Source organism: Rhizobium sp. 05L429 (assembly GCF_056397645.1).
Genome location: NZ_JBFTNV010000004.1, coordinates 51,742 through 163,394, shown reverse-complemented (window position 1 = coordinate 163,394; position 111,653 = coordinate 51,742). Strand labels below are relative to the sequence as shown.

The 111,653-nt window shown below is 61.6% G+C and carries 106 protein-coding genes and 2 pseudogenes (1 of these 108 running past the window's edge); 56 read left to right on the top strand and 52 right to left on the bottom strand.

Annotated elements, in window-relative coordinates; all coding sequences use genetic code 11:
• Positions 1–273: the 5' portion of an efflux RND transporter periplasmic adaptor subunit gene (locus tag AC1DNW_RS05600; protein WP_113307807.1), read on the bottom strand. The gene continues 804 nt to the left of window position 1, outside the view; only the first 273 of its 1,077 coding nucleotides appear in the window; its start codon is at positions 271–273; its stop codon lies off the left edge, out of view.
• A 103-nt stretch (positions 274–376) separates the two neighbouring features.
• Here AC1DNW_RS05600 and AC1DNW_RS05595 point away from each other — a divergent pair, with 103 nt between their 5' ends.
• The 3 genes from AC1DNW_RS05595 (at position 377) to AC1DNW_RS05585 (ending at position 3,162) form a co-directional block, all read left to right on the top strand.
• Positions 377–994: a TetR/AcrR family transcriptional regulator gene (locus tag AC1DNW_RS05595; RefSeq protein WP_113307806.1), complete on the top strand. Its 618-nt coding sequence runs from the start codon at positions 377–379 to the stop codon at positions 992–994.
• A 519-nt stretch (positions 995–1,513) separates the two neighbouring features.
• On the top strand, positions 1,514–2,257 hold the full coding sequence (locus tag AC1DNW_RS05590) for an SDR family NAD(P)-dependent oxidoreductase (protein ID WP_113307805.1): 744 nt from the start codon (positions 1,514–1,516) through the stop codon (positions 2,255–2,257).
• Positions 2,254–3,162, top strand: coding sequence for an RNA polymerase sigma factor (locus AC1DNW_RS05585; protein WP_113307804.1), 909 nt, complete (start codon positions 2,254–2,256; stop codon positions 3,160–3,162). The genes AC1DNW_RS05590 and AC1DNW_RS05585 overlap by 4 nt, the downstream gene beginning before the upstream one ends.
• A 123-nt stretch (positions 3,163–3,285) precedes the next feature.
• Here AC1DNW_RS05585 and AC1DNW_RS05580 read toward each other — a convergent pair whose 3' ends face one another.
• Complete coding sequence (locus tag AC1DNW_RS05580) at positions 3,286–3,693, bottom strand: hypothetical protein (protein WP_113307803.1); 408 nt, start codon at positions 3,691–3,693, stop codon at positions 3,286–3,288.
• A 159-nt stretch (positions 3,694–3,852) separates the two neighbouring features.
• On the opposite strand from AC1DNW_RS05580, the pseudogene AC1DNW_RS05575 reads away from it, so the two are divergent.
• Positions 3,853–4,250 (top strand): annotated as a pseudogene (locus tag AC1DNW_RS05575) (transposase); the annotation flags it as partial.
• 89 nt (positions 4,251–4,339) lie between these two features.
• On the opposite strand, the gene AC1DNW_RS05570 reads toward AC1DNW_RS05575, so the two are convergent.
• On the bottom strand, positions 4,340–5,281 hold the full coding sequence (locus AC1DNW_RS05570; RefSeq protein ID WP_113307802.1) for an NmrA family NAD(P)-binding protein: 942 nt from the start codon (positions 5,279–5,281) through the stop codon (positions 4,340–4,342).
• Positions 5,282–5,355: 74 nt separating this feature from the next.
• On the opposite strand from AC1DNW_RS05570, the gene AC1DNW_RS05565 reads away from it, so the two are divergent.
• Together AC1DNW_RS05565 and AC1DNW_RS05560 are read left to right on the top strand one after the other, a co-directional pair.
• Entirely contained in the window at positions 5,356–6,156 is an 801-nt protein-coding gene (locus AC1DNW_RS05565; RefSeq protein WP_113307801.1) for an AraC family transcriptional regulator, read from the top strand.
• 259 nt (positions 6,157–6,415) lie between these two features.
• A complete protein-coding gene (locus AC1DNW_RS05560) occupies positions 6,416–8,410 on the top strand; it encodes an ABC transporter ATP-binding protein/permease (RefSeq protein ID WP_113307800.1) in 1,995 nt (664 codons plus the stop codon).
• Positions 8,411–8,464: 54 nt separating this feature from the next.
• Here the strand turns inward: AC1DNW_RS05560 and AC1DNW_RS05555 are convergent, their stop codons facing one another.
• The gene (locus tag AC1DNW_RS05555; protein ID WP_477852169.1) at positions 8,465–8,722 is read right to left on the bottom strand and encodes a GNAT family N-acetyltransferase; all 258 of its coding nucleotides are present in this window, start codon (positions 8,720–8,722) and stop codon (positions 8,465–8,467) included.
• Between the two features lie 188 nt (positions 8,723–8,910).
• Between AC1DNW_RS05555 and AC1DNW_RS05550 the strand changes: the two genes are divergently transcribed.
• From AC1DNW_RS05550 to AC1DNW_RS05535, 4 genes are all read left to right on the top strand, one after another.
• Positions 8,911–9,309: a hypothetical protein gene (locus AC1DNW_RS05550; RefSeq protein ID WP_477852168.1), complete on the top strand. Its 399-nt coding sequence runs from the start codon at positions 8,911–8,913 to the stop codon at positions 9,307–9,309.
• 198 nt (positions 9,310–9,507) lie between these two features.
• Positions 9,508–9,912 carry a hypothetical protein gene (locus tag AC1DNW_RS05545; RefSeq protein ID WP_113307799.1) on the top strand — a complete coding sequence of 135 codons (405 nt, stop codon included), beginning with the start codon at positions 9,508–9,510 and terminating at the stop codon, positions 9,910–9,912.
• 107 nt (positions 9,913–10,019) lie between these two features.
• Entirely contained in the window at positions 10,020–10,853 is an 834-nt protein-coding gene (locus AC1DNW_RS05540; protein WP_113307798.1) for a universal stress protein, read from the top strand.
• Between the two features lie 192 nt (positions 10,854–11,045).
• Positions 11,046–11,516: a nucleoside deaminase gene (locus AC1DNW_RS05535; RefSeq protein WP_113307797.1), complete on the top strand. Its 471-nt coding sequence runs from the start codon at positions 11,046–11,048 to the stop codon at positions 11,514–11,516.
• Between the two features lie 28 nt (positions 11,517–11,544).
• Here the strand turns inward: AC1DNW_RS05535 and AC1DNW_RS05530 are convergent, their stop codons facing one another.
• From AC1DNW_RS05530 to AC1DNW_RS05510, 5 genes and pseudogenes are all read right to left on the bottom strand, one after another.
• On the bottom strand, positions 11,545–13,335 hold the full coding sequence (locus tag AC1DNW_RS05530; protein ID WP_477852211.1) for a heavy metal translocating P-type ATPase: 1,791 nt from the start codon (positions 13,333–13,335) through the stop codon (positions 11,545–11,547).
• A 324-nt stretch (positions 13,336–13,659) separates the two neighbouring features.
• Complete coding sequence (locus tag AC1DNW_RS05525; RefSeq protein WP_113307795.1) at positions 13,660–14,886, bottom strand: arabinose transporter; 1,227 nt, start codon at positions 14,884–14,886, stop codon at positions 13,660–13,662.
• A 33-nt stretch (positions 14,887–14,919) separates the two neighbouring features.
• Positions 14,920–15,027: pseudogene (locus AC1DNW_RS05520) on the bottom strand (oxidoreductase); the annotation flags it as partial.
• 41 nt (positions 15,028–15,068) lie between these two features.
• Complete coding sequence (locus AC1DNW_RS05515) at positions 15,069–15,389, bottom strand: carboxymuconolactone decarboxylase family protein (protein ID WP_113301859.1); 321 nt, start codon at positions 15,387–15,389, stop codon at positions 15,069–15,071.
• Between the two features lie 88 nt (positions 15,390–15,477).
• Positions 15,478–15,873, bottom strand: a complete 396-nt coding sequence (locus tag AC1DNW_RS05510) for a (R)-mandelonitrile lyase (RefSeq protein ID WP_113307819.1) — start codon at positions 15,871–15,873, stop codon at positions 15,478–15,480.
• Between the two features lie 116 nt (positions 15,874–15,989).
• Between AC1DNW_RS05510 and AC1DNW_RS05505 the strand changes: the two genes are divergently transcribed.
• Positions 15,990–16,877, top strand: a complete 888-nt coding sequence (locus AC1DNW_RS05505) for a LysR family transcriptional regulator (protein WP_113307794.1) — start codon at positions 15,990–15,992, stop codon at positions 16,875–16,877.
• A gap of 17 nt (positions 16,878–16,894) precedes the next feature.
• On the opposite strand, the gene AC1DNW_RS05500 is transcribed toward AC1DNW_RS05505, so the two are convergent.
• On the bottom strand, positions 16,895–17,467 hold the full coding sequence (locus AC1DNW_RS05500) for a TetR/AcrR family transcriptional regulator (protein WP_113307793.1): 573 nt from the start codon (positions 17,465–17,467) through the stop codon (positions 16,895–16,897).
• Between the two features lie 156 nt (positions 17,468–17,623).
• On the opposite strand from AC1DNW_RS05500, the gene AC1DNW_RS05495 reads away from it, so the two are divergent.
• Complete coding sequence (locus AC1DNW_RS05495) at positions 17,624–18,193, top strand: DUF308 domain-containing protein (protein WP_113307792.1); 570 nt, start codon at positions 17,624–17,626, stop codon at positions 18,191–18,193.
• A gap of 198 nt (positions 18,194–18,391) precedes the next feature.
• On the opposite strand, the gene AC1DNW_RS05490 is transcribed toward AC1DNW_RS05495, so the two are convergent.
• Positions 18,392–19,312 carry an ornithine cyclodeaminase family protein gene (locus tag AC1DNW_RS05490; RefSeq protein ID WP_113307791.1) on the bottom strand — a complete coding sequence of 307 codons (921 nt, stop codon included), beginning with the start codon at positions 19,310–19,312 and terminating at the stop codon, positions 18,392–18,394.
• A gap of 627 nt (positions 19,313–19,939) precedes the next feature.
• On the opposite strand from AC1DNW_RS05490, the gene soxR reads away from it, so the two are divergent.
• Positions 19,940–20,398, top strand: a complete 459-nt coding sequence (gene soxR / locus AC1DNW_RS05485; RefSeq protein ID WP_113307790.1) for a redox-sensitive transcriptional activator SoxR — start codon at positions 19,940–19,942, stop codon at positions 20,396–20,398.
• Positions 20,399–20,565: 167 nt separating this feature from the next.
• The gene (locus tag AC1DNW_RS05480; RefSeq protein ID WP_477852165.1) at positions 20,566–21,729 is read left to right on the top strand and encodes a M20 aminoacylase family protein; all 1,164 of its coding nucleotides are present in this window, start codon (positions 20,566–20,568) and stop codon (positions 21,727–21,729) included.
• Between the two features lie 186 nt (positions 21,730–21,915).
• Here AC1DNW_RS05480 and AC1DNW_RS05475 read toward each other — a convergent pair whose 3' ends face one another.
• The gene (locus tag AC1DNW_RS05475) at positions 21,916–22,494 is read right to left on the bottom strand and encodes a TIGR00730 family Rossman fold protein (RefSeq protein ID WP_113307789.1); all 579 of its coding nucleotides are present in this window, start codon (positions 22,492–22,494) and stop codon (positions 21,916–21,918) included.
• A gap of 168 nt (positions 22,495–22,662) precedes the next feature.
• On the bottom strand, positions 22,663–23,958 hold the full coding sequence (locus AC1DNW_RS05470; protein ID WP_477852163.1) for a sensor histidine kinase: 1,296 nt from the start codon (positions 23,956–23,958) through the stop codon (positions 22,663–22,665).
• A gap of 260 nt (positions 23,959–24,218) precedes the next feature.
• Between AC1DNW_RS05470 and AC1DNW_RS05465 the strand changes: the two genes are divergently transcribed.
• Both AC1DNW_RS05465 and AC1DNW_RS05460 read left to right on the top strand, forming a co-directional pair.
• Positions 24,219–25,145 carry a LysR family transcriptional regulator gene (locus AC1DNW_RS05465; RefSeq protein WP_113307787.1) on the top strand — a complete coding sequence of 309 codons (927 nt, stop codon included), beginning with the start codon at positions 24,219–24,221 and terminating at the stop codon, positions 25,143–25,145.
• A 134-nt stretch (positions 25,146–25,279) separates the two neighbouring features.
• A complete protein-coding gene (locus tag AC1DNW_RS05460) occupies positions 25,280–25,852 on the top strand; it encodes an EF-hand domain-containing protein (protein ID WP_113301868.1) in 573 nt (190 codons plus the stop codon).
• Between the two features lie 42 nt (positions 25,853–25,894).
• Here the strand turns inward: AC1DNW_RS05460 and AC1DNW_RS05455 are convergent, their stop codons facing one another.
• From AC1DNW_RS05455 to AC1DNW_RS05445, 3 genes are read right to left on the bottom strand one after another with little or no spacing between them, the layout of a single operon-like run.
• On the bottom strand, positions 25,895–26,209 hold the full coding sequence (locus AC1DNW_RS05455) for a hypothetical protein (RefSeq protein WP_115034810.1): 315 nt from the start codon (positions 26,207–26,209) through the stop codon (positions 25,895–25,897).
• Positions 26,210–26,238: 29 nt separating this feature from the next.
• The gene (locus tag AC1DNW_RS05450; protein WP_115034811.1) at positions 26,239–26,898 is read right to left on the bottom strand and encodes a L,D-transpeptidase; all 660 of its coding nucleotides are present in this window, start codon (positions 26,896–26,898) and stop codon (positions 26,239–26,241) included.
• Positions 26,895–27,836 carry an ABC transporter substrate-binding protein gene (locus AC1DNW_RS05445; protein ID WP_113301876.1) on the bottom strand — a complete coding sequence of 314 codons (942 nt, stop codon included), beginning with the start codon at positions 27,834–27,836 and terminating at the stop codon, positions 26,895–26,897. Before AC1DNW_RS05445 ends, AC1DNW_RS05450 begins: the two co-directional genes overlap by 4 nt.
• A gap of 467 nt (positions 27,837–28,303) precedes the next feature.
• Between AC1DNW_RS05445 and AC1DNW_RS05440 the strand changes: the two genes are divergently transcribed.
• Positions 28,304–29,089, top strand: coding sequence for a YdcF family protein (locus tag AC1DNW_RS05440; RefSeq protein WP_113301871.1), 786 nt, complete (start codon positions 28,304–28,306; stop codon positions 29,087–29,089).
• 62 nt (positions 29,090–29,151) lie between these two features.
• Here AC1DNW_RS05440 and AC1DNW_RS05435 read toward each other — a convergent pair whose 3' ends face one another.
• On the bottom strand, positions 29,152–31,080 hold the full coding sequence (locus tag AC1DNW_RS05435) for an adenylate/guanylate cyclase domain-containing protein (protein ID WP_477852210.1): 1,929 nt from the start codon (positions 31,078–31,080) through the stop codon (positions 29,152–29,154).
• A gap of 453 nt (positions 31,081–31,533) precedes the next feature.
• Entirely contained in the window at positions 31,534–31,965 is a 432-nt protein-coding gene (locus tag AC1DNW_RS05430) for a hypothetical protein (RefSeq protein WP_113301872.1), read from the bottom strand.
• A gap of 195 nt (positions 31,966–32,160) precedes the next feature.
• Between AC1DNW_RS05430 and AC1DNW_RS05425 the strand changes: the two genes are divergently transcribed.
• From AC1DNW_RS05425 to AC1DNW_RS05415, 3 genes are all read left to right on the top strand, one after another.
• A complete protein-coding gene (locus AC1DNW_RS05425) occupies positions 32,161–32,958 on the top strand; it encodes a glycosyltransferase family 25 protein (RefSeq protein ID WP_113307785.1) in 798 nt (265 codons plus the stop codon).
• A gap of 389 nt (positions 32,959–33,347) precedes the next feature.
• Positions 33,348–34,535, top strand: coding sequence for an arabinose transporter (locus AC1DNW_RS05420; RefSeq protein ID WP_113309814.1), 1,188 nt, complete (start codon positions 33,348–33,350; stop codon positions 34,533–34,535).
• Positions 34,536–35,323: 788 nt separating this feature from the next.
• On the top strand, positions 35,324–35,878 hold the full coding sequence (locus tag AC1DNW_RS05415) for an alpha/beta fold hydrolase (protein WP_113309816.1): 555 nt from the start codon (positions 35,324–35,326) through the stop codon (positions 35,876–35,878).
• Positions 35,879–36,002: 124 nt separating this feature from the next.
• On the opposite strand, the gene AC1DNW_RS05410 is transcribed toward AC1DNW_RS05415, so the two are convergent.
• Entirely contained in the window at positions 36,003–36,158 is a 156-nt protein-coding gene (locus AC1DNW_RS05410) for a hypothetical protein (protein WP_162748533.1), read from the bottom strand.
• On the opposite strand from AC1DNW_RS05410, the gene AC1DNW_RS05405 reads away from it, so the two are divergent.
• Together AC1DNW_RS05405 and AC1DNW_RS05400 are read left to right on the top strand one after the other, a co-directional pair.
• Entirely contained in the window at positions 36,158–36,475 is a 318-nt protein-coding gene (locus AC1DNW_RS05405) for a hypothetical protein (protein ID WP_113309817.1), read from the top strand. The genes AC1DNW_RS05410 and AC1DNW_RS05405 overlap by 1 nt on opposite strands.
• A 347-nt stretch (positions 36,476–36,822) precedes the next feature.
• Complete coding sequence (locus AC1DNW_RS05400; RefSeq protein WP_162748534.1) at positions 36,823–37,317, top strand: hypothetical protein; 495 nt, start codon at positions 36,823–36,825, stop codon at positions 37,315–37,317.
• A 304-nt stretch (positions 37,318–37,621) separates the two neighbouring features.
• On the opposite strand, the gene AC1DNW_RS05395 is transcribed toward AC1DNW_RS05400, so the two are convergent.
• Complete coding sequence (locus AC1DNW_RS05395; protein WP_113309820.1) at positions 37,622–38,434, bottom strand: SDR family NAD(P)-dependent oxidoreductase; 813 nt, start codon at positions 38,432–38,434, stop codon at positions 37,622–37,624.
• A gap of 48 nt (positions 38,435–38,482) precedes the next feature.
• Here AC1DNW_RS05395 and AC1DNW_RS05390 point away from each other — a divergent pair, with 48 nt between their 5' ends.
• The gene (locus AC1DNW_RS05390) at positions 38,483–38,860 is read left to right on the top strand and encodes a winged helix-turn-helix transcriptional regulator (RefSeq protein ID WP_113309848.1); all 378 of its coding nucleotides are present in this window, start codon (positions 38,483–38,485) and stop codon (positions 38,858–38,860) included.
• Between the two features lie 36 nt (positions 38,861–38,896).
• Here AC1DNW_RS05390 and AC1DNW_RS05385 read toward each other — a convergent pair whose 3' ends face one another.
• Positions 38,897–40,291 (bottom strand): amidase family protein, encoded by a 1,395-nt coding sequence (locus AC1DNW_RS05385; RefSeq protein WP_113309849.1) that lies wholly within the window; start codon positions 40,289–40,291, stop codon positions 38,897–38,899.
• A 394-nt stretch (positions 40,292–40,685) separates the two neighbouring features.
• Entirely contained in the window at positions 40,686–40,898 is a 213-nt protein-coding gene (locus AC1DNW_RS05380) for a cold-shock protein (protein WP_113301405.1), read from the bottom strand.
• Between the two features lie 941 nt (positions 40,899–41,839).
• On the opposite strand from AC1DNW_RS05380, the gene AC1DNW_RS05375 reads away from it, so the two are divergent.
• From AC1DNW_RS05375 to AC1DNW_RS05365, 3 genes are all read left to right on the top strand, one after another.
• Complete coding sequence (locus tag AC1DNW_RS05375) at positions 41,840–43,525, top strand: arylsulfatase (protein ID WP_113309821.1); 1,686 nt, start codon at positions 41,840–41,842, stop codon at positions 43,523–43,525.
• Between the two features lie 283 nt (positions 43,526–43,808).
• Entirely contained in the window at positions 43,809–44,420 is a 612-nt protein-coding gene (locus AC1DNW_RS05370) for a DnaJ domain-containing protein (RefSeq protein WP_113309850.1), read from the top strand.
• 144 nt (positions 44,421–44,564) lie between these two features.
• Positions 44,565–44,780, top strand: coding sequence for a hypothetical protein (locus AC1DNW_RS05365; RefSeq protein WP_113309822.1), 216 nt, complete (start codon positions 44,565–44,567; stop codon positions 44,778–44,780).
• A 9-nt stretch (positions 44,781–44,789) separates the two neighbouring features.
• Here AC1DNW_RS05365 and AC1DNW_RS05360 read toward each other — a convergent pair whose 3' ends face one another.
• Positions 44,790–45,068: a hypothetical protein gene (locus AC1DNW_RS05360; RefSeq protein WP_477823016.1), complete on the bottom strand. Its 279-nt coding sequence runs from the start codon at positions 45,066–45,068 to the stop codon at positions 44,790–44,792.
• A gap of 406 nt (positions 45,069–45,474) precedes the next feature.
• Positions 45,475–45,825: a hypothetical protein gene (locus tag AC1DNW_RS05355; protein ID WP_113309823.1), complete on the bottom strand. Its 351-nt coding sequence runs from the start codon at positions 45,823–45,825 to the stop codon at positions 45,475–45,477.
• A gap of 364 nt (positions 45,826–46,189) precedes the next feature.
• Here AC1DNW_RS05355 and AC1DNW_RS05350 point away from each other — a divergent pair, with 364 nt between their 5' ends.
• The 5 genes from AC1DNW_RS05350 (at position 46,190) to AC1DNW_RS05330 (ending at position 49,352) form a co-directional block, all read left to right on the top strand.
• Positions 46,190–46,483 carry a hypothetical protein gene (locus AC1DNW_RS05350; protein WP_113309824.1) on the top strand — a complete coding sequence of 98 codons (294 nt, stop codon included), beginning with the start codon at positions 46,190–46,192 and terminating at the stop codon, positions 46,481–46,483.
• Positions 46,480–46,794 (top strand): DUF1476 domain-containing protein, encoded by a 315-nt coding sequence (locus tag AC1DNW_RS05345; RefSeq protein ID WP_113309825.1) that lies wholly within the window; start codon positions 46,480–46,482, stop codon positions 46,792–46,794. Before AC1DNW_RS05350 ends, AC1DNW_RS05345 begins: the two co-directional genes overlap by 4 nt.
• A gap of 180 nt (positions 46,795–46,974) precedes the next feature.
• On the top strand, positions 46,975–47,811 hold the full coding sequence (locus AC1DNW_RS05340; protein WP_113309826.1) for a dienelactone hydrolase family protein: 837 nt from the start codon (positions 46,975–46,977) through the stop codon (positions 47,809–47,811).
• 402 nt (positions 47,812–48,213) lie between these two features.
• Positions 48,214–48,543 (top strand): hypothetical protein, encoded by a 330-nt coding sequence (locus tag AC1DNW_RS05335; RefSeq protein ID WP_113301402.1) that lies wholly within the window; start codon positions 48,214–48,216, stop codon positions 48,541–48,543.
• A gap of 200 nt (positions 48,544–48,743) precedes the next feature.
• Positions 48,744–49,352 (top strand): exonuclease domain-containing protein, encoded by a 609-nt coding sequence (locus AC1DNW_RS05330; protein WP_113309827.1) that lies wholly within the window; start codon positions 48,744–48,746, stop codon positions 49,350–49,352.
• Between the two features lie 11 nt (positions 49,353–49,363).
• Here AC1DNW_RS05330 and AC1DNW_RS05325 read toward each other — a convergent pair whose 3' ends face one another.
• The 6 genes from AC1DNW_RS05325 to uvrB form a co-directional block, all read right to left on the bottom strand.
• Positions 49,364–49,750, bottom strand: a complete 387-nt coding sequence (locus AC1DNW_RS05325) for a GNAT family N-acetyltransferase (protein ID WP_113309828.1) — start codon at positions 49,748–49,750, stop codon at positions 49,364–49,366.
• 134 nt (positions 49,751–49,884) lie between these two features.
• On the bottom strand, positions 49,885–50,190 hold the full coding sequence (locus tag AC1DNW_RS05320; protein WP_113309829.1) for a hypothetical protein: 306 nt from the start codon (positions 50,188–50,190) through the stop codon (positions 49,885–49,887).
• 187 nt (positions 50,191–50,377) lie between these two features.
• Positions 50,378–50,638, bottom strand: coding sequence for a BON domain-containing protein (locus AC1DNW_RS05315; RefSeq protein WP_113309830.1), 261 nt, complete (start codon positions 50,636–50,638; stop codon positions 50,378–50,380).
• A 138-nt stretch (positions 50,639–50,776) separates the two neighbouring features.
• Positions 50,777–51,043, bottom strand: coding sequence for a DUF1488 family protein (locus AC1DNW_RS05310; protein ID WP_113309831.1), 267 nt, complete (start codon positions 51,041–51,043; stop codon positions 50,777–50,779).
• A 430-nt stretch (positions 51,044–51,473) separates the two neighbouring features.
• Positions 51,474–51,941 carry a DUF3828 domain-containing protein gene (locus tag AC1DNW_RS05305; protein ID WP_113309833.1) on the bottom strand — a complete coding sequence of 156 codons (468 nt, stop codon included), beginning with the start codon at positions 51,939–51,941 and terminating at the stop codon, positions 51,474–51,476.
• Positions 51,942–52,083: 142 nt separating this feature from the next.
• Positions 52,084–55,029, bottom strand: coding sequence for an excinuclease ABC subunit UvrB (uvrB, locus tag AC1DNW_RS05300; RefSeq protein ID WP_477852157.1), 2,946 nt, complete (start codon positions 55,027–55,029; stop codon positions 52,084–52,086).
• A 526-nt stretch (positions 55,030–55,555) separates the two neighbouring features.
• Between uvrB and AC1DNW_RS05295 the strand changes: the two genes are divergently transcribed.
• A complete protein-coding gene (locus AC1DNW_RS05295; RefSeq protein ID WP_477852155.1) occupies positions 55,556–60,505 on the top strand; it encodes an IPT/TIG domain-containing protein in 4,950 nt (1,649 codons plus the stop codon).
• Positions 60,506–60,645: 140 nt separating this feature from the next.
• Here AC1DNW_RS05295 and AC1DNW_RS05290 read toward each other — a convergent pair whose 3' ends face one another.
• From AC1DNW_RS05290 to AC1DNW_RS05260, 7 genes are all read right to left on the bottom strand, one after another.
• Positions 60,646–62,436, bottom strand: a complete 1,791-nt coding sequence (locus tag AC1DNW_RS05290) for a glycoside hydrolase family 15 protein (RefSeq protein WP_113309851.1) — start codon at positions 62,434–62,436, stop codon at positions 60,646–60,648.
• Between the two features lie 66 nt (positions 62,437–62,502).
• Complete coding sequence (locus AC1DNW_RS05285) at positions 62,503–63,129, bottom strand: cysteine hydrolase family protein (RefSeq protein WP_113309836.1); 627 nt, start codon at positions 63,127–63,129, stop codon at positions 62,503–62,505.
• Positions 63,130–63,219: 90 nt separating this feature from the next.
• On the bottom strand, positions 63,220–64,524 hold the full coding sequence (locus AC1DNW_RS05280) for a hypothetical protein (protein WP_113309837.1): 1,305 nt from the start codon (positions 64,522–64,524) through the stop codon (positions 63,220–63,222).
• On the bottom strand, positions 64,496–65,542 hold the full coding sequence (locus tag AC1DNW_RS05275; RefSeq protein WP_113309838.1) for a type 1 periplasmic-binding domain-containing protein: 1,047 nt from the start codon (positions 65,540–65,542) through the stop codon (positions 64,496–64,498). The genes AC1DNW_RS05280 and AC1DNW_RS05275 overlap by 29 nt, the downstream gene beginning before the upstream one ends.
• 185 nt (positions 65,543–65,727) lie before the next feature.
• The gene (locus AC1DNW_RS05270; protein ID WP_113309839.1) at positions 65,728–66,903 is read right to left on the bottom strand and encodes an MFS transporter; all 1,176 of its coding nucleotides are present in this window, start codon (positions 66,901–66,903) and stop codon (positions 65,728–65,730) included.
• A gap of 278 nt (positions 66,904–67,181) precedes the next feature.
• Positions 67,182–67,382, bottom strand: coding sequence for a hypothetical protein (locus AC1DNW_RS05265; protein WP_113301388.1), 201 nt, complete (start codon positions 67,380–67,382; stop codon positions 67,182–67,184).
• 395 nt (positions 67,383–67,777) lie between these two features.
• A complete protein-coding gene (locus AC1DNW_RS05260; RefSeq protein ID WP_477852153.1) occupies positions 67,778–69,496 on the bottom strand; it encodes a BTAD domain-containing putative transcriptional regulator in 1,719 nt (572 codons plus the stop codon).
• A gap of 276 nt (positions 69,497–69,772) precedes the next feature.
• On the opposite strand from AC1DNW_RS05260, the gene AC1DNW_RS05255 reads away from it, so the two are divergent.
• The 8 genes from AC1DNW_RS05255 (at position 69,773) to AC1DNW_RS05220 (ending at position 79,607) form a co-directional block, all read left to right on the top strand.
• A complete protein-coding gene (locus AC1DNW_RS05255) occupies positions 69,773–70,438 on the top strand; it encodes a peroxiredoxin (protein WP_113301385.1) in 666 nt (221 codons plus the stop codon).
• 191 nt (positions 70,439–70,629) lie between these two features.
• Entirely contained in the window at positions 70,630–71,667 is a 1,038-nt protein-coding gene (locus tag AC1DNW_RS05250) for an MBL fold metallo-hydrolase (protein ID WP_113309842.1), read from the top strand.
• 158 nt (positions 71,668–71,825) lie between these two features.
• Positions 71,826–75,626 carry an AAA family ATPase gene (locus AC1DNW_RS05245; protein ID WP_162748536.1) on the top strand — a complete coding sequence of 1,267 codons (3,801 nt, stop codon included), beginning with the start codon at positions 71,826–71,828 and terminating at the stop codon, positions 75,624–75,626.
• A 131-nt stretch (positions 75,627–75,757) separates the two neighbouring features.
• A complete protein-coding gene (locus AC1DNW_RS05240; protein ID WP_113309844.1) occupies positions 75,758–76,657 on the top strand; it encodes a helix-turn-helix domain-containing protein in 900 nt (299 codons plus the stop codon).
• A 182-nt stretch (positions 76,658–76,839) separates the two neighbouring features.
• Positions 76,840–77,586 (top strand): SDR family oxidoreductase, encoded by a 747-nt coding sequence (locus tag AC1DNW_RS05235; RefSeq protein WP_113309845.1) that lies wholly within the window; start codon positions 76,840–76,842, stop codon positions 77,584–77,586.
• A gap of 241 nt (positions 77,587–77,827) precedes the next feature.
• Positions 77,828–78,442 (top strand): hypothetical protein, encoded by a 615-nt coding sequence (locus AC1DNW_RS05230; RefSeq protein ID WP_113309846.1) that lies wholly within the window; start codon positions 77,828–77,830, stop codon positions 78,440–78,442.
• A gap of 82 nt (positions 78,443–78,524) precedes the next feature.
• Positions 78,525–79,019: a GNAT family N-acetyltransferase gene (locus AC1DNW_RS05225; RefSeq protein ID WP_477852149.1), complete on the top strand. Its 495-nt coding sequence runs from the start codon at positions 78,525–78,527 to the stop codon at positions 79,017–79,019.
• 210 nt (positions 79,020–79,229) lie between these two features.
• Entirely contained in the window at positions 79,230–79,607 is a 378-nt protein-coding gene (locus tag AC1DNW_RS05220; protein ID WP_477852148.1) for a hypothetical protein, read from the top strand.
• Between the two features lie 98 nt (positions 79,608–79,705).
• Here the strand turns inward: AC1DNW_RS05220 and AC1DNW_RS05215 are convergent, their stop codons facing one another.
• The 6 genes from AC1DNW_RS05215 to AC1DNW_RS05190 form a co-directional block, all read right to left on the bottom strand.
• The gene (locus tag AC1DNW_RS05215; protein ID WP_113309847.1) at positions 79,706–80,503 is read right to left on the bottom strand and encodes a class I SAM-dependent methyltransferase; all 798 of its coding nucleotides are present in this window, start codon (positions 80,501–80,503) and stop codon (positions 79,706–79,708) included.
• 371 nt (positions 80,504–80,874) lie between these two features.
• Entirely contained in the window at positions 80,875–84,033 is a 3,159-nt protein-coding gene (locus AC1DNW_RS05210) for a multidrug efflux RND transporter permease subunit (protein ID WP_113312234.1), read from the bottom strand.
• Between the two features lie 6 nt (positions 84,034–84,039).
• Positions 84,040–85,233: an efflux RND transporter periplasmic adaptor subunit gene (locus AC1DNW_RS05205; RefSeq protein WP_113312235.1), complete on the bottom strand. Its 1,194-nt coding sequence runs from the start codon at positions 85,231–85,233 to the stop codon at positions 84,040–84,042.
• A gap of 137 nt (positions 85,234–85,370) precedes the next feature.
• Positions 85,371–85,940 carry a TetR/AcrR family transcriptional regulator gene (locus AC1DNW_RS05200; RefSeq protein WP_113312236.1) on the bottom strand — a complete coding sequence of 190 codons (570 nt, stop codon included), beginning with the start codon at positions 85,938–85,940 and terminating at the stop codon, positions 85,371–85,373.
• Positions 85,941–86,080: 140 nt separating this feature from the next.
• Positions 86,081–86,839 (bottom strand): adenylate/guanylate cyclase domain-containing protein, encoded by a 759-nt coding sequence (locus AC1DNW_RS05195; protein WP_477835105.1) that lies wholly within the window; start codon positions 86,837–86,839, stop codon positions 86,081–86,083.
• Positions 86,840–86,922: 83 nt separating this feature from the next.
• Positions 86,923–87,840, bottom strand: a complete 918-nt coding sequence (locus AC1DNW_RS05190; protein ID WP_477852146.1) for a LysR family transcriptional regulator — start codon at positions 87,838–87,840, stop codon at positions 86,923–86,925.
• A 111-nt stretch (positions 87,841–87,951) separates the two neighbouring features.
• Here AC1DNW_RS05190 and AC1DNW_RS05185 point away from each other — a divergent pair, with 111 nt between their 5' ends.
• Positions 87,952–88,827: an NmrA/HSCARG family protein gene (locus tag AC1DNW_RS05185; protein WP_477852145.1), complete on the top strand. Its 876-nt coding sequence runs from the start codon at positions 87,952–87,954 to the stop codon at positions 88,825–88,827.
• A 183-nt stretch (positions 88,828–89,010) separates the two neighbouring features.
• Here AC1DNW_RS05185 and AC1DNW_RS05180 read toward each other — a convergent pair whose 3' ends face one another.
• Positions 89,011–89,748, bottom strand: a complete 738-nt coding sequence (locus AC1DNW_RS05180) for an SDR family oxidoreductase (RefSeq protein ID WP_477852144.1) — start codon at positions 89,746–89,748, stop codon at positions 89,011–89,013.
• 93 nt (positions 89,749–89,841) lie between these two features.
• Between AC1DNW_RS05180 and AC1DNW_RS05175 the strand changes: the two genes are divergently transcribed.
• A complete protein-coding gene (locus AC1DNW_RS05175; protein WP_477852143.1) occupies positions 89,842–90,744 on the top strand; it encodes an AraC family transcriptional regulator in 903 nt (300 codons plus the stop codon).
• Between the two features lie 87 nt (positions 90,745–90,831).
• On the top strand, positions 90,832–91,284 hold the full coding sequence (locus tag AC1DNW_RS05170) for a TspO/MBR family protein (protein WP_113312241.1): 453 nt from the start codon (positions 90,832–90,834) through the stop codon (positions 91,282–91,284).
• A gap of 122 nt (positions 91,285–91,406) precedes the next feature.
• Here AC1DNW_RS05170 and AC1DNW_RS05165 read toward each other — a convergent pair whose 3' ends face one another.
• A complete protein-coding gene (locus AC1DNW_RS05165; RefSeq protein WP_113312242.1) occupies positions 91,407–92,171 on the bottom strand; it encodes a hypothetical protein in 765 nt (254 codons plus the stop codon).
• Positions 92,172–92,327: 156 nt separating this feature from the next.
• On the opposite strand from AC1DNW_RS05165, the gene AC1DNW_RS05160 reads away from it, so the two are divergent.
• The 3 genes from AC1DNW_RS05160 (at position 92,328) to AC1DNW_RS05150 (ending at position 95,094) form a co-directional block, all read left to right on the top strand.
• A complete protein-coding gene (locus AC1DNW_RS05160; RefSeq protein WP_113312243.1) occupies positions 92,328–93,233 on the top strand; it encodes a hypothetical protein in 906 nt (301 codons plus the stop codon).
• 31 nt (positions 93,234–93,264) lie between these two features.
• Positions 93,265–94,122, top strand: coding sequence for an N-acetylmuramoyl-L-alanine amidase (locus tag AC1DNW_RS05155; protein WP_113312244.1), 858 nt, complete (start codon positions 93,265–93,267; stop codon positions 94,120–94,122).
• A 168-nt stretch (positions 94,123–94,290) separates the two neighbouring features.
• On the top strand, positions 94,291–95,094 hold the full coding sequence (locus AC1DNW_RS05150) for a class I SAM-dependent methyltransferase (protein WP_113312245.1): 804 nt from the start codon (positions 94,291–94,293) through the stop codon (positions 95,092–95,094).
• A 97-nt stretch (positions 95,095–95,191) separates the two neighbouring features.
• On the opposite strand, the gene AC1DNW_RS05145 is transcribed toward AC1DNW_RS05150, so the two are convergent.
• The gene (locus AC1DNW_RS05145) at positions 95,192–96,028 is read right to left on the bottom strand and encodes a hypothetical protein (RefSeq protein ID WP_113312246.1); all 837 of its coding nucleotides are present in this window, start codon (positions 96,026–96,028) and stop codon (positions 95,192–95,194) included.
• A 230-nt stretch (positions 96,029–96,258) separates the two neighbouring features.
• Complete coding sequence (locus AC1DNW_RS05140) at positions 96,259–96,525, bottom strand: hypothetical protein (RefSeq protein ID WP_113301537.1); 267 nt, start codon at positions 96,523–96,525, stop codon at positions 96,259–96,261.
• A gap of 339 nt (positions 96,526–96,864) precedes the next feature.
• Between AC1DNW_RS05140 and AC1DNW_RS05135 the strand changes: the two genes are divergently transcribed.
• A complete protein-coding gene (locus AC1DNW_RS05135) occupies positions 96,865–97,554 on the top strand; it encodes a type 1 glutamine amidotransferase domain-containing protein (RefSeq protein ID WP_113312248.1) in 690 nt (229 codons plus the stop codon).
• Positions 97,555–97,705: 151 nt separating this feature from the next.
• Here the strand turns inward: AC1DNW_RS05135 and AC1DNW_RS05130 are convergent, their stop codons facing one another.
• On the bottom strand, positions 97,706–98,338 hold the full coding sequence (locus tag AC1DNW_RS05130; RefSeq protein WP_113312249.1) for an outer membrane protein assembly factor BamB family protein: 633 nt from the start codon (positions 98,336–98,338) through the stop codon (positions 97,706–97,708).
• A gap of 30 nt (positions 98,339–98,368) precedes the next feature.
• On the bottom strand, positions 98,369–99,589 hold the full coding sequence (locus AC1DNW_RS05125) for a helix-turn-helix domain-containing protein (protein ID WP_477852141.1): 1,221 nt from the start codon (positions 99,587–99,589) through the stop codon (positions 98,369–98,371).
• A 118-nt stretch (positions 99,590–99,707) separates the two neighbouring features.
• Between AC1DNW_RS05125 and AC1DNW_RS05120 the strand changes: the two genes are divergently transcribed.
• The 8 genes from AC1DNW_RS05120 (at position 99,708) to AC1DNW_RS05085 (ending at position 107,726) form a co-directional block, all read left to right on the top strand.
• Positions 99,708–100,490: a DUF899 domain-containing protein gene (locus tag AC1DNW_RS05120; protein ID WP_113312287.1), complete on the top strand. Its 783-nt coding sequence runs from the start codon at positions 99,708–99,710 to the stop codon at positions 100,488–100,490.
• Positions 100,487–100,768, top strand: a complete 282-nt coding sequence (locus tag AC1DNW_RS05115) for a hypothetical protein (RefSeq protein WP_113301532.1) — start codon at positions 100,487–100,489, stop codon at positions 100,766–100,768. The genes AC1DNW_RS05120 and AC1DNW_RS05115 overlap by 4 nt, the downstream gene beginning before the upstream one ends.
• A gap of 175 nt (positions 100,769–100,943) precedes the next feature.
• Positions 100,944–101,534 carry a hypothetical protein gene (locus tag AC1DNW_RS05110; protein ID WP_162748669.1) on the top strand — a complete coding sequence of 197 codons (591 nt, stop codon included), beginning with the start codon at positions 100,944–100,946 and terminating at the stop codon, positions 101,532–101,534.
• Positions 101,535–101,716: 182 nt separating this feature from the next.
• A complete protein-coding gene (locus AC1DNW_RS05105) occupies positions 101,717–102,970 on the top strand; it encodes an MFS transporter (RefSeq protein ID WP_113312285.1) in 1,254 nt (417 codons plus the stop codon).
• A 200-nt stretch (positions 102,971–103,170) separates the two neighbouring features.
• Positions 103,171–104,358, top strand: coding sequence for a GGDEF domain-containing protein (locus tag AC1DNW_RS05100; protein ID WP_113507737.1), 1,188 nt, complete (start codon positions 103,171–103,173; stop codon positions 104,356–104,358).
• An 81-nt stretch (positions 104,359–104,439) separates the two neighbouring features.
• Positions 104,440–104,793 (top strand): DMT family protein, encoded by a 354-nt coding sequence (locus tag AC1DNW_RS05095; RefSeq protein WP_113301528.1) that lies wholly within the window; start codon positions 104,440–104,442, stop codon positions 104,791–104,793.
• A gap of 120 nt (positions 104,794–104,913) precedes the next feature.
• Positions 104,914–106,443 (top strand): DUF1800 domain-containing protein, encoded by a 1,530-nt coding sequence (locus AC1DNW_RS05090; protein WP_477852139.1) that lies wholly within the window; start codon positions 104,914–104,916, stop codon positions 106,441–106,443.
• Positions 106,444–106,553: 110 nt separating this feature from the next.
• Positions 106,554–107,726, top strand: a complete 1,173-nt coding sequence (locus tag AC1DNW_RS05085; protein WP_113507735.1) for a DUF1501 domain-containing protein — start codon at positions 106,554–106,556, stop codon at positions 107,724–107,726.
• Positions 107,727–107,816: 90 nt separating this feature from the next.
• Here AC1DNW_RS05085 and AC1DNW_RS05080 read toward each other — a convergent pair whose 3' ends face one another.
• From AC1DNW_RS05080 to AC1DNW_RS05070, 3 genes are all read right to left on the bottom strand, one after another.
• Positions 107,817–108,311: a hypothetical protein gene (locus AC1DNW_RS05080; protein ID WP_113307639.1), complete on the bottom strand. Its 495-nt coding sequence runs from the start codon at positions 108,309–108,311 to the stop codon at positions 107,817–107,819.
• Positions 108,312–108,449: 138 nt separating this feature from the next.
• Entirely contained in the window at positions 108,450–109,034 is a 585-nt protein-coding gene (locus tag AC1DNW_RS05075; protein WP_113307640.1) for a hypothetical protein, read from the bottom strand.
• A 4-nt stretch (positions 109,035–109,038) separates the two neighbouring features.
• Positions 109,039–109,425: an acyl-CoA thioesterase gene (locus AC1DNW_RS05070; RefSeq protein ID WP_113301523.1), complete on the bottom strand. Its 387-nt coding sequence runs from the start codon at positions 109,423–109,425 to the stop codon at positions 109,039–109,041.
• Positions 109,426–109,723: 298 nt separating this feature from the next.
• Between AC1DNW_RS05070 and AC1DNW_RS05065 the strand changes: the two genes are divergently transcribed.
• Positions 109,724–111,544: a methyl-accepting chemotaxis protein gene (locus AC1DNW_RS05065; RefSeq protein ID WP_113307641.1), complete on the top strand. Its 1,821-nt coding sequence runs from the start codon at positions 109,724–109,726 to the stop codon at positions 111,542–111,544.
• The last annotated feature ends 109 nt before the right edge of the window (positions 111,545–111,653 follow it).

Below are 111,653 nucleotides of genomic sequence, written 5' to 3'. Positions count from 1 at the left end.
GGCGTCCATGCGCGCCAGCACCTGTCCCGCCTTCACCGACGATCCGACATCGACGAAACGCTCGACGATGCGCCCGCTGACCCTGAAGGAAAGGTCGCTTTCGACGCGGGCGCTGACCTCGCCGGTGATGGCGTTGCTTTCGACTGTTGGCGTGACCTTGGCCACGACAGTCTCCACATTTCTGGGCTTTGCCTCACTCGCGCTTTGCTCATCGCATGAGGCGAGCGCGACTGCGCTGACGCCCAGCCAGGCGGCAACAAGGACAGTTTTCATGATTTACCTCTTGCATCGGTTCGGCAGACGAATAATATTGACTAACCCATCAGTCAATGAAAATTTCTTGACGCTTGACCACGAAAAACGCTCAAGGTGAGCCATGCTAGATACGAAGAAACTGACGCGTGCCGAGCAGAAGGCCCGCCGGCCCATAGAGATCCTGGATGCGGCGTTCGAAGAGTTCGTCGAGCGCGGCTATGTCGCGACGCGTGTCGAAGACATTGCCAGCAGGGTCGGGGTCACGAAGGGAACCGTCTATGTTTACTTCGAGACCAAGGAGCAGCTTTTCGAAGCGATGATCCGGCACATTTCAGTGCCCCTGGAAGGTCTTCTGGCGAGGGTAAATCAACAGAAGGGCACCGCCGTGGAGCGGCTCCAGAAGACGATCGAGCAGATCTACGATCTCATGATCAGCGATCGCCGATTGCGCGAGATGATGCGGTTCGTCATCGCCGAAGGCTTGCGCTTCCCCCAGATCGTCGACAGGCACCACGAGACATTCATCGATCCTCTCGACGGGCAATTGCAGTCCATTATCGATGACGGCGTAAGGCTCGGCGAGTTCCGATCGGGACCGGCTGCGTTCTCCGATGCCGTCGTGGCGCCGGCCATCACCTTCCTGTTCTTCAAGCTGCTCTTCGACGAGCGGCGAGTTCTCGACAAGACCGCCTATGTGAAAGCGCATATCGATCTCGTCCTCCACGGGTTGTTGGCCTGATCGGCACCGTGGCTGGTGGGCCAATGCGGCATCTTCAGGGTGAAAAACCCCTCCCCAACCCCTCCCCACAAGGGGGAGGGGCTGACCTGCCGCCCTGGCTTTCCAGAATTCTGATGTTTCGGAAGAAGCGGGGCGGTGCTCCGGTTTAGTCCCTCCCCCTTGTGGGGAGGGGTTGGGGAGGGGTCTTTGGTTCAGTAGAGACCGGGCTGATCTCTGACAGAATGAACCGGCTTCAAAATATCATTTACCGCGCACGACGCTGACGGTGGCTAAAAGCCTTTGCCGAGCGCACAGCCACCCGTCTCTTCCCATCGTGAAACCTTTCGATTTGTAATCCGCCGTCATGACCGGCGCGGAAATCCATTCGCAATCGATCACCCTCGAATTTCGGTCGAGCCAGACTTTTGGACACTGGCCCCCACAAATCGCAAATGGCTATGACTCTTTTCGCCTCGTTGGAACGTCGTTGTTGCGACCGTCGTCGAGCGGTCGGAACCCGACCCGAATGAGGACTGAGAGATGGATCTGGAAGGAAAGCGAATTGTGGTCGTCGGCGGGAGCCGCGGCCTGGGGAGGGGGCTCGCCGAGGCATTCGTGGCTCGCGCGGCCGAAGTCACCGTCGTCGCCCGAAACGCTGATGCCGCGCAGGGGTCAGGCGAGCAATCGACCGTCACCGCCATATCGGCTGATGCAACCGATGTCGACGCGGCGTGGCGGATCATGGAGCAGACGCGACCTGATGTCGTCATCATGAATGCCGGTGCGGAACCGCCCATGGAACGGATCGACAGGATTGGCTGGGAGGCATTCACGGCCAACTGGAATGTGGACGTCAAGGCAGCGCTGCATTGGGTGCAGGCTGCTCTGACCCTGCCGATGGCGCCGGGCGGGCTTGTCGTCCTGGTCTCCAGCGGAGCCGCCGTGCAAGGGTCGCCGCTATCGGGCGGTTATGCGGGTGCCAAGCGCGCGCAGTGGTTCATTGCAAAATATGCCGAGGGCCTGTCGGCGCAACTCAGTCTGGGTCTGCGCTTCCGGGTCATCGTTCCCCGGCAGATGTTTGCCGGAACCGGTGTGGGCGATACCGGCATCGGTGCCTATGCTGCGGCGGCGGGTCGGACATTTGCCGAACAGGCCGCCACCTGGCCGGACATGACGCCGTGGGCTTTTGGCGATATGGTCGCCGACCTGATCGGCAGGACTGCTCTCGCCGAGGCCATGGTCTACGCGGTGCGTGGGGATACGGGTGTGACGGTCATCGAATGACAGAAGACGCTGCTCTCGAAGACGAGGAGAGGAAAGCACTGCTCGCAGCGCTCGCCAGCGAAGCGGATGCGCTTCGCCCCGAACTGCATCGCTATGCTGCCCGTCTGGTGGGTTCTGTCATCGACGGCGAGGATGTGATTCAGGACGCGTTTGCCAGTGTATTTGCGACAGCCGGCTCGATCCCGCCGGACACGCCGCTGCGACCCTGGCTGTTTCGCATCGTCCATAACAGAGCCATAGATGCACTGCGCCGACGCAGCACGCTGCGATCTGAGCCCATTGAGATGGCTTTCGATCTGGCCGATATCAGCGCTGTCGGCGCGGAGGATGCGCTGATCCGGCAGGACGCGGTGCGGGTGGCGCTCAGCCACTTTGCAGAATTGCCGGTGCCGCAACGCAGCGCTGTCATCCTCAAGGATGTGCTGGGAGAGTCGCTTGCGGACATCGCAGCGCTGCTGGAACTGAGTGTCGATGCCGTCAAGGCCCATCTGTCGCGCGGTCGGGCGAGATTGCGCGCCATCTCCGACGTGCGGTCCGAGGTTCCGCCACCGCCGAGCCCCGAGGTCCTGAACTTCGCAGCGCTCTTCAACGCCCGGGACTGGGACGCTTTGCGTCGCCTGCTGGCGCAGGATGTTCGGCTTCGTCAGGCGCGACGGCCGGAAATCTCCGGTGCCGCCGACGTCGGTCGATTTTTCACCTATTATGCCGAATATCCGCCGGTCAGGATCGAACCGGCCTGGCTGGAAGGCCGGGAAATATTGCTGGTATCAGCCGAACCGCCTGATGGTTCTTCCTATTTCATGCTGCTCGAATGGCGGGAGCAAAAGATAAGCCTGATCCGCGACCATCGCTATGCGACCTATGTCATTGAAGGGGCTGATGTCGTGCTGGCTGCATCGCGGTGACCGACGTTGAGTAATGCGTGCCTTCTCGACGTCGGCTATGCGCCGATACCGTTGAAAAAGTCGGCTTCGGCCTTCCGTCCCGAACGTTGCGCCACGGCTTCTGTGCCACAAAAGAATGTGGTTTTAAATCCGATGACGTTCGTAGTGATCAGCGATGAATAGCAACGCTTTCTTCTGTCCTTCGGTAAGTTTTGCGCTACTCGAGCTTCGGTGACCAAGCCTATATTTTCGGTCTAATTCCAACAGGGTGTTGTGAATCTCGGTTGGAAGCGGCTCGACCGACTTGATCGTGGCACCGTGCTGATTTCCACCGGAGAACGTTTCGCCAGTCCTCCGATGGAAGACGTACAGCTGCTGTGTCGTGACGGAGCGAGTGGTAATCGTGTCTGCCTCGACCGAGACGACTAAACATGGCGGCGTTCCATGCCCGTCATGATGAACCGCATGAAGAATGTCACCTGGTACCAGCAAGCTAAGTAGTTCTTCTCGATTGAGGTTATGGAACTGGATATCATCATCGTGTTCGGTCAATGGACTGGCCTCAGTTTTGATTGCATCGAAGTTAGATGTCCGTCGGTGCGTTAGCAAACACAGACTTGAATGATCAGCCAAAGTCGAGCAGAGGCACGGTGTTGCGGGAGCCATAACGACATGATTCAATCGTCGCATTGATTTGCGCAGGATTGAGCGATGATGGGATGTCAGTCAGCTCCGGTGCAGCTCTTTTACGACTTCTGCCTTGATGATCACGTCCCTGTCGATCACATGCTGCGCGGGATCGACCGTCATCTCGAACTCGACAGCGTGCGAGCGCAGTTGAAGCCTTTCTACAGCAACACGGGTCGTCCTTGGATTGATCCCGAGCGATGATGCGGATGCTGATCATCGGTTACTGCATGGGTATTCGTTCGGAACGGCGGCTATGTGAAGAGGTCCACCTTAATCTCGCCTATCGGTGGTTCTGCCGCCTCGGCCTGGACGACAAGGTGCCCGATCACTCTAGCTTATCGAAGAACCGGCACGGCCGGTTCCGGCAGAGCGATATCCTGCGACATATGTTCGAGACGGTGGTGGAGCGTTGCCTCGCATATCGCTGCCGCAATTTAATAATTTGCGGCAGCGTCCAATAAAGACTGGAGATTGCTGGGAGGGTTCAAAAAACCAGCATGACATCTAGCTAGTCTCTGGCGGTCCACATGGGAAACGTCTCTCGTTGGTTTCCCGCTCTGACCGCCTCCAGGTAACGCGGCTTCCAAACGCCAGCAATGAAGACCTCCATCGTCGTGGGCAATTTCGGACGATCCTCGTGCTCCCCATGGAACCTTACGATGCCATTGTTCAAAGCGTCAGCACTCAGCGTGTCGTCCTGCCATTTTTCCGGCGTCCCGAACCGCGCCAGAAATTCAGCCTCCACGTCTTTGCGGGTCGTCTCGATGTATCGGTACTCCACCGGCCTGCCGATCTCCTTGCCAATGATCACGGCCAGTTCGTTCATCGAAACATCTTCCGAGCCGACTTCGAGAGTGACGCGGTGTCTGCCCGTCGGATTGGTCAGTTCCTTCGCTGCCAGCCATGCGATGTCATCGGTCGCCACCCAAGGCATCTTCAAATCAGGTTTGCAGAACCAGGCAATTCGACCGTATTTGGCAACCGGTCCCGTCCACGCAGACACGTCTTCCATGAACCAGGCGGCGCGCAGGTGGACCAGATTGATATTGCCGAGTTCGTTGAGCTTTTCGTCCAGATCGTGGAAACATTCGAAATGACCCGTTTTCCCCTTCACGTCTGAACCCATGGCCGTCAGGCTTACGGCCAGTTTGACGGAGGATTTTTCGAGCGCATCGACAAAGCGCTGGGCAACAGCGGGGTAGTGTCCCTCGATGTTGTTCCAATCGGTCTTCACCATGAGAAACGCGGCATCTGCACCCTGGAAAAATTGGTCAAGGTCTCCCGCTCCTGTGTCAAAGCTTCCCAGGAATGGCTCTGCTCCGAGCTCGACCAGTGCGTCAAGCGCTGGGCCACCTCTCGACAACGCTCTGACCTGATGCCCTGATCTCAGCAGGGTCCGGGTCAGCTTGGCGCCAACTCGTCCCGTGGCGCCGACGACAGAAATTCGCATGACAGTCTCCTTTCGGTTGTTGATCACCCGATTGTAGACTGTTGCAGTCCGTACGAATTTGGAGATAATGCCAAATGATCTCCAAATCGGGTCAATCCGCAAAACTGCCTTCCTGCTACGACGACTTTGATCCCGACTGGTCAGATCGCCCGGCCATCGCTGTCCGCCTCGACTTCAGTGACTATGAGGCTGAAGTGCCCCAGCACCAGCACAAGCAAGGGCAGCTCATTTTGGCTCTGCACGGAGCCGTCACATGCAGGACGGAGAATGGCATCTGGATTGTCCCACCGGACTGCGGAGTCTGGATACCCGGGGGCGTGCCCCACAGCAACCAGGTCACGTCCAACGCACGCCTGTCCTATCTGTTCGTTCAACCCGAAGCGGCCAAGCTGCCGCAGGAGTGCTGCACTCTGTCTGTGTCGCCGATGCTCCGCGAGATGATCCTCCGACTGGCGGATGTACCGGTCAATTCTGCTCCGGACGATCATGTCGGCCGTATGGTGCGGGTCTTGCTGGATGAACTCGCGCAAATGCCGATACAGGGGCTGGACTTGCCCGCGTCCAGCCATCCCAAAATCGCAGCGATCACTGCTGCCCTGATGGCGGAGCCGAGCGACCGTCGCACCCTGGTCGATTGGGCGGCACACGTTGCCATGAGTGAGCGATCCTTGAAGCGGCTGATGGTCCAGGAAACGGGACTGACCTTCGGCCGATGGCGGCGGCAACTGCACCTGGTCATCGCATTGCGCGAACTGGCCAGCGGCGCTACGGTCCAGAGGGTTTCGAGCGACTTGGGATATGAATCCGCTACCGCCTTTATCGTCATGTTCAAGAAGGCATTGGGCACAACACCAACACGCTACTTCGCGAGATGATTTGCCGAGTGGCCGAATTCGGCAACGCTGGTCGGCCTTTGCGGCACGTGCCATGACCGCAATGGGCCGGCTGCGGTCACGGTGGTATCTGCTACCGAATAGCGGATTTTCGCGTCCGTTGTGTTCTGCGGCAGTATGGTTCGGGTTTCTCCCCGACATGTCGGTCCGATCGAAGCCGTCGATGCACCTTCCGGTTTCCGGCAAGCACCAAGCTTGCCCCATCGTGAAACCTTTCGATCGGTAATCCGTTTCCGCTGGCATGACCGACGCAAAACTGAAACCGACATCGGTCGACGGCGCCAAGCCTGATGGTGCCGAGGAGACGCACCAGGGCAAGGCATCGACCGTCGAGGTCGCGCCGCCGCCAGATGTTATCGAACCCGATCCGGGCCTGACGCCCGAGGAGGCCGAGAGGGCGCGCAAGAAATATCTGCTGAAGCGTTTCTGGATCAGTGCGCGCGGCTACTGGGGCCGTGGCGGCGACGGTTTTGCCTGGCCATGCTCCATCGGGCTGTTGATCATGATCGGCATGAATGTCGGTTTCCAGTATGGGATCAACAGGTGGAACCGCGGCATATTCGACGCCATAGAGCGGCACGATGCCGGCACCGTCTATTATCTGAGCGCCGTCTTCCTGCCGCTGGTGGCCGGCAGCGTCGTCCTCGTCACCTGCCAGGTCTATGTCCGCATGATGATCCAGCGGCACTGGCGCCGGTGGCTGGCGACCGGGCTCATCGCGCGCTGGCTGGCGAACGGCCGTTACTATCAGCTGAACCTCATCGGCGGCGATCACAAGAACCCGGAGGCGCGTATTTCCGAGGATCTGCGGATTGCCACGGAGTCGCCCGTCGATTTCACCGCCGGCGTCATCTCGGCCTTTCTGTCGGCCTCGACCTTCATTGTGGTTCTCTGGACGATCGGTGGTGCCCTGACCCTGCCGATCGGTGGGATGTCGATCACCATTCCCGGCTTTCTCGTCGTCACGGCGGTGCTCTACGCGCTCATTACGTCGACGACGATCGCCGTCATCGGCCGACATTTCGTTCAGGTCTCCGAGGTTAAGAACCAGGTGGAAGCCGAGTTTCGCTATACGCTGACGCATGTGCGCGAAAACGGCGAGAGCATCGCGCTTCTCGGTGGTGAAGAGGAGGAGCGCAGCGACCTCGACAAGACGTTTTCCAATGTGCTGAGCCAATGGGCGCAGCTTGCCCATCAATATATGCGCACGACCTTCGTGTCGCATGGGTCGATGCTGATTGCGCCTGTCGTACCGGTGCTGCTTTGCGCGCCGAAGTTTCTGGAAGGCAGCATGACGCTGGGTGAGGTGATGCAGGCAGCGTCAGCCTTCGCGATCGTCCAGACCGCTTTCGGTTGGCTCGTCGACAACTACCCGCGGCTTGCCGACTGGAACGCCTGCGCGCGGCGCGTCGCCTCATTGATGATGTCGCTCGACGGGCTGGAACGCGCAGAACAGAGCGACGCGCTCGGACGCATCCAGCATGGTGAGACGGAAGGCGAGGCGATACTCAGCCTCAACGATCTCGCCGTGTCGCTGGATGACGGTACTGCCGTGGTCACGGAAACCCAGGTGGAGATCGAGCCAGGCGAGCGGGTGCTCGTGGCCGGTGAATCCGGCTCGGGCAAGAGCACGCTGGTGCGCGCCATCTCCGGTCTCTGGCCGTGGGGTCGCGGCAGCGTCGATTTCCACGCCGACAGGCGGTTGTTCATGCTGCCGCAGCGGCCCTATATCCCCTCGGGCACGCTGCGCCGCGCCGTCGCCTATCCCAATGCCGCCGACGGCTGGCCGCTGGATGAGATCAAGAACGCGCTCGACAAGGTCGGGCTCGCCTATCTCAACGAGAAGCTCGAGGATGACGCGCCGTGGGACCAGACGCTGTCGGGCGGCGAAAAGCAGCGGCTCGCCTTCGCGCGCCTGCTGCTGCACAATCCCGATATCATCGTACTCGACGAGGCGACGTCAGCTCTCGATGAGAAGAGCCAGGACAAGATGATGGAGATGGTGATCCGGGAATTGCCCAAGGTCACCATCGTCAGCGTCGCGCACCGCGTCGAGCTCGAAGCCTTCCACAGCCGCAAGATCACCCTGGAGCGGCGCGAGGGCGGTGCAAAGCTCGTGAGCGACATCGATCTCGTCCCCCGCAGGAAAAAAGGGAATGTGCTCTCACGCCTTCTGGACAAGCGGCCGAAGGGCAGCACGAGTTCCAGCAAGGCGGCGGCGCAGAAGAAGAGCTGAAGGGCGCCGAGGCGAGTCACGGCTGCCGCGAGCATATCTCTTGCGAACGGCCGGTTACGCCGTTGCCAAGAGATTTTTCTGAAAACGATGGGTCAGCACAGTAGGACCTGTGGTGCTGCCTTCCGGCATCCACAGATAATCTTCAAAGGTCCGAGAGAGCGTCCATCCCTCTCGCTGATAGAAATTTTCGGCGCGGCTGTTGCCCGCCGTACAGAACAACTCGGCCTCCCGCACCCCGTTTTCCGAGAGCTTTCGCTCCGCAAAGGAGAGAAGCTTTTGCGCTATGCCTTGCCCGCGCATTCCTGCCGACATAGAGTTTGACGATTTCCGCGTCTTTTACCGTCACGAATCCCCGCAGCTCGGTGTCGATGGCGACGTGGAAGGTGTCTCGCGCCTCGCCCAGCCAGGTATGAAAGTGGTCTATCGTCCTGAACGCCAGAACCTCCGGGGGCACAAGGGCGGCGTGGGCATCATGCCACCCCTGGTGCCATAGGCGCACGATGCCAGCTTGGTTTGCCGCTTCCGCCAGCCGAATTGTGAGCACTGAAATACCTTTCGAATTTGTGGCTATCTCCGGAGTGTTCGCATATGGAGCTGTACAATCTATTGAATACAAATTATTATTAACTGCTAATAATAAAGCATTCACCGATCTTCTCTATAAAAGAGATAAGCGTAAGAGGGAGGCGCCTCTGTTTATTGTATCGGTATTGGATGAGGGCGAAGAGAGAAACTTCGTTGCCGTTGCTTTACACATCAGCGACGGCCAGGTTCACATCGATGTCGGCGGCGTCGAGCACCATTTCGAGCTTGTCGACCTGATCGACATTCTCTCGGTCGAACATCGTCGCACCCATGATCTGAAAGGGCGCGTGCGCGCTCGTGCGGCGTGCCATTAATCACTGTCCCGCCCGGCATCGACTGAGTGCCGGGCCTTGGCCAGGCCCCTTGCCGGGGCCGGCATCGATCGCGTTCGCAGTCCGCTGCCGGACGCCGTTGGGCATCGACTGACGTCAAAACTTATCCGTGATTTGGGGAACCTCGACCGGCAGGCGAAGTTGTCCCCGATGACCAATGAAGCACAATGGAGGTTTCTCATGCTTCTGAAGTTCATCACGGCATCCATTCTTTCCATCGGGCTGGCCACCTCGGCGATGGGGCAATCATCGGGTGCGGGCGGCGGCGCAGGCGGCGCGGCGGGAGGTGCGGGTGGTACTTCCGGCAACGGTACGATCGGCTCCGGCGCATCTGGCGGGGCTGGTACATCCGGCAGCGTCGGCACGGGTACCAATAGCGGGAATACGCTGGCACCGGACGCAAACAGCACTACCAACAGCATCGTCCCCGATCCCGGTAGCACGAACCCGTCCGTGCGCGGCCCCTCCGGGACCGGCAATGGCATGGGCACCGGGACGCCCGATTGCAATGGCATGACCAGCACCGGCTCCTCGGCAGGGCTTCCCGGCGGGGATTCATCCGCACAGGTCCGCCCCAACTGCTAGCAGGACTTTCAGGCGAGATCGGGCGGCGGATCGTGGTTGACTGATGTCAAAGACCACATCGGATGGGATTGCTAACGTCGTGATATCAGTCACGGAGGGCAGCCATCATGGCCATCACGACAGTTCTGAGCATCCTCAAAAGCAACAGATATGAGCAGGATCTGAAAAGCGCGGCGAGCTTCTGCGCCGCGTATGGGGCACATCTGACAGCGCTTGCCGTTTTCATGGGCGCGGCGCCGTCGCTCGGGGAATACAATGCCATCTCCACCATCTGGCTGGATGAGAGGCAGCGGGAGATCGACGAACTCGCCTCGACGGGCGCCAAAATCAGGGAGACGCTTTCCACCAGCGACCTCTCGTTCGAGGTCCAGGATCTCTATACCGAATTTGCCTGGGCCGACGAAGATATCGCACAGCGTGCGCTTTATGCCGACGTCGTGCTCCTGGGATCCGATGCGGCCGAGGACGCGAGTTTCAGAAAGCGGATCTTCGATGGTGCGCTTTTTCAGGCGCCGACGCCGATCCTGATCAACCGCGGGCGACACGCGATCACCACATCGCCAAGAGCCGTCATCCTTGCATGGGATTCCAGCAACGAGGCGGCGCGGGCGGCCCGCCAGTCGCTCGATCTCCTGGAAAAGGCCGAGATCGTTCATGTGACCATGGTCGACCCGATGGCGCGGACAGGCGTGAACGGCGAAGAGCCGGGTGCCGATATAGCGGCCTTCCTTGCCCGCCACGGCGTCAAGGTGCAGGTCGATCGCCTTTCGAGCGAAGGCAAGAGCGCCGACGAGATCATCACCAGGCACGCAGTGGATATGGGCGCGGACCTCATCGTCATGGGGGCTTACAACCACCCGAGATGGCAGCAGAGCCTGTTCGGCGGCGTGACCCGCAGGATGATCGAGGATTGCAAGCTGCCGCTGTTTCTCGCCCACTGAACGAGACAACCGATAAACATCGCCGCTGTCGTCTGCGGTCCCGATGGGACAAAGGTGACGGCGACGTCGTCTATTTCCCCGGTAACGGTTGCGGGGAAGCAGGCTGCCGATCCTGAATCCGAATTGCAGCCCTTGGAAATCTCCCCGATCCCAGACAAAATCATCCCGCTCTAACTTCTGGGGGAGACTCTGATGGAAAACCACGAGCCGTTTTTACGCGAGGCGATTGCGCTCTCGAAATCCGCCATGGAAAACGGAGACGAGCCGTTTGGCTCGGTGCTGGTGAAGGACGGCGAAGTCATCCTGCGTGCCGAAAACAGCGTCTTTACCGGCCACGATATGACGAACCACGCCGAGCTGAACCTGATCAAACTGGCGGCGCAGCACTACGACACCGCATATCTTGCTGACTGCACGCTCTACACCAGCACGGAGCCGTGCGCGATGTGCTCCGGGGCGATTTACTGGTCGGGCATCGGGCGAATGGTGTTTGCTTGCTCCGAAGCGCGGCTGGGCGAGATCGCCGGGATCGGTTTGAACGTGCCGAGCCGGGCGGTGCTGCAAACCGGGGCGCGCATCGTCACCGTCGATGGACCGAACATTGAAGAGGAAGCCGCCGCAGTCCATCAGGAATTCTGGCCGAAGCATCTGGCCAAGGCTTAGAGCTCGGCTCAGGGGTCGCGATGAGGGCCTAGCGTAGCGCCCGCAGCGCGTTCAGGATCACGGCCACATCGATTACTTCCTGCAGCATGGCGCCTGTCACCGGCGGCAGGAAGCCGGCGCCGGCGAAGAGCATGGCGATGAGCGAGAGACCAATGCCTGCGAGAATGCTCTGGATAGCGATGGCGCGGGAACGTCTTGCAATTTCGATGGCGGAGGCGATCCTGTTCAAGTCGTTGCGGATCAGGACGATGTCGGCGGCTTCGGCCGCGGCCGCGAGATTGGTGGCGCCGACGGCGATGCCGACATCGGCGGCTGCGAGTGCCGGAGCGTCGTTGACGCCGTCGCCGACCATGAGAACCTTTCCGCCCAGGCGTTTGCTCGCCGCGCGTTCCCTGGCGATGACCTCGACCTTCTCGGCGGGAGACAGTCGCGCCTCGACGGCATCCAGCGACAGGGAGCCGGCAATGGCGGCGGCGACGCTGCGCTCATCGCCGCTCGCAAGCACAATCCGGCCAAAACCCAGCTTGCGCAGCTTGGCCACGAGGTCGACGGCATCGCCGCGCAGGCGATCCTCGAAACCGATTTCGCCGGCAAGCTGGCCGTCGAAGAAGACCTTTGCCTGCATTCTGCCTTTCCCCTCGGCGGGGCGGGAGGGCTTGCCATCCGGCGTGAAGTAATTGTCGCCGCCAACGCTTACCCTGATACCGTCGACAAGCCCGGAAATGCCGGCACCTGCAAGCTCCGATACGTCGGTCGGGCGCGAGAGTGTCAGCTGGCGCCTCCGCGCCTCCCTGACGATCGCACGGCCGACCACATGCGACGATGCCTGGTCCAGCGAGGCGGCGAGACGCAAGATCCTTTCCGTGCCTTCGGGCCCCTCGATGGAGACGACCTCGGGATCGCCCGCCGTCAGCGTGCCGGTCTTGTCGAAGACCGCGACGGAGGCGTCGGCCAGGATCTCCAGCGGACCTGCGCCCTTCACCAGCACGCCCGCCTTTGCAGCCTTCGAGGTTCCGGCCGCAAGGGCGACGGGAACGGCCAGGATCAGCGGGCAGGGGGTCGCCACGACGAGAACCGCGACGATCCGCGCCATGTCACCGGACAGGATGGCGGAGCCGAGCGCGATTGCCAGCGTCAGGAGAAGAAAGGCGATCGCATATCGATCGGCGAGCCGCGCTATCCGCGCCTTGGAACGCCGGGATGCCTCGACCAGTTTGACGATGCCGGAATAGGTGCTGTCCTCGGCGCGGCTTTCCACCCTGATCTCGATCGCGTCCCCGGCATTGGTGGCGCCGCTTTCGATCCGCTCGCCCCTCTGCAGGTGAACCGGGAAGGCCTCGCCGGTCAGGACGGATTGATCGATCGATGCATTGTCCGACATCAGCGTACCATCGGCCGGGATGACATCACCTCTGCGGATCATCAGGATATCGCCGACCGCAATGTCCGGAATGGGAACTTCTTCCATGCCGTTTTCCAGGAGGCGAAGTGCCGTTCGCGGCACCTGGGCCAGCAGGGCCGACATGCCTTCGTCGGCCCGCCGATGCGCATAGGCTTCCAGAAACTGGCCGCCGGCATACATCAGCGCGACGATCGCTCCTGCCAGATATTCACCGAACCAGAGGGTAGAGCCCATGGCGAGTGCCGCGATCAGGTCGAGACCAAAATCGCCGTTTCTGAGCTTGGCCACGATGTCGATCAACAGGAATGCGAGGGCGGTGCTGGTGCTTGCCGCAAGGGCAAGGCGGCTTGCGGAACCGTAATCCAGCAGGAAAAGGACGAACGCGCCCGCCAGACCTGTGACCGCTGCCGCCGCCATGATCGTCGACCTCAACCCGACATCGGGCAGCCATGCGTGCAATTTCCCGAAAATGCGAATTCGCGGATGCGCTTTCGGTTCGTCCAGAACGCTCATGGCCCGCACGCCTCCCATGTTCCGGTTGGGCGTTTCCTCTTGGCTGCGCAGGATCGATGCTTTGAACTCGTCGCCTGGCACCCGTCATGCGGTCAGGAATCTGGCATAACTACAGGATTTCTCCTTGATCTCACTCAAGCTGCACCGGCTTTTCAGGTTGAGGTCCGGAACCCCTGACGGGCATGGCAACCATGCGCCATTGCGGAGATCGGATCCGCCTTTCCGGCTCTACTCGCTCGGTGACGCGTGCTCGGAAGTTTGCTGTGACCGCGTGCCATCGCGGTTCATCAGCTTCACGGAGATGAATGCCGATCCGAGAACCGCCAGTGAACTGACCAGAAATACGGCCGAAAGTCCTGCCTCGGTTGCGACCAGGCCAAGCGCCGGCCCCGATATGCCGAGCGCAAGGTCAAGGCAGGCCGTATAAGCACCCATCGCCAGACCTCGGCTTTCGGGTGGTGCGCGGCGAACGGCTTCAACGCCAAGGCCGGGAAAGACCAGCGCATAACCGAAGCCGACGAGACCGGCGCCGAGGGCAGCCGGCAGCGTCGAGGGTGCCAGGCCCATCAGCACGAGCCCGGCGACCTCGATCAGAACGCAGATGAGCGCAACCTTTGCGCCGCCCAGCCGATCGGGCAGATGGCCAAAGGCCAGGCGGGCGATGACCAGGGCAACAGCATAGGTCGTAAAAGCCAGCCAGACAGGCGTCCAGCCATTCGCGGCAAAGAGCAGCGAAGCGAAAGAGAGGATTACGCCGAAACCGATACTGCTGAGCGCGGCTCCGAGACCCGGCAACCAGATCTGCCGGGCAACGGCAAGGATTCCGGCTCTACGGCGATGCTCCGGCGGCGTTGCGCGAAGAGGGAAGACGACAGCCAGCGTCAGAAGCGGCGCAATCAGGGTGGCTACTGCGATGGCAGCAAATCCGCCGGCGCTGTAAAGTGCGATGCCGAGCGGCGCGCCGGCGGCGAAAGCAGCGAACATCGCCGTTCCCATCCAGGCGATGACCTTGCCGGCATTGCTCGCTCCGACGAGGCCGAGCCCCCACACGGTCGCGCCTGTAATGATGAAGCTTTCCGCACCGCCCAGAACTGCGCGGCCGGCCAGCAGGACACTCAGGGCGATGATCGGATGAGCTGTGAACCATAAGGAGAGCAGATAGAGAAGGCCGGCGGCGGAAGCTGCAACAAGGCCAAAAATGACCGAGTATTTCGGGCCTCTGCGATCACAGACATTGCCCGACCAGACGCGCGAGAAGAGCGAGGCGGCGAACTGACTGCCGGTTACCAATCCGACGACGAACGTGCCATAGCCGAGATCCTGGTGGACATGCAGCGGCAAGACCGGCAGGGCCAGGCCAATCACGAGGAAGGCGACAAGCACCATGATCATTATCGGCAAAAGCGTCATGATCACGGTGCGCCTGGAGGCTGGAGCCAGCGACGTCGTCGACATTACGGTGCGTCCTTGGTCCGGTCGGCCGTGAACCTAGTAAGCCTGAACCGTGGGCCGGAACAGGACTTCGTTGATGTCGACGTCATCAGGCTGGCTGATGGCGAAAGCCACCGTGCGGGCGAAGGAGCTGGCCGGAATGGCTTATGACGATGATCTTGCCGGCAATACCTTCCGTCATGGTTTCAAGCCTCCTCGAAGACCTTGCGGGCGACCGACAGGGCCGTGCTGGCAACCGGCCAGCCGCCATAGAATGCAAGATGGGTGATGGTTTCGACGATCTCGTCGCGGGTGACGCCGTTATCGAGCGCGCGCTTCAAATGAAACGGCAACTCATTGTGCCGGTAGAGCGCAATCAGCGCCGTAATCGTCACGAGGCTGCGATCGCGCGGCGACAGGTTCGGGCGCTCCCAAAGGTCACCAAAAAGAACCTTGTCGGTATAGTCGGCCAAAGCGGGGGCGATATCGCCGAAGGCTTTACGGCCATTGGATGGTGTATCTGCCATTGCTGTGTTTCCTGGTAAAAGAGGGGCCACGGCAAGCATCGTCGTGGCGGCAAGGAACGAGCGTCGATCCATGAGACGCTCCTCCGGTTCAGCGGCGATATTGCTCGTCGGAAACTTTCTCCATCCAGTCGACGTTCCTGCCGTCGAGCTTTTCCTGGATGGCGATATGGCTCATGGCCGCAGTTTCGCTCGCGCCGTGCCAGTGCTTTTCGCCGGCGGGGAACCAGACGACATCACCAGGGCGGATTTCCTCGACCGGGCCGCCATCACGCTGCACCAGGCCAAGACCGGACACGACGATCAGCGTCTGGCCGAGCGGATGCGTGTGCCAGGCTGTACGCGCGCCGGGCTCGAAGGTGACGAGAGCGCCGGCGGCGCGGGCCGGTTCCGGGGGCGCGAAGAGCGGATCGATCCGTACCGTGCCCGTAAACCAGTCTTCGGGGCCTTTGACCGAAGGCTGCGAGCCGCTGCGTCTGATATCCATGATCGTCTCCATTGCTGCTTGGCGAGTGATGTCCGCCATTCGCAAAGAAGATACGCCCTGCAAACTCATCCGATTAGATGGTATAATCCAAATGAACTTATAGGCAGGGGCAATAAATGGCCGAAAGTCTCGATGACCTGATGGCGTTTCTGACGGTCGCGCGGGAGCGGAGCTTTACCCGTGCCGCCGCAAAGCTCGGCATTGCGCAGCCGACGCTCAGTCAGAACATTCGCGCGCTGGAAGAGCGGCTTGGTGTGCGTCTCCTGGTGCGCACCACGAGGAACGTCTCGCCGACCGAAGCCGGCCAGCGCCTCCTGCAGACCGCCGGGCCGCGACTGGAAGAAATCACGGCTGAGCTGGATTCCCTGAAAGAGCTGCGGGATAAGCCGGCCGGCACGTTCCGTATCTCGGCGATCGACTTCACCGTCGATTACATCCTCTGGCCGAAGCTCATGCCCCTCCTGCAAAAGCATCCCGATATCAGGATCGAGATTGCCGTCGATTACAGCATGACCGACATCGCCGCCGGCGGATATGACGCCGGCATACGTCTGGGCGGCGTCGTGGCGAAGGACATGATCGCTGTTCCGATCAGCGGCGCTTCACGCTTCGCTGTCGTCGCGTCCCCCGATTATTTTGAAAATCGCCAGATCCCGACGGTGCCGCAGGATCTGACCGAGCATATCTGCATCAATCTTCGGCTTCCGACCTATGGAAATTTCTATGCCTGGGAATTTGAGAAAGAGGGCCGCGAGCTCAGAGTTCGTGTCGACGGACAGGTCGCATTCAACGGAATTTTCCAGATCCTGAATGCCGCGCTCGCGGGATACGGCCTGGCCTATGTTCCGGAGCCGATGGCCGCCCCGCACATAAAGGCCGGCCGTCTGCGACGCGTCCTGGAAGACTGGTGCCCTTATTGGGAACCCTATCATCTCTATTACCCGACGCGCCGCCAGTCCACGCCGGCGTTTTCCCTGCTCGTCGATGCCGTGCGCCATCGGTGAGGGCGCAGCCGTCGCCTCTAGGCCCTGAGCCTGGCGAGTTGCGGGCCGACGATTGCGGCAAAGAGGTCGGGATGGCCAAGCGCGCGGGCCGACAGCATGGCGCCGTGGACGCAGGCCATCAGGATCTGCGCTTCCTCCTCGGGCGACTTGTCCAGCCGGAAGAGTTTCTGCTCCGCACCGGCCTTCAGCACCGATGTCAGCCAGGCGGCCAGGTTCTCGAAATGCCGGCGCACGTGTGATGCCACATTGTCAGGCAGCATCTGTATTTCGGCCGCCAGCATGGCGCAGACGCAGAAAGGCTCCGATGCGTCGAGGATGCATTTCTGCCAGTAGTTCAGATAGGCCTGCAGCTGTTCGACGGGGCCGGGGACGTGTTCGCGCAGCGACTTCAGGCCCGATTCGGCGCGCTGCGTATAGCGGTCGACCAGCACCTGCACCAGTTCGGCCTTGGTGGGGAAATGGTGGTGGATGCTCGCCTTGCGGATGCCGACCGCATCGGAAATATCGGCATAGCTGAAGCCGTTATAGCCTCCCGCCACGACGAGGGACTGCGCTACGTCAAGGATCTTTTCTGCGGTCGTCTGTTCCATGGATCTTGGCTACCTGCTGGTCGGCAAGGCTGTCAAGTTGGCGCAGCTGGTTCGCTCACGAGCATGTGTTCCAGCCGGCTGAGGGCAGGAGCTTTTGACGATTGACTCCATGAATTGATCTACCTACTAGTAGGAAGACACAACAAGGAGCCTGTCATGCAGAACCAATCTTCCCCGCAATCGAGCTGGTTGCGATCCTACTACTTCGTCCGTGCGCTGTTCTCGATCGGCTGGATCGTCGCCGCCATTCTTTCAGCCACTCTGTCGGGAAGCCAATCGGCACTCGCCTCCGTGCTGCTCGTCATCTATCCGGCCTGGGATGCGGTGGCGAACCTCGTGGACGCCCGCTCGAACGGCGGCCTGAAGGCGAACCCCGCCCAGACGTTCAACGTCGCCGTCAGCACGATCACCACGGTCGCCGTCATCATCGCCGTCATGAACAGCACCTATGCCGTCCTCGCCGTCTTCGGCGTCTGGGCGATCCTCTCCGGCCTGCTACAGCTTTCGGCCGCCGTGCGGCGCTGGAGCACCTACGGCGCGCAATGGGCGATGATCCTCAGCGGCGCACAATCGACGCTCGCCGGCGGGTTCATGATCAGCCAGTCGCTCGGTACCACGCCGCCGAGCATCCTCGACATTGCACCCTATGCGGGGTTCGGTGCCTTCTATTTCCTGCTGTCGGCAGTATGGATGACGGTTGCTGCGAATAGGAAAGCGAATGCGTGATGGGTGAGGGGCGCCCAGCCCCAAACCGGAATGTGGGCTGTTTTTCGCGAATGTCTCGCGCGAGATCAGAGGTATTCCAGCGAGATGGGCTGTCGGTGAGGCACCCATATACCTCCTTAATTCCTGTGTGGACGCGCGGTAGCTGGGACGCCACGGCAGCCCAGCTACCGCGCATACGCCGCAGGAATATCTATGAGGTCAAAATGCGTCGAGCAGAGCAGATGCCAACAGCACTTCGGTTCCGGCGAGCCCAGCAGAGCAGAATAGAGTTATGTTCTCTGACGAGGACCGGATCCTTCCGGGCATAGAAACCAACTCGGCCAGATCGACCATTCGATTTTCGTGTCGCGTGCCAGCGAGAAAAAAGGGCGAGGCGTAGGCTCGCGTTTGTTCAGGCGCATCGGTGGCTATGATTTTGGCAGCATCAGCGACGTCGAGCCCAATTTCATGCCCTCCGACAAGCTTGGGGCCAACGGTGTTGACGTGAGCGCCCGGCGTCAGATCCGCAATATGCAGGATTGGGGTCCGGCTCGAGGTCGCGCAGATAACGATGTCGGCATCCACCGTCGCCTGCGCAACACTTTCGACAGGCGTGACCTCTACACTGAGTTCGCGTTGCATCTCTTGGGCGAAAGCTCTTCTGTTGACCACATCCGGGCTGTACACACGAACGGAGGATATCGTTCTGACTGCTACGGCCGCAGCAAGCTGGGTTCGCGCCTGGACGCCGCTACCGATTACGGCCACGGACCTGGCATTCTGTGAGCTCAGGTGCCGGATCGCAACGCCGCCGATTGCGCCGGTCCTGATGGCACCGAGACGTTCCCCGAGAACCAGGCCTTTCAGTCTTCCCTCGTTCGTCGACCAGACAGCGACGATTTGAGACTGCTTCGAATTCTGAAACGTATCGTACACACGGAATCCGGCCAGTGGAGCTTCGCCAAGGATCCCGCCCACCGTGAAGACCAGATCGCCATGCTCTCCGAAGGAGACGTGATGCCTTGGCGGCGATACGATCTTGTTATCGAGCCTCGCTCGAAAGGCGAGTTCCAGGACATCGATTGCCTTCGCCATCACATCGTGGCCGATGAGGTCGTGATCGCCGAGCAGCTTGACCATTATCACGCCTTCCGATGACTGAGGGAGTTGCCTTGATGCTACGCATCGTGAGATCTGCAGATACAAGCATCACCAATTGGGCTGATCGGGCATTCTCCGGCCCCGTCACTGAAGCAACAATTATGGCACCCTCGGAAAAGCAGGGGGCGTGAAGAACCGCCATCGAAATGCCACCGCGGTCAAAAGTCCAACGCCCGCGCCAGCTATGATTTCGGCAAGCCACCGGTCTTGAGGCTCCGGTGAAACCGCCCAGTAAACGGCTGCGAAAGCAACTACAGCGGCAGAAACGAGGACGGCCCGTCGAACCGACAGCGGCCAGGCTAATGCAGCGTAGAAAAAACCCGTTTCAAAACCGACGATCGCTGTCACCAATTCCGGGACAGCGTCAGTTGATGCTCCGCTATAGCCACTGATCGTGCGATACGTAAGCACGAGGGACGCAATGACAAAGGTTTGCGAGGCCGCTGCCGCGATCGCCGTGCGTCCCCTGGAGGTTCGATTTTTTGAATATCTGAAGAAAGCCATCCGTCATCCTGACCGCGGCCCAGCTGCGAAAATCGCGTATCTTGTCCTGCCGCGATAAGTTCTCTACAACCTTAAGTGAACTTGAGGTCAAGGGGCAGACAAATGGCGCGAGAACTTACTGTTGGAGACGTTGCCAAACGGTCGGGGGTAGCGGTTTCCGCGCTTCACTTTTACGAGACCAAGGGCCTTATCCGAAGCTACCGCACGGCGGGAAATCAGAGACGGTATTCAAGCGATGTTTTACGGCGAGTGGCAGTAATCAAAGTCGCTCAGAATCTTGGGATTTCCTTGAATTCCATTGGTGACGCGTTGTCCTGCCTTCCAGCGGGACAACCACCCTCCAAAGAAGACTGGGAGACCATGTCCCAGCGATGGAGAGAAGAATTGAACTCGCGGATACATCAACTCCAGAAATTGCGCGATGGACTTTCCGATTGCATCGGCTGTGGGTGTCTTTCCCTCGACAAATGCGGGCTGGTCAACTGGGCAGACAAACTTGCGTTGAGGGGGCCAGGCCCGCATCGACTGATCGATGGGAAAAAGCGGAGAGTCAAAAACTAAGAGCCCTGGAACGCGCATGGCCGGCGACGATCAATATGTCCGGCTCTCTCATCTTCCCGATCCATTCCCCGGTTGGCAAATCGCCGCCGCAGCGGCTAATCTCCCACCACCCCACCTTCGGCCGAGGTTTCACCTCATCCCGGCCGCACTATCACGAGGATACTATCATGAGCACCATCGAAGCCGTCGCCGAAGAGGCCAAGGGTTGGCGCCGGCATATCCATCAGAATCCGGAGCTGCTCTTCGACCTGCCGGAGACGGCGGCGTTCGTGGCGGGCAAGCTTGCGGAATTCGGTTGCGATGACGTCACGACCGGGCTTGCCAGGAGCGGCGTCGTCGCCGTCATCGAGGGGGCGAGAGGTCCGGGTAAGGTGATCGCGCTTCGCTGCGACATGGATGCGCTGCCGATGTCGGAGCAGACCAATCTTCCCTATGCCTCCAGAAATGCCAACCGCATGCATGCCTGCGGCCATGACGGGCACACCGCCATGCTGCTCGCCACCGCCAAGTGCCTTGTCGAAAACCGGGATTTTGCCGGCAAGGTCGTGCTGATCTTCCAGCCGGCGGAGGAGGGCGGCGGCGGAGCGCGGGTGATGATCGAGGAGGGGCTGCTTGAAACCTTCGGCATAGACGAGGTCTATGGCATGCATAACGAGCCGGGCCTGGAGATCGGTTCCTTTGCCACGCGCGCAGGCCCGTTCATGGCGGGTGCAGACCGTTTCGTCATCACCATCAACGGCAAGGGCGGGCATGCGGCCTCGCCGAACATGACGCGTGATCCGGTGCTCGTCAGCGCCCATATGGTCACCGCGCTGCAATCGATCGCCTCACGCTTCACCGATCCCTTCGATCCCGTCGTCGTTTCCATCACCTTCTCGGAAGCGGGCAACGACAAGGCGCTGAACGTCATTCCCGCCTCCGTGCGTCTCGGCGGCACGATCCGCACCATGCAGGCGGATACGAGGAAGGCCGTCGAGCAGCGGTTCCGCGATATCGTCCATGGCACGGCGAAACTGTTCGAGACGGAAGCCGAGATCGACTGGCGGCCGGGTTATCCTGTAACGGTCAATGATGCCGGCAGGACGTCGGCTATCGTTGCGGCGGCTGCAAAGGTGGCCGGCGAGAGCCAGGTGGATGCGGCCTACGAGCAGTCGATGGGGGCGGAGGATTTCTCCTATATGCTGGAGAAGCGGCCCGGCGCGATGATCCTGATCGGCAATGGGGATAGTGCGGGTCTGCACCACCCGGCCTATGATTTCAACGACAAGGCGATTGCGCATGGGGTGCGGTACTGGCTGTCGCTGGTCGGGCAGGAGCTTGGGGGGAAATAGGCGTCTGCCGGAAAAGACCCCTCCCCACAAGGGGGAGGGGCTTAACCTGCCGCGCCCGCTTTCCAAATACTCGATGTTTCGGGATGAGCGAGGTGCGCGCATCGAGTTAGTCCCTCCCCCTGTGGGGAGGGGTTGGGGAGGGGTTTTGCCACGATACAGACCAGCATGTCGGAGGCATCTACCCCCTCACAACCACTTCGCCACCTCGACCCGCTGAAACGCCCTGAGATCCCCGATCAACCCGCCCACATCCGCATTCACCGAAATCGAATAGCGATGCGCCGGCGGCAGGAATTTCGTTTCCACCATATGGTCGATGAATTTCAGAAACGCATCGAAAAAGCCTGATGTGTTCAACAGCCCGACCGGCTTGTCGATCTCCGAAAGCTGGTTCATCGTCCAGACCTCCATCAGCTCCTCGATCGTGCCGATGCCGCCGGGCAATGCGATGAAGGCGTCGGCGCGTTCGGCCATGCGTTGCTTGCGGATGCGCAGCGTCGGCGCGATTTCATCCGTCGTCAGTTTCGGGTGTGAGTGGCCGCGCTGGTGCAGGCTTTCGGTGATGACGCCATGCGCCGTGCCGCCGGTTTCGAGCACCGCATCGGCGACGACGCCCATCAGGCCCTTTGTCGTGCCGCCGTAGACGAGGCCGATGCCCTCACGCGCCATGGCCCCGCCAAGCGCCCGGGCGCCATCGGCGAGATCTTCCGTTGCGCCGAAATTCGATCCGCAGAATACCGCGATGGATTTGATGGAACGTGTCATGCTCGGGCGCCTTTCCTGTGCTTTTGCTCACACGCATTAGCGGCCGGCCGCCGCAAAGGAAAGCTGGCAGGAGGCTCTGTCCGGCGTCAGCCCCGATATGCACAAACCCCATCCCGCTATTCGGAAAGATGCGAATGGAAGGGTGACGTTTCGGGCTGCGATAAAGCCTTACCGATCGGGCTGCGTTTCGGCTGCCGGCAGCCAGAAGCGGAAGAGGGCGCCGCCATCGCCGGCATTGGCGGCGTTTATATCGCCGCCGTGGCTGAGGACAATGGACTGGCAGATCGAGAGGCCGACGCCGACGCCGTCCTGTTTCGTCGTGTAGAAGCAGTCGAAGATCCGGCCGAGATCGGCAGCCGAAATGCCGTCACCGCTGTCGCGGATGGAGAACTGGATCCTCCCGCCCGCCTCGCTGGTGGCGATCTCGATGCGGCGCGGCCGCCTCGCGGCGCTGACGACGGCCTCGATGGCATTGACGAGCAGGTTGACGACGACCTGCTGCACCTGGATGCGGTCGCCGAGGAAGGTGGGCAGGCCGGGCCGGCAGACCACCGAAAGCGAGATCGCATGCATATCGGTCTCATGGCGGACGAAGGACAGCGCGTCCCTGACGATGTCGTTGAGATCGAGCGGCATTCGCGTGTTCGGTTGGCCGCTCGCCATGCCCCGGACGCGCTTGACGATTTCGCTTGCCCTATGGGCGCTCGCCGCCATGCGCGTGGCAAGCTCGCTGATTTTGGCAAGGTTCGGCTCGTCGCGCGAAAGGTGCCGCATGGTCGTCTCGCAGTCCGTGACGATCGCGGCAAGCGGCTGGTTCACCTCATGGGCAATCGAGGTCGCAAGCCTGCCGAGGGTGCAGAGCCGCGCCGTATGCAGCGGGTCGACTTCGTGCTCCTCGGCTTGTCTCCGTCCGGTGATATCCTCCAGCACGACGAGCAATGTGTCGAGACTGTCGGGCGAGAAGGTGACCGACAGTTTGACGTCCAGGACGGCACCCTTGAAGCTGCGCATCTTCATTGGCTCGCTGAAGAGCTTCGCTCCGTCGAACCAGGCGCGTATCAGCCTTTTGATGGTCTCCGGCGATGCCGCAAACAGGTAGCTGGCCGGCCCTGCCAGATCGTCCGACGAAGAGGCTTGCAAAAGGGAAACGGCCATCTCGTTGGCATCGGCGATGAACAGGCCGGCCCGGGAAACTGCAGTGGTGAACAGGTGCTCGGCATCGCCCCTGGCTTTCGATCCGGCAAAGAGGGCACTGAGCCTGGCGGCATCGAGCTGCAGGACCGGAACCGGAAGGTGATGGATGGAAGCCGTATAGTGCGCCTCGCCGCGCGGGCGTCTTGCCGACGGATTGCCTTCGGCGCCGCCCTTGATGACGACGATCGGAGCAAGCCCGGCAGAGCGCTCGCCCCGGCTGGGGTCGTTCCATCGGGCAGCGGCGTTCCTCGCTATCGGCGTGTCGGCCATTGGCTCTTCCTATAGGTTTCAGGCCAAATGTTTCAGCCAATATGTTTCGGCTTGGGCAACATTCTGGTTGAGACAATACTTCTCCGTCGCGGCGCGCGCCGTTTCTGAGCGCGCGTCGACCTCGCGGCCGCCATTGGCGACACCACATCCGTCATGATAGTAGCCATCAGGCTGAATAGAGTCGTGGCAGGTTAAAGCGGGGGCAAGGGCGGCACAATGCCCGCTTCCGTCAACAGGGTGTTGCGCTCAGTGGAACGCAGATGATCGACTTGGATGATATCAGAAGCTTCGTGGCGGTGGTCGAAAGCGGCGGCTTCAACCGTGCCGCCCAGAGCCTCGGCGTTTCGAAATCGATCGTCAGCAGGCGTATCGCGCGGATGGAAAGCGATCTCGGCGCGACGCTCGTCAACCGCAGCACGCGCGGCATCAGCGCAACGGAAGCGGGGCTCGAATTCAAGCTGCGCTGCGGGCGGATCCTGGCCGAACTCGAGGAAGCGCGGGATGCAGTCGCCACCTATGCCGGCGGCGATGTCACCGGGCGTCTCAGGCTTGCCGCACCGCTCTCCTTCGGCCAGCGCTATCTCGGACCTGTTCTGACCGAGCTTGCCGGCCGTCATCCGCGGCTCGAACTCGACGTGTCCTTCTCCGAGCGGGCCGTCGATCTCATCAACGAGCATTACGATGCGGCGATCCGGCTCTTCGAACTGCGCGACCCCTCGCTGATTGCGCGGCGCATTGCGCCGGTCAGGCCCTTCATCGTGGCCAGCCCCGATTACATCGCCCGCAACGGCCGCCCGGAGAGGCCGGAAGACCTGGTGTCGCATAGCTGCATCATCTATTCCGGGCGCCATATTCCGGAGTGGAAGTTCCGTGCCGGCAAGCGCATGGTGTCGATCCGCCCGAACGGGCGGCTTCTGACCGATAATGCCGAGGTGCATCTGAGCTGGACGCTCGCCGGGCTCGGCGTGGCGGAGCTGCCCTCGTTCATCGTCGCCGACGAGATCAGGAAGGGCACGCTCGTACCGCTGCTGGTCGATTATTACCTGGATGAGGGCGCAATCTATGTGGTGCGCCCACCCGGACCGCATGTGCCCGCCAAGGTGCGGGCACTGATCGAGATCATGCTGGAGCGGCTCGGCGGGGAGGGAAGTGCTGCCTATCCCCCGGCTGTGCAGGCAGGAGAATAGGCCGGTCCGCCTGTTTCCGGGAATTTCGTTACAGTTGTAACACAAGGCTAAGATACACGTTTTCAGCCAGTTTCAAGCAAGCTCCGCTTTCCAGTTTGCGCGCATCCACACGCCAAACAGAAGGATGAAGCACCATGATCGTCGGCTCCGATAATTCAACCCGCAACGTGCCCAGCTATATGCCCAGGGTCGCCGTCTCCGTTTACGGCGAGGGGAAATACGACAGGACAAGCGGGGAACTGGTGAACACGCTTCCGGCAAAAACGGATGATCAGCTGCTGGCCGAACTCTACGATCGCACCGCCCAGCAAACGCTCGACGATGCCGATATCGACGGCGACGGGCTGATGAGCAAGGACGAATACATGGCCGCTCAGAAGCGGCTGGCCGATGCCGATAACAGGATCTTCGATATCGATGCCGCAGAAGAACGCTGGTCGACCTTCGATCCGACCGCCAAGGGGGCGATCGACAAGAACGAGATCATCGAGGGCCTGAAGATCCTTCTGCCGCTCAAGGTCGGCCATCTCGATGCCGATATGGCCGAGCGCATCCGGGCGCAGGCCCTGGAGGCCTCCAAGGAAGCGCTGCAGAATTTCCAGGACGCCGTCGACGCGGAAAGCAGGAAGCCGGCAATGGCGGAAACGATCAAGAGGACGATTGCCGAACAGGCCTCGCTGCTCTCGCTCTATGACGAGTTCAAATAGCCGCGGCTGCCCCGTGGCACTGCGGCGCAACTGCGGCCGCGCTCACGCCGGCTGAACGCTCTTTACGATGCCCATATTGTCGATGACGCAGCTGAACTTGCGGCCCGAGGCATCGAGATCGACGCTGAAGCCGCCGGCATCCACCGGGCGCGATCCCGTCGGCAGGATCTTGGCCCGGTCGAGGCCTGCCTGTTTGGCGGCGGCATCGGCGCAGAGCAGTTGCAGGTCGGCGGGTGCGGTCTGCACCGCCGTGCGCGACATCTGGTCGGGCGGCGGGGAAGACTGGCAGGCTGCGATCGCCGATAGCGAGCAAAGGAGCAGGGCGCAAAGCGGCCTGCTCTCCAAGGAAATGCGCATGTTAGTCCCCCGTTTCAGACGCCCCACGTTCAAACACCCTTGTAGAGGGCCGCGCCCTGCATCAGGACGATGACCTTGGCGCCGACCTTTATCCGTGAGTGCAGATCGATGATGTCGTCATTGTTCATGCGAATGCAGCCCGAGGATACGTCGAGGCCGATCGACCAGGATTCCGGCGTGCCGTGGATGCGGTAGATCGTGTCGGCATCGCCGGCATAGAGATAGAGCGCTCGGGCGCCGAGCGGATTGTCGGGGCCGCCCGGTTGTCCGGCCGCCCATTTGGCGGCATTCGGGTCGCGGGCCACCATTTCGGCAGGCGGGGTCCAGGTCGGCCATTCGGCGGTACGGCCGACGCGCACGATGCCGGCCCAGCCGAAGCCTTCGCGTCCGACGCCGATACCGTAGCGGATCGCCTGGCCGCCCGGCTGCACGAGGTAGAGAAAATGCTGGTTGCCGTCGATGATGATCGTGCCCGGCTCCTCCGCCGTGCGGAAGGTGACGACCTGCCGGCGGAAGGCATCCGGAACCTGCTTGTTGCGGGCGAAATATTTACGCGCCGTGTTCTTGTCGTAATTGACCCATTGCCGCGTCTTGGGATCGTAGATCTGCGTGCCGGCCGCAAGGGCAATACAGGCGGCGAATGTAAGGGCGAGTGCGGTGAGGGTGGCTTTCTGCAACGTCCGGCTCATGGCTTTGCCCACCCCTGGATGCGGGCGGCATTGTCGGCCACCCATTTTTGCGCATAGTCGGCAGGCGGCGTCCGCTCTACCTGCAGCGCATAAGTCATGGCCGTCACTTCCTGCGGCGTCAGATCGACCCTCTGCAGAAAGGCGGCGACATCGGCATGTTTGGCGCCAAAGGAGACCGACCAGGCGATGTGGAATTCCGACGGCGGCCAGGCGACATCGGCCTTCGAATGCTCGATCCAGAGCGGATCGCTGCCGGGCGCTATCTTCCATTTTGCGGGGTCGTAGGCCGGTTCCTTCAGCCGTGTGACCTTGTGCAGTTCGAAGACGTTGTGTGGCGCGTAGCAGGCAAAGACCATCGGCCGGCCGGTTGCGACGGCTGCATCGACGGCAGCCATGCCGACATCCTCTTCCGCCTCCACCAGGGTGAGGTTGCTGGCGTAACCGTAGCTCGCGGCGCGGATGCGCTCGATGCTCGCCGAGGTCCAGGTCGCAGCACCGATCCAGAGCTCGCCGCGGCCATCGCCATCGGTGTCGAGCAGCGCGCCCTTTTCAGGGTCCGACAGGTCCTTGACGCTTTTGATGCCGGCCTTCTCGGCGTCCTCGGTGGCGCAGAGGCCCTGCCAGGCGGCAACGGCGCGTTTTGCCAGAACCACCGCCTTCTTCTCATCGACGTATTTTTCGATTGCCGCATCGAGATTCGGCCGCCAGACCTCCGGGTGGATATCGAGTTCGCCGGATTCCAGCCCGGCAAAGGCATTGAGCTCTCCCATCTCGCGCAGGTCGACCGTGAGCCCGAAGTTCTTGCCGATCGCGACCTTCAGGATATTGGCCGTCGCCTGTCCCGACGGCCAGTTCGGCACGGCGATAACAAGATCGGCGGCCTGGACACTGCCAAGGGATACCGAGGCGATGAAAAGCGATACGGTGGCGGCAAGCATGGCCGCGGGCCGTTTGAAACGGTCCGGCGATCCGGCGGGCGTGCGCTTCGCTTGCCTGAGATTTTCACCCTGATGATGTCTCACAGAAACCCCTCCGTTTCCGATCCTCTATGCCGTCGAGGAGCCGCGCGATGGACCCGATGCCGCTCATCATGGCTCTCGTCATGTCCGGGGCTCCGGCGCATACGCGAGACCGAATGGCCGGCGGGGTAATGTCTGCGCCCCTATGCAACTTCAAGTCCTAAACACACCACGCACATGGCGGGGAAGTACGTTACCGTAAATGCCGCCGTAAATTCGTGCGGCGAGCGGCGAAGCGGAATGGGGAAATAGCGACTTGCGCGCAACTCTCCTCATCGATTGACCTGATCAACCGGAGAGGGCAGAACGTCTCCTCAAAACCAGACTTGCCCCGAATCCACGAATAGGCTTTCGTGGCCGCATTTCAGTAGGATCCCGGCACGCCCATGTTTTTCTTCGCGAAGGTTTTCTGGCTCACGTCCCAACCCGTCACCCTCGGCTTCCTGCTGATCGGTCTCAGCATTGTTCTGATGATCTTCCATGTCCGGCGGCTCGCCATCGCGGTCGGGCTGCTGTCCCTGGCGCTCGTCTTCGTGAGCTTTTACACCACGTCAGGTGCGCTGATCGTGCAGGAGCTGGAGGATCGTTTTCCACGGCCGGCCGCACCTGCCGATGTCGCCTGCATCGTCGTGCTCGGTGGCGGGATCGCGACAAAGGTCGATAGCGTGCGCGGTGGCTACAACTTCGATGACGCGGCCGATCGCTATATAGAAACGGTGCGGCTGGCCGGCGTCTATCCCAATGCCAAGGTTATCATGTCCGGCGGCGATGGCAGTCTTACCGGCGGCTACGTCAAGGAAGCGGATATCATCGCCAGGATGTTCAACGATTTCCATATCGATCCGGCTCGTGTCGAATATGACGCGGAATCGCGCGATACCTATGAGAACGCCATCAATACAAAGGCGATCCTGCAGCGGCTGAACCTCGGCCACTGCCTGCTCGTGACATCGGGTTTCCACATGCCGCGGGCGGTGGCAATCTTCCGCAATCTCGGCATGGACGTTACCCCCTGGGTCGCCGATTACCGCACGAATGGACGACAGGGCCTGGCGCTGTCGGCCGGTCATCCGCTAGCCAATGCCGACCTGCTGACGATAGGCATGAAGGAATGGATCGGCATCGTCGCCTATTATTTCGCCGGGCGCGTCTCGACCCTCTATCCGCAGTGAGGGCAGGCGGCTTGCGCCCGGACAGTCGGCGGATTCCTGAAAAGTTGCGCCGCCTGCCGGCTCTATAGCCGCCCGAGAGGGGTTGCCTTCTCTGCCTCGCATTCCGGCAGTCGCAGAGGTCTCGCGAATTTCGCCAGCGCCTCGGGCTTGGCGCATGCCGGGAAGCCGGCCAGCGGCATCGTTTCTATGAACCGGCTGCGCTCTATTGTGCTCAAGCCGGGTTCATTGATCATGCTCTCTACAGTCAGGTCCGGGTGCCGCTTGAGAGCTTCCCTGACCGAGGCATTCGCCTCATCGGTTCGACCCAATGCGGCGAGGGCGCTGCTGCGCACCACCCAGGTCCACCTTTGGTAATTGTTGGGCGTCATGCGCTCCAGCATCTTCACCGCGTCCTCATATCGGCCCGCCATGAAATAGGCAGGCGAGAAGAAGTTGGACGTCCACATCGGATAGTTCGGGTCGAGCCGCATGACCTTGTCGACCATCTGAGCACCGCGTTCCGGTTCACTGAAGCGTGCGGCATAGCCGCTGTAAAAAGTCAGGATTTCGGACGAACCGGGAGCCAGACGAAGGGCCGTTTCGAATTCGGACTTGGCGCGGCCCATGTCGCCCTTATTGGCAAGGCTCATACCGAATACCGCATGTGCTTCGGCGTCGCTCGGATCAAGCTGCACGGCGCGTTCGGCCACATCGGCAGCCGCCTTGCGGTTGGCCTCGGGATCGCCACCGAACACACCCAACAGATCATGAGCATGGTAAAGTTCTACCCAGGCCCGTGCCAGCCCCGGGTCCAGCTCGACGGCGCGGTTGAGAAAGGTGATGGCGGCCTCCGCATCTGCTTTGGTGAGATTTTCAATCTTCTCGGACCCGAGCAGATAATAATCATAGGCGCTCAGGTTTTCAGGCCGTTTGCGTTTGGCCGCAACCCGCAAGGCTTCTTGAATCAGTCCCACTCCGCCGCCGAGGCGGTTGGCGACCTGCTCCGCGATTTCGGTCTGAACGGCAAACACGTCCTCGGCGGGCCGGTCCCAGTTCTCCGACCAGAGATGGTGGCCGGTTCTTGCATCGATCAACTGTGCTGTGATCCGCACCCGGCCACTCTGCCGCTGGATAGAGCCTTCCAGCACAAAGCCGACATGGAGCGCAGTTGCGACCTGGCCGGCATCCACCGGCTTGCCTTTATAAATTTCCGTCGAATTGCGCGCCACCACCTCGAATTCGGGAAACCGTGCGAGGTCGGTGATGATGTCCTCCGTCAGGCCATCGGCCAGACGCCCGCTCGCCTCGTCGCCGCCAAAATTGTCGAAGGGCAGCACCGCCACCGACGGCTTGCCGCCGAAGGGTTCAGGCTGCAAGAACCACCAGGCCGCGCCGCCCGCCAGAGCGAGCGCCACGATCGCCGCCGCAGCCGTCATGGCCGAGCGCGGTATCATTGCGAGAAGCGGGCGACGCGCCCGTTTGCCGTCGAGCCTCAGCCGATACATCCGCACCGGGCGGCTGATATTCTTGACCTGCTGATTGCCGGCGAAATCGAGCGGCCAGTCGAGTTTGCCCTGGAGATGATCGTATGCCGTTCCCGACACCATCACGCCGCCCGGCTCGGCCAGATGCTCCAGCCGCGCGGCGACATTCACCCCATCCCCGTAGAGATCGCCATCCACCAGGGCCACATCGCCCAGATTGATCCCGACGCGGAACAGGATGCGCTCAGGCTCCGGCAGACTGGCGTTGCGCGCCGCCACGCTATTCTGGAACTCCGCGGCGCAGGCAACCGCATCGACCACGCTGTCGAAGGCGACGAGCGTGCCGTCGCCCATCAGCTTGATAACGGTGCCGTGGCGCTCAGATATGGCGGGATTGATCAGGTCGGCGCGGATGGCCTTCAGTCGCCTGATGGTGCCGGCCTCATCGGCCTCCATCGCCTTCGAGTAACCGACCATATCCGCCGCCAGGATCGCGAGCAGCTTCCGGTCGAGTGCGGGGGTTCCCATCATCGGTGCCTTGCATGAACATGCAACAGTGCCGGCAGTTTACACCTACGGAAGCACGGCAACCAGCACACCGCCGAAACGGCATGTCCGCCTCTGGCGCGAAGCGGCCACGAACTCGCTTCGGCCGGCGGCATAGGCCAGGGTCCGGATCCACAAAGAGGATTCCGTTGACGGCGGCTCCATGATTCACGGTCTCCAAAGGGAGACCACAGGTGAATCGGAATTGCTTCTAGCTCACGGAGGAGCAGTTTTCGTGGCTGCAGGCGCTGCAGCCAACAGACACGCGGCAAGCCAATAGCCATGACCGCCGGGTGATCAGCGGCACCCGGTACGATCCATCTGCGACGAACGTCCTTGCGGCTGTCTGCCTCGCCGCCACTGTCACCCACTGGTTATGAGTCAGGGCAGCAATTCACGGCAAACATCCGGACGAGAGCAGCATTTCTTCCGTTCTCACTTGGCGGCGCCAAGCAGGTAGCCCCCGTCCCAGTGATAGATCTGCTTGTCGTCGACGGTGACCTTGACGACCGCCTGGAATCCGGCAAGCGCTCCGCTGCCGGCATGGAACGCACAGGTTCCCTGCATCGGGCTGGCGGTGTCGTAGGTGACGCAGTACCCGACCGCCGTGTCTCCGTTTCCGACGGCAATGACCGCCGTGCTACTGCCGAAAAGGGGACTGCCGGTCACCGGCCCATAGTACAAGATCTTGGTGCCCGCCGGGATCGCCGCGAGGTTCGATTCCGTAATGGTGCAGAAGCTCGGGGTTTCGCCGGTGTACTGGCTACATTCCTTGGAAATCTTCAGCGGTTGCATAGCCGGCGTAGCGGACGCCACGGAGGTTAGCGCCAGGATGGCACCAGCCGAGAGGATCAACAATCTGCTCATTGCCCACTCCCTATGGTCGAATTAACGGCCGATATTTTACTCGTTATCTGCTCTCTGAGCAATTCGCTGCTTTCAATCTTCCGAGCAAGGGGTTGCCGTCCGCCGGCTGCTCGCGAATTCCGCACTTTTGCTTGCATCGGAACACAGTTATATGCTTGCGCTGACAGGGCAGGCATAGGGCGCCAGGGAGTTCACTTGAGAATATTGATCATCAGCCGCAAGGCGGAGGAGGTTCGGCGGAGCTTCCAGATCCGGCAGCTGGCTGCACTCGGCCTGTCCTTCGAATTTCTCGACGCATTCGAAGCTGCCGATCTGACCGTCGAGGAATGCCAGACGGCTGCCAGCAACTGGCCGAGCCCGACGCGGCGGCAGGACATCGGTTGCTTCCTGTCCCACCGCAAGGCCTGGCAGGTGGTTGTAGAGCATGGCGCGAAGATGCTCATCCTCGAAGACGACGCGGTGCTGTCAGACGATATCACGGCCGTCCTCGCCAATATCGAGGCCCGCAACGATGCGTGGAACAGCGTCTACGATCTCGAATTCGCCCCGCGGCGCCATATCCTCAATCGCAAGCGCGCCTGGCAGGACGCGGCCGGCCGCTTTGGCGCGACCCGCGTCTATCAGAACCGCGTGGGGCTGGCAGGCTACGTTATTGGCCCCGAGGCTGCAAAACGCATGCTGGCTGAGACCACCACCTATTCGCTGATCGATGCGCATTTCTGGCACCGCTCCTGGCTTGCCGCCTACCAGATCGAGCCGGCGCCCGTCATCCAGCAGCGGTTTCTGGAGGGTGAGGCCGAGAGCGGTGATTTCGTGCGCCCGGAAAAGGATCTGGTCTTCCTACCTCTCAGCAAGCTGCGCAAGCTGGCGCGCCGGCTGGAGCTCGAAAGCATCAAGGCGAGAAACCTCGTTGCCGGCCTGTTGTGGGGGCAGAAGAGGGATGTGCTTGTCGATCGCTCCAGGTTCAATGCCGGCGTGGCGAAATCCGTGTGACTGGGCTGCTGCTGGTGTCCGTGATCGGGTAGGGCAGGGTATGCTTGCCGATGGGTGTGGTGGTTGCCTGAAAACCCCTCCCCAACCCCTCCCCACAAGGGGGAGGGGCTTAACCTGCTGCGCGGCGCCTTCCATATCTTCGACGTTTCAATAGGAGCGAGGCGGTCCCGCGCTGAATCCCTCCCCCTTGTGGGGAGGGGTTGGGGCGGGGTTTTGGCGACGCAGACGGCGTTCTCCCCATTGACACTCCTCCACATATTCCTTACCTCCCAATCCACGCCAGTCATCTGGCCGTAAGCGTTTGACGTCAAGCAACGCACTTATCGATCCTCGCCGGTCGGAGTGCGTTTTTTTGTGCCCGTCGACGAGGAAACAGCCAGGAGGTTTTCATGGCTTTCCGTCTTACTGATGATCGCGAGCAGGCACGGCTTTACGTGCTGACCGCGATCCTTTTCGTCTCCTATCTCTGCGTTGCGATCGCCCTTCCTGTCGTGCCCGTGTTCGTGACCGGCACGCTTGGCCTCGGCAATGGCTGGGCGGGCCTTGGCGTCGGCATCGCTTTCCTCGCCACCATCCTCACCCGCGGCTATGCCGGCGGGCTTGCCGATGGCAGGGGCGCCAAGCTCGCCGTGCAGCGCGGCCTGGTCTTCTATGTGGCGGGGGCGCTGATTTCGCTCGCCGCCGGGCTCTCGCTGCAGGCGCCGGCTGCGGCTTTCGCCATTCTCGTCGCCGGGCGGCTGTTGATCGGGCTCGGCGAAAGCCTTGTCGCCGTCGGCGTCATTGCCTGGGGCATCGGGCTTGTCGGGCCGGCGCGCTCCGGCCGGGTGCTGGCGCTGGTTGGCGCGGCGATCTACGGCGCGCTTGGGCTTGGCGGGCCTGTTGGACTGCTGCTGCTCGATAACATCGGCTTTGCCGGCACGATGGCCGTCAGCGCCATGCTGCCCCTGCTCGGGCTTGCCGCGATCCGCAGCGTGCCCGCCGTTGCCGCCCATCCGGGCAGGGAACGCCCGCCGCTTGCCGCCGTCATCGGCCGCATCTGGGTACACGGGCTGATCGTCTGCCTGCAGGGCATGGGCTTTGCCGCGATCGGCTCCTTCTTCACCCTCTATTTCCGCGATCTCGGTTGGGATCATGCCGGCCTCGGCCTGACCGCCTTCGGCTGCGGCTTCGTGCTGGTGCGCCTCGTCTTCGGCCATCTGCCGGATCGCTATGGCGGGCTCACGGTCGCCGTCGTGTCGCTTGCGGTCGAAGCGATCGGCCAGTTCCTGATCTGGAGTGCCGCCGATCCCACCGTCGCGCTGATCGGCGCCTTCATGACCGGCCTCGGCTGCTCGATGATCTTTCCCGCCATGGGGCGCGAAGTCGTGCATCTCGTGGCACCGCATCTGCGCGGCACGGCGCTTGGCGGCTTCTCGGCCTTTCAGGATCTGGCTTACGGGCTGACCGGGCCGCTGGCGGGCGTGCTCGCCGACCGGGCGGGATACGGAAGCGTGTTTCTGGTTGGCGGGGTGACGGCGGTTTGCGGGTTTATGGTTGCGGTGCTGCTGAGGCGAGGGAAGGTGGTTGCTGCGGGGTGATGCAGCGAGGTGAGGGTGTGTGGATGAGTAGGGGAGGTGTCCCGTGGGTCACCCCTCTGTCCTGCCGGACTCCGGGGGCGAGCCACGGGTCTCGAGCCGTCCTTGCCGGTCCTCAATATCCCTCTGGTTAGCTGAACGGGCAGCGGAGACGGCGTCGTACTGACGCGCCCCTATCGCTCCTATTCCCAAGGTTGTATAATTCTGCAGACAAACGAGTACGGCGTGTTCGGAGCCCGTTATCCAAAGGGAGGATGCCTTGTCCAGATCATCGTTGTTTCTGTCACTAGCGCTGGCTATCGGCCTGTCAGTCCCAACAATATCCATGCCGACTGAAGCAAGCGCGCAGGCCCAGATCTCCATCAGCGTCGGCAGCAATCTCAACAGCGGCAGAGGGATTACCTGTAGTCAGGGCGAGAGGCTGCTCCGTAGCCGCGGTTTCAGGGACGTCAGGCGGATCGACTGCCGTGGTCGTTTCTTCGTTTATCGGGCCCAGAGAGGCAACAGCCGGTTCGAGATTTCCATACGGCAGCGTGATGGCCGCGTCGTGGATATGCGCCGCATCGGTGGAAGGCGATAGTGTCGGGAAGGTGATACCCGCGATTTCTACGCGCTTGTCCGGGTCTAGCGCAAAGCTGCCCTGAACGCCGCCACCAAGGTTGGTGGCATCTGGTTGTCGAATTCCGCACTCGTCGATCTCCCTCCTTGTGGGAGTCCGAAGGACGGGCAAGACCCTTGCCCCGCTCCCGCAACGACCCATCTCCCCGATGGTCACAACCGGGATACCATCCATGCCAACACAGATCCTCTTCATTCAGGGCGCCGGCGAGACGACCCACGACGAGTGGGACAACAAGCTGGTCGACAGCCTCGCCCGCGAACTCGGCGATGCCTACACGATCCGTTACCCGCGCATGCCCGACGAAGCCGATCCGCATTATCAGGCGTGGAAAGCCGCTGTTATCACCGAGTTCCAAACCCTCGAAGACGGCGCCATCCTGATCGGCCATTCCTTCGGCGGCACGGTGCTTCTCCACACGCTTGCCGAAGCGTGGCCGGCCTTCGAGCCCGGCGCCGTCATCCTGATCGCGCCGCCCTTCATGGGTGCCGGCGGATGGGAGAGCGATGAGATGGCCGGGGGCAGCGATTTTTCCGAAAGCCTGCCGGAGGGGATGCCCGTGCTCATCTATCACGGCAGCGACGACGACACGGTGCCCTTTGCGCATATCGAGCTTTACGCCATGGCGATCCCGGATGCGGTCGTCTGCTCGCTGCCGGGGCGCGATCACCAGATCGACAATGATCTCGCCGACGTGGCCAAGGATATACGCTCGCTGGCAGCATAGGCCCGCCGACCCCATTCCATCACTCAACCATTGGCATCGCATCCTCCCGCATCGCTGAAATCAAAGCCGATGCAGGAGCTGCCGCATGATATCCGGATATTTGGGAGCAGCGGGCAAAGCGCCTTTATCGACACAGGCCGCCCGCCGTCTTCATGCCATCGGCATGCTCCAGCCGCTTGCCGGCCTCGTCCTTGCCGCCGGCTTCGTGCTCTGCCTGGCCGGCCGATATGAGGCCCAGCTCATCCGTGAAGCGCACCTCCATCAGGAGGTCATCGGTCAATGAACGCCTTCAGTCTGCAGTTCGATTTCGATGAGCTCACCATCCCCGTCCTTGGCCGGAACGACAGTGGCCTGCTGCTGTACGGTTCCGCCGAACTCTCGGGCGATCACGAGGGGTTCAGTGTCGAGGCCATCCATCTTGCCGGGGGCACCACGCTGCGCCAAGCCGGCAATGCCGAATTCGGCCGGCCGGCGCCCTTTGCCGACGAGCTCTTCCGGCGCGTCGCCGCCGTCATCGAGAACGACAAGACCGTGCTCGGCCGTCACGCGGCCATGGAATGGGCCGAGCTCATCGAGCGCCACGGCGAGGCGGCCTGAGTGGGCGGAACATAAACCTATCTTTGTTTGTTTTCGAGCGTTCCGGGTCCCTGAAAAGTTTCGCCTGATATGGATCGTGATCGAAGATAGGAATAATTTCCTTGCTTGTTGTCGCCGTTGCCGGGTACAACCCTATGACGGCAGCGATATCCAACTGGAGAGTTTTGCATGCATGCGTGCCCGCTCAAAGCGAGCGACATCACCTTCATCAAGGCACTGGCATACGGCGCGCCATCCTGGCGGATTGCAGCGTTACTGGCTGTGTCTGCAGATATTTCTCACCGTGCGGTGACACTCTTCCGGCCGGCAGAAACGGCAGCCATTCCGGCGCGCGACGGGTGGCTTTCTTGAAGGATATTCCCGACGACCTGATACATTCGGTACGGGCCGCACAGCTTTCGGGCGGCCTCTGCCAGGAGATCGCTGCCGCGATCGGCCGGGAGCGTGCGCGGTGCAGGCAAGCCGTCGAGACATGGCGGATGGGGCTGGCGGCTTGCGACGATCTCGGGCGCAGTATCGAGCTGTTGCTTTCGGAGATCGAGGCGGGTGGCGCCACGATGGAGCAAAAGCCGGCCGAGGATGATGATGCGGTGCTTATTGCGCTCGGGCGCAAGCTGCATGAGGCGGCAGGGGTGGCAGACCGGCAACTGCTGGCGATGCCTGATTATGCTGGTATAGCGGAAGAGGCCACTGCCATCGAGGCGATCCTGCGGCCGGGCGAAGAGATTGCCGACAGGATGCTATATCTGTGGCCGGTGACATCCAGGGGTGTCGAGGCCCGGCTGCGCGCCGAGGTCTGGAAGCGCGGGGAGTATATCGGGACCTATCTTGGTGGGGAATGAATGCGAGGGTGGTCCAATCTCTCTGACCCTCACAGGTCAGTTGATGAAGAGGCCAGAAGACCCGCCCCAAACCCCTCCCCACAAGAGGGAGCGGCTTAACCTGCCGCACCGGCTTTCCACATCTTCGACGTACCGGAGGGAGCGAGGCGGTGCCTCAAGTTAGCCCCTCCCAGCTGTGGGGAGGGGTTGGGGAGGGGTTTTTGGCGATGGTACAGACCGGAATGATCCCTGACAGATTGATCCAGGTTGATGATCGAGACACGCGTTTTCCTCCGGCTACTGGACCAAGCGCAACCTCCTGCGATCAATAAATCGCCGGCAACATCCCGCCATCGACCCGCAGATTCACCCCCGTAATGTAGCCGGCGCGCGGACTGACCAGGAAAGCAACGGCGTCGGCGATCTCCTCCAGCGTGCCCACCCTCCCAACCGGCACCTCGGCGAAAAGCGGCAGCACGGCCTGCTCCACGGTTTCCCATGCGGCATCCCCGGCAATGCCGCGCTCACCCGCGACCTCGCGGAAGCGGGCGTCCAGCCGGCCGCTGTGGATCGTGCCCGGCGATATCGTATTGACGGTCACGCCCTCGGCCGCCACCGCCTTCGCCATGGAAGAGGTCATGGCGTTCATCGCCGCCTTGCAGGCGGAGTAATCCGGGCGGCCCGCAGGCGGCATCAGGCCGGCGAGGCTGGAAATATTGACGACGCGGCCGAAGCGGGCCTGGCGCATGTCAGGCAGCAGCCTCGTTGTGACACGGACGGCGGCGAGAACATTGCGGTCGTAGGCCGACGCCCAGGAGGCGGGCCGGCTGTTCGTCCAGTCCTCCGGCTCGCCCGAGCCGCCGGCATTGTTGACGACGATGTCGATCCGGCCGGCAAGCGCCTGTGCTTCGTCGATCAGGCGTTCCACCTCGTCATCGACGGTGAGATCGCCTGTTACCGCATGGGCGCGGCCGCCTTCGGCGATGATCTCGTGGGCCACGCGCTGCGTCTCCGCCCTGTCGCGGCCATGGACGATGACGGTGACCCGCTCGCGCGCAAGCCCCCTGGCGATCGCTTCGCCGATGCCCTTGCTGCTGCCGGTGACGAGCGCTGTCTTGCCGTCGAGTTTCAAATCCATTGCGGTCTTCCTATCTTGGAGTGGATGGACGCACAGAAGAACAGGACGATGCTCGATACAATTACGCACTTAAAAGTGCCTGTAGAACGGGAAGACCGCGCCGCCTGCCTCGGGCCTGAAGGCTCGGTCGCACATGTGACGCGGGTACTGCGGATGATCAGCGGGCGCTGGAAGCTGCCGATCCTGTTTCGCCTCTTCGCCGAGCCTTCGATGCGCACCCTGCAATTGAAGCGGGACATGCCGGGCATTTCGCAGAAGATGCTGACGCAGCACCTGCGGGAGCTGGAGCTGGACCGGCTTGTCGAGCGGACGGATTTCGGCGAGCAGCCGCCGCGCGTCGAGTATCGGCTGACGGAGGCGGGACGGGCGCTGATGCCGGTGCTGATGGCGGCGCGGGAGTTTTCGCGCGATCATGCGGCGGGATAGGGCAGGCGGCTTTGAGGGGCGTCGGCCCCAGTATCTTCAGGCTGGGGTGCGCGGGTCGATCGGCGTTGCGGGCCGCAGATCGAGAATCAGCTCCAGGGCGCGGGCGCCAGCCAGAACGCGTGCCTCGCCGCGGGGCCGGCCGACGATCTGCAGGCCGACGGGGCGACCATCGGCAGTGAAGCCGCAGGGCAGGCTGAGGGCCGGGGCGGTCGTCAGGGAGATCGCGTAGGCGATCGCCAGCCATTCGACATAGTTTGAGAACGTATGGCCGGCACATTCGCCGACATATCTCTGGCCGACCGGATAGGCGGCGACAATGGTGGCCGGGCAGAGAAGGAGATCGTAGGTATCGAAGAACAGGTTCATGCGCCGGAACATAGCAGCGCGGTTGTTTTCCGCCCGCACGACATCCGCCATCGTATAGCTGAGGCCCTTTTCGATATTCCAGACCACCTCCGGCTTCATCTTGTCCCTGTTGCCATCGAGAAGCCCTGCGTAGCTAGAAGCAAAGGTCATGCCTCGCAGAACCTGGAATGTGTCATGCGCTTCGGAGAGGTCCGGGTGAGCCTCCTCGACGATGACGCCCATCTCGCTGAAACGGGCAGCCGCCGCGCGGCAGATCGCGGCCACCTCGGGATCGACAGGGGTGATGCCGAGATCGGCGGAAAAGGCCACGCGGGCCGGCCGCCAGCCGGAGCGCGCCGCCGCCAGAAAATCCTCGCCCCTCGGCAAGGAAATCGGATCTGCCGGGTTTTCGCCGGTCATCGCGTCGAGCAGCAGGGCCGTATCTTCGACGCTGCGGGCCATAGGCCCCTTGACGCCGATCAGCCGATCGATCTTCGAGTCCGGATTGCTGGCCACGCGGCCGGGGCTCGGCCTCAGCCCCACCACGCCGCAGAAGCTTGCGGGATTGCGCAGGCTGCCGCCGAGATCGGAGCCCTGCGCCAGCCAGGCCATGCCGGTGGCAAGGGCAACGGCTGCACCGCCGGAGGAACCCGCGGCAGAAAGCCCGGTATTCCAGGGGTTTAAGGTCGCGCCGAAGACCTCGTTGAACGTATTGCCGCCGGCGCCGAATTCCGGCGTGTTGGATTTCGCGTAGATGACGCCGCCCTGAGCCTCTATCGCCTCCACCATGATGTCGGACTTTTCGGGAATGTGGTCGGCAAAGACAGTCGAGCCGTAGGTGGTGCGCACGCCGGCGACATCCGTCAGGTCCTTGATCGGCACCGGCAATCCCGCCAGACGGCCGCGGCTGCCGGGGGGCTGCTGCATCAGCCGGCGGGCATGGGTACGGGCGCGATCGAAACAGAGGGTCGGCAGCGCGTTGACCGCAGCATCGACGGCGCCGATGCGCGCCTCCAGCGCATCGAGACAATCGAGCGGCGACACATCTCCGCGGTTCAGGAGATCGACGACCGTGCAGGCCGGCATGTTCGTCAGACTGGCATCGCTGGGCACGGGCTCATCCTCAGCCGGATCGTCTTCCAAGTGAGGCCGTCAGACTGCATCATCTGCCCGATGGCTTCAAGCGCATGTCACGCGGATGCGGAGGATGCGGCAAAAACCCTCTCCAACCCATCCTGTCGGATGCCGGGGTCGAGCCACGGGTCTCGACCCGTCCTTCGGACCCTCACAAGGGGGAGGGACTTAGCGTTGAGCTTGCGGCACTTTCCGTGGTCACCGACGGGGCAGAGACGGCGCGGCAGGTTAAGCCCCTCCCACCTGTGGGGATGGGTTGTGGAGGGGTCTTCTCGCGCCCCCAAAACAAAAACGGCGCCCCTTGCGGAGCGCCGTCGCCTGCCGAAGCAGAGAGACCTGAATCAGATCAGAAGGCCTGGATGTTGACAGCCTTCGGGCCCTTGCCCATGCGATCCGGCTCGGTGTCGAAGGAAACTTCCTGGCCTTCGCGGAGCGACTGGATGCCAGAAGCCTGGAGAGCGGAGATGTGGACGAAAACGTCCTTCGCGCCGCCTTCCGGCGTGATGAAACCAAAACCCTTGTCCTGGTTGAAGAATTTTACGGTGCCCTTGGTGGCCATAGGGGATAGTCCTTTTCCCATTGGTAGTTAGTTTATCCGCACCCCCGGCGGAGGGGAGGCGGACGGCTTTAGCTTTCGCGTTTCGGCCTCTGGAAGCCGGACGCGAAGGGTCAGTCGAGACGTCACGTACGGGGAAAGAACATCTACGCGCATGGGTGTCACCCATGCCGCCCCACCGGAATTGGCGCTCCGAAAGGGCATTACCACTTCAGTCCAGTCACCGGCATGCGAAATGCCCGAGTGTCGCAGTTCGTGCCAGCATTTCGGGCAAAAAGCAAGCGGCAATATTATGGCATGGCTTTCGCGGTTGCGAGAATTGATGATGATTCAAATGGTTGGCGGAAGATTAGCAGAGGCTTGCATGGCTGTGCCATTGCGGGATGGTGGGGATTTGCAACCTGAAGGGGGCGAGCTGCATCTTGCGGCTGATGGGCTTCCGGTTCTCTCGGGATTCCTTTTATCGGCGTGCGGACAAAGGGGGTGAGAAAGGCGGAATGACGTAGCAAGTGCCAACAGCCGCTTTACAGCGGTTCGAGCCACCGCTTTGCGCCAAACCGGTCATCATGTGGGTTCGGCATTGCGGTGGGTATCATGCACCGGGGCCTATTCCACCGGAGCGTGGTGACGAGAGCCTTCAATCTGGCGGCGAAGGCGAAGATGTGCGATTATCTGCCAAGGCGACTGCTCACATCGAGGCAGACGCCGGGGCAAATATTTCATTGCTGGCCATCGACGCTTCGATAGCGGGTACGCCTGTCGCCACCCTATGGCGAGCAATCAGTGCGGCATTCCTGTAGCCAACATACCCGATCTCCTGCAACGCCATGCCGCGAACTGTCACGACATCAGATCGTCTTCGGCCGAGAGGATAGGCATCCTTCTACTCTAGAAAGCAGTGCCAACAAGGCCGAGCGACGAGCAAACTCAACGGAGGATACACCATGAGTACCATGCGAAACCTTTGCTTTGGTCTGCTGGCTTCCGCATGCGCGACCGCGCTGGGTGCACCGGCAGTCGCGCAGCAGCCGCAGTCAAAACCCAACATCCTTGTCATCATGGGCGACGATGTTGGCTGGTTCAACCTCGGTGCCTATCACCGGGGCATCATGTCCGGGAAGACGCCGAACCTCGACAAGCTGGCGTCCGAGGGCATGATGTTCACCGACTATTATGCCGAGGCGAGCTGCACGGCCGGCCGGGCGAGTTTCATCACCGGTGAGATCCCCTTGCGCACCGGCCTGACGACTGTCGGTCAGGCGGGTGCGGATGTGGGCATGCCGGACAAGGCAGCAACCATCGCCGCCGTCCTCAAGACCGAGGGCTACGCCACGGGCCAGTTTGGCAAGAACCACCTCGGCGATCTGAACAAGTTCCTGCCGACTCTCCATGGCTTCGACGAGTTCTTCGGGTACCTGTACCACCTCGATGCGATGTCGGACCCCTACTGGTATTCGTTCCCGAATGACCAGTCGTACCGTGACAAAGTCGGGCCGCGCAATTTGGTGCATACCTTTGCTACGGATACTGATGACGCGACCCAGCAGCCGCGCTGGGGCAAGATCGGCAAGCAGCGGATCATCGACGAAGGCCCGCTGGCGCCATACCCTGATATGTCCAACGTGCCGAACATGCATGACATAACGCCCAAGGCCAAATACGACATGGGAACGTTCGACGAAGTGCTGGTCAAGGCTTCCTGCGACTTCATGGACAAGGCCAAGACCGACGGAAAGCCGTTCTTTGTCTGGCACAACACGACGCGCATGCACGTCTGGACATTCCTGTCTCCCAAATACCAGGCTTTGATGAACAGCGAGACCAATTATGGTCTCGAAGAAGCCGGCGTGGCGCAGCTGGACGATAGCGTCGGTGCCATCCTGAAATGCGTTGAGGACGCCGACGAGACCGACAACACCATCGTCGTCTTCACGACCGACAATGGCGCAGAAGTCTTTACCTGGCCTGACGGCGGCATGACCCCGTTCAAGGGCACCAAGGGTACCGTGATGGAGGGCGGCTTCCGCGCACCAGCGATCATCCGCTGGCCGGGCAGGATCAAGCCTGGCACGGTCGAGAACGGTATTTTCTCCGCCCTGGATTGGTTCCCCACGCTGGTGGCGGCGGCTGGTAATCCCAACATCACCGACCAGTTGCTCAAGGGCGTGAAGCTGGGCGACGTGACCTACAAGAACCACCTCGATGGCTACAACCAGCTGGACCTGCTGGAAGGCAATTCGCCGTCCGCACGTCATGAGTTTTTCTACTTCGGTGGCCCTGCTCTGGGGGCCGTACGCCTCGACAATTTCAAGTTTCAGTTCTTTCAACAGCCGCAGGGTTGGCCCGGCGGAAAGGTAACGACTGATATGCCCACCATGGTCAATATCCGTCAGGATCCCTTCGAGCGAACACCGTCGATTGGCGAACAAAGCCTCAATGACCTGGGTGGAGGCTACATGAACGACTTCTTTGCTCGTGAGTTCTGGCGCTTTGTGAGTGTTCAGCAGGAAGTCGCCAAACTCGCGCTTACGGCGGTCGACTACCCGCCAATGCAGGATCCGGCCTCCTTCAACCTGGATGCCGTGAAGAAGCAGATAGACGCGGCGATCAAGAACAAGCCAGGCAACTGATCGAGAACGTCTCAAGACGACGGGTGGCCCGCAGGGGCTGCCCGTTTGTTCTTTCGCCTGGCTTTGGTCCCATCCTCCACTCTCCCGCCGACCAGCGCGGCAGAAATTGCACCCCGTTAACCCCTTGCCTGTGGGAAAATCAGCCGCGTTCCACAATTTCGTCCCGAGCTGCCGCAATTATGGCAGGGTGTTTCGGGGCTTGATGCGGCGCCAGCCTGCGGTTAGGTCTCGGAGGGACGAAGCAGTGAATGAAGGAAGTGCCGGCGTGATCGATCCCTATGCCATGCTTGGACTGGAGCGCGAAGCCGATGGCGAGGCGATCAGGCTTGCCTGGCGCAAGGCGGCCAAGGGCGCGCATCCGGATGCCGGCGGCGACTCCGATCATTTCAACCGGCTGCAGATCGCCTACGAACTGCTGCAGGATCCCGTGCGCCGGCGCGTCTATGACGATACGGGCTACGACCCGCAGCTTGCCGACCCGAGGGATCTCGAAGGCGTGCTGATGCTGGAATCGCTGGTCAACGAGGTGATCCTCGACGAGCGCGAACCCGGCAGCTTCGACCCCGTGGCCGCGATGCGCCGCAAGCTGTCGGACGATATCGTGAAAAGCCGCTTCCACATCCTGGAGCTCGAACGCCACCGCGCCCGCGTGCGCAAACACATAGACCGCCTCGGCCGCCGCCCGGAAACCGACGTGCTCGGCTCCATGCTGCGCGCCCGCAGCGAAGCCATCGCCGACGCCATCCGCAAGACGGAGAAGCAGATCCAGACGATCGAGCATACCTATACGATGCTCGAGGGCTACTCGTATGAGGTGGAGGTTCTGGCACCGCTGGAAAAGGTGGAGGTGGAGGTGGAGGTGGTGGAGCCGCAGCGCGGGGAGGCTGCGGAGTAGGGGAACCATCGCCGCAGGAGATCATCCGGCCTTGCTCGCGCGCATGGTTCCGATTTTCAGGCCGATGCTGTAGCCACCCGGATGGCAGGGGCGTGAGCCCAACGGATTTCCGTACAGCATGTCCGGCATGTGGTATGATTGTCCATGACCTATTCCCTGAAGGATCTGGACGTTGCGCGCCGGCAAGTGGTTGCCGACCGGCAGATGATTTCGGCGCAGGAGATCCTGATCGACGGGATGCTTACGCGGGGAGAGCCGGCGGGGCTGGCGCGGGAAAGGCTGGTCACGATGACTGGGGATCTGCGCAACCATCGCTTCCATCAGGATCTGATCCAGGCGGCGATCCGGCTGCAGCGCTGAGCCTGCCGTTCATGCCGCGGGCCTCCACCGGGCGCGGATTGCTCGCGCCTCGGTTTCTTCTTTGGATTTTTGGTCTTTCCCATCAGCCGCGCGGGCTTTCTTGTGGGCTTCGCGTGCTCTCCCGTCGGCTTCTCTCTCGGTGGCGATCTTCTTTTTGTGGTCGTCGCGCGCTTCCTCGAGTTCTTTGATTGTCGGAAGATCATTGCCGGCCGGAGCCTTGTCTGACGGTCCGGGCTGGTGGCCGTTCAGGGTGGCGCGGGCAGCGGTGGCCTGGGCGATCAGTTCCACGGCCGAGGGGCTCCTTGCCGGGCGCTTCGCATTGGCGTTGTGATGCCTTCCATCCCTATGAGAGGCGGGTTTGTCGGGTGTGTTTCCAGGCATGTTGCATGCCTCCTGTTCGTGTCTTGAAGCCGCCACCCTTCATCGGTCCTGCGCTGGCGCTGCATGGAGTGCCGTATCGCTATCGAAGGCGGGTATTCCCATGGTTTCAGCGGTCTGTCGCTGCCGGACGAGGATTGACGGTCATGGCGCCTGATCGCAGCCAGAGATCGTTGCGCTCATGGCGCAGGCGAATTTCTGTCTGTGCATGATCATCCTCCGGGAAGGATTGGCGAGCGGGTGGCCTGGGTGAGCGGTCGGTGGGGCAAGCGGCCGGGGATTTCTCGCCGGCCTCGTTTTTGCGGGGGCGAAACGCTCAGCTCGGCTTACCAAGAGCAATCTGGCAGGCCTGCGCAAGGTCCGCGTTCGGTTCGGTGGTGCCGAGCGGCGTAGCCCAGCCGGCCTTCTTGATGATGTCACTGCGTCCATAGGTGCCGGCCGAGTTCAGCTCGGCCATGATCTGCGCCGAGGCCGGATCGCTCTTGGCGCGGTCGAGGCAGTAGGGTGTCAGCGCGGCGGCGATCGCCGAGGTGCGCTCGATACCGGCGGCTTTCTGGGCGCTGCCGCTGGTCACCCAGCCTCCCCAGCTGAAACCCACAATCGCCAATGCGGCCGCGCCGCACACGGCGCCCCACAGGCCGGGGCGAAGCCATGTTATATTTTGCATCACGAATTCCAATCTTTTAAAAAAGCACGCGATTTCGCGTGCTTAAATAATAACACAATAAAAAATCTGCGTTTTGTTTATTATTTTATTTGATATTCCTGTTGTAATTGTTCAATTATATTTAAAAAATTCTTTGGGTATAAGTGTAAAAACTCGATAAAACTGCTGTTTTATATTTTCGTCCTAATCGCGACTCAATTGGAGCGCAATGATATCCGGTCGTCGTTTGGCCGTATGGTTCTCGCCGGTGTCAGAGACTTGAAGACAGTCACGCTTCCGAATTTCGATTGCCAGACCGATGCCGTAGCCCGATGAGGCTTTTCACCGGGCTGCGGTCAGAGGCCTTCACCTGGAGCCTGTCGCCATGTCAGCCTACGCATCGTCAACACGCACAACCAACACCATCGTCCATTTCTCCGCCTCCTTCACGCTGCCCGATCTCGTTGGTGAGATCCATCCGGCCGGCGACTACAAGATCGTGCAGGATGAGGAGCCGATCGAGGGTCTTTCGCGCATCGCCTACCGACGCGTCGGAACCTTCATTCATCTGCCCTCGATTGCGGAAGGCAGCCGCTTGCGCAGGATCGTGAGGATCGAGCCCGCACTTCTCCACCAGCTGCTGGAGACCACGAATGCGACGGGGGAGCTTTCCTCATGACCGTATTCGAAGATCGCGAGAAGGCGCTGGAGCAGATGTATTTCCTGGATTCCGACATGGCTTTCAAGGTGCGATCGCGCAGCGACCGACTGCTCGCCCGCTGGGTCAGCGGCATGACGGGCGCAGACAGCGAGGCCTATATCGGCGAGATCATTGATCTCAGGCTGACCGGCGCCGATGATGAAGGCGTGATCGCCAAGATGGTTGCGGATATCCGCGCCGCCGGCAAGGATGTGGATGAGAAGGCGCTCAGGGAGCGTATGGAAACGCTGACGGCCGCCGCCATGCGGGATCTCGCTCGACCTCTGTGATCTTCTCGGTGATCGGCCTGTTTGAACCGCAATCGCTGTCACCCACCGTGAGACCGCTCCATACCAGCAGCGGTCGCCGGAACATGCGCCTCTCCGCCGCATTGCCTTGATCGTCGCTTCACCCAAATTGCGTGGTGAAGGTGTCAACGTCGTGCCATCCATCCGCCAAGAGGTCATTCAGTGAAAATCGCGCGGCTCTTCTTCCGCCTCGTCGTCTCCCTGAACTTCATGCCGCAGGCTTATGCCGACGAGCTGGTTCACTTCGACAGCGCCGTCGTGAAGCCAAGCCCGTTTCTGGAGCGCAAGGCGAAGGAACAGGGCGAGGCGCTGCCATCACTGCAGGCGACTCCATTGATCGGTTATCTGACCCGCCCGCAGGGTGACGGGCGGTTTCCGGCTGTCGTGCTGATGCATGGATGCGGCGGTATAAGGTCTCACGTGAAGGATGCTTGGCCGGAGCAGCTGGCCTCCTGGGGTTATGCCGTGCTGGTCGTCGATAGTTTCACCACCCGCAACATTAAGAATACCTGCAAGACCTATCTTCCCGATCGCGTCTTCGATGCCTATGGCGGTCTGGATTTCCTGTCGAAACAGGGCTTCATCGATGCCAGCCGCGTGGCGCTGATGGGCTTTTCGGCCGGCGGGATTGCGACGCTGGAGGCGACGAAGATCGACGGGAACGAGCAGCTGATGGATGAAAAGTTCAAGGCGGCGGTTGCCTATTATCCCGTCTGTGCCGTGCATGAGAGCGATGCGACCGTACCGACGCTGATCATGGTCGGCGAACTCGATGACTGGAGCCCGGCCGAGAAATGCCGCAGGCGGATCGCCAATCTCAGCGGCAAGGGGCCGCCGATCGAACTTCATGTTTATCCGGGCGCGCGCCACGATTTCGATGATGAGGCGATGACGAAACCGAAGACGGTGTTCGGGCATGTGGAGGAATATAATGCAGCTGCGGCAGAGCAGTCGATCGCCACCGTTCATGACTTCCTGCAGACCTATCTCGGGAAATAGGGGCCGGCAGCCGGCCTTTTTCCCGTCAATCCGCCTTGCTCGCCTCCGCTACGGCCCGCGTTTCTGGATTGCCGCCAATGCCCGGTACGACGGCGCGAGAAAAAAGCCCGGTGGGGTTTTCCGGGCTTGAGATCAGATGATGGGCGTGGCGGCTCGTTTCCGCCTGCCTCCTTATGCGGCCTTCGTCTCCTCCGACCGTGTCGCTTCAGCCATTTCGATGAGGTATCCGGGAAATATCCGTCCTCCGGCGCATGCGATCTGGCTAATGTAGCTTGATTGAAACCTGCAGCCCAGCTCGTCCAGGAATTGCGCAGGAGAAAACTGTGGACATCGCCGGGGAACAATCGCCATCACCAGCGGTTCCATATGGGTCAACCAACTGATCCACCTAGGAGAATGCCAATGCGCATGAGAATTGTCGCAGCCTCGCTGCTCGCCCTCGGCATGGCCACATCAGCCTTCGCCCAGTCCAACCCGGCTCCAACTGGCGCCACCATGGATAAGAACACCACCGATTCCGGCGGCGGCGCCGGCACCGATATGAAGAAGAAGCCTGCCGCGATGGACAAGACCACGACCGGCAGCACGACGGGCGGCGCGATGAAGATGAAAAAGCCCGACTGCCCTGACCACGCCAGCAGCTCAGGCACCGGCTCCGGCAAGCTGCAGACGCAGGGCGGCACCAGCAACGCCACCCCGATGGACGAAGCCTGCGCCTCACATAACAATTGATCGCAGCGTGGGTCGAAGGATGCCCGGTCATGATGTGGCCGGGCATTTTTTTGTGGGCTGGGTGGCACTTTCGCTCCCGGATTGGCTTTTCGGGGAGAGAGGCGACGGCGACGGACTATCGTGGGACGCCCCCATGGCAATAGCCAAATATCCGGCTATGCTCACTCCAAGACCAAAGCAGACTTGGGAGCACATCGCGCGTGCCGCATATCTACATCGTCACCGATTGCGAATTCGACGGCCCCATACCGGGCACCCATTCGATGCTCTCCTTCGCCTCCGTTGCCCTCTCCGAGACCGGCCGGATCGTCGGCGAATTCGAAGCCGTGCTGCAGCCGCTCGAGGGAGCCGGGCGCGACCCTGTGACCATGGCTTTCTGGCAGGCCCATCCGCAAGCCTTTGCCGCCGCGACTGATAATGCCGAGCCCGCAGCCGAGGTCATCTCCCGCTTCATCGCCTGGGTGAAATCCTTGCGCGCCGAGCCGATCTTCGCTGCGCATCCGGTCGCGCTCGACGGCCCCTGGCTCGATCATTACCTGAAGCGCTTCACCGGCCGGCCGCTGTTCGAAGGGCCGTGGATCGCCGACCGCCTGTTCCGCCATCCGCCGCTCTGCATCCTGTCGCTGGTGGCGGGTGCGACGGGCCGCAGCCCCTGGGAATGCGATATCGCCCATTATCCGCGCGAATGGCTCGGCAATATCGAGCACACGCACCGCGCCATCGACGATGCCCGCGGCTATGCCAACCTCCTGCATTTCTTCCTGACCCGGCGCGAACCCGGCGGCGGCTATCGCCCACTTCTGTCGTAGGGTCTCCCCGTCTAGCCGAGCTGTATCAGCCCAGCCTCGGTCGGCCTGAAGCCGCAGGCGCGGTAAAAGCCCTGAAGATGCGGCTCGTAATCGACATGCAGCCATTCCGTCCCGCGCTCCCGCGCGATCCGCGTCGCCTCCATCACCAGCTGTGTGGCAATGCCCTGCCGGCGCAGATCCGGATGCACACAGGTATCGAGGATAAAGGCATGAATGCCGCCATCCCAGGCGACATTGACGAAGCCGATCAGCCTGTTCTCGTCATAGGCGCCGACATGGGCAAGGCTGCGCGGCAGGATGCCGGTAAAATCCGGCGCCCGCGCGCCATCCCAGGCGGCGGCCCAGAGAGCGGCGAATTCATCGGGCGAGGGGAAGGGGTTGATGCGCAGTTCTGGCATTGCTTGTTGTCCGAGTCCGGTCGGTGGCGTTTCTGTCGATTCACACTACAGAAAATGCAGCCGCTTGGCGATGCTGGCGCGCAGGTTCGGCTTTCCGAGCCTGCCTTGCAAGGTATCCGCCGCGCCTGTGCAGCTCAATCCTCCCCATCCGCCTCTCTTCCGACGATCTTCCTGCTGTGATCGTCCCGGGCCAGTTCCAGCTCTTCCATTGTCGGAAGCGGATCGCCGGTTGGCGTCTTGTCGCCCGCTTCGCCTTCGCCGGCCTCTTCCCCCACAGCCGCCTCATCGCGGGCCGCATCCACCGCAGCGCGGGCGGATTCGGCTTCGGCGATCATCTCTCTGGCGGAGGGGTTTTGGGCAGGGCGGTTTTCATTGGCGGTGTCATGCCGGCCTGTGGCGGAAGGGGCCCGTCTGGTGATCTTGTCGATTTTCTTGCGCATAGCTTATCCATCGGTCGTTTGGGGCCGATCGCGAATCGGTCGTGTGTGGGGGGAACCGGCTTCGGCTTGCGGGCGGCTCGCGCCCGGCAACGCGGAACCCGGCGCTGGGGCCGGGCTCCTCGCCTCCGGCCTGCGTTCGAGCTTTGCCGGAGGTCGGCGCGCAGCCGCGCCGAGACGAATGGGTGCGCTAAAGATCCCGCGACAGTTCGTTGTGAACGCTGCGCACGCCGCGTGTCCGCAGGGTCACCTGCTCGGCGAGCGAGATTTCCTCGCTGACGTGAACCCAGCCCGCGAGCGTGACGTCGCTGCCGTGCGCCGTCACGAAAATATAGCTCGGGTCGAGATCGCCCGTATGGGCAAGCGCATCGTAGACAGCCGTTTCGAGATCGGCGTCTTCGGGGCGAGCACGCTTGTCCACCACGCTCAGATGTTTTCTGTTGACTGACATGTCTCATCTCCGTGCCGGTTCATCCCGGGCGTGAAACTGAAGCGTGTCGCGATCTCCAGGATTCGCCCGCCACGCTTTACGTCCTTGTCTCGCGCATATCGTTGTCGCAAACCGCTGCGCACTATTGCGCGACATGCTTTAGCGGCGGATATCCCTCTCCGTCAGCGTATAGCGGTCCTTGCCGCCGCGGCCGTAGAGACCGGATGCGGCCTCCAGAATGGCGGGGCGCGCCGCATCGAAGGCGCTCAGGCATTCGGCTTCCGTTCGGCCCGTCTGGGCGATGGAGCGCAGCGCGCTCGCCTCGATCAGAAACCGCACCTCGAACATGCCGTCATAGCCGGAGAAACGAACCCCATCGCGGCCCTCGTCGAAACTGCGGCTTCTATTGGGGAAAATCAGGGACATCGCAGTTTCTCCAGAAATTGGTGCCTCCGGCTCCTGCCAAGGACGCATAAGCGGCCACGCCTGATGCAGGCGGGATATGCACGGCTGATCATCGAATGCATCAGAGGTCTTTTTCAGCACGGTCTCTTAAATGTCTGGGCGTATGAGAAACATTGCTCTTTGCCAGCCCTTGCGGGCGCGGCCATGCTGCTCAGGATCGCTGCGAAAAAGCTGTTTTGCAGAGTGTCGGAAGACAGCGCGTCTTCCCTTGAGGGCATCGGGAAACCGATGCAAAAGGCGGCTTTATTCCATATGCCGCCATGATGGGATATGGGGTGCGGGCCGGCCATTGCAATGACCGGGCGCTAATAAACCCGGCCCGTTTCAGAGGGGCCCGGCGTTGTTCGAAGGCTGGTTCGGTGGCAATGACATGCCAAGCGCTCAGGGCCGCCTATTGCGCGTCGCCCAGCAGCGCACTGAGGCTCCACGGCTCTTCGCCCTGCTGGTTGGCAATATCCTCCACCTTCCAGCCGCCATGCTCCTTCACCAGCGTGTAGTAGAGCGTCACCTCTTCGCCGTTGCGGAACTGCACCTCCAGCTCGGCCCGGTCGTCCAGCAGGATCGGTTGACCGATCCGGAGATTGCTCGCCTCGCCGTCCTGCCCGGCAATGACGGGATCGAAATCGAGCGCTCCGACATCGCCTTCCTGCGTGTTGTCGAGGTCGGCTTGAAGGAGCTCGTTCAGGTGGTCGGAGAAGAAAGCCGAGTAGGGCGAGGGGGCGTCGTCAGCGGCGGCGTCTGTGTTGAAGGTGTAAAGGGCTTGGAGGAGGGCCTTCGGGGTTTTGTAGGTTGCGGCGAGAACGGGAGAGGCGATCAGGCTGGACAGGACGAGGCTGAGCATGAGGATGGGCAGGCGCATGCGGGCTCCTTCTGGTGCGGAGGGGATGTTTAGCAGGAGTCGCGAGTGTGGGTTGATATTTCGGAATCAGTCGCGCCGACGTCGTCAATCACTAGGACCTTGCCGCATCAAATCGCTCATAATCGCCGAAGAGCCGCGTCCATTACCGTCCCGGCCGGCCAGTCTTTCCCTTCGTCCGGTTCTTGCGCTTCTGCTCGCCCGGATCCTCATAGCTCCCGACACCCGTCTTCCCACGCACCAGTGGCCGCACATCGCGCTCCGGCTGCCCCTCCAGCAGCGGTGAAAACCGCTGCGTGCCCTTTGCCGCATCCGGCTTTTCCGGCACATGTCCAACCACGGGCTTCTCCGTCCGCCCCACGGTCATCTCATCCAGCGTGTTGCGACGGAAGAGGGTCTTGCTGTCGGCTGGGGTGGTGGGGTCGTGGCCCATGTCGTCGAGGTGCGGCTTGGCGAAGTAGGAAGGCGTGGCCCCCTCATCCGCCCTGCCGGGCACCTTCTCCCCGGCCGGGAGAAGGGATTCGCGGGTCGCCTTGGCGTTCCGTCTGATCCCTTCCATCGACTTGGCTTCCTCGCGGGCCAGCGGGTCGTCCATGGCGGCGAGTTCGACGGCCTTGAGGCGTTTGATTTCGTCGCGCAGGCGGGCGGCCTTTTCGAAGTCGAGGTCGGCGGCGGCGTCGCGCATGGACTTTTCCAGCGCGTTGAGATGGGCCTGCAGGTTGTTGCCGACGAGGTTGCCGCCATCGGCGAAGCCCTTGCCGGAGGCGCCGGAGATATCGGCGCGCACGTGGTCGCGCTCGTAGACGCTGTCGAGGATGTCGGAGATGCGGGCCTTGACGCTTTCCGGCGTGATGCCGTGCTGGGTATTGTAGGCCACCTGCTTTTCGCGGCGGCGGGCCGTCTCGTCCATGGCGCGCTGCATGGAGCCGGTGATGTTGTCGGCGTAGAGGATGACCTTGCCGTCGACGTTACGCGCGGCGCGGCCGATCGTCTGCACCAGCGAGGTCTCGGAGCGCAGGAAGCCTTCCTTGTCGGCATCGAGAATGGCGACGAAGCCGCATTCGGGAATATCCAAGCCCTCGCGCAGCAGGTTGATGCCGACGAGCACGTCGAATGCACCGAGGCGCAGGTCGCGGATGATCTCGATGCGCTCCAGTGTGTCGATGTCCGAGTGCATGTAGCGCACGCGCACGCCCTGTTCATGCAGATATTCGGTCAGGTCCTCGGCCATGCGCTTGGTCAGCACGGTGCAGAGGGTGCGATAGCCCTTGGCGGCCGTTTCGCGGATTTCGCCGAGCACGTCGTCCACCTGGCTGCGGGCGGAGCGCACTTCGACGGGCGGATCGATGAGGCCGGTCGGGCGGATGACCTGTTCGGCGAAGACGCCGCCGGCCTGTTCCATTTCCCAGCCGCCGGGTGTGGCCGACACGGCAATCGTATCCGGGCGCATGGCGTCCCATTCCTCGAAGCGCAGCGGCCGGTTATCCATGCAGGAGGGCAGGCGGAAGCCATATTCGGCCAGCGTCGCCTTGCGCCTGAAGTCGCCCCGATACATGCCGCCGATCTGCGGCACGGTGACATGGCTTTCGTCGATGAAGACGATGGCATTGTCGGGCACATATTCGAAGAGCGTCGGCGGCGGGTCGCCGGGGTCGCGGCCGGTGAGGTAACGCGAATAGTTCTCGATGCCCTGGCAGGAGCCGGTGGCCTCCAGCATTTCGATATCGTAGCGGGTACGCTGCTCCAGGCGCTGGGCCTCCAGCAGGCGGCCGGCTTTCTCAAGCTCGGCGAGGCGAAGTCTCAGCTCCTCCTTGATCGATTTGACGGCGGCGTTCAGCGTCGGGCGCGGCGTGACGTAGTGCGAATTGGCGTAGATCTTCACCGATTTCAGGTCGCCGGTTTTCTGGCCGGTCAGCGGGTCGAATTCGGTGATGGAGTCGATCTCGTCGCCGAACATGGAGATGCGCCAGGCGGCATCCTCAAGGTGGGCCGGGAAGAGCTCGATCGTGTCGCCGCGCACACGGAAGGAGCCGCGCTGGAAATCCATGTCGCGGCGCTTGTATTGCTGGGCCACGAGGTCGGCCAGCAGCTGGCGCTGGTCCAGCTTGTCGCCGACATTCATCTGGAAGGCCATGGCCGTATAGGTCTCGACCGAGCCGATACCGTAGATGCAGGAAACGGAAGCGACGATGATGCAATCGTCGCGTTCGAGCAGCGAGCGCGTCGCCGAGTGGCGCATGCGGTCGATCTGCTCGTTGATGGAGCTTTCCTTCTCGATATAGGTGTCGGAGCGCGGCACATAGGCTTCCGGCTGGTAATAATCGTAGTAGGAAACGAAATATTCCACCGCATTGTCGGGGAAGAAATTCTTGAATTCGGAATAGAGCTGGGCGGCCAGCGTCTTGTTCGGCGCGAGGATCAGCGCCGGGCGCTGCGTTTCCTCGATCACCTTGGCCATGGTGAAGGTCTTGCCCGATCCGGTGACGCCGAGCAGAACCTGGCTGCGCTCGCCGGTTTCCAGTCCGCCCACGAGATCGCGGATCGCCGTCGGCTGGTCGCCGGCCGGCTGGTATTCGGAATCCATGCGGATGGTAATGCCGCCTTCGGATTTGTTCGGCCGGGCAGGGCGGTGCGGCGTCCAGATCTTGCCGTTCTTGTGCAGCGGGTTGCCGCTCTCGATCAGCGCCGAGAGCGCCTCGACTGTGGCGGTGACGCTGCCGGGCGCCAGATTGCCCGCATCTTCCAGCGAGATATCGAGACCTGCGACGGGATTGAGGCCGGCGGCCGCGCGCGTCTTCGGGTCGGACGAACCGCCGATGGAAACGCCACGCGCCGTCTTGCTGATGGTGGCCTTCTTGTTGACGCTCACAGCCTCGGTATGCTTGCGCGCCTCGTTCTCCACCTTCTTGCGGTGCTTGCCCGCCTTGGAGGCGATTTCGCGCTGGCTCTCGACGCCCGCCTGCTCGGCATCGGCCTCGAGCTGCTTCACCCAATCGGAGACGCTGCCGCTGAGCGGCGCACCTTCAAACGACGACTGGGGGGCTTCTTCGAAGCCATTCGAAGCGGGGGATTTCTTCGGAGATTTTGCCATGCGCGGAATATGGCTGTTGTCATCATGAAATGGAAGGGGTTGAGAGTACAAAAGGGAAACGAATGAATCGTTCGGATTTTCGAATAGTCGAGCTATTCCGCTGTAGAAATCTCCGGGTGCGGCAAACCGAGCAGCCTCCGTCATGCCAGTACTCGCGATCTTTTTTGGGGTGTTTCAACCTCTTGTTCACTTTTGAAGAGAATCGCGAATTGACGATTCGACCCAAGCGCGATACGCGAGAACTTGGGGGATTTTTCTACCTTTATTAGAAAATTGTACTTTAGATTCAGCCTTTGATGGCCGGCGGTGCGCGCTTTGAGTTGAGGAGTTTCAGGCCGGAACCGGCCTGGGAGCGCGCTCGTTACCTCGTGGGTTTCGGTTTCATGGGATGGGTTTGTACATGCGGAAATTGCCTGGGCGTCCGAGCGAAGCGGCGAACACTATCGCTGCCCGGGATATTTCTAGAGATCCAGCTCATAGGCTCCGCGCATTCTTTCGATCGCTCTGGATCGCGGCTGCTGCGATCATGTCGCGCGGGTTGCGGCGGAGTGTCCTGGCTATCGTTCTGACGCTTCTTGCCGGGCAAGCGTTCGCGTTGTCGAACGCCTGCAATCAGGTCAACAGCGATTGGAGTGGCGGACGAACGATTGCGCCCCTCGGCGGCGGACAGGATGGGGTGAGCTTCAACTACAGCAATTTCAATGCCAATGAAGAAATCTTCTATTCTGCTACTTCGACTAATAGTAGCAGCGATGAATTGGCGGGCGTTATCACCCCCCCCTATGTCGGGATGACTGACGATAACGTCAATCTGTTCGAATATTCCGCATCAGGAACAGAGTTGTCGGTGAGCGGAACGCAGGCACTGGTGGCGAATATGAGCTACTATCCCTACGCCTACAGTGGCGCGCAATCCGGTGTGATGCACGTTACCATGGGGTGCCGTCTTGTGGCGGTTGCGCCGACCGTGACGGCGGTGAGCCCGGCATCCGGCCCGACCGGCGGCAACACGTCGGTGGTGATCACCGGTACCGGCTTTTCTGCTGCAAATCCCTCCGGTGCAGTCAAGTTCGGCGCGACGAGCGCGAACTATACTATCGACAGCGATACCCGGATCACCGCAACCTCGCCCGCCGGCTCGGCCGGAACGATCGATGTCACCGTTACGACACCTGGCGGCACGAGCGCCACCAGGGCCGCAGATCAGTTCACCTATGTCGCCGCACCCACTGTGACAGCCATCAGCCCGGCATCCGGTCCGATCAGCGGCGGCACGACGGTGACGATCACCGGCACCGGCTTTGCCACCGCCGGGGCGGTCAAGTTCGGCGCGACGGTCGCCGCATACACGATCAACAGCAACACGCAGATCACGGCGACGTCGCCCGCCGGCACTGGAACGATCGATGTCACCGTCACGACATCTGGCGGCACCAGCGCCACCACGGCTGGCGATCAGTTCACCTATGTCGGCGCACCGACCGTGACGGCGGTTAGCCCGGCATCCGGTCCGACCAGCGGTGGCACGACGGTGACGATCACCGGCACCGGCTTTGCCACCGCCGGGGCGGTCAAGTTCGGCGCGACGGTCGCCGCATACACGATCAACAGCAATACGCAGATCACCGCGACGTCGCCCGCCGGCACGGGAACGATCGATGTCACCGTCACAACACCGGGCGGCACCAGCGCCACCACGGCTGGCGATCAGTTCACCTATGTCGCCCCGCCGGTTTTGTGGAGTGTCAGCCCGAACACGGGCTCGACGGCAGGCGGAACGTCGGTGTGGCTGATGGGCACGAATTTCACCGGCGTGACCTCGGTCACTTTCGGCGGCACGTCCGCAACGGTGACGGCCAACACCGGAACCTCGCTCACCGTGACCACACCCGCCCATGCGACGGGAGCGGTCGATGTCGTCGTCACCACACCGGGCGGCTCGGTAACGGGGTCAGGCGGTTTCACCTATCTCACCCCACCCACGGCGACATCCATCACCCCGGCATTCGGGTCGCCCGTCGGTGGCACATCCGTGACCATCACAGGTACGAACCTCACCGGCACGACCTCGGTCGCCTTCGATGGAATTGACGGAACCGGGCTGACTGTCGTCAATGCGAATACGCTGACCGTAACGACGCCGGCCCATTCGCCAAGTTTTGCCAATGTCGTCATCACCGCGCCCGGTGGCACTGCGACAGTGTCAGGCGGCTTCCTATACGCCGCTGTGCCGATGGTATCATCGGTCAGCCCGGCATCCGGCCCGATCTCCGGTGGGACGACCATCACGATTAACGGCTTCGGCTTTTTCGCTGCCAATTCGACGGGTGCGGTCAAGTTCGGCTCGACGGTGGCCACCTATAACGTCGACAGTGATACGCAGATCACCGCGACGGCGCCCGCCGGTGCGGCCGGAAAGGTAGATGTCAGGGTAACAACACCTGGAGGCACCAGCCCCACCAACACGTTCGACTGGTTCACCTATGTCGGTGCACCCACCGTCAGCGCCGTCTCACCAGCCAGCGGTCCAACCGCCGGCGGCACGGAGGTCACGATCACCGGCAGCGGTTTTGCGGATGCGTCCGTCACGAATGCCGTCAAGTTCGGCGCGACAGTGGCGACCTACACGATCGACGACGATACGCAGATCAGAGCGACCGCCCCGGCCGGAACGGGAACAGTCGACATTACCGTCGCGAATGCTGGCGGCACCAGTGCTACCGGCAGCGACGACCAGTTCACCTATGTCGCACTGCCTTCAGCCGATGCGACGCTGTCGAGCCTGACATTGTCGGACGGCACGCTCAGCCCGGCCTTTGCCTCGGGCACACAGGCCTATACGGCAACGGTGCCCAACGGCACGGCCTGGATTACCGCCAGCCCCGTCAAGGCGGACACTCATGCCAGCGTCAAGGTCAATGGTGTTCTTGTGACGGGCGCGAGTTCCGGCCAGATCACCCTTGCCGTGGGTGACAATACGGTCACCGTCGAAGTCACCGCCGAAGATGGCACGACACAATTCAGCTATACGGTGACCGTCTTCCGCGAACCGCAGGCGCTGGGCTTTTCGCCGGCCGCAGGCTCGACTTTCAACTGGCAGGTGGGGCAGACCTACAGCCAGCAATTCGTCGCCACTGGCGGTATCGGTCCCTACATATTCACGGTTGCGCCTTCGGGCGACGCCCTGCCGGCCGGCTATACGTTCACATCCGCGGGCGTGTTATCCGGGGTTGCAACGGCGACCGGCAATGCCGACGTCGATATAACTGTCACAGACAGCGGCAGCCGGACGGCGACCAACACCTACCATTTCCATATCACTGCAAGCCCGATCACCTTGGCTCCGGCGACCGGATCGACCTTGACGGCGGGCACCGTCGGCACGGCCTACACCAATTCCGTCACCGCTTCGGGCGGGGTCGCGCCCTACAGCTACGTTGCGAGCGGCTCACTGCCGCCGGGCATCAGCGTCGGCGCCGACGGCTCTCTTTCGGGAACACCGACGGCGGATGGAACCTATAATTTCAGCATCGAGGCTACCGATAGCGACAGTACGCCGGTTTCGGGCAATGCGAGCTACACGCTGGTGATCGCGCCGGCGCCGACGACCTTGACGCTTTCGCCTGCGGCCGGCAGCCTGACGCACGGAACGGTGGGCACGGGCTATACGACCGGCATCACCGCTGCAGGCGGAACCGGCCCCTACAGCTATGTTGCAAGCGGCTCGGTGCCGACGGGCATGACACTTGCCGCCGACGGCACGCTTTCGGGAACGCCGACGGTGGCGGGAAGCTACAGCTTCACGGTAACGGCGACCGACAGCGCCAGCCCGGCCAATTCCGGCGACGCCGCCTATACGCTGGTGATCGATGCCGCCTCGACCGGGTCTTTCACTTTCAGTCCGGCGAGTGGATCGCATCTGACCACCGGCATGCCCGGTGAGGCCTACAATGCATCCGTCACGGCGACAGGCGGCACGGGTGCGCTGGTCTATAGTCTCGATCACGGCGATCTGCCCGATGGCGTGGTACTCAACATCTCGACCGGCGCGCTGACCGGGCCGGTGGATGCGGGCGCCGATGTCAAGGATTACACATTCACGATCGGCGTTCGCGATGGCAACGGCGCGACGGGAAGTGCCAACTATACAATCACCGTCAAGACGCGGGCCGTTACCGCTGCCGACAAGAAGATCACTGTTGCCCCGGGATCGTCTCCCGCCAATGTGGACCTTACCGCCGGTGCGACGGGCGGACCCTTCGTGTCGGCCGAAATGCTCTCCGTGGAGCCTGCCAATGCCGGCACGGCGGCCATCGTCAACGGCGAATTCGCTCAGGCGGGCGGCGGCGGCGCGATCGGCTGGTATCTGAAATTCACACCGAACGGGCACTATTCCGGCGAGGTGCGGGTGGGCTACCGTCTGACCAGCGCGCTCGGCATTTCCAACAACGGCACGATCACCTACGCGCTGACATTCGACGCAGCCAAGGTCGCCGACGATGTCGATAATCTCGTGCATGGCTTCGTGCAGAGCCGCCAGAACCTGATTGCTTCCAGCATCAAGGTGCCGGGTCTCTTGGAGCGTCGGCAGATGGCGAACGCGACCGATCCGGTCACCGCCCGCATGATGCCGTCGGACCAGGGGATGACATTCGGCTTCTCCACCAGCCTGGCGCAGTTGGAAGCCGCCCGCGACAATGCCGATGGTCTCTCAGGCGGCGGCAATGCGGAACTGTCGCCGTTCAACATCTGGATCGACGGCAAATTCCTGGCGCATAGCCGCAATGACAATGACGGAAAATGGGGCGCTTTTGCCATGATTTCCGCCGGCGCCGATTACCTCGTCACCGACAAGGCGCTGGTCGGCCTCTCCGTTCATTACGACCGGATGACCGATCCGACGGAGGAGGATGCCGAACTCACCGGCAATGGCTGGCTCGCCGGCCCCAATGCCTCGCTGGAGATTGGCAAGGGCGTGTTCTGGGATACGAGCCTGCTCTATGGCGGTTCGTCCAATGATATCGACACGGCCTTCTGGGACGGCAATTTCGACACGTCGCGATGGCTGTTCGACACCTCTGTCACCGGCCGCTGGAACCTCGATACGGTCACGACGATCGAGCCGAAGCTTCGGGCGATCTATCTCTCGGAAACGGTCGACGATTACATGATCGAAAATGACAAAGGCGACATCATCGGCCTCGACGGTTTCACCGAGGAGCAGTTGCGCATCAGCCTGGGTGCGGAGATCGCCCGGGTGTCCACGTTGGAAAACGACCAGACCCTGACCAGGAAGTTCGGCGGCTCGGTCGGTTACTCGGCAATCGACGGCAATGGCATGTTCGGCTCCATCTCGGCGGGACTGTCGCTGCAGACGGCAGGAGGCTGGTCGATCGATGGCGGGCTGTTGCTCAACATCGAAGGCGACGGCGACAAATCCGTCGGTGCGAAGATCGGCGTCAGCGGGCGCATGTAGGCCCGCATGGAGATGAGCAAAGGCAGGTGCCGCCGAGGTGGCGGCATCTGTGTCATCGGATCATGGGCCGCTTCGATCCAGCAGATGGTAAGCCGTGAAACACTGCGCTCCGGTAGGAGTCGCCTGCATCCTGCATATCATCAAGCCGAACGCTGATCCGCCGGCCCTTCTACCGGTGAGAGGTTCAACGCACTGTTGATCAACCCGATATGGCTGAACGCCTGCGGGAAATTTCCCAACATGCGCCCGGCAACGGGATCGTATTCCTCCGCCAGCAGCCCGACATCGTTGCAGATCGCCAGCAGCCGCTCGAACAGGTGCTGCGCATCGTCCCGCCGTCCGATCATGTAAAGGGCATCGACGAGCCAGAAGCTGCAGGCGAGGAAAGCGCCTTCGCCTGGCGGCAGGCCGTCATCGACCTCCTGCGTTTCGTAGCGCAGCAGGAGGCCATCCCGCATCAGCTTGCGTTCGACCGCTTCGACGGTCGCGACATAGCGCGGGTCATCAGGCGGGATGAAGCCCACCATGCCGAGATGCAGCAGGCTGGCATCCATCGCCCTGGACCCGTAAGCCTGAACAAAGCAGCCAAGTTCGAAATCGAAGGCCTTTTCGCAGACCTCGGCATGGATGCGATCGGCGATGGCTCGCCAGCGTGCGGCGGCTTCGGGCTCGCCGTCCTCCTCGGCAATCTTGACGGCGCGGTCGAAGGCGACCCAGGCCATGACCTTCGAATAGGTGAAATGCTGGCGCTGGCCGCGCACCTCCCATATGCCTTCATCGGGCTCCACCCAGACTTTTTCGAGAAAGGGCAGAATGGCGGTCGCCAGTTCGCGCCCGCGCGGATGCGACGGCAGTCCACTCTTGCGGGCCTGCAGCATGGCGTCCGCCACCTCGCCGTATACATCGAGCTGCACCTGTTCGGCGGCGGCGTTGCCGATGCGCACGGGCGTCGAGCCTTCATAGCCCTTCAGCCAGGGAACCTGCCATTCCAGCAGATTGCGCTCGCCGGCGACGCCATACATGATCTGCATCTGCGCCGGGGCGCCCGCCACCGCACGCAGCAGCCAGTTGCGCCAGGCGTGTGCTTCCTCGTAATAGCCGAGTTTCATCAGGGCGAGCAGGGTCAGCGTCGCGTCGCGCAGCCAGCAATAGCGATAGTCCCAGTTGCGCGGCCCGCCGATCTTCTCGGGCAGGGAAGTGGTCGCGGCGGCGACGATGCCGCCTGTCGGCATGTAGGTCAGGGCCTTCAGCGTGATGAGGGAGCGCTTTACCTGCTCCGTCCACTTGCCCACCTTTGGGCACTTCGCCGCGAAGGATTGCCAAAATTCCTCGGTGTCGGGCAGCGCATATTCCACCTGCCGCTGGGCCGGCGGCGGCAGATGCGAGGGAGACCAGGTGAGGGTGAAGATCTGGCTCTCGCCGGCCGCAACTTTGAAGGAGCCGACCGTGCTCATCCCGCGGCCTTCGAGCGGCACGGCGCAGTTCAGCGTCAGCCGGTCCGGCCCGGCAATGGCTGTAATGCCGCCGTCTTCGCCATGCGTGACCCAGGGAACGGTTCGCCCGTAATCGAAGCGGAGGTTGAGCTCCATGTCGAAGGCGACGGTGCCGCTCTTGCCCTCGACGATGCGCATCAGGTCGCTGGTGCCATCGCGCAGCGGCATGAAGTCCGTCATGATGGCGGTGCCGGTCCCGGTCTGAAACTCGGTTTCGAGAATGAGCGTGTCGTCCCGGTAGCGGCGCGTGACGCTGACATCGTCACCTGTTGGTGACAGCGACCAGAAGCCATTCTCTTGCGTGCCCAGCAGGGCGGCAAAACAGGCGGGGGAGTCGAAGCGCGGAAAACAGAGCCAGTCGATGGAGCCGTTCCTGGAGACGAGTGCCGCGGTCTCGCAATCTCCGATCAGGGCGTAGTCTTCAATAAGTGCCGCCAACATAGCCTCCTTCGCAAACAAGCCCGGCTTTAGTTAGAGGGCATATGCGCAGGTCAACCGTGGACATCACCGTGAGGGGGCAACAGCCTGCAGGAATTCTTCCGTATTGGTGATGATCGTATCGCCCATGAAGCGAAGGGATTCGACTGAACGTTTTGCCGCTTCCGCATGGCCGGAGCCGCAGGCATCCTCGATCAGGATCGGAACGATGCCGAGGTCGGCGGCCTGCCGGCAGGTCGGCTCGATGCCGATTTCCATGGCGATGCCGCAGATCGCCAGCGCCGAAAGGCCGGCGTCGCGCATGGCGAGCGCGAGCGGCGTTCCCTCGAAAGCCGACATGCCGAGTTTGTCGAAAACGAAATCCTGCTCTTGCGGCTGCAATTCCGGGATGATCTGCACCGCTTCGCTGTCGCGCATGAACCAGGGTTTGACCTGCCCGGGATCATCCGTGCGCTGCCATGTCATGGCCATGCGCGTCGCAAACAGCCCCATCCACGGCTTCGGCAGCGAAAGATGGCGGCAGAACGCAATGCGCATGCCGGCTCGGCGGGCAGCGGTGACGATATCGGCAATGCGCAGCGCCGTTTCCTCGGAGCCCTCGACCTGCCGGGCGATACCGATCTGCATATCGTAGACCAGCAGGGCAGTTCGATCGGGTGTGAGCCAGTCGGCGAGCGTTTTGGGTATCGTCATTGGCTGGATATTCCTGGCAATGGTGATGGCGTTTTGTAGAGCATGGAGGGGGATTTGCATAGCGCAGGCTGGGGGCTCGACACCGACCGGTCAGGCACTCACGATCCTGAACAGAGCCACCAGCGAAATCACCAGCATCAGTATCCCCGTTGCGGCCACGCACCAGAAAGCGGTCTCCGCGCGGCCGACGGGCGTTTCGACGAGGCGTTTGTAATCGTCGTCGGAGAGGAACCTGTAGAGGCTGTTGCGCCATTCGTTGCGCAGGTAGCCCTGTACCCGGATATAATGCACGCCGCTGCCGATGACCGACAGGACATAGATGGCGAGCACGATGCCGACAAGGATTGCCGCCGGGCCTACGAACTTGCCGCCGGCCGGCACATTCATTCGGGCGATGATCAGGCCGATATTGGCGAAGACGGCGCCGGCGACGGCCGTGCCCAGCGTGCGCATGATTTCGGAGAGTTTTGCGGTGTCTTCCGAAACCGCCTTGCGCAGGTCGCCGAGCGCCCTGAGCGTGTCCTTGTTCTGCTGGGTGACGCCGAAACTGTATGCGATGCGCGCCCCTTCGAGAGCGAGGCGCAACGTACCTGCCAGATCCATGGCGCTGCCGCCGCGCGTGGCGGTTCGCGCAATTTCGGCGGCCAGCAGGCCGTGGCGGTTTTCCAGCTCGCGATCGTTCTCCAGCAGCCATGTGGCGACCGACTGGAGCGTGGCAAACAGGTCGGCGGCCAGATCCTCCTCGTCCTCGACGATGAATCTCGCCGGCGGCGGCCCCTTGAACAGCAGCTTGTTGTCGGGCTCGATTTCCTGCGCCATGGCGCGCAGCAGCCGCGAGGCCGCCCGCTCGCGCCACGGCTCGAGCGCCTTCTCGTCAACCGGCGTGGCGGGCGCTTTCAGTAGCCAGCGGCCGAGATGGTCGCCCGGTCCTTTCCTGCCGAGCAGGCGCGTGACCCTTGCGACGCTTTCGGCGCCGCCCTCGGGCTTGAACTCGCCCTCGTGCCACCAGGGGCAATAGCGAACGGCCCTTGTGTCGATGGCAGCAGTCAGGCCCTCGACCCAGACGATCGTCGATTCCGGAGGTTTGTCCAGCAGCGCCTCGAACCCGCTTCGGGTCAGGATCACTTCGATGCCATCAGGCGTCGCCGGTCTCTCGGCGGTGATCGTCAGGCCCTTGCCGTTGCCGGCTATCAGATGGCGCGGGATCTCGCCGCCCTTGTCGCGGCAGCTAATCCTGGTCCACGCGGCCTCTTCGAACAGTGTGTAGAGCCGGTCGGCATCGGGGCCTTCGAGCTGGTAGACGGAAATGCCGGCCGCCGTCTCGGTGACGGTCGCCTTCTTCTCGTCGATGAGAGTGTTCAGCGCTTCAGCGAGTTTTGACTGGGAGGGTGCCATCTTCCACCAATCTTCGCGTGCGAACGGTAAAGATTATCTCATCGTCATCGGTCTCGCGGGTGACGCTGCGACCCAGTTCCGCGCCCGGAAATTCCAGCCGCACTTCCTCGGCGGTGCGGACGAACTGCCGGGGCTGCATATCCAGCGTGGCGCGGTCCGGGCGGAATTCCACATCCTGCAACTGCTGACGCTTTAGGCCCCGGCGCATGGCCGTATCGATGCGGGCAAGCAGGTTTTCATCGGCGGGGCGATCGGCAGCATGCATGACGGCATCGACGACATCGGCATTGGAAACCGTGGCGCGGCCCTGCAGGGCGAGCTTGGCCTTCGACATGGCGGCGCCGACATCGGCGTCGGGCAGGATATCCCTGACCTCCTGCAGCGTGCCGCGCAGCGCCTCGTTCAGCCGGCTCGACAATTCGGCATTGGTCTTGGCGCGCTTCACGCCGAGATAGCGCTCGAAATAGTCGGTCAGATCAGGCGATTCCTTCATGCGGTCGGAGGCGCAGACCATCTCATCGGCCACGCCATCCCGGACGCGGATCAGGCAGAATTTCTGGACCGCCTGACGCTCCTTGACGAAGGCCTGGACGATCGCCCGCAGAATGCTCCGCCCATTCGCATCGGAGAGCTCGACGGCTTCGCGGTAATCGTACTTGATCAGCACGAAAAGCAGCGTATTCGCCACATCGGGGCGCAGCTGCAGCACGAAGAAGGCGCCGGCAACACTCTGGCGGACATGAAGCTCGAAGAAGCGGCGGGACAGCGCCTGCCCACCCTCGGTGAAACCCAGCCTGCCGCTGGCGATGGCCTCCACCAGCCGGCGGACTTCGGAACCGGCAACGAAGGAGTGGACGCCGTCTCCGGCCTCGCTTTGAATGCGGGCCCGGAAGAATTCCTCCTGCTGGACATTGATCTCGCCGCGCGGCTGAAAGGGCTCGCCCGGCCTGCCGACCAGATGGATGATCATCTTTTCCACCCTGAGCCGGGCAAGTTCCTCGTCGGTCAGATAACCCAATAGTTTTCCTCCCGGTATGGATTACGTTGTCGAACCGCAGGTTGGGCGAGGCAGGCCATTCGATCCGGCGCAGCGGGCAGTTTGCGGCGCTTGAAAAGGGCTCGGTGCAGTAGCATCAGCTTAGCCTGCAACCGCCGCTGAACTCAAGCTGCTGGTCGCCAGATTTTACGCCGAGGCCTGCCGCGTCAGCCATGCGGCCGAATAGGCTCGGCACCTCCGGCGACCGCGACAGGCGTCGCGGCAAACGCCCTGGTGACCAGCAGCGCGGCGATGACGACGGGCACGACAGCCCAGTAGGAAAAGCGGATGCCGAAATATTCACCGATGAAACCGAGCAGCGGCGGGCCGGCGAAGAAGACGATGAAGGTCGTCTGTCCGAGTGCCGCGACATTGATGGAGGCCGGGCGATCCGTGCGCCGGGCTGCGGCGGAAATGGCGAGCGGATAGACCGAGGAGCAGCCGATGCCCGTCAGGCCGAAGCCCACGAGTGCGACGACCGGATGCGGCGCCGTCGCGACCATGACGAGGCCGGTTGTCGCGATAAGCAGGAGGGCAATTGCGACCGGGCGCGGATTGAAGCGGTCGATGACGGGATCCATGCCGAGCCGGCCGATGGCGATGAGCAGGGAGAATATCGTCACGCTGAGCCCGCCGACGAAGGGCGCGACCGCAAAGACGTCGCGCATGTAGATCGCCGACCAGTCGACGCTGGCGCCCTCGGCGAGAAGGGGTGCCGCGCCGATGAGGCAGAGCGGCAGCAGCCCGAGCGTGGGAACGGCGATGAGCGGCGCATCTCCGGGGTGGGCATCCTGCCGCAGCGGCGCGTTTTCGATGCCGGCGAAAATGATCGTGCCGGCGATGATCACGAAGGCGACAGCGGCGGCCATATGCAGCTCGACCGGAACGGCAGCCTGCCGCATGCCGGCGCCGACAAGCGCGGTGATGCAGAAGCCGGCGCTCCACATGCCGTGCGCCCGGCTCATGATGCGGCGGCCGAGCAGCGCCTCGTGGCGGTCGGTCTCGATATTGGCATTGATCTCGAATGCGCCGGTGAAGAGACCGGCAATGAAAAACAGGGGCACCGCCGGCAGGGCCGATGGCATCCAGGGGATCAGCGCAAAGAACAGCGAGGCGCCGAAGACGGTAACGAAGGCGGTGGTGCGTGCGCCAAGCCTTTCGATGAACCGCACGGAAAAGGTCAGGCCGAAGAGCACGCCTGCCGACATGACCGCGAGCAGAAGGCCGAGTTCGCCTTCGGTCAGCCCGAAGGCGCGCTGAAGATCGGGCAGCCGCGACACGAAGGCCCCGAGCGAAAAGGCCACGGCAAACTGGATGAAGAAGATACGCTGGTGCGGCTTCATGTCGGGCGCTCTGCTCCGATCGTGTCTGGACTGAAGCCCAGCTATCCCTCGGTTATCCGGGTTCCGGCTGATGGTGACTGGCGGATAGGCACGTAGTTTCGACATCATGCGGCATGGCTGCTGACAGTTCCTGTCAGCAGTGCGCAAATGCAGGTGAATGGTTCATTCGGTCATGCCGGCCGGCGCGGGAGAGCAGGGAGCTTCGCTGCCCAGATCAGGCCTCAAACAGACAGAGGCGCTCGCCATCTATGAATTTTGCGGAAAAAATGTTGCCCCACCTACAACAATAACCGCTCCAGACTGCCCTGGTCCTTCACCCCATGCTGATAGAAATGCAGGATCTGGATGGCCAGTTCCTCGCGTTCGCCGTCGGTGGCGATATGTCTTGCCATGCAAATATGCTCGTAGACGCGCTGGCAAAGAGCGACGTCGTCTTCCTGCATCGGCGAGTGACTCGCCGACATTTTATCTCTGATCATCGACATTCCCTCAAACGTCCCCTCGAAGACGTTCTAGGGCGCAGATTGTGTTCTTCAACTTTTGGAAGATCACGTCATCGTGCAGCCCCGTTCGCCCGGGGATTTCTTGAATGCCCGTTCAAAATGTTACGCATGTAATAGAAACTGGCCGCCGCTTGCTGTATGGAAGGAGAAGGGCCACCCGATTTGGAAGATGTGGGCAACCCTTCTCCACTGGTTTTGCAGCATCCAGCGTGGAGCATTGTAGGCCGGAATAATGGAACCGCAATTTCACTTTTTAAATCGCGGCGAAATTATTTCAGCTATTGCTTAATAAATGCCCGGCGGTGCTTTCCGCCGGGCATTTGCATTATTTTTGCACAGTAAAAACGGGGATTTGACCGGAATCGGGCAGCTCACACAGCCACGCCCATCTGCGCCTCGTTCATCTGGCTCAGGCACCGCGCCTGATCGAGCGGCCGGCCGAGCTCTTCGTAGCGGGCGGCGGCCTCCGCGAAGGCGGCGACAGAGCGAATCTTGTTGGCCTGCGCCTTGCGCTGCACGCCGCGCGCTTCCCACAAAGCTGCCGCCCAGGGGCCGCCCTGCCACATGCCGGCGATGCGTTCGGCCTCGTTCAGGCGCTTGTCCACCTGTTCCAGATTGCCTGATTGGGCGAGCGCGATCGCCGAGGCGGTGCGCAGGCCCATGGAGCAGGGCTGGCAGGCGCCGGGGGTCAGCAGCCGGTCGCCCGTGAGGATGGCGTCAGCGAGCTTCTCCCTGCTGGTGGCGGAGCGCACGGCGAGCGCCTGCAGGCGCAGGAGCAGGTGGTTGGAAAGCCAGGAGCCCTGCGCATCGGCGAATGCCTTCTGGATCAGCCGGCCGGCGCGCCATTTCTGGCCGCGGGCCAGCGCGATTTCCGCCAGCCGCTCCAAGACCAGCACCCGGCCGGAAACGGCATTGGCTTCCACATGCAGACGCTCGGCCTCGGTCAGCAGCCGTTCGGCCTCATCGAGATTGCCGGCGCAGCGGGCGATTTCGCCGAGGATCAGGCAGGCAAGGCCGCGGCCGGCCGATGATTTCGCCTCATCGGCGACGCCGAGCAGCTCATTGGCGCTTTCGGCAATCAGGCCGTGACCCTTCGCGTCGCAGAGGCAGAATTCCGCAAGGCAGAGATGGCCATCGAAGACGGCGGGCACGAAGGCGCTGCGCTTGCGCACCCATTCGGTGAATTCGCTGCGGAAAAGCTCTCGCCACTGGCCCTGCATATGGGCGGTGAGGCCGAGGATGGCGCCTGCTTCGCCGACTTCGCGGCCAAGCCCTGCATCCAGCGCCTCGGCGCGCGTCTGCCGCGCCAGATCCGCCGCCTTGCCGAACTCGCCGCTCTGCAGATGCACCAGCGCCCAGGCGAGCGAGGCGCGGATGCGCTCGACAGGGGCGGGCGGCTCCACGCCCGAAAGCCCAAGCGCCTGCTCGTAGAGCTCTATCGCCGGGCGGCTCGGGCCGACGCCGAGCTCGGCATGCAGCCTTTCGCGCAACTGGTCGAATTGGCGGATCGCCTCCGTGCGGTTGCCGGCATCGAGCGCTGCCTGCATCAGGGCGCATTGCGCCTCCTCGTCGGTCGGGTCGAGCGCGATCAGCCGGCGCCACAGCTTTCCGGCGCGCAACGTGTCCGTATAGAGCTGCTGCAGGCGCTGGCGGGGGCTATCAAGCCATTCCAGGAAGCGATCGTCGGGCAGCAGCGCGCCGGCATAGAGATCGGCGGCGGCTTCGCATTCGGCCGGGTCCTTGCTGCGGAGTGCGGCTTTCGCCGATGCCTCGAAGCGCGCCGCATCGGTTTCCACCTCTGCCTCGGGCGAAAAGGTGACGATCTCCTTCGAAATCGCAATGGCATCGGGCGCATTCAGCGCCTTGCGGGCGAAATGGATCGCCTTGCGCAGATTGGCGCCGGCCGCTTCGGCATCCAGATCCGGCCAGAAGGCATCCATGGCCTGTTCGCGGTGGACGCGATGATCCGGCGAGATGGCGAGCAGCTTGATGACGGCTGCGGCGCGATCGCGCTTCCAGGCCGCCGCGGGAATTTCGGCATCATCGATGCGGACGGCAAAGCGCCCGAGCAGCTGAATGGAGATTTTCAAGATACGCCCCTGTCGAATGCAATCTGATCGAAGTCGGGCCGGTCAAAAACCGGAGAGTGAAGAAAAAAAGCCATGTCTGAATATGCGCCCCGGCCGCGTTCCCGCCCGCCGCACGGAAAGCTGCGCCGGGGAACGCTGAGGGAACGGGTCGTTCGTAATGTCTGCATCGTACATCCAACACGCCAGACATCAATGACTTCGCGGCGTGTGATCAGGATCAACCCAGATTTCGCGACCCGGCCGAGGAGGCCGGCAACTCAAGAGAGGATCAAGACCATGTCACTGCGTATCAACGACATCGCCCCCGACTTTACCGCCGAGACCACCGAAGGCATGATCGCCTTCCACGAATGGCTGGGCAAGGACTGGGGCATCCTGTTTTCCCACCCGAAGGATTTTACGCCGGTCTGCACCACGGAGCTCGGCTACATGGCGCGGCTGAAGCCGGAATTCGACAAGCGCGGCGTCAAGATCATCGGTCTCTCGGTCGATCCGGTCGACAGGCATTCCGGCTGGGCGATGGATATCGCCGAGACCCAGGGCACCGCGGTGAACTTCCCGATGATCGGCGATCCCTCTCTCGAAGTCTCCAAGCTTTACGACATGCTGCCGGCCGCTTCCGGCGACACGTCCGAAGGCCGCACCGCCGCCGACAACCAGACGGTTCGCAATGTCTACGTCATCGGCCCTGACAAGAAGATCAAGCTCGTCATCTCCTATCCGATGACGACGGGGCGCAATTTCGACGAGATCCTGCGCGTGATCGACAGCCTGCAACTGACAGCCAAGCATCGCCTGGCAACGCCGGTCAACTGGAAGCCGGGCGACGAGGTGATCATCGCCGGCTCGGTTTCCAACGACGAGGCAAAGCAGCTCTATCCGCAGGGCTGGAAGGAGCCGAAGCCCTATATCCGCATCGTGCCGCAGCCGATCCTGACCTGATTACGGGCCATGACGTAACGGCAAGGCTTACATCGCCTTACGTCAGCTACCAAGATTAGGCGAGGGCGGATCTGCCATCCGTCCCCGCCCGCTTCTTCCGCTTTCCCCGGCGCAATATTATGATCGGCCGATAAGTCCGATGCAGTTCGCAGCACGGTTCAGGACAACCAAGCCAGCAACGGAGTGGACAGATGATTTTCCGACAGCTTTTCGACAGTGTTTCCGGCACCTACACCTATCTCATCGCCTCCAGGCGGGGCGGCGAGGCGCTGATCATCGATCCCGTGCTGGAGAAGGTGGACCGCTACATGCAGCTCGTGCGCGAGCTGGACCTGAAGCTGGTCAAGGCGGTGGATACGCACCTGCATGCCGACCACATTACCGGGCTCGGCGCGCTGCGCGACCAGACGCATTGCATCACCGTGATGGGCGAGCAGACCAAGGCGGACGTCGTGGCCATGCGCGTTGCCGAAGGCGACCGCGTCGGCATCGAGGGCCTCAGCCTCGACGTGCTCTATACGCCCGGCCATACGGACGATTCCTATTCTTACCTGATGGGCGACCGCATCTTCACCGGCGACACGCTGCTCATCCGCGGCACCGGCCGCACCGATTTCCAGAACGGCGATCCCCGCGCCCAATATGACTCGATCTTCAACAAGCTCTTGCGCCTGCCGGAGGAAACGCTGCTCTTCCCCGCCCATGACTACAAGGGCGACACGGTCTCCACCATCGGCGAGGAAAAACGCTTCAACCCGCGCCTGCAGGTGAAATCGGTGGAGGAATATGCCGACCTGATGAACAACCTGCATCTGCCCAACCCCAAGATGATGGACGTCGCCGTCCCCGCCAACAGCCACATCGGCCTCCACCAGGACGAGATTGCGCGCAAGGGCTGGGCGGTGAGTGCGAAGGATGCGCTGGGGCTGCGCGGTCGCAGCGATGTGGTGATCGTCGACCTGCGCGAGAGGAGCGAGCGGGAGCGGCATGGGGTGATACCGGGCGCGCTGCATGCGCCCTATGCGGATCTGCAGGAGAACCTGTCAGCGGGCGGGATGCTGCATGAGCTGGCGGTGGCGACGGGCAAGAGGGTGGTGTTTTACTGTGCGTTTGGGGAGCGGTCGGCGATGGCTGTGCAGGCGGCGCAGGATGCGGGGGTGGGGAGTGCCTGCCATATTGAGGGGGGGATTGATGCTTGGAAGAAGGCTGGGGGATTGGTGGGGGAGTGAGGGCATTTCCTCGATATTGGACGTTGTCTAAAAGTCATCTGTCAATGAACCTTTGAGTAGAGTGATAACCGATATTGAAATCCAGCATTTTCTAATGCAGGTTGTTGTCGGGGATTCTCTTGGGGGTTGAATTGACTAGACTTACGAAACAAGAAATCGTGAAGCGACTGCTTAGTGGGCTGCCCGTAGTCTGGGCAGATGCTGCAAGAAAGATTCATTCGACAACTCTCGAAACCCCTGCTGCGCGTCGTCTATTTCAGTTTCTTTTAACGTCGAATGTTCGAGTGCCTACTGATCTACCTGAAAGCTTCATCAAGGGACTAGAGTCGGAGAATTCGGATGAAGACGATCCCGCAAATACTCAAGCGGATTTAAACGAAGGTGTGGTTGTTAACAGCTGGAAGCTGAAGTCGATTACGACTGAGGGATTTGGTGGCCTCAATATTTGGAAAGGTAGCCCCTTTGAATACCACTTTGATAAACAAAGCTTGTTAATCGAGGGACCAAATGGCAGCGGAAAATCGTCCTTTGTCGGGGCGATACTGTGGGCTCTGTCAGGAGAAAGACCTCGCGATCAAACTAAGAGTCAACCAGACGCCCCTCAGCCGGTTTACGGAGACGATCAAAAGAGTATTGGGAATTGGCCACCAGTCGCGACCTACCCGTCAACTGAAATTGGTCTGTCTACACCCCCGGAAGTAAGGGTCGAGCTGGTATTCGAGAATGAGAGCGGCAACAGTGCCCGATTTGAAAGGCGCCTTCGAAACGGTGCTGTCACAGTAACGATTGATCCGCTTTTGAAATTGCCGGATGTTCTGATCGAAACAAGTCTTCTTATGCCGTCTCGATTACCGCTTCTAAGGCTCGATGAAGGTGCAGGTCAACTTACCGCCGCTGTCCAGAAACTCACCGGCTTGGATGATTTGATTGCTTTGGGAGCATTGGTATCCGGCCTATGCAATGGTGGTCGCGAATACCTTTCGTATCGGAAAAAAGAGCTCGCATCAGAAAGGATCAGGTTTGAGGCTGCCTTGCAGGAATGTAAGACAGCTCTAACATCGATGGATATTGCGATGCCGGCGTTCGTACCAGGCGATACAAAGTCCTCCGGAAGCGAAGCTGAAAGCTTTGGGAAAGAACTTGTATCTAAGGCCGGAGCGCTTAGCGAAGCTATTCGTGGAGATATTTCACCTGACTTAGATTTAGGAAAGCTGGCTGTTCAGACGCATGTCGCCACAGCTATCGAAACGGCTCGAAGTGAAGTTAGCATGGGGCTTCAATCTCTTGCGACGTGGAACGATCTCGAACTTGTTCATCAGGCACTTAATGAGGAAAACATCAAGGAAATTGATACCGCCATTGCCAGGGCAATCGCTGCAAAAGAAGATGCCTTGAGTTTGTTAAAGAGAAGCGAGGCCGATAACCGATTTCAGTTGAAAGCCTTGGCGGCTCGTTGGCACGTCAACCATGCAATGGGTCCAATCGATAGTTGCCCTCTTTGCAAAAGGGGATTGGAGCAACTGCCGGAGCTAAAAACAGAACTGGAAGAGTTTCGCGCTTTGGGCGAACGCGCAACTCGTCAGTTCAACGACAATATGAATTTAATTTCAGCGGAATTGGATAAGGTCTTTCCGCCCAATCTCAAACGACTTAGCGATGGCTTTCTAGCTTCGGAGCCTAGCGCCTCGCTGGTTCGTGATTTCACCCAGAAATATGTAGCGTCAGCCCGATCAACCGCAATACTAGTCGGTTTCAAAAGGCTAGCAGACAATGCGTTAACAAGGGTACCGTCTGTTGCTCTGAACGAGGATTACAAGGACCTTAGCCAAGCTGCGGAAACTACAGCCGTAGATCGAAAAGTTAAGGTGCTGAGACGACTGCTGTCACTTGGACGGTGGCACGCCGAACATGGTGCTGAATGGTTGGCGTGGTGGAATGGGCACACCCTAATTAGAGAGCCAGAGCTTCGCGTTGAGGGTGCAGAGGAAACTCTTGGAGAGCATCTCCATAGACTGTCGCTCGCTCTACGAGAAGCCGAACCGTATAGAAAAGCGGCTAAGGCAATGCGTGATGCTTGGGCGGCTGGTACTTCGATTTCAGGGATGGAAGATGAGATTGCCAAGCGTAAGGCTGTTGCTGACGAAATAGGCCCGCTCAAGGAACTGTCGGCTTTAGCGGAATCCGTGGCGCGAGACGCAATTAACGGATTATCAGATCGAATTTCACAAAACCTTGACCGCATCCATTTGGCTGAAAATCTGAAGTTCAAAGACACGACCCTGCGGAAAAAAGAAGGGTTGGTGGTGTTTGGGAACCTTGTTAGCGACTACCGAATTGATGCTACGCTGATCGCCAACACATCTTGGCTCCGTGCAGTCTTATGGGCATTCATTTTTTCGCTACGTGAAGAGGCTCTTGAACAACTGGGCAAAGATGCCTTGCCGTTGTTTGTATTTGATGACCCGCAAACGACATTCGATCCCGATCATCGGCATCGATGGTGCCAGCATATCGCAGCAATGCAGCAGCCGCCTCATGACATGCAAGTCATATTGGTGACGCATGACCCGTACTTCGTAGAGTTGATAAAGATTGGCGGCGTGACAGGGAGAGAGGCCACGATTGCTTCGGCCAACCAAGACATTGGATACCTTGGTGTCTTCGAAGGTGATGCATTGGGACGGCGGTGGGAGCGCTTCACGGATAGTCCAACTCCGACATCTGGTCGGGACTATATTGGGAGAGTTCGCGAACATGTTGAAGGATTGCTCCGAATTATGCTTCGTGCCGAAGATGCAAATGTCTCTGCGGTCGGACGGGGTTTTACTGTGGGTAATTCCCGAAGCAAGATTGAGTATCTCCATGCAAAGGGCTTTGCACCTTGGGACCGAGGTGAGTTCAAGGCCTTGATTAAAGTACTGAATCAAAATCTCACGCCAATTAAGCATATGGAGATGGCTCATCATGCCAGCGGCCTTGCACTCGGTATCGCTGAGGCCGAGGACGTGGAAAAGCATTGGAGCAAGGAGCTTCGGCCGGCAATCGAAGCCTGTGCTGCAATAGCCAGAGAGTATCGGCTTCTACATGCTCCATACACCGCGCTGTATAGCCCACCTCCGAAGGTGCAGTTGCCCGAGGGGTATAAGACTTCGGTACGGAAAATTCAGCTTCAAGTCGTTGGCCGCGCTGCCGCACTTAGCAATGGACGCGCTGCAGATGGGATATTTGAATCTTCAGAGTTTGAATCCGGCACTGCCAAGAAAATCGTTCTGGCGCAGCATGCGGCTTATCGGTGCACTTCAGCCACTATGGAACCGGTGGCAAAGATTGGAGATATTGTCCTCGTGAAGGAGGCGGCCGAACCGTCGGCCAAATCTCTCGTCGTCGCGTTGAGTGGTGAAAGAATTTTGGCGCGTCGGTTTGAGATAGCTGATAATCACAGCGATGTGGCGGTTTTGACGGCACAAGCTGTGAACCCCCGAAACATCGCGCCTCCGGTAATAGCGAAGAGAGCTACCTTGACCCTTCATAAGGTAGTTGGTGTGATTTACCAGCATTCAAGTTTGGTACATCGGGAGGGTGATGACGAGGTTGCCGATTGTGGCGGCGCTGCTGCTATCGATCGCATCACAGAGCAGATGATCGGCCTAATCGAAGTTGTCGGACAAAGCGCTGAGCCATATGCACTGGACAAGCAATATCTAATGGTCTCGTCGGAACTTACGTCCTTGACGGCACTGTCGCAGTTTGAGGGTCGCCCCGTTGTTGCGAGTGACAGCTTCGACAACTACTACTTTAAACGGTTGCGTATTACCGGCGACGGGCGAAACGTCGTGCTGGAAAGCCTTGACAGCGGAGGAGGTCATGGTCCGGTCGTGGTGTCTGCGCCGGGCGGTGAAGGAAATAGCCTCAGTCGCGTGTGGCCGGTTGAAGGCGTTCTTTTTGAGCTTCCATATTAAAGGTTGAGCGCCGAAAATAAATATTACTCGTCTCTAAGACCGGGGTGGCTTCGGTAAAAGTTCAGGTATTGCTCGCACAGTTTTCCTCCGCGGCATAATCAGTCGCTTTTCATCGCTTCCCGAGGCTACCCATGCCCGAAAAATCCACCGCCGAAGCCCTTAGCCAGCGCATCCACGCGCGGCTTCTGGCGCGCAGCCACGGCCCGGCGTGGAGCACCATCTCCGTCCACCTGCTCTCCCACCAGCCGCTGGAAACCAATCTCCTCATACCCGCCGTCGCCGAACCCTTGCTGGTCTGGATCGTCTCGGGCTCAGCTCGCATCGAGGAGCGTGACATCGGCGGGGAGTGGATGTCGGTGGAGGTTTCGGCGGGGGATTTTTATCTGACGCAGAGTGAGACGCCCTATGAGATGCGGTGGGAGACGAGTGAAGGCGAGCCGCTTTGCGTCATGCATCTCTATCTCGGGCTGCCGATCTACCAGCGGGCGATATCAGAGGTTTTTGGTGCTGACGGCGCGGAGCGGTTTCGGCTGGCGGATATTTCGGGGGCGCGGGATGAGGCGATTTCGGGGTTGATGGGGATGATCCTGAAAGAGCTGACGGACGCTGCCGAGCCCAGTGAAATGGTTGTGCAGGGCATTGCGCAGGCGCTCGCCGTCCATCTCGTGCGGCAATACGGCAAGCGGGATAGCGCGGTGCCCGCCCGGCGCGGGGCGCTGCCGGCCTTCAAGCTGCAGCTGATCGTGCGGATGATGGAGGCGGGGCTCGATCAGGCTTTCAATCTCAAGAGCCTGGCAGCCGAGGCGGGGCTTAGCGCCTTTCATTTTTCCCGCGTCTTCAAGCAATCGACCGGTTCTTCGCCCTCGGATTATTTCATCCAGCTGAAGATGGCCGAGGCGCGCCGGCTGCTGCGCGAGACGGAGGCCAGCGTCATCCAGATCGCACTCGATCTCGGCTATTCCAGCCCCAGCCATTTCGCGCAGGTGTTCCGCCGGCAGGTGGGCGTCAGCCCGCGTGACTATCGCGGGTAGAGCCTTTTTCTTTTACGCAATTCCGGACGCAAAACCGCTGCACGCTTTTGCTGGAATTACTTTCTTTCGCAGCAAATCCCCGACAGTTTCAGCAAGCGGCCGAGCGAAAGGCCGCGGCCATCTTTGTAGTTTGTTCCCGTCGAAACCAACCGTCTCAGGACGGCAGAAAAGGGAATGAAACCATGTCTCTCCAAGGAAAAGTTGCTCTTATCACGGGCGCATCGAGCGGTATCGGCGCTGCCGCGGCGCTGAAGCTTGCGGCCAGTGGCGCCAAGGTCGGTCTTGCCGCGCGGCGCACCGATCGGCTGGCGGCCCTCTTTGCCGAGATCGAGAAGGCCGGCGGGCAGGGAATAGCGCTGGAGATGGATGTCGTCGACAGCGCTTCCGTTGCGTCAGGCGTCGCAAGGCTCGCTGATGCCTTCGGCACGATCGATATCCTCTTCAACAATGCCGGCCTGATGCCGCTTTCGGATATCGATGCGCTGAAGACGGATGAGTGGCACCGGATGGTGGACGTCAATATCAAGGGCGTGCTCAACACGACGGCCGCCGTGCTGCCGCACATGATCGGCCGGAAATCCGGTCATATCGTCAACACCTCGTCGATTGCCGGCCGCAAGGTCTTTGCGGGCCTGTCGGTCTATTGCGCCACGAAACATGCGATCACGGCGCTTTCGGATGGCATGCGCATCGAGCTTGGCAAGAAGCACAATATCCGGGTGACCTGCGTGCAGCCGGGTGCTGTCGAGACCGAGCTCTACGACCAGATATCGGACCCGGCCGCGCGCCAGCAGATGGAGGAGCTGAAGACGCAGATGGAATTCCTCAAGGCCGAGGATATCGCCGAGACGGTGCTGTTTGCGCTGCAGTCGCCCCGGCATATGGATATTGCCGAGGTGTTTGTGATGCCGACGCAGCAAGCGTGGTGAGTTTTGCCAGGCCAGTCATTGCCAAAGGAACTGGCTGAAAACCATACACCTCCCGGGATTCGTCAAGGCCCGGGAGGCCTATGATCTGCCCGCGGGATATAGGGCAGCGATCAATATTCCGTCGCGAAGAGGGGAGGTCGAACAAATTCGGCTTTGCCCCAGTTTAAAACTTCTAGGCGAAAGTTTATGTTCTTCAAACTATCGTTTTGACGTTGCTTGAGAAGCATACAAACGAGGCGCGATGATTGATCTCTCCTTTCCATGGGCGATCGGGCCTGTTCCCCTCGGCCTGACCATGGCTGGAGCTTACGGCCTATTCTCAGCTTTTGGCGCCCGCAAAGGTGTCTCCTTTACTGCAATTATGTCCATCTTGGCTCTTGTCTCGGGCGTTGCCGCCTTCACGGTTCACCTTTGGCGGCCATCTGTCGATCACATGACGATTGTGTTGACGGCCCAGGCGGTTTGCACCGTTGTGCTTCTTCTCTTGTGCTGGCTTTTGTCGATCGTTCGGAAGTCGGACGGGAGGAATCAGCAGCCGGAGCAGAACACGGCGCAAACTCGGGCGAGCTTCCGGGAAGTAGTCAAGGGGTTGTTGGTAAGTCTCGCATGTCCGCTTGTCATGAATCTCCTTATTTTCTTTTTCCCTTCCACGCCAAACTATTGTCGTAGGCTCGATTATCGCGGTGGTTACAGCGCCAGCGCCACAAAATGTCATCTTCGGGAGAACTTATTTGGACTTCATGATCTCCCACTGGAGATTTATTTCGGTGTCCTTGTTGGTGTATTTGGGCTCGGCTTATTCATTCTGATCGTATTTAGGCTCTGCCTGAAATCAAAAGCCTTCGTCATCACTTGATATCTGGCCAAGCCTGGCGCCTGCAGCCGCATCATTATCGACGTGACATTAAACGACTACCGCCGCCACGACACATGCCCTAGTGAATCAGGACGAATACCGCGCCGGCAAGCAGGACCATCACATGCAGCTTCTACCCAATGAAACCCAGGCTTTCGAGTGGAGCCGGGATGGATATACCGTCAACACCGATCGCGCCCGTCTCGACATGGACATGATCAGCCGCTTCCTTGCCGAGGAGGCCTATTGGTCTCCGGGCATCTCGCGGGCGCTGGTGGAAAAGGCGATCGCGGGTTCCATGCCTTTCGGTCTTTACGGCCCCGATGGCGCGCAGGCGGGTTTTGCGCGGGTGGTGACGGATGGTTCGCTCTTTGCCTATCTGCGCGATGTCTTCGTGCTCGGCGCCCATCGCGGCAAGGGGCTTGGGATGTGGCTTGCGGAGAGCGCTATCAACCATCCGGATCTTTCAACGGTCAAGCGCTGGATGCGGTCTACCAGCGATGCGCACGGGCTCTATGCCAAGCTCGGTTTTCAAACCCTGCAGCACCCGGACCGGTATATGCAGATCATCCGCTAGGGCGGCCGGGCCGGGATAGGCCCCGCTCACCCACCCGCAGGACCCGCGCCTCCATCGGCTGTTCTATGCTCTTCAACGCCGGCATGCGTATCGCGCCTTACGTTCGCGTGACCCTGGTCATATTTTTCGCCGTGTATTGCAAATATTACTCTCGCAATGTTTGTAGGAAATGTCCGCGCTGTGCGCTTATCCATGGGGAGATAGAACTGAATGAGGACGACTGTACTTCTTGGTGCCGCCGCGCTGGCGCTTGCCGGCTGCCAGACTCCGGCGCCGCAATCCGTTGCGGATTCTCAGCGTCCTCCTTCCAGCTCGGTTAAACGCGAGTATGTCGATGCCCTGCGCGGGACCATCAAACCGGGGAACTTCGTGAAGGCCGAGATTTCCAGCGTGGTGCTGCTCGATCCTGAAAAACAGATTTACGCTTATTGCACGCGGACGGCAGAGCGTGCCTACCCGAACTGGTCCTATATCGGCCTTTCCCTGAAACAGAACATGATCGTCGGCCTCAAAAAGAATGACTATCGGTGCCACGACAAGCGGTTGCGCTACTACGATTTTCCTGAGCTGCGGAATATGGCGTACTGACGAGCGAGGCTTTGTATAGTCACCTTGCCAATCGGCGGATCACTTTCCCATGGCAGTCGTAGCGGCTATGCTGTGGCCCGTGGAGGATGAAGGCGAGTTCAGGCAATGCCTCTTACCGCCCAGGCAACACTCTCGAACCCACGCGGTCCATCCTCTGGCCTGCCATCGAGATAGGCCGCCTTCAGCGCCTCCCGCAGCCGCTCCCGCCTGACCTCCGGCAGTCCATCGAAGAAAGCCGAAAACCGTCCCTGCCCATAGACTTTCGGCAGGTAGAAATCGTCGAAATCGGCGTAGTCCATCATGATCGTCAGCCTCGCCTCGGTGACATTGGCAAAGCCCGCGCTTGCAAACAGCGCTCGCAGCTCGCCCTCCGCCGTCATCGGCCGCGGGCCGGAAGGGATGCCGCTGCCTTCGGCTTCGGGTTCGAGGGCGCGGATCGTGTCCCAGAAAAGGCGCCAGCTCGGCATGCCGCCATAGGACCAGACGGCGGCGGCAGCGGTGGCGCCCGGTTTGAGGACGCGGCGCATTTCGGTGATGGCCTTGTCGGCATCGGAGACGAAGTGCAGGACGAGCAGCGAATAGGCGGCGTCGAAGCTCTTGTCTTCATAGGGCAGGGCGCAGACGTCGCCCTGTCGGGCTGATATCCTCGCGTCATCCGAGCGGGCGCGCAGGGCGGCGACAAAGTTCTCCTCGAAGTCGAGGGCTTCGATGGCGATGATGCCGGGGTGGGCCGATAGCGCCAGCGTCAGGCTGCCCGTGCCGCAACCGGCGTCCAGCACGCGGCCGGTTTTGGGCACGCCGGCGAAGTCAAGGAAGGGCGTGGCGAGCTTGCGGCTCCAGCGGCCCATGCTGGCTTCATAGGCGGTAGCGCCCTTGGCGATGAAGGTGGATGGCATGGGCGCTCCTGGCAATTGTGCTTTTGCCGGGCGGATATAGGGCGGGTGGATGGGGTGTCTATTGGGCAAAAGTTTCGTGTGTGCCGCGTGGCACCCCCCTCTGGCCTGCCGGCCATCTCCCCCACAGGTGGGGGAGATAACGAGCCGCCCGACCTTCGCGTCTCTCTACCGTTTCGCCAAGCTATAACGCTGATTGTTTGGGGAAGTCGGTGCGCCCAGCGTTTCTCCCCCACTTGTGGGGGGAGATGGCCGGCAGGCCACAGCGGGGTGCCACGCTGCACAACGTCTCGATTGGCTTCAACTACACCCCAAACAAAAAAACCTCCCGGGCCCTCAAGGGAGCCCGGGAGGCATGACGCACCGGTCGTAGGTCAGGAGTGGATGGCCGGTGCGGGTGGCGGTGTCTCGGGTGCTGCCGGCGTTTGCTCCTCAGTGACCGGGCGTCTCGTCCTCATCAGCTTCAGCACGAAGACGAAGAAGGCCGGGACGAAGAAGATGGCTAGAACCGTGGCTGATATCATGCCGCCGAGGACGCCGGTGCCGATGGCGTTCTGGCTCGCGGCACTCGGCCCTGTGGCGATCGCCAGCGGCACGACGCCGAGGGTAAACGCCAGCGAGGTCATGATGATCGGGCGGAAGCGGACGCGGGCGGCTTCGATTGCCGAATCCATGAGCGATTTGCCTTCGGCGTAGTAGTCCTTGGCGAATTCGACGATCAGGATGGCGTTCTTGGCCGAGAGGCCGATGATCGCGATCAGGCCCACCTTGAAGTAGATGTCGTTGGGCATATCGCGCAGCATCACTGCCGCGACCGAGCCGATGACGCCGAGCGGCACCACGAGCATGACCGCGAGCGGGATCGACCAGCTTTCGTAGAGACCTGCAAGAAGCAGGAAGACGAAGAGGATCGACAGGCTGAAGAGGATCGGGGCCTGGCTGCCGGAGGTGATTTCCTCCGCCGACTGGCCGGACCATTCGAAGCCGAATCCATCAGGAAGCTGCGACGCGAGGCGCTCCATTTCGGCAATTGCCGCACCCGAAGACTGGCCGGGGGCGGGGGCGCCGGAGATGCGAACGGTCGGATAGCCGTTATAGCCGACGATCTGCGGTGCGCCCTTCTGCCACTGGGCAATGGCGAAGGAGGAGAGCGGCACCATGCCGCCGCTGGCATTGCGCACGTTGATCTTCATCACGTCGTCGATCTGCAGGCGGGCGCGATCATCCGCCTGGACGATGACGCGCTGCATGCGGCCGGTATTCGGATAGTCGTTGATATAGGACGAGCCGAGATTGGCGGTGATCGCATTGTTGATGTCGGCAAAGGAGATGCCGAAGGTGTTGGCCTTCTCGCGGTCGATCACCATCAGCACCTGAGCTGCGTCAGGCATGCCTTCGACGCGCATGCCCGTCAGGACCGGGCTCTTGCCCGCCATCTGCATCAGCTGGCCCGCCGCTTCGGAGAGGGCCACCTGGCCCTTGCCGCCGCGGTCCTGCAGGCGGAAGGAGAAGCCGCCGGTGGCGCCGAAGCCTTCGATCGGCGGCGGCGAAAGCGCGAAGGTCGTGGCATCCTTCAGGGCGAAGAGCTGGCCGTTCACGCGGTTGGCGATTTCCTGCACGGTATTGCCGGGGCCGCGGTCTGCCCAGTCCTTCAGGGTGACGAAGGCGAGGGCGGCATTGGCGCCGTTGCCCGAGAAGGAGAAGCCCTGGATCGCCACGATATTCTCGACGGCGGATTCGGTGCGGAAGATCTTTTCCACCTGCTTGATGGATTCGATCGTGCGGTTGGCGCTCGCTTCCGGCGGGCCCTGGATATCGACGATCATGAAGCCCTGGTCTTCATCCGGCACGAAGGCCGTCGGCAGGTTGATGAAGAGATAGCCGAGGCCGATGACGAGGGCGAGATAGACGATCATCATGCGCCCGGCGCGGCGCGCCATGCCGGTGATGCTTTTCGAATAGCCCGCGGTGATGCGCTCGAAATTGCGGTTGAACCAGCCGCCGATGCCGCGCTTGTGGTGGTGGCCCTGCTTGATGGGCTTCAGGAATGTGGCGCAGAGCGCCGGTGTCAGCGACAGCGCCAGGAAGGCCGAGAACAGGATCGAGACGACCATGGTCAGCGAGAACTGGCGGTAGATGATACCGGTCGAGCCGGGGAAGAAGGCCATGGGGATGAAGACGCAGGAGAGAACCAGCGTGATACCCAAGATGGCGCCGGTGATCTGGCTCATCGCCTTCTGGGCGGCGGCCTTTGGCGACAGCCCTTCCTCGGCCATGATGCGCTCGACATTTTCGACGACGACGATCGCGTCATCGACAAGGATGCCGATCGCCAGCACCATGGCGAACATGGTCAGCACGTTGATGGAAAAGCCCGTCGCATACATGACCGCGCAGGTTCCGAGCAGCGCCACCGGCACGACGAGGGTCGGGATGACCGTGTAGCGGAAATTCTGCAGGAAGATGAACATGACCACGAAGACGAGGGCGACGGCCTCGACCAGCGTGTGGATGACCTTCTCGATGGATGCGGAGACGAAGGGGCTGGTATCGTAGGGAACGGAATATTCGATGCCCTTGGGGAAGAAGCGGGAAAGCTCCTTCATCTTCGCGTTGACCGCATTGGAGACGGCGACGGCATTGCCTGTCGACGAGAGCTGGATGGCGATCGCCGCGCTTGGCTGGCCGTTCAGGCGGCTGGTAAAGTTATAGGATTCCGCACCCTGCTCGACGCGGGCGACATCCTTCAGGCGCACGGTGGAGCCATCGGGATTGGCGCGAAGGATGATCTCGCCGAATTGCTGCGGCGTTTGCAGCTGGCCCTGCATCAGCACCGTTGCCGTCAGATCCTGGCTGACGGGGTTCGGCGCGGCGCCGATCTGGCCGGCGGCGACCTGGGCATTCTGGGCGGTGATCGCGGCGTTGATGTCATCGGTCGTCAGGTTCAGGCCGACCATCTTGTCCGGGTCGATCCAGACGCGCAGCGCCCGCTGGGCGGCAAAGAGCTGGGCGCGACCGACGCCATCGATGCGGCGCAGCTCGCCGATGATGTTGCGGGTGATGTAATCGCCGAGCGCCACTTCATCGCGCGTGCCGTCGGTGGAGGTGAGCGCGATGAACATCAGGAAGCCGGAGCTTGCCTCTTCCACGTTGATGCCCTGCGAGCGCACGGTGGCGGGCAGGCGGGCTTCGACGCGGCGGATGGCGTTCTGCACGTCGACGGAGGCCTGGTCGATATCGGTGCCGGCGCGGAAAGTGGCGTTGATGCTGACCGAGCCGGAATTGTCCGAGGTCGATTCGAAATACATCAGGCCTTCGACGCCGTTCAGCTCATCCTCGATCTGGCGCGTCACACCCTGATAGATTTCCTGCGGAGAAGCGCCCGGATAGGAGGTGGAGATGGAGAGCTGCGGCGGGGCGACCTTCGGATATTGCGAGACCGGCAGGAAGGGGATCGCGATGATGCCGGCAATCGAAATGAACAGTGCGAAGACCCAGGCCAGAATCGGCCTGCGAATGAAGAATTGTGCCATGAGTTCTTACTCCGCCTTTGCCGGGGCGGGCGCCGAAGCGTCCGCTGCCGCGTCCGGCTTCCAGGGTTCGGGCGCCACTGTCGCGCCGGGCTGCACTTTCTGGACGCCATCGGCGATGACGGTTTCGCCGCTCTTCAGGCCGGATTCAACGACCCATTCGGAGCCGAGAACCTGGCCGAGGGTAACAGGGCGAAGCTCCGCCTTGTTGCCTTCGGCGAGCACGTAGACCTGCGCCTGGCCGGCCTCGTTTCGGGTCACCGCGCGCTGCGGCACGGTCAGCGCATCCTGGCGCACGGCCTGTTCGATGCGCACGCGCACATACATGCCGGGCAGGAGATCGTCGTTCTTGTTGGGGAATTCGGCGCGCAGTGTCACCTGTCCGGTATTGGGGTCGACATTGGCGCTGGCAAAGAGCAGCCGGCCGGGCTCGGCATAGAGGCTGCCATCGTCGAAGACGAGTTCGACGCGGGCTTCGCCGGGTGCGGTGCTCGCAAGCTTGCCGTCGGCCACCGCCCGCTTGAGGTTCAAGAGATCCTGAGCCGACTGGGTGAAGTCGGCATAAACAGGGTCGACCTGCTGAATGAGCGCCAGATTGGAGGTGCCGTCGGCGGTCACGAGCGCGCCCTCGGTCACCAGCGCGCCGCCGATGATGCCCGAAATCGGCGCACGGACCTCGGTGTAATCGAGATTGATCTTCGCTTCATCGAGGCCGGCCTCGGCACTTGCCACATCGGCATCGGCCTGGGCGACGGCGACGGCTGCCGAATCGTAATCGATGCCGGTCGCGATATTGCGCTCTTTCAGGTTCTGCTGGCGCTCCAGCTGCAGGCGGGCATTCTGCAGTGTCGCCTTGGCGCGCTGCAGCGTGGCTTCAGCAGAGGCGACGCGGACGCGGAAAATGCGGGGATCGATGCGGTAGAGCACGTCGTCCTTCTTGACGAAGGTGCCCTGTTCGAAGACGCGCTCCTGCAGGATGCCGGAGACGCGGGCGCGCACTTCCGAAACGCGGGTGGCGGCAATGCGGCCCGGCAATTCGTTGACCACAGGCACGGCATGGCTCTTCATCTCGACCACGCCGACGGCCGCCGGCGGCATCTGCATGCCACCTTCCTGGGCGAACGTCTGCCCGGCGACCAGTGCGAGAAGGGTCGTGGCTGCCATCAACGCCAAAGGGCGAGGCAGTCTGGTATTGCGCAACATCGGTAACATCCCTTTTTGGCCGCCCCCGGCGGCTTGCTAGGTTATTGCTTTGGTTTCTTCATTTTCACGCAATTCCGGACGGAAGGCCGTTTCAGACTTTTCCTGGAATTGCTTAAGGTATTGTGGTTTCGAGGTTTTCAAGTCTTCGTTTCAGGCTGCTCGGGGAAGGTCGTGTAGACCTTGCGGATATCCTCGAGCAGTTCCTGCCGCTCCTCACCGCTCCAGCGGTGGAAATCGAAGAGTTCGGTACAATAGAAGCCGGTCAGCGCCAGATAGGCCATCAGTGCTGCCCGCGGCTTTGGCCCGGCGGCCATCGCCGCCAGATCGGTCACCACCCATTTGCGGATGATCTGCTGCAGATTTTCCTCGCTCGACATGGAGGCGCTGATCGCCATCGCCACGGCGCGGTCGGTATCGTCAAGCGTCTTGTCAGCAGCCGCGATGCGACCGTAAAGCTCCGGGTGAGGGGTGTCGCTGCTTACCTTCACGCATTCTTCCATATGGGCGATATCGGCGCCGACGCGGCGATCGACCAGCGCTTCCAGCAGTGCGCTCTTGGTCTTGTGGTCATAGACGACGCGCGACTTGCTGACGCCGGCTTCCTTGGCCACCGCATCGATCGACAACCCGGTCGCACCTGATCGTACGACGACGCGCTCGGCAGCGTCGAGAATGTCGTCAGTGGTGATCTTGCGCGTTCGCGTCACGAATACGGTTCCCGGTTTCGTGGATAAAAATACGAACGTTCGGATTTAAATGCAAGTGGTTTTGTTTTGATGGAATGACGGGGCGGTGAAAGGAGCCGGAGCCATAGCGCTGAAAAGCCTGGGAAATATGGGATTTCGGCTCACTCTACCCGCAAAACCCGCGCCTCCACTGGCTGCTCGATACCCTTCAACGACAGCGACCGTGCTTCCGTGCCGCCCATCAGTTCGGGGGCCTGGAGCGTGGTTTCCAGCGAGACAAGAATCTCGCCGGGTGCCGCCTGCGATTCCAGCCGGGCCGCCTGGTTCACCACGCCGCCGATCGCGGTGAAATCGCTGCGGAAGCTGGAGAATTCGCCGATCTGCACGTCGCCCGTATGGATGCCGACGCCAACGCCGAGCGGTTGGCCGATATTGAGGGTGGCCAGCGCCTCGCCGCAGAAACGCTGGATGTCCTTGCCCGCCATGATCGCGGCTGCGGCATGGTCTTTGCGGGTGATCGGGAAGTTGAAGATCGCCATCAGCCCGTCGCCCATCTGCTTGTTGACGATGCCGTCATTGGCCCAGATCGCCTGCGCCGCACGGTCCTGGAAGAGGCTGACGATATGGCTGAGCTCGACGGCACCGATGCGTTCCGAAAGGCCGGTATAGCCCCTGATATCGGCAAACAGGATGGTGGCACCGGAGGTGATGTGGCGCTGTTTCTTCACATATTTGAAGGAGCGCTCGCAGATCGTGCAGATATCGGGGTTCATCTTGCTTCTGGTGATGCCGAAGGCGCGCAGGGGCAGCGAGAGCGGACCGCCAATCGGGATCGGCATATGCATCTGGTCCCAGCAGCCACGGCAGATGCCGGCGCTGCCGGATTTTGCCGGCTGCCCTGATATCGCTGATATCGCCATATGCCGCTTTCCCCCGATCACAGAAAACGAGCTTCTGCCTATCGGGCGGCTTTGGCAACCATTCAGGCTGAAGCGCGGCTGACCTATGGACTATCCGGCAGGATGTTTCGTGTATCGGCCGCATGCAGGCGCTTTTCCGCGAGCGCGATGAAGGCGCGTACCAGCGGCGAAAGGTGCTTGCTGCTCGGATAGACGACATACAGGCCGCCGGAGGCCGTCGTATAGTCCTCGAGCACGCGCTGCAGTCGCCCGTCTGCGATACAGGCGAAGGCGACGCCGTAAGGCAGCTGCGCGATGCCGTGGCCGGCGATCGCGGCCTCCATGACCGCCTGCATTTCATTGGCGGCAAAGCGGCCGGATACGGACACCGTTTCCTGCCCGGCCAAGCCTTCCAGCACCCATTGCGCGTGGGCGGCCGATGGCCCGGCGATGACGCAATCATGGCCTGCGAGATCGTCAGGGGTGGCCGGTTTGCCGGCGCGGGCGAGATAGGCGGGACTGGCGCAAAGCAGGCGATAGGTGGGGCCGAGCTTGCGGGCAATGAGGGTAGAATCCTCAAGGGATCCCGTGCGGAAGGCAAGGTCGATGCCATTATCCACCAGGTTCAGCCGCTCGTCGGTCAGCCGCAGCTCGACCTTGGCCTTCGGATAGGTGGCCATGAATTCGAAGGTCGCTTCCTGCAGGAAGTGGCCGCTGAAGCCGACCGGCGCCGATATGCGGATCGTGCCGGAGGGTTCGGCCTGCGCTTCGGCAAGCCTGTTGTTGGCGCCTTCGATCTTCCTGAGTGCCTCGCTTGCCTCCTCATAATAGAGCCGCCCGGCCTCCGTCATGCCAAGGCTGCGGGTCGTGCGCTGCAGCAAGCGCACGCCAAGGTCACGCTCGAGGGCTGCAACCCTGCGGCTGACCGTCGTCTTGGGCATGCCGAGCAGACGGGCCGCCGCAGTGAAGCTGCCGGTTTCGATGACGCGGGAGAAGATCACGATGTCGTTGAGATCGATCATTGTTGCTCTCAATGGGACGATGTTTGGCATTTTTAGGCCATTATGAACCAATGCGGCAATCCTAAATCTGCTCCATCAGCAACTGCCATGAGCAATAGAAGGAGCAGAGACATGAGCAACACCAGAACCATTCTCGTATCGGGCGCCACCGGCCAGCAGGGCGGCGCCGTCGCCCGCGCGCTCGCCTCACGCGGCCATCGCGTCAAGGGGCTGACGCGCAGACCGGACAGCGATGCCGCCCGACGGCTTGCCGCCACAGGCGTCGAAGTGGTCGCCGGCGATCTCGATGACAGGGATTCCGTCGTGCAGGTAGCAAAGGGCGCCGAGACGATGTACCTGATGGGCAACAGCTATGAGGCCGGCATCGAAGCGGAGACGCGCCAGGGTATTGCCGCTGCCGATGCAGCCAAGGAGGCCGGTATCGGCCATCTCATCTACGGCTCGGTCGGCGATGCCGACAGGAAGACCGGTATTCCGCATTTCGACAGCAAATATCTGGTCGAGCAGCATGTCGCCGGGCTCGGCATTCCCTATACGATCAGCGCACCCGTCGCCTTCATGGAAAATACCGTCGCCCCCTGGTCGATCGGCGGCCTGAAACAGGGCGTCTACGCTGCGGCGCTGCCGGCGGCTCGCAAGCTGCAGCAGATCGCCGTCGACGATATCGGCCATTTCGTCGCCGCCCTTGCAGAACGGCGCGAGCAGGTCTTCGGCAAGCGTTTCGATATCGCAGGCGACGAGCTCTCCGGCGAGGAGCAGGCTAAGATTCTCACCGAGGCGCTCGGCCAGCCGATCCGCTTCCAGGAGCTGCCGATTGCGGCCATGCGCCAGCAGAGCGAAGATGCGGCGCTGATGTTCGAATGGTTCGACCGCACGGGCTATTCCGCCAATATCGCCACCCTGCGCCGGGATTTCCCTGATGTTGGCTGGCACAGCTATGCCGACTGGGCGAAGAGTTTTGACTGGAGTGTTCTCGACAAGGCGTGAGTGAGTTCTCGCGTTATGTGGGAGCGACTGCCGCGCCTTCCGTCATCCTCGGGCCTGTCCCGAGGATCTAACCAACGTGCCATTCGTGGAAACGTCGCAGATGCTCGGGAGGAGCCCGAGCATGACAGAGGGTGGGGGTGGCCGTCGTCGTCATATGGGCGGCGCTTGCGAGTGGCGCCATCCTCACGCCTGCGCCGTCGGCCGGATGACGATATCGCCGACATCGACATCGGCGGGCTGCTCGATGGCAAAGGCGATGGCGCGGGCGATCGCGTCAGGCGTGATCGCCATCTCCTCCATGCTCCTGGTTATGCCGGCTTTCATCGTCGGGCTGGTCATGGAGTCGGCGAAATTCGTCTTGATGAAGCCCGGCGAGATATTGGTGACACGCAGGTTCGGGCCGGCCTCCTGCCGCAGGCCCTCGGCAATGGTGCGCATGGCGTTCTTCGTGCCGGCGTAGACGGCCATGGTCGGCTTGATGGTGATACCGGCCGTCGAGAGCGTATTGACGAAATGGCCGAAACCCTGGCGGCGGAAAACGGGCAGGGCGGCGGCGATGCCATAGAGCGGCCCCTTGATATTGACGTCGATCATCTCCTCCCAATCCTCGACCCTCAATTCATCCATCGGCGAGATCGGCCCGATGCCGGCATTGTTGATCAGCACGTCGAGCCTGCCATAGGTATCGCAGGCCAACGCGACCAACGCTTCCAGATCGGCGCGCTTCTTCACATCGACGGCGAGATGGATGGCTTCGCCGCCTCGCTCCCTGATACGCCGTGCGAGGTCTTCCAGCCGGTCGGTGCGTCTTGCGCCGAGCACGATCCTGGCGCCGTGCTCGGCCAGTATAAGCGCGGTCGCTTCGCCGATCCCGCTGCTGGCGCCGGTAATGGCGATAATCTTGTCCTTGATCGGTGACATCTCGTTCTCCTTTGTTATCCCCAAGGATTGCAGCCGCAGCTTGGAGAATCTATGCTGCAGGCTCTGTCATTTCGTCGAGATCGTCCGGAAATCATGATCGATCCCCTGTCGGATGTCTTTTCGCTTGTCGATATCCAGAGCGCCCGCTGCACTCGTTTCGAGGTCGGCGGCCAATGGGCCTTTCGCTTCCCGCCGAAGCCGGCGCTGAAATTCGTCGCGGTGCTGAGGGGCGGGTGCTGGATAATTTTGCCGGGCGAGCCGCCCTTCAGGCTTGATGCCGGCGATACGTTCCTGCTTGCCAATGCGCCTGATTATGTGATCGCCAATGATCTCCAGAGCGAGCCGGAGGATGGCATCGCCTTTTTTGACTGGGAGCATTCCAATATTGCCCGGCATGGCGGCGACGAGACGGCGCTGATCGGCGGCAGTTTCATCATATCCGGCGGCAATGCGCAGCTTCTGCTCGATGCGCTGCCGCCCTTCATCCATATCCCCGCAAGCGACCGCGCCGCCGCGCTCCTCAGCGCCACCCTCGCCACTCTCGATGACGAGCTCGGGACCGGCGAAATGGGCTCGACGCTGATGACACGGCGGATGGGCGATATCCTGCTGGTGCAGGCGCTGCGCGCCCATGTCGCCCGTGCCGGCGCAGACAATGCGGGCTGGATCGGCGCGCTCGGCAATCCCGCAATCGGCAAGGCGATCAGCCTTGTTCATAACGACCCGGGATACCGCTGGACGGTGGGCGAGCTCGCAAGCCGTATCGGCATGTCGCGTTCTGCCTTTGCAGAGCGCTTTCGCGATCTGGTCGGTGTTGCGCCCCTCGATTACGTCACCCGCTGGCGCATGCATCGCGCCCGCGAGGCACTCCGCCGCAAGGAGGCAACGGTCTCAGGGCTTGCCGCGACCCTCGGCTATTCCTCCGAAAGCGCCTTCGGCAATGCCTTCAAGCGTGTCTTCGGCCGTGCGCCGAAGCGCTACTGGCGGGATGCCTGATCGGGCGGACTCCTGGCGCTCTTGACGACGCGCCGGCGGACGCCACTTCAATCGTCACTCAAAGTTAGGATTCTGGCGGGGGGGCCGTTGCACCGGTTTGATCATTATCTCGTTTTCATTCTGCTCACGCTCGGCGGCGGGCTTCTCATCGGTCTCATCAATCTGCCGGATGAATGGTACCAGTCACTCGCCAAGCCCTGGTTCACGCCGCCGAACTGGCTGTTCGGTCCGGCCTGGACGGTCCTTTACATCCTCGTCGGCATTGCAGGCGCGCGAACCTATGCGCGCAGCAGGCGCTCACCCGTCATGACCACCTGGATCGCCCAGCTGGTGTTGAATTTCGCCTGGTCGCCTGCCTTCTTCGGCCTCAGATCCCCGAGCCTGGGGTTGATGATCATCATCCCGCTGCTCCTGCTGATCCTTGCCTTCATCGGCCTGTCGTGGAAACGTAACCGGATATCGTCGGTTCTGTTCATGCCCTATGCCGTTTGGGTGGCTTATGCGACGGCGCTCAATGCCGCCATCGTCTCGATGAACTAGAGCCTTTCCGGCGAAAACGGATTCGCCTTCAGTGCTCTAGCTTATTGTTTTCTCTGCAATTCCGGACGCAAAATCGGTTCCCATTTTTGCTGGAATTGCTCTAGATAGACGGGAACACACGGTCAGTGGAATTTCCCATTCGCCTTGTCGGCGATGGCAGCACCTGAGATCAGGCGGTTGCGGTCGGAGGTCCAAGCGGCGACAAATTCCTTGCGCACCGCATCGGGAAAAGCCGTGCCCGCCAGAGCGGACTCGCTCGGGGCGCCCGGGGCAAGCGCCAGCTCGGCCCTGGTGGTAGACGCGATCCGCGCATAGGTGAAAGCGCGCGTGATCGGATCATTTTCCGCAGTTTGCGGAGCGCATTTGCCGCCTTGCGGCGGGCGTGAGGTCACCGCGGCCGTCCTTACCGTCACGCCATCGCGGAACAGAAAACAGTAGGCCTTGTCTGGCGGGCCACCGATCACGGACTGCGGCTCGATCACATAGCCGCGCACCGGAAACTGGGCATTCGAAGCCGACCAGATGCGCTTCTCGATGTGGCGCGCGCAAGCCTTCATGTCGGTCGCTCCGGCGTCGCGGCAGGCGGAAACTGTCCAGCGTGCCAGCTGTGCGGCGCTCGGCAAGGCGAGCGTCACCGTCGCCTCGGTGTTCAGTTCTCTGTAGGTGCAGCGCAGGAGTTCGACGCCCGGCCAGTCGTCAGCCGCCGTTGGCGAGCAGGATGACCTCATATACTGGCCGCCGCTGATGCGCATCTCGAAGCGATGTTCCATTTCAGCCACCAGCGATGCCGGGTCGGTTTCTGCCGCCTGCGTGACGCGCGTGGCGCAACCGGCGACCACAATGGCAAGCCCAACGTTTCTCAAGGTCATAAGAAGCAGCTGCTGCATTTTACCGTCCGTACAAAATATTTATGGGAATTACTTTCAACCTGCGGAGACATTGGTGTTTTTATTGTCGTTAATATTGCACAATCTAAGATTAAATGAAATAGTCACTTGGGTTGCTCACGTTGCACCGGAGCCGAGCAGGAGGAGCCGCAGACCATGTCTCTTTACATGCTTCAACTATCCCGCGTTTTAGTGACGCTTGGCGTCGCGATGCTCGCTATTCACGCTCACGCCGCGGAACCGCCGGCGAGCTCCGCCGACGTCCTCAAAGCCGTCGAATTCTCCGCTGCGACGCCGCTCGACGAGTCCTACCGGGGAGAGTTTGTCGGTTGCGACGGCGCGGCCGGACAGAGCAGGAAGGATAAGTTTCTCGGTTTTAACCTGAGGCTTCCAAACGTCGCGGAATCGAAACAGTACTACCTGTGCAGTCGCGACCCCAGCAATGTGAAGGCGTTGCTACGTCTCAAGGACGGCGCGATCTACTGGCGCAGCAAGATGGCGCTCGATGTCGATGGATCCTGGGCGGCATGGAACGGTCTGCCCGGCGCTACGGACCTGAAGGAGACGTCCTATAAATGGCCAGGTTCACCTAATCCTTCCGCGCAGTCCGCGCAAATCGATCCGGACCGCATTCCCTTCATCGTGATGCCGACGGCCGGCCTTTCCAAGATAACCGGCAGCAAGAGCGGTGAAATGGGTCGCATGTTCGCGGGCAAGACCGGACTGCGGCTCGGCGATATGGGGGTCGTCGTCTACAAGGACCGGTGGACGCCGGTTCTGATCGCGGACGGTGGTCCTTTCATGCGGCTCGGTGAGGGATCGAGCAGGGTCTTCGAGGCAATCGGCGAAAGCCGTTGCAAGAAGTGGAACAGCGATGGAACTGCCTGCGTCGGGCCGGGACACGTTTATCCCTACAAGAATTTCGGGCTCGGCCACGATGTGATTTTCATCGTCTACCCAGGCAGCCGGGACACCGATCTGAAGCCGGAGAACGCCATCTCGAAATTATGTGCCTTTGCCAAGCAGAAGCTCAACCTGACGGGCGGCGCAATGTGCCCGTGATGTTTCCAAGCAAACAGGAGAGGAGTTTGCGATGCGTTACCTTTTGACCCTGGGCATTCTCATACTCGCCGGTACGACCGGCCAGACGAGTGCAGCGATTTTCGGAAAATGCAAATTCGACACGGAAACCATGGCCTTCGCCGGAAATTCCACCGAACAGGCGTCCTGTCTGCTGCGCAAGGTGAAAATACTGGGAAATGTAGATGCCGCGCCGGCGCAGCTGCCGTCCAATCTTGCCGGCTTCATCGGCAAACCGGTCGATATCTCCAAGGCCAAGGTGCAGCATGAAATCTCCGCCCAGGGGCTCACCGAAGCCGGGCTCGGAGGCAGTCTCGACGCCCCGGTATCCCGTGGCAACTCGAACAATCCGCATGCGCCGTTCGCGCGCTATTTCGTCATTCACGACACGAGTTCGCCGAATTTCGGGAACGTGGCGCAGTTTCCCGCCGACATTGATACAAGCAACCAGGTCAATCGGCTTGACGGGTTCAAGAGCGCGTCGAACGCCAAGGCGCACATATTTCTCAACCGCCGGGGCGAGATTTATGTCGGCCATGATTTTGGCGTGCCCTGGCGCGCAACCAAGCTGGAACTGCAGATAGGAACCCTGGCGCGTGGCATGTTCCTTCACATCGAGAACGTCCAGCCGCGCCGGAAACACCCGAGCCAGCCCGACGGCAATGCGCCGATGCCGGGTTTCTCGCAAGCCCAGTATGATCGCCTCGCGCTTCTTTATCTCGTGGCGAGCATGCGTGCCCAGACTGGCCTCGTTCCGGCATTTCATGCGGCAATCGATCAAGGCCTGAGCGACGGGCATGACGACCCGCAGAATTTCAGCCTGGAGGATTTCGATGCCGCATTCGGACGCCTGCTCGTCAAAGTGAAATAGCTTAGCGCGCCCCGAAAACCATAGGGCAACTGCAGCAAACCGGGACGCGGTCTTGCGGCCGAATTTGTGTGAAACGAAGACAGCCGATTTGCTTGCGGCGTGGCTCGCGCAGCCCTAATGTCGGTGCAGACATTGTCCCGTTTACTTGCCTCTTTTGGGGGGACTGCGATGCCGTCGAGTTTCAATGTCGAAAGTGCAGATGGTTACGAGCGGCTGATGGGGCGCTGGAGCAAGAGGCTCGCGCCCGGGCTGATCGATTTCGCCGGGCTTGCTGATGGGGAAAGCATTCTCGACGTCGGCTGCGGCACGGGAAGCCTCGCCTTCACACTGGCGGAAAATCCCGGTCTCAAGGCGATCTCGGCGATCGATTTTTCGCCCATCTTCGTGGAAGCTGCAAACCGGTGCAACACGGACCCGCGGGTAGCGATCCGTCAGGCGGATGCCTGCGCGCTTCCCTTCGAGGATAACAGCTTCGACCGGGCACTGTCGCTGCTCGTGCTGCATTTCGTGCCGGAGGCCGGCAAGGCGGTCGCCGAGATGCGGCGTGTCGTGCGTCCGGGCGGTGTCGTTGCCGCCGCCGTCTGGGATCATTATGGCGGCATGTCCGGCATGCGCATGATGTGGGATACGGTCACCATGATCGACGCCAATGCGCGGGCGATGCGCCATCGCTATTCTTTCCAGCCGATGACGCAGCCGGGGGAAATGAAGGCGAGCTTTGTCGGCAACGGACTTGTCGATGTCGAGGAGACTTCGCTGACGATCCGGATGGATTACGGCTCGTTTGCCGATTACTGGGACCCGATCGCGTCAGGAGAAGGCCCGCTCGGCAAGTATGTGGCGGGGCTGGATGCGGAGATGCGCAAGGCGGTCGATACTGCCGTGAAGGATGCCTATGAGGCTGGTGAGCCCGATGGGCCGCGCTCGTTTGCCTCGGTTGCCTGGGCTTGCCGGGGCAGGGTGCCTGGGTGAGCTGACGTAATTGCAGCGATGAAGCGTTGTGCTGAGCCAACCCCCTCCGCCTTCCTGGGCAGAGGGGTGCGAGCACTGCCATCATCCGCAGTTGGCTCTATTCCCGCCGAAAGCCCTGCGACTGGCTCTGGCCACCACCGCTCTGCGACTGCGACTGGCCGCCCATCCGTTCGTCACCGCGCTCCGCTTCCATCTTCCTCGCGCTATCACCGAGCGTCTCGCTGCTGCCGGATGCCATCTTCGGCACGCCGGTCTCCTCGCTCAACTGGGTGTCATCGGAGACGGCGGGCTGCTCGACGGTATAGGCGCGCACGCGCAGCGACCCGTTGTTGACGTCACGCCTGCCGACGCGCGGGTTTTCCCCGGCGCCGGGACCGGCCTCATCCGACACGGTCGCCGATGCCATGGCGCGCTCCGTGGCAGTCGTATCTGGCGCGAAGGCGTCTTCTGAAACGGTCATGTCGCCTTCCGCTGCTCCCTTGCGGTTATAGCTCGAGACGGCATAGGCCTCGGTCGAGCGCTGCGCCTCCCAGCCTTCGCGCCGCCAGTGGTCGGCGCGCTCGTCCATGTCGATCGAGCCTTCATCGTCAAGAATATCGTGCGCGGTTTCATAGCTCGCATCGTCGACCTGCACAGAAACGAGGAAGCCGCCGCGGCGCAGGCCTTCGGCATAGACGGCGCGGTCATCATCGGGGAAGAGCCAGCCCTCCAGCTTTGCCCAGAAACCGGAGCGGTCGTCGCTTGCGACATCGGCGCGGTCGCCATCGGCCTCGTAGCCGGGCATGAGGCGGATCGAATCCATCGGGATGCCCGCATCCTTCAGGCGCTCGACGGTACTATCGGCGGCGTCGCGGCTGTCGAAGAAGGCGGTGAGGTTGCTGTTTGCCGTGCCCGTTGCAAAAGTTGGCGCGGTCTCACTGTAGGGATTTGCCATGTGATCACTCCCTGGCGTTATCATCATCCTGGATGCGCTCTGTGCCACCGCTGCATTCGCAGCCGCTTTGGCGCCCTGCTGATGACAACGGCCGCGATTCCGGAAGGTTCCATGACGCCGGCAATGGGATCCTGCCTGCCGGATCCGGCCATTATTCCTCTTCAATCCCCTGGTGAAGATGGCTATTCCGGCACCGCTGAAAACCGGCGCGCCGCAGCCGATCGCCGATATCACGCACCGGAGTTGCGGCGGTCGCGGTAAAAGCCGAGGCTGACGACATTTGGCCCAAGGGCTCTTTCCTGCGGCACTTTGGCAGGCTCTTCGGTCACGTCGTCCGGCTCTTCGGCGGGCTGCGGAGCGTCCGTCACCGGCGCCTCGGCCCGCGCCCGCAAATCCCTGACATTGCCATGGAGCTGCGCCACCAGCTTGCGATAATAATCGACAATCCGCTGATGCTCTTCGCGTGCGATATACCGCTCCTGAAACCACTGAACCATGTCATTCCCACCTGCTCGATTACAGGAGGGAAACTTCCCGCCGCGGGAGGCGGTTCCGGAGGGGTTCTCGTATGGTTAAGTTTCCGTTGCGGTCGTGGGGAATACGGAGTGCGCTGTTCAGTTCGCGGGACGGCCTTGCCATTTACTCGGCGCATCGCCGGGCTTGTCCCTGATATCTTCGCCCGTAAGCGGTATTCCCTCGTCACAGTTGTCCGCTACTTCCGCCCTGACCCAAATCTTCATGCAGTCGTCAATCGCAGATGCCATCGTCTGCACGATGGCAGGTTTTCGGTTTCGGTCTCTGATCAGTTCAACCCCAGGCCAAGAAGGATAGGTAGCATGAAAGTTCTGCTCGTACTGACTTCACATGACCAGCTCGGCAATACCGGCAAAAAGACGGGCTTCTGGCTCGAGGAACTCGCGGCCCCTTACTACGCATTCAAGGATGCGGGCGCCGAGATGACGCTGACTTCCCCCAAGGGCGGCCAGCCGCCGCTCGATCCCAAGAGTGACGAGACTGAATTCCAGACCGATCTCACGCGGCGCTTCAATGCCGACGAGGCCGGCAAGGCGCGGCTCGCCAACACGGTGCGGCTCGACAGCGTCAACCAGGCCGACTACGACACGGTCTTCTATCCCGGTGGTCATGGTCCGATGTGGGATCTGGCCGAGGATGCCAACTCCATCAAGCTGATCGAGTCCTTCATTGCGGCCGGCAAGACCATCGCTCTCGTCTGCCATGCGCCGGGCGTGCTTCATCATGTGAAAAACCCTGATGGTACGCCCTTCGTGGCCGGCCGGCAGCTTACCGGCTTCACCAATGGGGAGGAGGAAGGCGTCGGCCTGACGAAGGTCGTTCCCTTCCTCGTCGAGGACGAACTCCTCAGCCTTGGCGCGATCTTTTCCAAGGTCAAGGACTGGGGCGTTCACACCGTTACCGACGGGCAATTGATCACCGGCCAGAACCCGGCATCGTCTGGCCCGGCCGCGCTGGTCCTGATCGACGCGCTTCGCAAACAGGGCAAGTAACTCGCTCCAGCACCGGCCAGGAAAATCGGAATCGATTTTCGGAAAGCCTGATGCGCAGATCCGAGGAGTTAGAGCGTCCCTTGTGCGTCCGGATGGACCACGGCGGTCAAATGAGACAGGCGCAATCAGGCGCTTGTCTCACATCGTCCCATCATCGCGGCCGCCGGATCGCCCGCACCTTGCCGCTGCCGCCGCCGCCGGCGTAGAACACACCGTCACCATCGGACTCCAGCCCGGAAACACCTGTGCCTTCGGGCATCTCCAGCCGCTCCAGCACGTCACCCGTCTTCGGATCGATCCGGCGCACGTCGCTCTTGTCGTCCTCCCAGGTCGCATGCCAGAGCTCGCCATCGACCCAGGTGACACCCGTGACATGGCGCTTGGATTCGATCGTGCGCAGGATCGTGCCGGTTTCTGGATCGATCTCGTGGATGCAGCGGTCGCGGTACTGGCCGACCCAGAGGCTGCCCTCGCACCAGGCCATGCCGGAATCCGCACCCTTGCCGGGAGCAGGAATGGTGGCGACGACGGTGCCGGTTTCGGGGTCGATCTTGCGGATCTTGTCTTCGGCGATCTGGAAGAGATAGCGGCCGTCAAAGGCGGTGCCGGCATGAGCGGCGACGTCGATGGTGGTGAGCTCGGCACCGCTTTCGGGGTCCAGCGCCCGGAGGTTTTCACCGGCGGCGAACCAGACCCGGCTGCCGTCATAGGTGACGCCGCCGACATTACGCGCGCCTTCGAAGGGGCCGTATTCGCGGATGATCTCTGCCTGTGATGTCTTCATGGTGTTCCATCCTCTGTTTCAGGAGAGATGCTATTCGCTCGGCAGCGGACCGGGGAGTAACAATGTTGTCGGGAAGCCGACGACCGGCGGCATCATCCAGCGCCGCGCCGGGCCATTGCCGAAATACTGCACCTTGCCGGCCTCTTCCAGCGTTTCCAGCGCCCGCTGCACGGTGCGCGAGCTCAAGCCCAGCGCAATCGAAAGCGCCGTGCTGGACCAGGATTCTCCATCCGCGAGAAGCGCCAGCAACGGGGCGTGTTCCTCCTCGACCGGTGGGGCAAGCACCACGACATTACGGCCGCCGAGCGGGATCAGCATGAAACCACCGCTTGTCGCCTTCACCTCGGCAAGGTTGGCAAGCGCCGCGCGCAGCCGGCCGATCTCGACACGCAGACGCGCCCGGTGGGATTCATCGGCATGGCGGGCGCGGAAGGCGCGGACCAGCAGAAGGGAACGGATGACATCTGATGGTGCTGCTTCGGCAAGCGTGCGGGCGAGCATGAAGAGCACCGGGCGGCTTGCCAGCGGCAGGATCTCGCTGCCTGATCGTATCACGTTGCGGCAGGCATCGATGACCAGCGTGTCGGAGGCAAGCAGCGCCTCGACTTCCTGAAGCTGCAAAAGGCGCTCCGTGCCGCTATCGATCAGCCGGGCGGCGGGCGCTTCCAACACCTTTGCCGCCTCGCGCACCTCGATGGCAAGTGCCGGGATATCGGCCTTCGACGCCGCTTCCGCCGCGCGTGCCAGCGCTTGCCTCGCCGGCTCCGTGCGCAGCCGGCGGATCGCGACGCCGGCAACGGCAAGCTCATGGCCGGCACGGGCAGCGGGCGGCAGCGGTGAGGGGTCGAGATCGGCGAGCAGCTTTTCAGCCGCATCCAGATGGCCGATCAGGAGCAGGCGGCGGATCTGCAGATTGCGGGCGTGGGCGGCATTGACGCGGTCGCCACGCCTTGCGAGCGTCAGGCGAGCGGCTTCCAGCGCCTTTTCCGGCCAGGTGAGATCGCGCGAGACCAGAGCGATCTCGGCTTCGGCGACGATGCAGCGGGCGCGCGCCACCGCCTCCCGCGGGCCGAAGGCGCGGGCCGCACTCTTCAGCAGCGCCTTGGCGCGGGCGAGATCGCCGAGCTGAGCCATGGCAATGCCGCGCAGGGCGAGCGCCGGCGGGTCGTCGCGCAGGGCCACGCGCTTCATCGCGCCCAGCGCATCGCCGGCGGCCAGCGCCTGTGCGGCAGCAACGATCAGCGAGTCCATCGGAATCCCGTCACACTTGTAACTCCCACCTCTTGGGCAACAAGACCTAGTTTATTCCCTATCGGCAGGCAACGGGCCGGCCGGCACCGAAGTTTCAACGCTAATGAGGAGAAGACCCATGATGATGCACAAGACCGGAACACGGGCGGAATGGCTGCAGGCGCGCATTGCGCTGCTGGATCAGGAAAAGGCGCTGACGCGCCGCAGCGACGAGATCGCCGGCATGCGCCGGGATCTGCCCTGGGTGAAAATCGAGAAGGATTATCGGCTGGAGACGGAAACCGGCATGAAGTCGCTTTCGGAGCTCTTCAAGGGCCGCTCGCAGCTGCTCGTCTATCATTTTATGTTCGGCCCGGACTATACGGCCGGCTGCCCCTCGTGCTCGTCGATCGCCGACGGCTTCAACGGCGTCGTGGTCCATCTCGAAAATCATGACGTCGCCTTCAGCGCCGTCTCGCGCGCGCCGCTTGAGAAGCTTCTGGAGTTCAAGCGCCGCATGGGCTGGACTTTCGACTGGGCCTCTTCCGATGGCAGCGATTTCAACCGGGATTTCAATGTCTGGTTCACGCCGGAGGAGCAGCAGAGCGGCGGCATCGACTATAACTACCGCCGCGAACCGCCGATCCCCAATGTGCTGCAGCAGAAGCCGAGTAGCGGCGAAAGCCCGGCCGACCTGATCGCCTCGATAACTGGCACCGACTTCACCACTTTCATCCGCGACCGTCCGGGCCTCAGCGCCTTCGTGATGCAGGGCGGCGACATCTACCACACCTATTCCTCCTATGCTCGCGGGCTGGATGGCGTGTGGGGCATGTACCAGTGGCTCGACCGCGCACCGCTCGGCCGCAACGAGGAAGGTGTCTGGTGGCGGCATCATGACCGGTATGGGGCAGGGCAATGAGCACGCCCTCGAAGATGGAGGCCGGCGACAGCGCCGGCCCGCTCCTGTCCGGCATGGCGCGGTGGCTGTCGCTGGCGGCGGCACCGGTCTTTGCGGTGATGGCAGTTCTTTCGGCGAGTGAGCCGGCGGCCGAGATGATCTGCTCGATGAGCGGCATGCAGATGCAGGGGGCGTCGGTCTTCAGCGGCATGGTGCTGATGTATGTGTTGATGAGCCTGTTCCATATCGGGCCTTGGCTCAAGTGGATGGGCGGCGAGGGAGGCTTTCGCCGCCCGTAGGCGACGGAGGTTCGGCATATCATTGCCTTGGGATAAATTTGACCAAACGTTGCATATTGCCTGTGTGCCCGAATAAGTCGTATGAAGCCCAGGTTAATGTCGGCGCTGTTTTGGGGGCGGAATATTGCGGAGATTTGCGATCTCGTGCGGGCTGTTGATAGCCTTGACGGCCTCCGTGTCGGCTTTCAGCCAGGAGGAAAAACTGGACCCGTCCTGTGCGGAGTTGAATGACGCCTATGCCGCGACGCGGTCGACCACGATATACAGCGAGAAGCTCTACGATATTGATGCGGATGGCGAGCGCAAGCTTCAATTTGAGCACCGGTTCAATCAGGATACGGAGTATCACAAGCGGGTGGAGGCGGCGGACTGGGAGCGTTATCCCCGCTTGAAGCGGGCTCTCAGTGACGAAAACGGCCCAAAATACACATCCTGCGCGTTCATCGCCGAAGAGATGGAGGGTGGTGAGTCCGTCTGGCATTACAGCGGCATGTGGCACCAGAAATCCATCGAGGCTGATATGCATGTCTGGTTCCGGCCAAAAGACAAACGGTTTGTCCGGGTCGAGAGGCGCTTCAGGGATGCGGAATACGCGAGGTCGGAATTTGGATCGACCAGCGGCACCGTTCTGGAAGTCTTTGATTACGATCTCCGCAGGAGTGCTGCGCCTGACGGACCTTTCGATGACGGAAACTGGATTTCAAGGACTTGGAATGGGATCGCGAGCGGCCTTCCAGGCGGTAACGATGACACAACGGAGAAGTAAATCTGGCTTCTGGTTGCCTGTTTGTACGATCCCCAATCGCGCCAACGTGATGGAACCGGGTCAATAACCCTGACGTTTCCGCCTCGCTGTCTCCCGGCAGCCAATGCCCATCCTGGGCACCCCTTCCGACGGCATCCGGAATTGCCCCGCCTCGCCGCCGCTTTCGGACGGAGGAAACGCATATGTCCGCATTGGCAAGTCTGCGCGCGCTCACCCCGCAGCAGCGCAACACCGTCATCGCCAGCTATCTCGGCTGGACGCTCGACGCCTTCGACTTCTTCATTCTCGTCTTCGTTCTCAAATATATCGCCGAAGAGTTTCACACCGACGTTCCCACGGTCTCCGTGGCGATCTTTCTCACCCTTGCCATGCGGGCGCTCGGCGCCCTGATCTTCGGGCTTGCGGCAGACCGATACGGGCGGCGCATCACGCTGATGGTGAATGTGATGCTCTATTCACTGTTCGAATTCCTCACCGGTTTTTCGACCGGCCTCACCATGTTCCTGGTGCTGCGCGCGCTCTACGGCATCGCCATGGGCGGCGAATGGGGCGTTGGCGCCTCGCTCGTCATGGAGACTGTGCCGGAGGAAAGCCGCGGCGTCGTCTCGGGTATCCTGCAGGCGGGGTACCCTTCCGGCTATCTGCTTGCTTCGCTGCTGTTCTTCCTGCTCTTCCCCGTCATCGGCTGGCGCGGCATGTTCTTCGTCGGTGTTCTGCCCGCGCTGCTGGTGCTCTATATCCGCCGCAGCGTTCAAGAGAGCCCGGCCTTCCTGAAACGCCAGCAGCAGGGTGGTGGTCGGCCGTTCCTGACGGTGTTGCGCGAAAACATTCCGCTCTTCATATGGGCGGTGCTGTTGATGACCGCCTTCAATTTCTTCAGTCACGGCACGCAGGATATTTACCCGACCTTCCTCGAAACCCAGCGCAACTATTCGAGCTATACAGTCGGCGCGATCGCCATCGTCTACAATATCGGCGCCATCCTCGGCGGGCTGTTCTTCGGGGCGCTGTCGCAGCGCATCGGCCGCAGACGAGCGATCGTCATCGCCGCGCTGATCGCCGTGCCCATTGCCCCGCTCTGGGCCTATGCGCCGGGGCCGGTGCTGCTCGCGATCGGCGCCTTCCTGATGCAGTTCTTCGTGCAGGGCGCCTGGGGCATCGTGCCCGTGCATCTCAACGAGCTTTCTCCCGACGAAGTGCGCGGCACATTCCCCGGCTTCGCCTATCAGCTCGGCAATCTGCTGGCCTCGGGCAATGCGACGATGCAGGCGAGTTTGGCGTCTCATTGGAACGGTGACTACGCTAGCGCGTTGGTCATAGTAGCCGCCCTAGTTGCCGTCGTAGTCGCGGTGCTCTCCTGGTTCGGCCACGAGAAGAAGGATGTGCGTTTCGGCATGGAGGAAGCCGAAGAGCCGCGTGGCGCGATGAGAATCTAGCGCTGCCCGTGGCTACGAAGGCCGGTGGCGAAAGCTGCCGGCCTTTCCTTGCGCGTTGACTGTTTCATTGGGGCGTGTGTCCGCGCGAATGCTTAATTCTGGTACGATTTTCTAGGCCCGGCCGGTTTCTCCTTTTTTAAGGTCATAGTCCTAGCGTATCCTGAGCGCCGGTCATGTATTGCGTCCCGCCGCGAGGATTTATGGGTTCTACCGAAAATTTCGCCTTCCTGTTACCGGTCATGATGCTGACCTTCGGCTGCACGTTTCTCATTGTCGGCCGGTTCGGGTCGCGAGAGGCGAAGCTCTGGGGGCCGGGTTATCTCTTTGCCGCCGTTGCCTTTTTGATGCCGCTGACGGCGGGTGCGCTGACGGACCAGTATGCCTCGCTGATTGCCGATGCCCTGTTTCTTGCGGCTTTCTTCTTCTATGGCGGCGCGCTGCTTGCCCGCTTCGGGCGGCCGTCCTATCTGCGCTGGCGCCTTGGTTTCACGCTGGTGACCTATGCGGGCATCCTCTATTCGTCGCTGGTTGCCGAAAGCATTCCGGCCGAATTGCTGCTCGACGATCTCGGCTGCGCCGCTCTCCTGACCTTCGGCATCATCGAGAGCCTGCGCCGCATCCGCCACGGAGCCGACCGGGTGCTGCTTGGCGTCTCCGGCCTCGTCGTTGCCGAAATCCTCGTCCGCAATGCCGTCCTGGTTTTCATCGCGCCCTCCTATGGTGGTCCTGATGGTTTTCTTGCCTCGCAATATGCCTTCTTCATGCAGGTGGGCGCCTCGGTTTTCGCTCTGATGTTTGCGCTTTCCGCGCTTGCGGCGTCCACACTCGATATGATCAACGCGCACCGCGATGCCGCCGAGCGCGATCCGCTGACGGGTATGCTGAACCGGCGCGGCTTCGACAGGATGGTGGCCGACAACGGGCGCACCGAAGGCGCTGTCATCATCTGCGACATCGACAATTTCAAATGGGTCAACGACACCTTCGGCCATGGCTCTGGTGATACTGTCATCCAGGCCTTTGCCGAGATGCTGCAGTTGCGGCTGCCGGAAGGCGGCTTTGCGGCGCGCTTCGGCGGCGAGGAATTCGTGGCCTTCCTGCCGGCAACGCCGCTGGTTTCGGGCGCGGATTTCGCCAACAGGGTGCGGCTTGCCTTTGCCGGCGCCGACCGCAAGGCGATCGGCTTCGACGGCAAGATCACCGCAAGTTTCGGTGTCGCCGGCACCAGTTCGGCCGATCATTCCCTCTATGAGCAGATCGCCCGGGCCGACAAGGCGCTCTATGCCGCCAAGGAGGCAGGACGCAACAAGGTGATGGTCGAAGGCGAGCCCCCCAGCGACATGTCCGGACCGCGTCTTTATCGCGCATCCGAAAAGCACGGCTGCTGAGCGATCGGGTCTTGATTGCCCGGAAACCTCCGGTAAATGGTGCGTTTCCACCCATTTCAGTATTTGCTACAGGATCAGCCCATGCCCTTTTCGCTCAACCCGGCCGCCTTCTGGCCGGTGATCATGCTCGTTGTCTCCAATGTCTTCATGACGTTTGCCTGGTATGGGCACCTGAAACACAAGGGCAGCGCGATCTTCCTCGCCATCCTCGCCAGCTGGGGCATCGCCTTCTTCGAATATTGCCTTGCAGTGCCCGCCAACCGCATGGGCTCGGCGGTCTATTCCACGGCGCAGCTGAAGACCATGCAGGAAGTGATTACCCTGCTGGTGTTCTCGGGTTTCTCGGTCTTCTGGCTTGGTGAGAACCTGACCTGGAACCATGCGATCGGCTTTGCTCTGATTGCGGTGGGTGCTTCGTTCATTTTCCGGGGTTGAATCCAACGATTTCAACAGATTACAAATCGTCCATGTCGGGAAATCGCCGCATTTCCTACACCCTGCCGTCGCAATTGGCTGAGACCTTGTCACCATCAGGTGATGAGGAGGTGAACGGTCATGAGCCTGTCTTTTCCGACGATGGCGGCAATCCGTTTCGGTTACGGGTTGCGGCCGGGCGAGACCCCGCCGCAGACGAAGGATGATCTGATCGGGCAGGTGATGCGCGGCGCGGATATCGTGCCGGGCTTTCCGGTCGGCGGTGTCGAGGCGCGGCATACTGCGATCCTCGATCTGCAGGACCGGTTGCGACAGATCCGTCAGGCCGATGGCGACGATCTCGCCCGCCGGCAGCAGCGGCGGCTCCTGCAGCGTCGCGCGCAAATGCTCTTCCAGATGGATGCCAATGCACGGCTCATGCAATCGGTGCTTTCGCCCGACGGTTTCAACGAACGGCTGGCGACTTTCTGGACCAATCATTTCTCCACCAGCGCCAACAAGAGCCTGCCGATGCGGCTGATCGTACCGCTTTACGAGGCCGAAGCGATCCGTCCTTACATGGGCGGCAAGTTCGCGACGTTGCTGCGCAGCGCCACCGAGCATCCCTCCATGCTGATCTATCTCGATCAGGCGCAGTCGCTGGGGCCGGATTCCAAGGGAGGCATGCGGCGCAACAAGGGGCTGAACGAAAATCTTGGCCGCGAACTTCTGGAATTGCACACACTCGGCGCCGGCAGCGGTTACACGCAAGCCGACGTGCGCTCGGCGGCCATGGTGCTGACCGGGCTGACAGTCGACCAGGAGGAAATGGAGACCGCCTTCCGGCCGCAGATCTCCGAGCCTGGCGAACATGAGGTGCTTGGTGTGAGCTACGGCGGGGCGAAGCGCACGCGCAAGGATTACCTTGCCATGCTCGACGATCTCGCGGTCAATCCGAAAACGGCCGAGCATATCAGCCGCAAGCTCGCGGTGCATTTCATCTCCGACCAGCCGCCGCAGGAGATGATCCAGGCTATGAGCGAGGCGTGGAAGAAAACGGATGGGGAACTGTCCGCCGTCTACCGCGCCATGCTCAACCACCCGGCCGCCTGGCGGGACGAGGGCGCCAAGGCGCGCCAGCCTTTTGATTATATCGTCACCGGGCTTCGGGCGCTGAACAGCGGTGCTGACACCGGCGATGTCGCCGCCTTCATGCAGGCCTATCGGCAGGACGATACCGACAGCGACGACATGATGGCGACGCCGAAAAAGGATGCGGCGCCCGCAACCGACGGACAGGCGATGATGCAGGCGCCGCCAAGCCCTGACGACGAGGCGCGCATGAAGCGTCGCAAGGCTTTCCAGATGGCGCGCTCGCTCGGGCAGGGCGCTCTTCGCCGCATGGGCCAGCCGACATGGCTGCCGCCGAGCCCGGCCGGCTTCGAGGAGAATTTCTCCGCCTGGATTACCGCCAGCCAGCTTTCCGAGCGGTTGTCATGGGCGCGGCGCGCCAGCGCCCAGTTCGGCAGGGATGTCGATCCGCGCGAATTCCTGAAGGCGACGCTGGCCGATGCCGCCCGCGACGAGACGATCCGTGTCGTCTCGCAGGCGCCGAACAGGACCAGTGGTCTGACGCTGGTTCTCGCTTCTCCCGAATTCAACCGGCGATAGAGGATCTCCGTTTTCTTCAAAATACGGACATCCTCTATCTCTCTCTTTTCACGCAATTCCGGACGCAAACCACTTAAGCACTTTTGCTGGAATTGCTTTAGGAGCCCGTCATGACAGAGTTTACGCTTTCCCGCCGCGGTTTCCTCGCTTCCGCCTGCTGCCTGGCCGCAGCGCCTGTTTTCACGCCCGTCACCTTTGCGGCGATGCCCGGCGACAAGCGCTTCGTGACGATCGTGCTGCGCGGCGCGATGGACGGGCTCGCGCTGGTGCAGCCCTATGGCGATGCCGGCTTTGCGGCCTTCAGGCCGACGCTCTCGCTGACGCCGGACAAGGGGCTCATCGATCTCGACGGACATTTCGGGCTCAATCCGGCGGCGGCCGATCTCATGCCGCTCTGGAAGGCGAAGGAGCTTGCCTTCGTGCATGCCGTCTCCACGCCCTATCGCGACCAGCGCAGCCATTTTGACGGGCAGGACATGCTGGAATCGGGCGGCGAGCATGTGGCAGAGGAAAAGACCGGCTGGCTGAACCGGGCGCTGGCCGTCATCCCGCGCTCGGATGCGAGGAAGGCGATCGACGTCAACACCTCCACCGAATTGATCCTGACCGGGCCGAACAATGTCGATGTCTGGGCGTCGGACTCCAATCTCGGGCCGGCCAAGGATGAGATGCAATTCCTGATGCGGCTCTATGCCGGCGATCCGGCTTTCGCCAAGGCAATGGACGAGGCGATGCGGGCCAACAGCGCCTCCATGATGGCTGAGCCGACAGGCCAGCGCGGCGAGAAGATCACCGATGTGGCGGCCCTTGCCGGCAACATGCTGAAAGGCGATTACCGCATTGCCAGCTTCTCGATCACCGGCTGGGACACGCATGTCGGCCAGCTCGGTCAGTTCAAGCGGCCGGTGCAGGATCTGGCGCAGGCGATCACGACACTGAAGGTCACGCTCGGTCCCGATCTGTGGTCGAAGACGGTGGTGCTTGCCATGACGGAGTTCGGCCGCACGGTGCGCGAGAATGGGTCCGGCGGCACGGATCACGGCACAGGCGGCTGTGCAGTGCTGGCTGGTGGTGCGATCGATGGCGGCAGGATTCTCGGCAAATGGCCGGGGCTCGCAGACGGCAGTCTGCTCGACGACCGCGACCTGATGCCGACGGCGGATGTGCGCGAGCTTGCTGCGGCGATGCTCTACCGGCAGTTCGATGTGTCGGCGGAGGATCTGACGGGGAAGATTTTCCCGGGGCTGAGTTTCGACAAGGGATCGCAGTTTTTGCGGGCTTGAGCGCTCTCACCCTGAAGCTGGAACGCAAAGTGAGAGGGTAGGCGCGCCAATCCCTCTCAAATTACACCGGGAAGCTGAAAAGCCGACCGGTCAGATCGCCTCATCCTCTGCCCCGCCATTGACCTGAAGGCTATTCAGCACGGAAAGAATGCCCTGCCAGCTCTGATAGCCCGAAGTCGGGTCGCTGGCTCGGCCTTGAGTTTCGATCTTGTCGACGGCGTTACTGGCAATGCCGAGGAAATCCCGCGAGGTATTGTCGTAGGCGGATTTTTCAGCGTCCGAGAAGGGGATGAGAGTCCCGTTCGGCCCGACCTTGCCGAGCGGCACGCCGGACAGTTGCAGTTGAAGGACCTGTGCGAGGTCGAGATCGCCGGAATCATAGAGATCGCCGGTGAGATCGCGCATTTCGGCTGGCGTCATGTGGGTGAAATCGTAGGAGCCGCCTTCTTCTTCGCCCTCGGACGTATCCTGATCGACCGGCTGGCCGATATCGTCGAGGCTGGCGGCGAAAGCCGAACCGCCGGCTGCGCCCTTCTTCTGGGTCGAAAACGCGGAATAGCTTGGCGTGCTTCCATCGATGCGCATGGGTAGTCTCCTGATCCGGATCATCCTGATGCGCCGGACAATGCTTGCCTGTACTTGCGCGAAGCTGGTCGAGGGGCGGCATTGTTTTTGAAGATCCTGCCCCAAATCCCGCCCCGCAAGGGGGAGGGGCTTTTTTCCTCAAATCAAATCGTAAAGCCTGAAAATCCAGGTGATCTGATAGATGAGTCCCGCGCTGACAAACACCGCATGAAACCGCCGGTTCGCCGTCCACGCCGCGACAATACAAAGGACGATATAGAGGGCATTCCTCAGCGGATATTCCCACCCGAGTGCTGCCAGATAGGCTTTCCCCTTCAGCAGCGTATCCAGAAAATCGACCGCATAGGTCACGGCCAGCATGCCGAAAAACCATCTGCGCCGTGAGATGAAATATTCCTCGTAGCCGCCGTAATCCTCGATCGTCGTCGGGAAGATCAGCACGCAGAGGAAGAAGAACAGGCAGCAGAAGCTGATGAGGAAGAGGTAGACGCCGAAGGAGATGACGGCGAGCGACTGCAGCCGATATTCCCACCACCAGAAATGGATGATGAACAGGAACATCGAGGCGACCCAGCCGAGATGCACCCAGTAGACCCTGAACTTGCCGGGCGACTGCACGATGCCGCCGAGGCCGGTCAGCAGGCGGGCGAGCGAGAGGCCGATGACCATCGACATCACGGTGCGGATGTAGACGTAAACCTCCGGTGTCGCCGCCGCCTGCATGATGTCACTCCTGCGGGACGACCTTGGGTGTTCCGTCTTCGTCGAGCGCCACCATGATGAAGGTGCCGGCGGTGACCTTTTCCTGCTGGTTATAGCGCGAGCGGTGCGCCCAGGCTTCCACGCGCAGCGTGATGGAGGTGCGGCCGACCCGCTCCACCTCGGTATAGATCGACAGCGTATCGCCGATCTTGACCGGCAGTTCGAAGGCCATTTCCTTGACCGCGGCCGTCACCACACGACCCCTGGCGCGCTCGGCGGCGCGGATGCCGCTTGCAAGGTCCATCTGCGCCATGACCCAGCCACCGAAGATATCGCCGGCCGGATTGGCGTCTCCGGGCATGGCGAGCGTACGCAAGGTCAGTTCGCCTGTCGGCTTGGCGGCATCGGTCATCAAGGGCTCCTCATCTGGCCGGTGATTCATTTGGAATCACCCTAATGCAAAGGCCGGGCGGTGCGAAGGCCCGCAAAACCGGCTGTTCCGGGCGGCCCCGCAAAAAATATCCGCCGGCTGCGCAAAATTCCCAGCCGTTAAAATTTGGTTCGAATTCAAGTGCTTGATCTAAGGTTGGTGCTGCGCCTGATTGCCTCACGTTACGTTATTTCGTCATATTCTAATCAAGCTTTACCGTCCGGTAAGCGGCCTCCATCAGTATCTGCTCATTGTCACATATGAGAGCCGCCGGAACCCCATGCGCAACATCAGGATTTCAACCCGCCTCTACAGCCTCGTCGCCTTCGCGCTTGCCGTGCTGGCCGCAACGATGATCTTCTTCCTCAACTATTCCTATCGCCAGCTCGAGGCCGAGCGCAAAGCCGGTCTGGCGCAGATGGACGCCACGGCGCTTGCGATCTTCGACAAATATTACAAGCTGGAGCAGGCGGGCACGATGACCCGCGAGCAGGCGCAGTCTGCTGCCAAGGAAGTGATGGCTTCCATGCGCTACGGCGGCGGCACCGGCTATTTCTGGATCAACGACATGCATCCGACCATGGTGATGCACCCGGTCAAGCCTGAGCTCAACGGCACGGATCTGTCGCAGAACAAGGATCCGAACGGTAAGTTCCTGTTCGTCGAATTCGTCAATACGGTGAAGGCGAGCGGGCAGGGCTTCGTCGATTATTACTGGCCGAAGCCGGGCGCCGATCAGCCGGTCCTGAAATATTCGCATGTGGCGGGCTTTGCGCCCTGGGGCTGGATCGTCGGCACCGGCGTCTATGCAGACGACCTTGCTGCTCTTTACCGCCAGAATGCGATATGGGCTGCGGCGCTCTGCCTGCTCGGCGCCATCGCTACGCTCTCCATCGCCTATGCAATCGTGCGCAGCGTTACCTCGCCGGTTGCCCGGCTGAAGACGGCGATGAATGCAATTGCCGATGAGGATGCCTCGGTCAATATCACCGATGCCGACCGGCGCGACGAGATCGGCCAGATGGCGAAATCGCTGATCGTGCTGCGCGATTCCGTCGCCGAGCGTGCCGAGCTTCGGGTTCGCGAGGACGAGCGCCAGCAGGAGATCGAGGGCGAACGTCGCGGCAACGAGGCGAGCCTGCGCTCATCCTCCGAACGCCAGACTGCGGCGATGCAGGCGCTCGGCGCCGGGCTGGAACGGCTTGCTGCCGGCGACCTGACCGTTGCGATCGACGATATCGGCCAGGATTATGCCAAGCTTCGCAGCGACTTCAATGCTGCGGTCGATGCGTTGAACGGCGTCATCAACGCGATCGCGGAATCGAGCCACATCGTCAATGACAGCGCCCGGGATATCAGCCAGGCGACCGGTAATCTTTCCAAGCGCACCGAACAGCAGGCTGCAGCACTCGAAGAGACCGCAGCCGCCCTCGACGAGATCACCGCGACGGTTCGCACCGCCTCCGAACGCGCCAACGAGGCTCGCAATATGGTGGCGGAAACCAAGACGAGCGCGGGCAAATCCGGCGAGATCGTCCGCAACGCCGTCTCGGCCATGAGCCGCATCGAGGATAGTTCGAGCCGCATCAACCAGATCATCGGTGTTATCGATGAGATCGCCTTCCAGACCAACCTCCTGGCGCTGAACGCCGGCGTCGAGGCCGCACGTGCCGGTGAAGCCGGTCGCGGTTTTGCAGTCGTGGCTCAGGAAGTGCGCGAACTGGCGCAGCGCTCGGCCAATGCGGCCAAGGAGATCAAGGCGCTGATTTCGAGCTCGGCAACGGAAGTCCAGGGTGGCGTGGCGCTGGTGCGCTCCACCGGCGATGCATTGGTCGAGATCGAGGCGCTCGTCAACCGCGTCAACGCCCATGTCGACTCGATTGCCACCGCGGCCCGGGAACAGGCGACGGGGCTGCATGAGATCAACACTTCCGTCAACCACATGGACCAGATGACCCAGCAGAATGCCGCGATGGTCGAGGAGACGACGGCTGCGAGCCAGACGCTGGCGGAAGAGAGCCAGCAGCTGCGGTCGCTCTTGTCGAAGTTCCGGTTGCGAGGGCAGGCAGCGCAGGGTGCTCGGTACGAGCGGGCTGCTTAAGGACCCGGGCGGCGTAACGATCGGGCCACAGTGTTATTCGCTGTGGCCCGTTTCTTTTGTCGCAAGGAAATTCCAGTCAAAATATCGGGGTCATATCGGCGCAATGCGC

What these genes read in the sequence shown, in the direction of transcription:
- AC1DNW_RS05595 (WP_113307806.1), top strand. Translation starts at nt 377, where the DNA reads ATGCTAGATACGAAGAAACTGACGCGTGCCGAGCAGAAGGCCCGCCGG.
- AC1DNW_RS05590 (WP_113307805.1), top strand. Translation starts at nt 1,514, where the DNA reads ATGGATCTGGAAGGAAAGCGAATTGTGGTCGTCGGCGGGAGCCGCGGC.
- AC1DNW_RS05585 (WP_113307804.1), top strand. Translation starts at nt 2,254, where the DNA reads ATGACAGAAGACGCTGCTCTCGAAGACGAGGAGAGGAAAGCACTGCTC.
- AC1DNW_RS05570 (WP_113307802.1), bottom strand. Translation starts at nt 5,281, where the DNA reads ATGCGAATTTCTGTCGTCGGCGCCACGGGACGAGTTGGCGCCAAGCTG.
- AC1DNW_RS05565 (WP_113307801.1), top strand. Translation starts at nt 5,356, where the DNA reads ATGATCTCCAAATCGGGTCAATCCGCAAAACTGCCTTCCTGCTACGAC.
- AC1DNW_RS05560 (WP_113307800.1), top strand. Translation starts at nt 6,416, where the DNA reads ATGACCGACGCAAAACTGAAACCGACATCGGTCGACGGCGCCAAGCCT.
- AC1DNW_RS05555 (WP_477852169.1), bottom strand. Translation starts at nt 8,722, where the DNA reads ATGTCGGCAGGAATGCGCGGGCAAGGCATAGCGCAAAAGCTTCTCTCC.
- AC1DNW_RS05550 (WP_477852168.1), top strand. Translation starts at nt 8,911, where the DNA reads ATGCCAGCTTGGTTTGCCGCTTCCGCCAGCCGAATTGTGAGCACTGAA.
- AC1DNW_RS05545 (WP_113307799.1), top strand. Translation starts at nt 9,508, where the DNA reads ATGCTTCTGAAGTTCATCACGGCATCCATTCTTTCCATCGGGCTGGCC.
- AC1DNW_RS05540 (WP_113307798.1), top strand. Translation starts at nt 10,020, where the DNA reads ATGGCCATCACGACAGTTCTGAGCATCCTCAAAAGCAACAGATATGAG.
- AC1DNW_RS05535 (WP_113307797.1), top strand. Translation starts at nt 11,046, where the DNA reads ATGGAAAACCACGAGCCGTTTTTACGCGAGGCGATTGCGCTCTCGAAA.
- AC1DNW_RS05530 (WP_477852211.1), bottom strand. Translation starts at nt 13,335, where the DNA reads ATGGCGGCGGCAGCGGTCACAGGTCTGGCGGGCGCGTTCGTCCTTTTC.
- AC1DNW_RS05525 (WP_113307795.1), bottom strand. Translation starts at nt 14,886, where the DNA reads ATGTCGACGACGTCGCTGGCTCCAGCCTCCAGGCGCACCGTGATCATG.
- AC1DNW_RS05515 (WP_113301859.1), bottom strand. Translation starts at nt 15,389, where the DNA reads ATGGCAGATACACCATCCAATGGCCGTAAAGCCTTCGGCGATATCGCC.
- AC1DNW_RS05510 (WP_113307819.1), bottom strand. Translation starts at nt 15,873, where the DNA reads ATGGATATCAGACGCAGCGGCTCGCAGCCTTCGGTCAAAGGCCCCGAA.
- AC1DNW_RS05505 (WP_113307794.1), top strand. Translation starts at nt 15,990, where the DNA reads ATGGCCGAAAGTCTCGATGACCTGATGGCGTTTCTGACGGTCGCGCGG.
- AC1DNW_RS05500 (WP_113307793.1), bottom strand. Translation starts at nt 17,467, where the DNA reads ATGGAACAGACGACCGCAGAAAAGATCCTTGACGTAGCGCAGTCCCTC.
- AC1DNW_RS05495 (WP_113307792.1), top strand. Translation starts at nt 17,624, where the DNA reads ATGCAGAACCAATCTTCCCCGCAATCGAGCTGGTTGCGATCCTACTAC.
- AC1DNW_RS05490 (WP_113307791.1), bottom strand. Translation starts at nt 19,312, where the DNA reads ATGGTCAAGCTGCTCGGCGATCACGACCTCATCGGCCACGATGTGATG.
- soxR (WP_113307790.1), top strand. Translation starts at nt 19,940, where the DNA reads ATGGCGCGAGAACTTACTGTTGGAGACGTTGCCAAACGGTCGGGGGTA.
- AC1DNW_RS05480 (WP_477852165.1), top strand. Translation starts at nt 20,566, where the DNA reads ATGAGCACCATCGAAGCCGTCGCCGAAGAGGCCAAGGGTTGGCGCCGG.
- AC1DNW_RS05475 (WP_113307789.1), bottom strand. Translation starts at nt 22,494, where the DNA reads ATGACACGTTCCATCAAATCCATCGCGGTATTCTGCGGATCGAATTTC.
- AC1DNW_RS05470 (WP_477852163.1), bottom strand. Translation starts at nt 23,958, where the DNA reads ATGGCCGACACGCCGATAGCGAGGAACGCCGCTGCCCGATGGAACGAC.
- AC1DNW_RS05465 (WP_113307787.1), top strand. Translation starts at nt 24,219, where the DNA reads ATGATCGACTTGGATGATATCAGAAGCTTCGTGGCGGTGGTCGAAAGC.
- AC1DNW_RS05460 (WP_113301868.1), top strand. Translation starts at nt 25,280, where the DNA reads ATGATCGTCGGCTCCGATAATTCAACCCGCAACGTGCCCAGCTATATG.
- AC1DNW_RS05455 (WP_115034810.1), bottom strand. Translation starts at nt 26,209, where the DNA reads ATGCGCATTTCCTTGGAGAGCAGGCCGCTTTGCGCCCTGCTCCTTTGC.
- AC1DNW_RS05450 (WP_115034811.1), bottom strand. Translation starts at nt 26,898, where the DNA reads ATGAGCCGGACGTTGCAGAAAGCCACCCTCACCGCACTCGCCCTTACA.
- AC1DNW_RS05445 (WP_113301876.1), bottom strand. Translation starts at nt 27,836, where the DNA reads ATGCTTGCCGCCACCGTATCGCTTTTCATCGCCTCGGTATCCCTTGGC.
- AC1DNW_RS05440 (WP_113301871.1), top strand. Translation starts at nt 28,304, where the DNA reads ATGTTTTTCTTCGCGAAGGTTTTCTGGCTCACGTCCCAACCCGTCACC.
- AC1DNW_RS05435 (WP_477852210.1), bottom strand. Translation starts at nt 31,080, where the DNA reads ATGGGAACCCCCGCACTCGACCGGAAGCTGCTCGCGATCCTGGCGGCG.
- AC1DNW_RS05430 (WP_113301872.1), bottom strand. Translation starts at nt 31,965, where the DNA reads ATGAGCAGATTGTTGATCCTCTCGGCTGGTGCCATCCTGGCGCTAACC.
- AC1DNW_RS05420 (WP_113309814.1), top strand. Translation starts at nt 33,348, where the DNA reads ATGGCTTTCCGTCTTACTGATGATCGCGAGCAGGCACGGCTTTACGTG.
- AC1DNW_RS05415 (WP_113309816.1), top strand. Translation starts at nt 35,324, where the DNA reads ATGCCAACACAGATCCTCTTCATTCAGGGCGCCGGCGAGACGACCCAC.
- AC1DNW_RS05405 (WP_113309817.1), top strand. Translation starts at nt 36,158, where the DNA reads ATGAACGCCTTCAGTCTGCAGTTCGATTTCGATGAGCTCACCATCCCC.
- AC1DNW_RS05395 (WP_113309820.1), bottom strand. Translation starts at nt 38,434, where the DNA reads ATGGATTTGAAACTCGACGGCAAGACAGCGCTCGTCACCGGCAGCAGC.
- AC1DNW_RS05390 (WP_113309848.1), top strand. Translation starts at nt 38,483, where the DNA reads ATGCTCGATACAATTACGCACTTAAAAGTGCCTGTAGAACGGGAAGAC.
- AC1DNW_RS05385 (WP_113309849.1), bottom strand. Translation starts at nt 40,291, where the DNA reads ATGCCGGCCTGCACGGTCGTCGATCTCCTGAACCGCGGAGATGTGTCG.
- AC1DNW_RS05380 (WP_113301405.1), bottom strand. Translation starts at nt 40,898, where the DNA reads ATGGCCACCAAGGGCACCGTAAAATTCTTCAACCAGGACAAGGGTTTT.
- AC1DNW_RS05375 (WP_113309821.1), top strand. Translation starts at nt 41,840, where the DNA reads ATGAGTACCATGCGAAACCTTTGCTTTGGTCTGCTGGCTTCCGCATGC.
- AC1DNW_RS05370 (WP_113309850.1), top strand. Translation starts at nt 43,809, where the DNA reads ATGCTTGGACTGGAGCGCGAAGCCGATGGCGAGGCGATCAGGCTTGCC.
- AC1DNW_RS05365 (WP_113309822.1), top strand. Translation starts at nt 44,565, where the DNA reads ATGACCTATTCCCTGAAGGATCTGGACGTTGCGCGCCGGCAAGTGGTT.
- AC1DNW_RS05355 (WP_113309823.1), bottom strand. Translation starts at nt 45,825, where the DNA reads ATGCAAAATATAACATGGCTTCGCCCCGGCCTGTGGGGCGCCGTGTGC.
- AC1DNW_RS05350 (WP_113309824.1), top strand. Translation starts at nt 46,190, where the DNA reads ATGTCAGCCTACGCATCGTCAACACGCACAACCAACACCATCGTCCAT.
- AC1DNW_RS05345 (WP_113309825.1), top strand. Translation starts at nt 46,480, where the DNA reads ATGACCGTATTCGAAGATCGCGAGAAGGCGCTGGAGCAGATGTATTTC.
- AC1DNW_RS05335 (WP_113301402.1), top strand. Translation starts at nt 48,214, where the DNA reads ATGCGCATGAGAATTGTCGCAGCCTCGCTGCTCGCCCTCGGCATGGCC.
- AC1DNW_RS05325 (WP_113309828.1), bottom strand. Translation starts at nt 49,750, where the DNA reads ATGCCAGAACTGCGCATCAACCCCTTCCCCTCGCCCGATGAATTCGCC.
- AC1DNW_RS05320 (WP_113309829.1), bottom strand. Translation starts at nt 50,190, where the DNA reads ATGCGCAAGAAAATCGACAAGATCACCAGACGGGCCCCTTCCGCCACA.
- AC1DNW_RS05315 (WP_113309830.1), bottom strand. Translation starts at nt 50,638, where the DNA reads ATGTCAGTCAACAGAAAACATCTGAGCGTGGTGGACAAGCGTGCTCGC.
- AC1DNW_RS05310 (WP_113309831.1), bottom strand. Translation starts at nt 51,043, where the DNA reads ATGTCCCTGATTTTCCCCAATAGAAGCCGCAGTTTCGACGAGGGCCGC.
- AC1DNW_RS05305 (WP_113309833.1), bottom strand. Translation starts at nt 51,941, where the DNA reads ATGCGCCTGCCCATCCTCATGCTCAGCCTCGTCCTGTCCAGCCTGATC.
- uvrB (WP_477852157.1), bottom strand. Translation starts at nt 55,029, where the DNA reads ATGGCAAAATCTCCGAAGAAATCCCCCGCTTCGAATGGCTTCGAAGAA.
- AC1DNW_RS05295 (WP_477852155.1), top strand. Translation starts at nt 55,556, where the DNA reads ATGTCGCGCGGGTTGCGGCGGAGTGTCCTGGCTATCGTTCTGACGCTT.
- AC1DNW_RS05285 (WP_113309836.1), bottom strand. Translation starts at nt 63,129, where the DNA reads ATGACGATACCCAAAACGCTCGCCGACTGGCTCACACCCGATCGAACT.
- AC1DNW_RS05280 (WP_113309837.1), bottom strand. Translation starts at nt 64,524, where the DNA reads ATGGCACCCTCCCAGTCAAAACTCGCTGAAGCGCTGAACACTCTCATC.
- AC1DNW_RS05270 (WP_113309839.1), bottom strand. Translation starts at nt 66,903, where the DNA reads ATGAAGCCGCACCAGCGTATCTTCTTCATCCAGTTTGCCGTGGCCTTT.
- AC1DNW_RS05265 (WP_113301388.1), bottom strand. Translation starts at nt 67,382, where the DNA reads ATGATCAGAGATAAAATGTCGGCGAGTCACTCGCCGATGCAGGAAGAC.
- AC1DNW_RS05255 (WP_113301385.1), top strand. Translation starts at nt 69,773, where the DNA reads ATGTCACTGCGTATCAACGACATCGCCCCCGACTTTACCGCCGAGACC.
- AC1DNW_RS05250 (WP_113309842.1), top strand. Translation starts at nt 70,630, where the DNA reads ATGATTTTCCGACAGCTTTTCGACAGTGTTTCCGGCACCTACACCTAT.
- AC1DNW_RS05240 (WP_113309844.1), top strand. Translation starts at nt 75,758, where the DNA reads ATGCCCGAAAAATCCACCGCCGAAGCCCTTAGCCAGCGCATCCACGCG.
- AC1DNW_RS05235 (WP_113309845.1), top strand. Translation starts at nt 76,840, where the DNA reads ATGTCTCTCCAAGGAAAAGTTGCTCTTATCACGGGCGCATCGAGCGGT.
- AC1DNW_RS05230 (WP_113309846.1), top strand. Translation starts at nt 77,828, where the DNA reads ATGATTGATCTCTCCTTTCCATGGGCGATCGGGCCTGTTCCCCTCGGC.
- AC1DNW_RS05220 (WP_477852148.1), top strand. Translation starts at nt 79,230, where the DNA reads ATGAGGACGACTGTACTTCTTGGTGCCGCCGCGCTGGCGCTTGCCGGC.
- AC1DNW_RS05215 (WP_113309847.1), bottom strand. Translation starts at nt 80,503, where the DNA reads ATGCCATCCACCTTCATCGCCAAGGGCGCTACCGCCTATGAAGCCAGC.
- AC1DNW_RS05210 (WP_113312234.1), bottom strand. Translation starts at nt 84,033, where the DNA reads ATGGCACAATTCTTCATTCGCAGGCCGATTCTGGCCTGGGTCTTCGCA.
- AC1DNW_RS05205 (WP_113312235.1), bottom strand. Translation starts at nt 85,233, where the DNA reads ATGTTGCGCAATACCAGACTGCCTCGCCCTTTGGCGTTGATGGCAGCC.
- AC1DNW_RS05195 (WP_477835105.1), bottom strand. Translation starts at nt 86,839, where the DNA reads ATGGCGATATCAGCGATATCAGGGCAGCCGGCAAAATCCGGCAGCGCC.
- AC1DNW_RS05190 (WP_477852146.1), bottom strand. Translation starts at nt 87,840, where the DNA reads ATGATCGATCTCAACGACATCGTGATCTTCTCCCGCGTCATCGAAACC.
- AC1DNW_RS05185 (WP_477852145.1), top strand. Translation starts at nt 87,952, where the DNA reads ATGAGCAACACCAGAACCATTCTCGTATCGGGCGCCACCGGCCAGCAG.
- AC1DNW_RS05180 (WP_477852144.1), bottom strand. Translation starts at nt 89,748, where the DNA reads ATGTCACCGATCAAGGACAAGATTATCGCCATTACCGGCGCCAGCAGC.
- AC1DNW_RS05175 (WP_477852143.1), top strand. Translation starts at nt 89,842, where the DNA reads ATGATCGATCCCCTGTCGGATGTCTTTTCGCTTGTCGATATCCAGAGC.
- AC1DNW_RS05165 (WP_113312242.1), bottom strand. Translation starts at nt 92,171, where the DNA reads ATGCAGCAGCTGCTTCTTATGACCTTGAGAAACGTTGGGCTTGCCATT.
- AC1DNW_RS05160 (WP_113312243.1), top strand. Translation starts at nt 92,328, where the DNA reads ATGTCTCTTTACATGCTTCAACTATCCCGCGTTTTAGTGACGCTTGGC.
- AC1DNW_RS05155 (WP_113312244.1), top strand. Translation starts at nt 93,265, where the DNA reads ATGCGTTACCTTTTGACCCTGGGCATTCTCATACTCGCCGGTACGACC.
- AC1DNW_RS05150 (WP_113312245.1), top strand. Translation starts at nt 94,291, where the DNA reads ATGCCGTCGAGTTTCAATGTCGAAAGTGCAGATGGTTACGAGCGGCTG.
- AC1DNW_RS05145 (WP_113312246.1), bottom strand. Translation starts at nt 96,028, where the DNA reads ATGGCAAATCCCTACAGTGAGACCGCGCCAACTTTTGCAACGGGCACG.
- AC1DNW_RS05140 (WP_113301537.1), bottom strand. Translation starts at nt 96,525, where the DNA reads ATGGTTCAGTGGTTTCAGGAGCGGTATATCGCACGCGAAGAGCATCAG.
- AC1DNW_RS05135 (WP_113312248.1), top strand. Translation starts at nt 96,865, where the DNA reads ATGAAAGTTCTGCTCGTACTGACTTCACATGACCAGCTCGGCAATACC.
- AC1DNW_RS05130 (WP_113312249.1), bottom strand. Translation starts at nt 98,338, where the DNA reads ATGAAGACATCACAGGCAGAGATCATCCGCGAATACGGCCCCTTCGAA.
- AC1DNW_RS05125 (WP_477852141.1), bottom strand. Translation starts at nt 99,589, where the DNA reads ATGGACTCGCTGATCGTTGCTGCCGCACAGGCGCTGGCCGCCGGCGAT.
- AC1DNW_RS05120 (WP_113312287.1), top strand. Translation starts at nt 99,708, where the DNA reads ATGATGATGCACAAGACCGGAACACGGGCGGAATGGCTGCAGGCGCGC.
- AC1DNW_RS05115 (WP_113301532.1), top strand. Translation starts at nt 100,487, where the DNA reads ATGAGCACGCCCTCGAAGATGGAGGCCGGCGACAGCGCCGGCCCGCTC.
- AC1DNW_RS05105 (WP_113312285.1), top strand. Translation starts at nt 101,717, where the DNA reads ATGTCCGCATTGGCAAGTCTGCGCGCGCTCACCCCGCAGCAGCGCAAC.
- AC1DNW_RS05100 (WP_113507737.1), top strand. Translation starts at nt 103,171, where the DNA reads ATGGGTTCTACCGAAAATTTCGCCTTCCTGTTACCGGTCATGATGCTG.
- AC1DNW_RS05095 (WP_113301528.1), top strand. Translation starts at nt 104,440, where the DNA reads ATGCCCTTTTCGCTCAACCCGGCCGCCTTCTGGCCGGTGATCATGCTC.
- AC1DNW_RS05090 (WP_477852139.1), top strand. Translation starts at nt 104,914, where the DNA reads ATGAGCCTGTCTTTTCCGACGATGGCGGCAATCCGTTTCGGTTACGGG.
- AC1DNW_RS05085 (WP_113507735.1), top strand. Translation starts at nt 106,554, where the DNA reads ATGACAGAGTTTACGCTTTCCCGCCGCGGTTTCCTCGCTTCCGCCTGC.
- AC1DNW_RS05080 (WP_113307639.1), bottom strand. Translation starts at nt 108,311, where the DNA reads ATGCGCATCGATGGAAGCACGCCAAGCTATTCCGCGTTTTCGACCCAG.
- AC1DNW_RS05075 (WP_113307640.1), bottom strand. Translation starts at nt 109,034, where the DNA reads ATGCAGGCGGCGGCGACACCGGAGGTTTACGTCTACATCCGCACCGTG.
- AC1DNW_RS05070 (WP_113301523.1), bottom strand. Translation starts at nt 109,425, where the DNA reads ATGACCGATGCCGCCAAGCCGACAGGCGAACTGACCTTGCGTACGCTC.
- AC1DNW_RS05065 (WP_113307641.1), top strand. Translation starts at nt 109,724, where the DNA reads ATGCGCAACATCAGGATTTCAACCCGCCTCTACAGCCTCGTCGCCTTC.